This window comes from Roseococcus thiosulfatophilus, assembly GCF_017311575.1.
Lineage (GTDB): Bacteria > Pseudomonadota > Alphaproteobacteria > Acetobacterales > Acetobacteraceae > Roseococcus > Roseococcus thiosulfatophilus.
The window spans coordinates 1-111447 of the sequence record NZ_JAFFQY010000055.1 but is presented as its reverse complement, the minus strand read 5'-3'; the positions used below and the strand labels follow the sequence as shown (position 1 = coordinate 111447).

Annotated in this window: 113 protein-coding genes and 1 tRNA gene (1 of these 114 only partly in view); 80 read left to right on the top strand and 34 right to left on the bottom strand. The window is 71.4% G+C overall.

Translation table 11 applies throughout. The features are described from left to right. The 13 genes from JTN19_RS15100 to tcuB form a co-directional block, all read left to right on the top strand. A protein-coding gene (locus JTN19_RS15100; RefSeq protein ID WP_206934322.1) for a ribonuclease E/G crosses the window boundary here: on the top strand, positions 1 to 448 show its end. It extends 2495 nt beyond the left edge of the window; the window shows 448 of its 2943 coding nt (coding positions 2496-2943); its start codon lies beyond the left edge, outside the window; its stop codon occupies positions 446 to 448. After that, positions 445 to 1233 (top strand): enoyl-CoA hydratase/isomerase family protein, encoded by a 789-nt coding sequence (locus tag JTN19_RS15095; RefSeq protein ID WP_206934320.1) that lies wholly within the window; start codon positions 445 to 447, stop codon positions 1231 to 1233. The genes JTN19_RS15100 and JTN19_RS15095 overlap by 4 nt, the downstream gene beginning before the upstream one ends. Before the next feature lie 108 nt (positions 1234 to 1341). Then, entirely contained in the window at positions 1342 to 1911 is a 570-nt protein-coding gene (locus JTN19_RS15090; protein WP_206934318.1) for a sigma-70 family RNA polymerase sigma factor, read from the top strand. Beyond that, entirely contained in the window at positions 1908 to 2552 is a 645-nt protein-coding gene (locus JTN19_RS15085) for an NrsF family protein (protein ID WP_206934316.1), read from the top strand. Before JTN19_RS15090 ends, JTN19_RS15085 begins: the two co-directional genes overlap by 4 nt. Positions 2553 to 2601: 49 nt before the next feature. After that, the gene (locus tag JTN19_RS15080) at positions 2602 to 4062 is read left to right on the top strand and encodes a dihydrolipoyl dehydrogenase family protein (protein ID WP_206934314.1); all 1461 of its coding nucleotides are present in this window, start codon (positions 2602 to 2604) and stop codon (positions 4060 to 4062) included. After that, a complete protein-coding gene (locus JTN19_RS15075; protein ID WP_206934312.1) occupies positions 4059 to 4760 on the top strand; it encodes a VTT domain-containing protein in 702 nt (233 codons plus the stop codon). The genes JTN19_RS15080 and JTN19_RS15075 overlap by 4 nt, the downstream gene beginning before the upstream one ends. A gap of 1 nt (position 4761) precedes the next feature. Continuing rightward, a complete protein-coding gene (locus JTN19_RS15070) occupies positions 4762 to 5559 on the top strand; it encodes a DUF547 domain-containing protein (RefSeq protein WP_206934310.1) in 798 nt (265 codons plus the stop codon). 13 nt (positions 5560 to 5572) lie between these two features. Continuing rightward, complete coding sequence (locus JTN19_RS15065; protein WP_242531174.1) at positions 5573 to 6526, top strand: radical SAM protein; 954 nt, start codon at positions 5573 to 5575, stop codon at positions 6524 to 6526. Next, positions 6514 to 7356: a phosphate/phosphite/phosphonate ABC transporter substrate-binding protein gene (locus JTN19_RS15060; RefSeq protein ID WP_206934306.1), complete on the top strand. Its 843-nt coding sequence runs from the start codon at positions 6514 to 6516 to the stop codon at positions 7354 to 7356. The genes JTN19_RS15065 and JTN19_RS15060 overlap by 13 nt, the downstream gene beginning before the upstream one ends. Next, the gene (gene phnE, locus JTN19_RS15055) at positions 7353 to 8105 is read left to right on the top strand and encodes a phosphonate ABC transporter, permease protein PhnE (RefSeq protein ID WP_206934304.1); all 753 of its coding nucleotides are present in this window, start codon (positions 7353 to 7355) and stop codon (positions 8103 to 8105) included. The genes JTN19_RS15060 and phnE overlap by 4 nt, the downstream gene beginning before the upstream one ends. Then, positions 8102 to 8926 (top strand): metallophosphoesterase family protein, encoded by an 825-nt coding sequence (locus JTN19_RS15050; RefSeq protein ID WP_206934302.1) that lies wholly within the window; start codon positions 8102 to 8104, stop codon positions 8924 to 8926. The genes phnE and JTN19_RS15050 overlap by 4 nt, the downstream gene beginning before the upstream one ends. 29 nt (positions 8927 to 8955) lie before the next feature. After that, on the top strand, positions 8956 to 10350 hold the full coding sequence (tcuA, locus tag JTN19_RS15045) for an FAD-dependent tricarballylate dehydrogenase TcuA (protein WP_206934300.1): 1395 nt from the start codon (positions 8956 to 8958) through the stop codon (positions 10348 to 10350). Beyond that, positions 10337 to 11500, top strand: coding sequence for a tricarballylate utilization 4Fe-4S protein TcuB (gene tcuB / locus JTN19_RS15040; protein WP_206934299.1), 1164 nt, complete (start codon positions 10337 to 10339; stop codon positions 11498 to 11500). Before tcuA ends, tcuB begins: the two co-directional genes overlap by 14 nt. Positions 11501 to 11742: 242 nt before the next feature. Here tcuB and lpdA read toward each other — a convergent pair whose 3' ends face one another. Further along, entirely contained in the window at positions 11743 to 13134 is a 1392-nt protein-coding gene (gene lpdA, locus JTN19_RS15035; protein WP_206934297.1) for a dihydrolipoyl dehydrogenase, read from the bottom strand. A gap of 164 nt (positions 13135 to 13298) precedes the next feature. Here lpdA and JTN19_RS15030 point away from each other — a divergent pair, with 164 nt between their 5' ends. The 6 genes from JTN19_RS15030 to JTN19_RS15005 all read left to right on the top strand — a co-directional run bounded on the left by JTN19_RS15030 (position 13299) and on the right by JTN19_RS15005 (position 23043). Beyond that, on the top strand, positions 13299 to 14288 hold the full coding sequence (locus JTN19_RS15030; RefSeq protein ID WP_206934295.1) for a tripartite tricarboxylate transporter substrate binding protein: 990 nt from the start codon (positions 13299 to 13301) through the stop codon (positions 14286 to 14288). Positions 14289 to 14340: 52 nt separating this feature from the next. After that, a complete protein-coding gene (locus JTN19_RS15025; protein ID WP_206934293.1) occupies positions 14341 to 15180 on the top strand; it encodes an alpha/beta fold hydrolase in 840 nt (279 codons plus the stop codon). Positions 15181 to 15238: 58 nt separating this feature from the next. Further along, positions 15239 to 16387 carry a TAXI family TRAP transporter solute-binding subunit gene (locus JTN19_RS15020; protein WP_206934291.1) on the top strand — a complete coding sequence of 383 codons (1149 nt, stop codon included), beginning with the start codon at positions 15239 to 15241 and terminating at the stop codon, positions 16385 to 16387. A gap of 66 nt (positions 16388 to 16453) precedes the next feature. Next, positions 16454 to 18388 (top strand): TRAP transporter permease, encoded by a 1935-nt coding sequence (locus tag JTN19_RS15015; RefSeq protein ID WP_206934289.1) that lies wholly within the window; start codon positions 16454 to 16456, stop codon positions 18386 to 18388. Between the two features lie 384 nt (positions 18389 to 18772). Then, positions 18773 to 19924 carry an efflux RND transporter periplasmic adaptor subunit gene (locus JTN19_RS15010; RefSeq protein ID WP_206934287.1) on the top strand — a complete coding sequence of 384 codons (1152 nt, stop codon included), beginning with the start codon at positions 18773 to 18775 and terminating at the stop codon, positions 19922 to 19924. After that, positions 19921 to 23043, top strand: coding sequence for an efflux RND transporter permease subunit (locus JTN19_RS15005; RefSeq protein WP_206934285.1), 3123 nt, complete (start codon positions 19921 to 19923; stop codon positions 23041 to 23043). Before JTN19_RS15010 ends, JTN19_RS15005 begins: the two co-directional genes overlap by 4 nt. 129 nt (positions 23044 to 23172) lie before the next feature. On the opposite strand, the gene JTN19_RS15000 is transcribed toward JTN19_RS15005, so the two are convergent. From JTN19_RS15000 to rph, 10 genes are all read right to left on the bottom strand, one after another. Further along, positions 23173 to 23934, bottom strand: coding sequence for a hypothetical protein (locus tag JTN19_RS15000; RefSeq protein WP_206934283.1), 762 nt, complete (start codon positions 23932 to 23934; stop codon positions 23173 to 23175). A gap of 49 nt (positions 23935 to 23983) precedes the next feature. Next, entirely contained in the window at positions 23984 to 25921 is a 1938-nt protein-coding gene (gene acs, locus JTN19_RS14995; RefSeq protein ID WP_206934281.1) for an acetate--CoA ligase, read from the bottom strand. A 93-nt stretch (positions 25922 to 26014) separates the two neighbouring features. Next, on the bottom strand, positions 26015 to 26986 hold the full coding sequence (locus tag JTN19_RS14990; RefSeq protein ID WP_206934278.1) for a Bug family tripartite tricarboxylate transporter substrate binding protein: 972 nt from the start codon (positions 26984 to 26986) through the stop codon (positions 26015 to 26017). 55 nt (positions 26987 to 27041) lie between these two features. Beyond that, a complete protein-coding gene (locus JTN19_RS14985) occupies positions 27042 to 27731 on the bottom strand; it encodes an alpha/beta fold hydrolase (RefSeq protein WP_206934276.1) in 690 nt (229 codons plus the stop codon). A 12-nt stretch (positions 27732 to 27743) separates the two neighbouring features. After that, positions 27744 to 28271 (bottom strand): CHAP domain-containing protein, encoded by a 528-nt coding sequence (locus JTN19_RS14980; RefSeq protein ID WP_206934274.1) that lies wholly within the window; start codon positions 28269 to 28271, stop codon positions 27744 to 27746. 147 nt (positions 28272 to 28418) lie between these two features. Further along, positions 28419 to 29306 carry a lipid A biosynthesis lauroyl acyltransferase gene (locus JTN19_RS14975; RefSeq protein WP_206934272.1) on the bottom strand — a complete coding sequence of 296 codons (888 nt, stop codon included), beginning with the start codon at positions 29304 to 29306 and terminating at the stop codon, positions 28419 to 28421. A gap of 7 nt (positions 29307 to 29313) precedes the next feature. Beyond that, positions 29314 to 30336 (bottom strand): zinc-binding dehydrogenase, encoded by a 1023-nt coding sequence (locus JTN19_RS14970; protein ID WP_206934270.1) that lies wholly within the window; start codon positions 30334 to 30336, stop codon positions 29314 to 29316. Between the two features lie 56 nt (positions 30337 to 30392). After that, on the bottom strand, positions 30393 to 30569 hold the full coding sequence (locus JTN19_RS14965) for a hypothetical protein (protein WP_206934268.1): 177 nt from the start codon (positions 30567 to 30569) through the stop codon (positions 30393 to 30395). Positions 30570 to 30582: 13 nt separating this feature from the next. After that, a complete protein-coding gene (gene rdgB, locus JTN19_RS14960) occupies positions 30583 to 31185 on the bottom strand; it encodes an RdgB/HAM1 family non-canonical purine NTP pyrophosphatase (RefSeq protein ID WP_206934266.1) in 603 nt (200 codons plus the stop codon). After that, positions 31182 to 31898, bottom strand: a complete 717-nt coding sequence (gene rph, locus JTN19_RS14955; protein ID WP_206934551.1) for a ribonuclease PH — start codon at positions 31896 to 31898, stop codon at positions 31182 to 31184. Before rph ends, rdgB begins: the two co-directional genes overlap by 4 nt. A gap of 74 nt (positions 31899 to 31972) precedes the next feature. Between rph and JTN19_RS14950 the strand changes: the two genes are divergently transcribed. Further along, positions 31973 to 32434: an SRPBCC family protein gene (locus tag JTN19_RS14950; RefSeq protein ID WP_206934264.1), complete on the top strand. Its 462-nt coding sequence runs from the start codon at positions 31973 to 31975 to the stop codon at positions 32432 to 32434. Positions 32435 to 32878: 444 nt separating this feature from the next. Here JTN19_RS14950 and JTN19_RS14945 read toward each other — a convergent pair whose 3' ends face one another. Together JTN19_RS14945 and JTN19_RS14940 are read right to left on the bottom strand one after the other, a co-directional pair. Continuing rightward, a complete protein-coding gene (locus JTN19_RS14945; RefSeq protein ID WP_206934262.1) occupies positions 32879 to 34963 on the bottom strand; it encodes an N-6 DNA methylase in 2085 nt (694 codons plus the stop codon). Further along, a complete protein-coding gene (locus JTN19_RS14940; protein ID WP_206934260.1) occupies positions 34953 to 35792 on the bottom strand; it encodes a hypothetical protein in 840 nt (279 codons plus the stop codon). Before JTN19_RS14940 ends, JTN19_RS14945 begins: the two co-directional genes overlap by 11 nt. A gap of 147 nt (positions 35793 to 35939) precedes the next feature. Here JTN19_RS14940 and JTN19_RS14935 point away from each other — a divergent pair, with 147 nt between their 5' ends. The 3 genes from JTN19_RS14935 to JTN19_RS14925 are packed head-to-tail and all read left to right on the top strand — an operon-like array spanning position 35940 to position 37965. Next, positions 35940 to 36239, top strand: coding sequence for a hypothetical protein (locus JTN19_RS14935; RefSeq protein WP_206934259.1), 300 nt, complete (start codon positions 35940 to 35942; stop codon positions 36237 to 36239). A gap of 36 nt (positions 36240 to 36275) precedes the next feature. After that, positions 36276 to 37346, top strand: a complete 1071-nt coding sequence (gene hrcA / locus JTN19_RS14930; RefSeq protein ID WP_206934257.1) for a heat-inducible transcriptional repressor HrcA — start codon at positions 36276 to 36278, stop codon at positions 37344 to 37346. Positions 37347 to 37377: 31 nt separating this feature from the next. Beyond that, positions 37378 to 37965, top strand: coding sequence for a nucleotide exchange factor GrpE (locus JTN19_RS14925; RefSeq protein WP_206934256.1), 588 nt, complete (start codon positions 37378 to 37380; stop codon positions 37963 to 37965). Here JTN19_RS14925 and JTN19_RS14920 read toward each other — a convergent pair. Continuing rightward, entirely contained in the window at positions 37956 to 38873 is a 918-nt protein-coding gene (locus JTN19_RS14920) for an SMP-30/gluconolactonase/LRE family protein (protein WP_206934255.1), read from the bottom strand. The two genes, JTN19_RS14925 and JTN19_RS14920, sit on opposite strands and share 10 nt — an antisense overlap. Positions 38874 to 38944: 71 nt before the next feature. Here JTN19_RS14920 and JTN19_RS14915 point away from each other — a divergent pair, with 71 nt between their 5' ends. Next, on the top strand, positions 38945 to 40579 hold the full coding sequence (locus JTN19_RS14915; protein ID WP_206934253.1) for a hydantoinase B/oxoprolinase family protein: 1635 nt from the start codon (positions 38945 to 38947) through the stop codon (positions 40577 to 40579). Then, positions 40579 to 42660 carry a hydantoinase/oxoprolinase family protein gene (locus JTN19_RS14910; RefSeq protein WP_206934251.1) on the top strand — a complete coding sequence of 694 codons (2082 nt, stop codon included), beginning with the start codon at positions 40579 to 40581 and terminating at the stop codon, positions 42658 to 42660. Before JTN19_RS14915 ends, JTN19_RS14910 begins: the two co-directional genes overlap by 1 nt. Here the strand turns inward: JTN19_RS14910 and mobA are convergent. Both mobA and JTN19_RS14900 read right to left on the bottom strand, forming a co-directional pair. Then, positions 42647 to 43219, bottom strand: coding sequence for a molybdenum cofactor guanylyltransferase MobA (mobA, locus tag JTN19_RS14905; protein ID WP_206934249.1), 573 nt, complete (start codon positions 43217 to 43219; stop codon positions 42647 to 42649). The two genes, JTN19_RS14910 and mobA, sit on opposite strands and share 14 nt — an antisense overlap. A gap of 3 nt (positions 43220 to 43222) precedes the next feature. Then, positions 43223 to 43750: a hypothetical protein gene (locus tag JTN19_RS14900; protein WP_206934247.1), complete on the bottom strand. Its 528-nt coding sequence runs from the start codon at positions 43748 to 43750 to the stop codon at positions 43223 to 43225. Positions 43751 to 43827: 77 nt separating this feature from the next. Here JTN19_RS14900 and JTN19_RS14895 point away from each other — a divergent pair, with 77 nt between their 5' ends. Continuing rightward, entirely contained in the window at positions 43828 to 45369 is a 1542-nt protein-coding gene (locus tag JTN19_RS14895) for an acetolactate synthase large subunit (RefSeq protein ID WP_206934245.1), read from the top strand. A gap of 131 nt (positions 45370 to 45500) precedes the next feature. Beyond that, positions 45501 to 46145, top strand: a complete 645-nt coding sequence (gene folE / locus JTN19_RS14890) for a GTP cyclohydrolase I FolE (protein WP_206934243.1) — start codon at positions 45501 to 45503, stop codon at positions 46143 to 46145. Positions 46146 to 46286: 141 nt separating this feature from the next. On the opposite strand, the gene JTN19_RS14885 is transcribed toward folE, so the two are convergent. The 6 genes from JTN19_RS14885 to JTN19_RS14860 form a co-directional block, all read right to left on the bottom strand. Continuing rightward, a complete protein-coding gene (locus JTN19_RS14885) occupies positions 46287 to 46730 on the bottom strand; it encodes a GNAT family N-acetyltransferase (RefSeq protein ID WP_206934241.1) in 444 nt (147 codons plus the stop codon). After that, a complete protein-coding gene (gene dapB / locus JTN19_RS14880) occupies positions 46730 to 47461 on the bottom strand; it encodes a 4-hydroxy-tetrahydrodipicolinate reductase (protein ID WP_206934240.1) in 732 nt (243 codons plus the stop codon). Before dapB ends, JTN19_RS14885 begins: the two co-directional genes overlap by 1 nt. Then, positions 47458 to 48597: a molecular chaperone DnaJ gene (gene dnaJ, locus JTN19_RS14875; RefSeq protein ID WP_206934238.1), complete on the bottom strand. Its 1140-nt coding sequence runs from the start codon at positions 48595 to 48597 to the stop codon at positions 47458 to 47460. The genes dapB and dnaJ overlap by 4 nt, the downstream gene beginning before the upstream one ends. A gap of 98 nt (positions 48598 to 48695) precedes the next feature. After that, positions 48696 to 50612 carry a molecular chaperone DnaK gene (gene dnaK, locus JTN19_RS14870; protein WP_206934237.1) on the bottom strand — a complete coding sequence of 639 codons (1917 nt, stop codon included), beginning with the start codon at positions 50610 to 50612 and terminating at the stop codon, positions 48696 to 48698. A gap of 141 nt (positions 50613 to 50753) precedes the next feature. Continuing rightward, entirely contained in the window at positions 50754 to 51437 is a 684-nt protein-coding gene (locus tag JTN19_RS14865) for a J domain-containing protein (protein ID WP_206934235.1), read from the bottom strand. A gap of 6 nt (positions 51438 to 51443) precedes the next feature. After that, entirely contained in the window at positions 51444 to 52142 is a 699-nt protein-coding gene (locus JTN19_RS14860) for a VWA domain-containing protein (protein WP_206934233.1), read from the bottom strand. Between the two features lie 124 nt (positions 52143 to 52266). Between JTN19_RS14860 and JTN19_RS14855 the strand changes: the two genes are divergently transcribed. Beyond that, a complete protein-coding gene (locus JTN19_RS14855; RefSeq protein ID WP_206934231.1) occupies positions 52267 to 54075 on the top strand; it encodes a hypothetical protein in 1809 nt (602 codons plus the stop codon). Between the two features lie 10 nt (positions 54076 to 54085). Here JTN19_RS14855 and JTN19_RS14850 read toward each other — a convergent pair whose 3' ends face one another. Both JTN19_RS14850 and JTN19_RS14845 read right to left on the bottom strand, forming a co-directional pair. Beyond that, positions 54086 to 56359 carry an NADP-dependent malic enzyme gene (locus JTN19_RS14850; RefSeq protein WP_206934229.1) on the bottom strand — a complete coding sequence of 758 codons (2274 nt, stop codon included), beginning with the start codon at positions 56357 to 56359 and terminating at the stop codon, positions 54086 to 54088. Positions 56360 to 56405: 46 nt separating this feature from the next. Next, positions 56406 to 57137, bottom strand: coding sequence for a sulfite exporter TauE/SafE family protein (locus JTN19_RS14845; protein WP_206934227.1), 732 nt, complete (start codon positions 57135 to 57137; stop codon positions 56406 to 56408). A gap of 264 nt (positions 57138 to 57401) precedes the next feature. Here JTN19_RS14845 and pstS point away from each other — a divergent pair, with 264 nt between their 5' ends. From pstS to JTN19_RS14760, 17 genes are all read left to right on the top strand, one after another. After that, entirely contained in the window at positions 57402 to 58469 is a 1068-nt protein-coding gene (pstS, locus tag JTN19_RS14840; RefSeq protein WP_206934225.1) for a phosphate ABC transporter substrate-binding protein PstS, read from the top strand. Between the two features lie 64 nt (positions 58470 to 58533). After that, positions 58534 to 59505: a phosphate ABC transporter permease subunit PstC gene (gene pstC / locus JTN19_RS14835; RefSeq protein WP_340643336.1), complete on the top strand. Its 972-nt coding sequence runs from the start codon at positions 58534 to 58536 to the stop codon at positions 59503 to 59505. Positions 59506 to 59515: 10 nt separating this feature from the next. After that, on the top strand, positions 59516 to 60418 hold the full coding sequence (pstA, locus tag JTN19_RS14830; protein ID WP_206934223.1) for a phosphate ABC transporter permease PstA: 903 nt from the start codon (positions 59516 to 59518) through the stop codon (positions 60416 to 60418). Between the two features lie 58 nt (positions 60419 to 60476). Further along, positions 60477 to 61277, top strand: a complete 801-nt coding sequence (pstB, locus tag JTN19_RS14825; protein ID WP_206934547.1) for a phosphate ABC transporter ATP-binding protein PstB — start codon at positions 60477 to 60479, stop codon at positions 61275 to 61277. Between the two features lie 11 nt (positions 61278 to 61288). Continuing rightward, entirely contained in the window at positions 61289 to 62014 is a 726-nt protein-coding gene (phoU, locus tag JTN19_RS14820; protein WP_206934221.1) for a phosphate signaling complex protein PhoU, read from the top strand. 14 nt (positions 62015 to 62028) lie between these two features. Further along, a complete protein-coding gene (phoB, locus tag JTN19_RS14815; protein WP_206934219.1) occupies positions 62029 to 62745 on the top strand; it encodes a phosphate regulon transcriptional regulator PhoB in 717 nt (238 codons plus the stop codon). A gap of 90 nt (positions 62746 to 62835) precedes the next feature. After that, a complete protein-coding gene (locus JTN19_RS14810) occupies positions 62836 to 64920 on the top strand; it encodes a 3-hydroxyacyl-CoA dehydrogenase NAD-binding domain-containing protein (RefSeq protein ID WP_206934217.1) in 2085 nt (694 codons plus the stop codon). Positions 64921 to 64932: 12 nt separating this feature from the next. After that, positions 64933 to 66135: an acyl-CoA dehydrogenase family protein gene (locus JTN19_RS14805; protein ID WP_206934215.1), complete on the top strand. Its 1203-nt coding sequence runs from the start codon at positions 64933 to 64935 to the stop codon at positions 66133 to 66135. A 7-nt stretch (positions 66136 to 66142) separates the two neighbouring features. After that, positions 66143 to 67288, top strand: a complete 1146-nt coding sequence (locus JTN19_RS14800; RefSeq protein ID WP_206934213.1) for an acyl-CoA dehydrogenase family protein — start codon at positions 66143 to 66145, stop codon at positions 67286 to 67288. 82 nt (positions 67289 to 67370) lie between these two features. After that, positions 67371 to 68585, top strand: coding sequence for an ABC transporter substrate-binding protein (locus tag JTN19_RS14795; protein WP_206934212.1), 1215 nt, complete (start codon positions 67371 to 67373; stop codon positions 68583 to 68585). Between the two features lie 7 nt (positions 68586 to 68592). Further along, on the top strand, positions 68593 to 70431 hold the full coding sequence (locus tag JTN19_RS14790) for an ABC transporter permease (protein WP_242531173.1): 1839 nt from the start codon (positions 68593 to 68595) through the stop codon (positions 70429 to 70431). After that, positions 70428 to 71183 (top strand): ABC transporter ATP-binding protein, encoded by a 756-nt coding sequence (locus tag JTN19_RS14785; protein WP_340643335.1) that lies wholly within the window; start codon positions 70428 to 70430, stop codon positions 71181 to 71183. The genes JTN19_RS14790 and JTN19_RS14785 overlap by 4 nt, the downstream gene beginning before the upstream one ends. Continuing rightward, on the top strand, positions 71184 to 71885 hold the full coding sequence (locus JTN19_RS14780; protein WP_206934207.1) for an ABC transporter ATP-binding protein: 702 nt from the start codon (positions 71184 to 71186) through the stop codon (positions 71883 to 71885). Between the two features lie 120 nt (positions 71886 to 72005). Then, complete coding sequence (locus JTN19_RS14775; protein ID WP_206934205.1) at positions 72006 to 72971, top strand: N-carbamoyl-D-amino-acid hydrolase; 966 nt, start codon at positions 72006 to 72008, stop codon at positions 72969 to 72971. Then, on the top strand, positions 72971 to 73762 hold the full coding sequence (locus JTN19_RS14770) for an alpha/beta fold hydrolase (RefSeq protein ID WP_206934203.1): 792 nt from the start codon (positions 72971 to 72973) through the stop codon (positions 73760 to 73762). The genes JTN19_RS14775 and JTN19_RS14770 overlap by 1 nt, the downstream gene beginning before the upstream one ends. Before the next feature lie 4 nt (positions 73763 to 73766). Then, positions 73767 to 74744 carry a Bug family tripartite tricarboxylate transporter substrate binding protein gene (locus JTN19_RS14765; protein ID WP_206934201.1) on the top strand — a complete coding sequence of 326 codons (978 nt, stop codon included), beginning with the start codon at positions 73767 to 73769 and terminating at the stop codon, positions 74742 to 74744. A gap of 193 nt (positions 74745 to 74937) precedes the next feature. Beyond that, on the top strand, positions 74938 to 75894 hold the full coding sequence (locus JTN19_RS14760) for a sensor domain-containing diguanylate cyclase (protein WP_206934199.1): 957 nt from the start codon (positions 74938 to 74940) through the stop codon (positions 75892 to 75894). On the opposite strand, the gene epmA is transcribed toward JTN19_RS14760, so the two are convergent. Beyond that, positions 75891 to 76910 carry an EF-P lysine aminoacylase EpmA gene (gene epmA, locus JTN19_RS14755; protein ID WP_242531172.1) on the bottom strand — a complete coding sequence of 340 codons (1020 nt, stop codon included), beginning with the start codon at positions 76908 to 76910 and terminating at the stop codon, positions 75891 to 75893. The two genes, JTN19_RS14760 and epmA, sit on opposite strands and share 4 nt — an antisense overlap. A 38-nt stretch (positions 76911 to 76948) precedes the next feature. Here epmA and JTN19_RS14750 point away from each other — a divergent pair, with 38 nt between their 5' ends. Together JTN19_RS14750 and JTN19_RS14745 are read left to right on the top strand one after the other, a co-directional pair. Continuing rightward, positions 76949 to 77944: a lysine-2,3-aminomutase-like protein gene (locus JTN19_RS14750; protein WP_206934194.1), complete on the top strand. Its 996-nt coding sequence runs from the start codon at positions 76949 to 76951 to the stop codon at positions 77942 to 77944. Positions 77945 to 77960: 16 nt separating this feature from the next. Continuing rightward, a tRNA-Lys gene (locus JTN19_RS14745) sits at positions 77961 to 78036 on the top strand. Between the two features lie 97 nt (positions 78037 to 78133). On the opposite strand, the gene JTN19_RS14740 is transcribed toward JTN19_RS14745, so the two are convergent. Then, positions 78134 to 79381, bottom strand: coding sequence for a site-specific integrase (locus JTN19_RS14740; RefSeq protein WP_206934192.1), 1248 nt, complete (start codon positions 79379 to 79381; stop codon positions 78134 to 78136). Positions 79382 to 79429: 48 nt separating this feature from the next. On the opposite strand from JTN19_RS14740, the gene JTN19_RS14735 reads away from it, so the two are divergent. Beyond that, entirely contained in the window at positions 79430 to 79729 is a 300-nt protein-coding gene (locus JTN19_RS14735; protein ID WP_206934190.1) for a hypothetical protein, read from the top strand. Here the strand turns inward: JTN19_RS14735 and JTN19_RS14730 are convergent. From JTN19_RS14730 to JTN19_RS14705, 6 genes are read right to left on the bottom strand one after another with little or no spacing between them, the layout of a single operon-like run. Continuing rightward, positions 79726 to 79974 carry a hypothetical protein gene (locus JTN19_RS14730; protein ID WP_206934188.1) on the bottom strand — a complete coding sequence of 83 codons (249 nt, stop codon included), beginning with the start codon at positions 79972 to 79974 and terminating at the stop codon, positions 79726 to 79728. The two genes, JTN19_RS14735 and JTN19_RS14730, sit on opposite strands and share 4 nt — an antisense overlap. Beyond that, the gene (locus JTN19_RS14725; protein ID WP_206934185.1) at positions 79971 to 80423 is read right to left on the bottom strand and encodes a hypothetical protein; all 453 of its coding nucleotides are present in this window, start codon (positions 80421 to 80423) and stop codon (positions 79971 to 79973) included. Before JTN19_RS14725 ends, JTN19_RS14730 begins: the two co-directional genes overlap by 4 nt. After that, positions 80420 to 80692 carry a hypothetical protein gene (locus JTN19_RS14720; protein WP_206934184.1) on the bottom strand — a complete coding sequence of 91 codons (273 nt, stop codon included), beginning with the start codon at positions 80690 to 80692 and terminating at the stop codon, positions 80420 to 80422. The genes JTN19_RS14725 and JTN19_RS14720 overlap by 4 nt, the downstream gene beginning before the upstream one ends. After that, a complete protein-coding gene (locus tag JTN19_RS14715) occupies positions 80689 to 81012 on the bottom strand; it encodes a hypothetical protein (RefSeq protein WP_206934182.1) in 324 nt (107 codons plus the stop codon). The genes JTN19_RS14720 and JTN19_RS14715 overlap by 4 nt, the downstream gene beginning before the upstream one ends. Before the next feature lies 1 nt (position 81013). Beyond that, complete coding sequence (locus JTN19_RS14710; protein ID WP_206934180.1) at positions 81014 to 81553, bottom strand: hypothetical protein; 540 nt, start codon at positions 81551 to 81553, stop codon at positions 81014 to 81016. 50 nt (positions 81554 to 81603) lie between these two features. Then, a complete protein-coding gene (locus JTN19_RS14705; protein ID WP_206934177.1) occupies positions 81604 to 82035 on the bottom strand; it encodes a helix-turn-helix domain-containing protein in 432 nt (143 codons plus the stop codon). Positions 82036 to 82154: 119 nt separating this feature from the next. On the opposite strand from JTN19_RS14705, the gene JTN19_RS14700 reads away from it, so the two are divergent. Beyond that, complete coding sequence (locus tag JTN19_RS14700; protein ID WP_206934175.1) at positions 82155 to 82490, top strand: hypothetical protein; 336 nt, start codon at positions 82155 to 82157, stop codon at positions 82488 to 82490. 39 nt (positions 82491 to 82529) lie between these two features. Here the strand turns inward: JTN19_RS14700 and JTN19_RS14695 are convergent, their stop codons facing one another. Beyond that, positions 82530 to 82805 (bottom strand): hypothetical protein, encoded by a 276-nt coding sequence (locus JTN19_RS14695; protein ID WP_206934173.1) that lies wholly within the window; start codon positions 82803 to 82805, stop codon positions 82530 to 82532. A 309-nt stretch (positions 82806 to 83114) separates the two neighbouring features. Between JTN19_RS14695 and JTN19_RS14690 the strand changes: the two genes are divergently transcribed. From JTN19_RS14690 to JTN19_RS14580, 23 genes are all read left to right on the top strand, one after another. After that, positions 83115 to 83621 (top strand): hypothetical protein, encoded by a 507-nt coding sequence (locus JTN19_RS14690; protein ID WP_206934171.1) that lies wholly within the window; start codon positions 83115 to 83117, stop codon positions 83619 to 83621. A gap of 268 nt (positions 83622 to 83889) precedes the next feature. Next, on the top strand, positions 83890 to 84948 hold the full coding sequence (locus JTN19_RS20430; protein WP_206934169.1) for a DUF7146 domain-containing protein: 1059 nt from the start codon (positions 83890 to 83892) through the stop codon (positions 84946 to 84948). Next, on the top strand, positions 84948 to 85148 hold the full coding sequence (locus JTN19_RS14680; RefSeq protein WP_206934167.1) for a hypothetical protein: 201 nt from the start codon (positions 84948 to 84950) through the stop codon (positions 85146 to 85148). Before JTN19_RS20430 ends, JTN19_RS14680 begins: the two co-directional genes overlap by 1 nt. Further along, the gene (locus JTN19_RS14675) at positions 85145 to 85522 is read left to right on the top strand and encodes a hypothetical protein (RefSeq protein ID WP_206934165.1); all 378 of its coding nucleotides are present in this window, start codon (positions 85145 to 85147) and stop codon (positions 85520 to 85522) included. Before JTN19_RS14680 ends, JTN19_RS14675 begins: the two co-directional genes overlap by 4 nt. Then, positions 85519 to 87360, top strand: coding sequence for a hypothetical protein (locus tag JTN19_RS14670; protein ID WP_206934163.1), 1842 nt, complete (start codon positions 85519 to 85521; stop codon positions 87358 to 87360). Before JTN19_RS14675 ends, JTN19_RS14670 begins: the two co-directional genes overlap by 4 nt. Beyond that, entirely contained in the window at positions 87353 to 87730 is a 378-nt protein-coding gene (locus JTN19_RS14665) for a hypothetical protein (RefSeq protein WP_206934161.1), read from the top strand. The genes JTN19_RS14670 and JTN19_RS14665 overlap by 8 nt, the downstream gene beginning before the upstream one ends. Continuing rightward, a complete protein-coding gene (locus JTN19_RS14660; RefSeq protein ID WP_206934159.1) occupies positions 87727 to 87882 on the top strand; it encodes a hypothetical protein in 156 nt (51 codons plus the stop codon). The genes JTN19_RS14665 and JTN19_RS14660 overlap by 4 nt, the downstream gene beginning before the upstream one ends. Next, on the top strand, positions 87879 to 89318 hold the full coding sequence (locus JTN19_RS14655; RefSeq protein ID WP_206934157.1) for a hypothetical protein: 1440 nt from the start codon (positions 87879 to 87881) through the stop codon (positions 89316 to 89318). Before JTN19_RS14660 ends, JTN19_RS14655 begins: the two co-directional genes overlap by 4 nt. Then, a complete protein-coding gene (locus tag JTN19_RS14650; protein ID WP_206934155.1) occupies positions 89315 to 89593 on the top strand; it encodes a hypothetical protein in 279 nt (92 codons plus the stop codon). Before JTN19_RS14655 ends, JTN19_RS14650 begins: the two co-directional genes overlap by 4 nt. Then, positions 89590 to 89856 carry a hypothetical protein gene (locus JTN19_RS14645; RefSeq protein WP_206934153.1) on the top strand — a complete coding sequence of 89 codons (267 nt, stop codon included), beginning with the start codon at positions 89590 to 89592 and terminating at the stop codon, positions 89854 to 89856. The genes JTN19_RS14650 and JTN19_RS14645 overlap by 4 nt, the downstream gene beginning before the upstream one ends. Continuing rightward, the gene (locus tag JTN19_RS14640) at positions 89853 to 90281 is read left to right on the top strand and encodes a hypothetical protein (RefSeq protein ID WP_206934151.1); all 429 of its coding nucleotides are present in this window, start codon (positions 89853 to 89855) and stop codon (positions 90279 to 90281) included. Before JTN19_RS14645 ends, JTN19_RS14640 begins: the two co-directional genes overlap by 4 nt. After that, positions 90281 to 90571, top strand: a complete 291-nt coding sequence (locus JTN19_RS14635) for a hypothetical protein (RefSeq protein ID WP_206934148.1) — start codon at positions 90281 to 90283, stop codon at positions 90569 to 90571. The genes JTN19_RS14640 and JTN19_RS14635 overlap by 1 nt, the downstream gene beginning before the upstream one ends. A gap of 12 nt (positions 90572 to 90583) precedes the next feature. Continuing rightward, complete coding sequence (locus JTN19_RS14630; RefSeq protein ID WP_206934146.1) at positions 90584 to 90853, top strand: hypothetical protein; 270 nt, start codon at positions 90584 to 90586, stop codon at positions 90851 to 90853. Continuing rightward, complete coding sequence (locus tag JTN19_RS14625) at positions 90850 to 92487, top strand: portal protein (protein WP_206934145.1); 1638 nt, start codon at positions 90850 to 90852, stop codon at positions 92485 to 92487. The genes JTN19_RS14630 and JTN19_RS14625 overlap by 4 nt, the downstream gene beginning before the upstream one ends. Further along, positions 92484 to 92714: a hypothetical protein gene (locus tag JTN19_RS14620; RefSeq protein WP_206934143.1), complete on the top strand. Its 231-nt coding sequence runs from the start codon at positions 92484 to 92486 to the stop codon at positions 92712 to 92714. The genes JTN19_RS14625 and JTN19_RS14620 overlap by 4 nt, the downstream gene beginning before the upstream one ends. Continuing rightward, on the top strand, positions 92711 to 93538 hold the full coding sequence (locus JTN19_RS14615; protein WP_206934141.1) for a capsid assembly protein: 828 nt from the start codon (positions 92711 to 92713) through the stop codon (positions 93536 to 93538). Before JTN19_RS14620 ends, JTN19_RS14615 begins: the two co-directional genes overlap by 4 nt. A 222-nt stretch (positions 93539 to 93760) precedes the next feature. Beyond that, positions 93761 to 94588: a phage capsid protein gene (locus JTN19_RS14610; RefSeq protein ID WP_206934139.1), complete on the top strand. Its 828-nt coding sequence runs from the start codon at positions 93761 to 93763 to the stop codon at positions 94586 to 94588. A gap of 4 nt (positions 94589 to 94592) precedes the next feature. Further along, positions 94593 to 94901, top strand: a complete 309-nt coding sequence (locus JTN19_RS14605) for a hypothetical protein (RefSeq protein WP_206934137.1) — start codon at positions 94593 to 94595, stop codon at positions 94899 to 94901. 85 nt (positions 94902 to 94986) lie between these two features. Beyond that, the gene (locus JTN19_RS14600) at positions 94987 to 95319 is read left to right on the top strand and encodes a hypothetical protein (protein WP_206934135.1); all 333 of its coding nucleotides are present in this window, start codon (positions 94987 to 94989) and stop codon (positions 95317 to 95319) included. A gap of 1 nt (position 95320) precedes the next feature. Further along, positions 95321 to 96589, top strand: coding sequence for a hypothetical protein (locus JTN19_RS14595; RefSeq protein ID WP_206934133.1), 1269 nt, complete (start codon positions 95321 to 95323; stop codon positions 96587 to 96589). Between the two features lie 9 nt (positions 96590 to 96598). Further along, complete coding sequence (locus JTN19_RS14590) at positions 96599 to 96862, top strand: hypothetical protein (RefSeq protein WP_206934131.1); 264 nt, start codon at positions 96599 to 96601, stop codon at positions 96860 to 96862. Continuing rightward, the gene (locus JTN19_RS14585; RefSeq protein ID WP_206934129.1) at positions 96862 to 97146 is read left to right on the top strand and encodes a DUF6127 family protein; all 285 of its coding nucleotides are present in this window, start codon (positions 96862 to 96864) and stop codon (positions 97144 to 97146) included. Before JTN19_RS14590 ends, JTN19_RS14585 begins: the two co-directional genes overlap by 1 nt. Then, entirely contained in the window at positions 97143 to 97799 is a 657-nt protein-coding gene (locus JTN19_RS14580; protein ID WP_206934127.1) for a structural protein, read from the top strand. The genes JTN19_RS14585 and JTN19_RS14580 overlap by 4 nt, the downstream gene beginning before the upstream one ends. Here the strand turns inward: JTN19_RS14580 and JTN19_RS14575 are convergent. Further along, complete coding sequence (locus JTN19_RS14575; protein WP_206934125.1) at positions 97777 to 97941, bottom strand: hypothetical protein; 165 nt, start codon at positions 97939 to 97941, stop codon at positions 97777 to 97779. The genes JTN19_RS14580 and JTN19_RS14575 overlap by 23 nt on opposite strands. Here JTN19_RS14575 and JTN19_RS14570 point away from each other — a divergent pair. The 8 genes from JTN19_RS14570 to JTN19_RS14535 form a co-directional block, all read left to right on the top strand. Further along, positions 97940 to 98125, top strand: a complete 186-nt coding sequence (locus tag JTN19_RS14570; protein ID WP_206934123.1) for a hypothetical protein — start codon at positions 97940 to 97942, stop codon at positions 98123 to 98125. The genes JTN19_RS14575 and JTN19_RS14570 overlap by 2 nt on opposite strands. Before the next feature lie 16 nt (positions 98126 to 98141). Then, positions 98142 to 98774: a hypothetical protein gene (locus JTN19_RS14565; RefSeq protein ID WP_206934121.1), complete on the top strand. Its 633-nt coding sequence runs from the start codon at positions 98142 to 98144 to the stop codon at positions 98772 to 98774. Further along, entirely contained in the window at positions 98771 to 100516 is a 1746-nt protein-coding gene (locus JTN19_RS14560) for a hypothetical protein (protein ID WP_206934119.1), read from the top strand. The genes JTN19_RS14565 and JTN19_RS14560 overlap by 4 nt, the downstream gene beginning before the upstream one ends. Next, positions 100516 to 101076, top strand: a complete 561-nt coding sequence (locus JTN19_RS14555; protein WP_206934117.1) for a hypothetical protein — start codon at positions 100516 to 100518, stop codon at positions 101074 to 101076. Before JTN19_RS14560 ends, JTN19_RS14555 begins: the two co-directional genes overlap by 1 nt. After that, positions 101076 to 104135, top strand: a complete 3060-nt coding sequence (locus JTN19_RS14550) for a transglycosylase SLT domain-containing protein (RefSeq protein ID WP_206934115.1) — start codon at positions 101076 to 101078, stop codon at positions 104133 to 104135. Before JTN19_RS14555 ends, JTN19_RS14550 begins: the two co-directional genes overlap by 1 nt. Next, on the top strand, positions 104132 to 107482 hold the full coding sequence (locus tag JTN19_RS14545; protein ID WP_206934113.1) for a zeta toxin family protein: 3351 nt from the start codon (positions 104132 to 104134) through the stop codon (positions 107480 to 107482). The genes JTN19_RS14550 and JTN19_RS14545 overlap by 4 nt, the downstream gene beginning before the upstream one ends. Further along, positions 107482 to 109917 (top strand): hypothetical protein, encoded by a 2436-nt coding sequence (locus JTN19_RS14540; protein WP_206934111.1) that lies wholly within the window; start codon positions 107482 to 107484, stop codon positions 109915 to 109917. Before JTN19_RS14545 ends, JTN19_RS14540 begins: the two co-directional genes overlap by 1 nt. Next, the coding region (locus JTN19_RS14535) for a glycosyl hydrolase family 28-related protein (RefSeq protein ID WP_278008574.1) at positions 109914 to 111447 on the top strand (1534 nt) is incomplete at its 3' end. The genes JTN19_RS14540 and JTN19_RS14535, both read left to right, overlap by 4 nt.

Here is a 111447-nt window from a genome sequence, read left to right as displayed (position 1 = left end):
GGCCGACCCCTTCGCGGGCACCTCGGACGGGCTGATGGCCGCCATGGAAGCCGCCGAGGCCGCGGCCGAGGCGGCGCTGGCCGCCGCCCGCGCCACCCGCGCCCGCCCGGCGGCGGAGCCCGAGGCCCCGTCGCTGATGGTCGAGGCGGAAGCCATCGCGGTCGCCGAAATGGCGCCTGCGGAGCCGGCGCCCGAGGCGCCAGTGGTCGAGGCGCCGGTGGCCGAGGCGCCAGTGACTGAGGCGCCGGTGGCCGAGGCCGCCCCGGTGGAGAGTCCTGCCGTGGAAGCGCCGGCCGCGGAAGCGCCGGTCGCGGAGACGCCGGCGCCCGAACCCGCGCCCGTCGCGCCCGAACCCGCCGCGCCGGTCATCGGCCCCGCCATCCTGCCCAAGCCCGTCGAGGAGGTGGCCGCCGCCGCCCCGCGCCGTGGCGGCTGGTGGAAGAAATGAGCGCGCCGCCCGTCCTGGTCACGCGCGAGGGGCCGGTCGTTCATGTCACGCTCAACCGGCCCGAGCGGCGCAACGCCATCGGCGGCGGGATGGGCGAGGCGCTGGACGAGGTGATCGCCTCCCTCGCCGATGACCGTGACGCACGCGCCGTGGTGCTGCGCGGCGCGGGCGGGCATTTCTGCGCGGGGCTCGACCTCTCCGAGGTCGGGCAGGGCAGCCCGGAGGAAAGGCTCGCCGGCGGTCAGGCGCGCAACCGCGCCATCGGCGAGCGGTTCCGCAGGCTCTCCGCCCTGCCGCAGGTCGTGATCGCGGCGGTGGAGGGTGCCGCCCATGCCGGTGGCCTTGGCTTCGTCTGCGCCGCCGACCTGGCCTTCGCCACGGCGGATGCGCGCTTCGCCGCCCCCGAGGTGCGGCGCGGCCTCGTCCCCGCCCAGATCCTGCCCTGGCTGGTGCGCCGCATGGGCCGCAGCCAAGCCACGCGGCTGGTGCTGGAAGGCCGGGTGGTGGAGGCGCCTTCCGCCCTCCGCATGGGGCTGCTGCACGAAGTGGTGGCGGACCGCGCGGCCCTCGACGCCCTGCTGGCCGAGGTGCTGTCCGCGCTGCGCGAAGGGGCACCCGGCGCGCTGGCCGAGACCAAGGGGCTGCTGGCGGCGCTCGGCCCCATCTCGCCCGAGGGCTATGCCGAGGCGGGTGTGGCCGCCTTCGCCCGCACCGCCGCCGGCCCCGAGGCCGAGGAAGGCATCGCGGCCTTCCGCGAGAAGCGCCGTCCCGCCTGGGCGGGCTGATTTTTTCCCCGGCCGGGCGTAACCCCGGCCGCGCCCGCGCCGAAAACATGGCGTGAACGCCGTGAAACCGGGCTAGGCTCCATGTCCCATGCCCAACCCCTCTGTCTGATGCTGGCTCCCGGTCAGGTGGCGCGCGATGCGCGTGACCTCCGCTGGTCCACCCTCATGGCCGCGGCCCAGGAGGGGGATGGCGCCGCCTATGCCACCCTCCTCGCCGAATGCCTGCCCTTCCTGCGCGCCATCTGCCGCGCCCGGCTGCGCGATGCGGCCGAGGCCGAGGACGCCGTGCAGGACGCGCTGCTGACCCTGCACCGCGTGCGCCACACCTATGACCCCGCCCGCCCCTTCCGCCCCTGGGTGGCCGCCATCGCGGAGCGCCGGGCGCTGGACCGGCTGCGCCGGCGCGGCCGTCAGGTGGCGCGCGAAACCCTGCTGGATGACGCGGCCGAGCTGGGCGCGGAGGGCGAGGCCGAGGAACGCCTGGCCGCCTGCCAGCTGCGCGAGGCGGTGGGCGAATTGCCCCAGGCCCAGCGCACCGCCCTGCAACTGACGAAGATCGAGCAGCTTTCGCTCCAGGAGGCGAGCGCGCGTTCGGGCATGAGCATCGGCGCGCTGAAGGTCGCGACCCACCGGGCCCTGCACAGCCTGCGGCGCCGGCTCACTGGCGGTGCGCCATGAAGACCGAGGAGATGATCACCCGGCTGGCGGAGGGCCTGCGGCCGGTGCGGCGCATGCCCTCGCCGCCCGTGATGCTGGCGCTCTGGACGCTGCTGGCCGCCTCGGTCATCGGGCTCGCGGCCCTGGTCTTCGGCACGCGGGAAGGGCTGGACCGCCCGATGACCCGCTTCGACATGATGCACAGCCTGGCCGCGCTGCTCACGGCGCTGCTGGCGGGGCTGGCGGCCTTCGAGCTTGCCCTGCCCGACCGCGACCGCCGCTGGGCCTGGCTGCCCCTGCCGGCCATCGGGCTGTGGCTGGGCACCATGGGGGTGGGCTGCGTGGGGGAGCTGGTGCGGCTCGGTGCCGAGGGCATCCGCTTCCACGTCAGCTGGCCCTGCCTGCAATTCATCATCGGCCTCGGCCTGCCCATGGCGGGGCTGATGCTGTGGCTGACGCGGCACGCGGCCTGGATCAGGCCCGGCCCGGTGGCGGGGTTCGGGGCGCTTTCGGCGGCCGCCTTCGCCAGCATCGGGCTGACCCTGGTGCACCCCACCTTCGGGCCGCTGATGGTGCTGGCCTGGCATGGCGTGGCGGTGCTGGCCGTGACGGGGTTGGCGGCGCTGTTCGGCCCGCGCCTGGCCTGGCGCGTTCCGGCGTAACCTTCCGCCCCGGCCGCGCGTATCGGCCCTGACAGCGAGACCGAAACCCATGGCCCACCCGCGAACCCCACGGCTGAAGAATGGCGTGCTGCACGCGGATCTCTGCGTGATCGGCGCGGGCTCGGGCGGGTTGTCGGTGGCGGCGGGCGCCGTGCAGATGGGCGCCTCGGTCGTGCTCATCGAGAAGGGCGAGATGGGGGGCGACTGCCTGAACACGGGCTGCGTGCCATCCAAGTCGCTGATTGCCGCCGCCCATGCGGCCCATGCGGCGCGGCAGGCGGGGCGCTTCGGCATCCGGCTGCCCGCGCCGGAGGTGGAGTTCGCCGGCGTCCACCGCCACGTCCATGGCGTGATCGCCGCCATCGCCCCGCATGACAGCGTGGAGCGCTTCGAAGGCCTGGGCTGCACCGTGATCCGTGCCGAGGCGCGCTTCACCGGGCCGGACCGGCTGGAGGCGGGCGGCCAGGCGGTCCGCGCGCGGCGCTTCGTCATCGCCACGGGTTCGCGCGCCGCGGTGCCGCCCATTCCGGGGCTGGACCGCGTGCCGCACCTCACCAATGAGAGCGTCTTCGACCTGACCGAGCGCCCGGACCACCTGGTGGTGATGGGCGGCGGGCCGATCGGGGTGGAGATGGCCCAGGCCTTCCGCCGCCTGGGTTCGGCGGTGACGGTGCTGGAACGCGCCACCCTCCTGCCGCGCGACGCGCCCGAGGCCGTGTCCCTGCTGCGCCGGCACCTGCTGGAGGAGGGCATCACCCTCGAGGAGGGCGCGCAGGTGGCGGCGCTGCATCCCGGCGCGGAAGGGCATGGGCTGGAGGTGGAGTTCGACCAGGGCGGCCGCCGCCGCACCCTGCGTGCCTCGCACCTGCTGGTGGCCGCGGGGCGCCAGCCCAATACCGGGCAGCTGGGGCTGGAGGCGGCCGGCGTGGACCACACGCCGCGCGGCATCACGGTGGATTCCGGGCTTCGCACCAGCAACCGGCGCATCTTCGCGGTGGGCGACGTGGCGGGCGGGCCGCAATTCACGCATGTGGCGGGGTATCACGCCGGCATCGTCATCCGCCGCGCCCTGTTCGGCCTGCCGGCGAAGGTGGATTACCGCGCGCTGCCCTGGGTGACCTACACCGACCCCGAACTCGCCCATGTCGGCCTGGGCGAGGCGGAGGCGAAAGAGGCGGGCGAGGCGGTGACGGTGCTGACCGAACCCCTTTCCGGCAATGACCGCGCGCGGGCCGAGGCCGCGGGGGAGGGGCTGGTGAAGCTCGTCCTCGGCGCGCGCGGGCGCATCCTCGGCGCGACCATCCTGGCGCCGCGCGCGGGCGAGATGATCGGCCTGTGGGGGCTGGCCATCCAGAAGCGGCTGCGCGTGGGCGATGTGGCGCAGATGATGGCACCCTATCCCACCATGTCCGAAATCTCGAAGCGCGCGGCGGGGGCCTACTACACCCCCTCGCTGTTCTCCGCGCGCACACGGTTCCTCGTGGGGATGATCCAGCGGGTGCTGCCGTGAGGTTCCTGCGCGACAAGCGGCTGTGGCTGGCCCTGGCCGCGGTGGGCGTGGTGCTGCTGCTGCGCTTCACGGGGCTGGGCGACTTCCTCTCGCTGGAGACGCTGGCGCGGCACCGCGCCACGCTCACGGGCTTCGTGGCGCAGAACGCGCTGCTGGCCGGGCTGATCTATGTGCTGGCCTATGCGGCGGCCGTGGCACTGTCGGTGCCGGGCGCCGTGATCCTGACGCTGACGGGCGGATTCCTGTTCGGCGCGCTCTGGGGCACGGCGCTGACGGTGGTGGGGGCGACGCTGGGCGCCACGGGCGTCTTCCTCTTCGCCGGGCTGCTCTTCGGCGAGAAGGCGCTGGACCGCTTCGGCGCGCCGGCGCAGCGCCTGGCCGAGGCCATCCGGCGCAACGCCGCCTCCTACCTGCTGGTGCTGCGGCTGGTGCCGCTGTTCCCCTTCTTCCTGGTGAACCTGGTGCCGGCCTTCGTGGGCGTGCGGCTGCCGGTCTATGTCGTCACCACTTTCCTCGGCATCATTCCCGGCACGGCGGTGTTCAGCCTGACCGGGGCGGGGCTGGGCAACATCCTGGACGCGGGCGGCACGCTGGACCTGCGTTCGGTGCTATCGCCGGAAATCCTGGCGGGGCTGCTGGGGCTGGCGGCGCTGTCGCTGGCCGCCATTCCCCTCAAGAACCGTTTCGCGGGGCGCTGACATGACCATGACCCGACGCGCCATCCCCGGGCTTGCCACCGCCGCGCTGCTGGTCCGCCCCGGCCGCGCCGCCGCGCCCGAGGCGCTGGATGGGCTGCTCGCCCGCCATGTCGTGCTGCCCGAGGATGGCGTGAGCCGCGTGCGCTATGCCGCCTGGAAGGCGAGTTCCGCCGACATGGCCGCGCTGGACGAGTGGATCACGGCGGCGGCCGAAGCCCGGCCCTCGGCCATGGCGCGGGCCGAGGCCTATGCCTACTGGGCCAACCTCTACAACGCGCTGACGCTGAAGGTGGTGCTGGACCGTTACCCGGTGCGTTCCATCCGCGACATCCGCTCGACAGGCGTGCCCTTCGATCCGCGCCAGTTCATCGGCCCCTGGCGCACGCGGCTGGTGACGGTGGAGGGCCGGCGCATGTCGCTCGACGACATCGAGCACGAGACCATGCGCCCCACCTTCCGCGACCCGCGGGTGCATTACGCGGTGAACTGCGCCTCGATCGGCTGCCCCAACCTCTGGCCGCGCGCCTGGCGGGCGGAGACGCTGGAGGCGGCGCTGGACGAGGCCGCCCGCGCCTTCGTGAACCACCCGCGCGGGGCCGCCTTCCGGGCGGATGGGGGGCTGCGCGTCTCCTCCATCTACAAGTGGTTCCAGGAGGATTTCGGGGGTTCCGAAGCGGGCGTCATCGCCCATTTGAGGCAATATGCGACGGGTGAGGGCGCGCGGCGGCTCGCCGGCGCATCGCGCATCGCCGAGGACGCCTATGACTGGGCGCTCAATGACGCCGCGAACCTGTCCTGAAGGAGCAATGCCCTTGTCCATCCGCACCCAGGACGTCCCGCGCCTCGACCCCGCCAAGTTCCGGCACCCGGAGGTGACGCTGAAGGGCGAGCGCCGGGCGAGCGTGGCCCTGACCGCGCTGGAGACGCTGTGGGTCAACACCGGCACGCTGTGCAACATCACCTGCGCGAATTGCTACATCGAGAGCAGCCCGCGCAACGACGCGCTGGTCTACATCACGCCCGCCGAGGTCGCTTCCTACCTGGACGAGGCGGAAGGGATGGGCGTGCGCGAGGTGGGCTTCACCGGCGGCGAGCCCTTCATGAACCCGGGCCTCATCCCGATGCTGGACGACGTGCTGGCACGCGGGCTGCGCGCCCTGGTGCTGACCAACGCGATGCAGCCCATGCGGCGCTACGCGGGACCGCTGCGCGCGCTGCTGGCCAGGCATGGCGGCGGGCGCCTCACCATCCGCGTCAGCCTGGACCACCATGACGCCGCGGTGCACGACATCGAGCGCGGACCCGGCAGCTACGCCCGCACGATCGAGGGGCTGGAATGGCTGGCGCGCGAGGGCTTCACCCTCCATGTCGCCGGCCGCGTGGGTTTCGGCCATGATGGCGAGGCGGCGATGCGCGCGGGCTATGCGGCGCTGTTCGCGCGGCACGGCATTCCCGTGGACGCGGACGACCCCGTGGCGCTGATGCTGTTTCCGGAGATGGATTCCGGCCGTGACGTGCCCGAGATCACGGAGGCCTGCTGGGGCATCCTGAAGAAGTCGCCCGACAGCATGATGTGCGCCTCGGCGCGGATGGTGGTGAAGCGCAAGGGCGCCGAACGCCCCGCCGTGCTGGCCTGCACGCTGCTGGCCTATGACGCGCGCTTCGAACTGGGGGCGACGCTGGAAGAGGCCGCGCGGCCCGTTTCGCTGAACCACCCGCATTGCGCGACTTTCTGCGTGCTGGGAGGGGCCTCATGCTCCCGCTGACTCGCCGCGCCGCGCTGGGTGCCTTCCTCGCCACGCCGGCGCTGGCGCGGACCGCCACGCCGCTGCGCTTCGCCGTCGGGCCCTTCCAGCCCACCGCCGGCGACACGCGCCGGGCCTTCGAGCCCTTCTTCGCACATCTGGCGCAGCGCCTTGGCCGACCCTACGCGCTCACCGTCACCACGGACTGGGCGGGCATCGCGGTGGCCATGGGCTCGGGCCAGGTGGACGCGGCCTGGATGGGGCCTTGGGGCTATGTGCTGGCCCATGCGCGGGCCGGCGCCGAGGCGCTGGCGACGGTGCTCTATGAAGGCCGGCCGACCTACCACGCGATCATCATCGCGCGCGAAGGGGTGAACATCGCCCGCTTCCCGGAGGATGCGCGGGGGATGTCCATCTCCTTCGCCGATGCGGGCTCGACCTCGGGCTGGCTTATCCCGCACCATTGGTTCCAGACGCAGGGCGTGGATCCGCGCACCTATTTTCGCTACCGCGACGGGGCGAGCCATGCGGCGAACGTGATCTCGGTCGCCTCGGGCCAGGTGGATTTGGCGACGGATTTCGACCGGAACCTGAACGCCATGATCGCCTCCGGCCGGGTGAGGCCAGAGCAGGTGCGGGTGGTCTGGCGCAGCGAACCCCTGCCCAATGACGCGCTGGCCGCGCGGCGGGACCTGGACGGGGCCACGCGCGATGCGCTGCGCGAAGCGGCCATCGCCGCCACGGCCGAGGTCCTGCCGCCGCGCTACACCGGCTGGGTGGAGGCCACGACCGAGACCTATGCGCCCATCGAGGCCGCGGGCCGCGCGCTGGGGCGGCTGCGCACCTCGTGACGTGGCGACAGGCCGCCTTCTGGGCGGGGTTCGTCGCGCTGCTGGGCGTCTCCGTCTGGACGGTGGCGCCCGACCCGGCGCGGCTGGCGGCCGGGCTGCCGCGGCTGCTGGGCTGGCTGGCGGGGTCCTGGCCGCCCGATTTCTCCGGCGCGGGCGACATCGCGCGCCGGGCGGGCGAGACGGTGGGGATCGCCACACTTGGCACGCTCTGCGCCGCGCTGCTGGCCTTTCCGCTGGCGCTGTTGGCGACCAGGCCGCTTTCGCCTTTCCTGGCGCTGTATCAGCCCGCGCGGGGCGTCCTGGACGGGCTGCGGGGCACGGATGGCTTCGTCTTCGCGCTGCTCTTCGTGGCCGCCGTCGGGCTCGGGCCCTTCGCGGGCATGCTGGGGGTGGCGCTGCATTCGGCGGGGTCGCTGGCGAAGCTGTGGTCCGAGAGCATGGAAACCGCCGACCCGCGCCCTTCCGAGGCTATCACCGCCGTGGGCGCCACGCGGATGCAGGTGGCGCTGTACGCGCTGATCCCGCAGACCATGCCGCAGAACCTCTCGCACCTGCTCTATGTGTGGGAGTTCAACATCCGTGCCTCCACCGTGCTGGGCCTGGTGGGGGCGGGCGGGCTGGGGCAGGAGTTGAAGAACGCGGTGGACCTTCTCGACTTCAACCGGGTGCTGGCCATCCTGATCGTCATCATCGCGCTGACGCTGGCGGCGGACCGGATCAGCGCCACGCTGCGGCGGCATCTGGCATGATGGAACTTGACGCGCCCTGGCTCGTCTTCGGCGGGCCCTATTCCAACCTGCACGCCACGCGCGCCCTGCTGGTGGAGGCCGCGCGGCGCGGCATCCCGCCCGCGCGCATCCTCTGCACGGGTGATGTGGTGGCCTATGCGGCCGATGCGGCCGCCACCACCGCGCTGGTGATGGACAGCGGCATCCATGTGCTGATGGGCAATTGCGAGGAACAGCTCGCTGCCGGCGCGGAGGATTGCGGCTGCGGCTTCGAGGAGGGCACGGCCTGCGATCTTCTGGCGCGCGGCTGGTATGAACATGCGCGGCGCGAGGTGACGGCGGCCCAGCGCGAATGGATGGGCGCATTGCCGCGCCGCCTGGTGCTGCGCCTGCCCGATGGGCGGCGCCTTGCGGTGGTGCATGGCGGTGCGGTCGAGATCAACCGCTTCCTCTTCCCCTCCACGCCCGAGGATGTGCTGGCGGCGGAGATCGCCGCCACCGGCTGCGAAGGCGTCCTCGCCGGCCACAGCGGCATCCCCTTCGCGCGGCGGGTGGGCGCGAATGTCTGGATCAATGCCGGCGCCATCGGCATGCCCGCGCATGACGGCACGCCGCGCGTGTGGTTCAGCCTGCTGACGCCGCGCGAGGATGGGCTGGAGGTGAGCTTCCACGCGCTTGACTACGACCACGCGGGCGCGGCGGCGGCCATGCGCCGTGCGCGCCTCGCCGAGGGCTATGCGGCGGCATTGGAAACCGGCCTCTGGCCCTCCGAGGACGTCCTGCCGCCCGCCGACCGCGCGCGGCGGGGCCTGGCGCTGCAACCGGCGGGGCTGGTCTGGTAGGCCGCGCCCGCGCGCGGTAAATCGTCCGGATGGATTTCGACACGGTCTATGACGTGCTGGTGGTGGGGGGCGGCAATGCCGCGCTGTCCGCCGCCATCACCGCCCGCAAGCTGGGCGCCCGGGTGGTGGTGGCCGAACATGCCCCCAAGCCCATGCGCGGCGGCAATTCCCGCCACACCCGCAACCTCCGCGCGCTGCACCCGGCACCGACCGATGTGCTGACGGAAAGCTACCTGGAGGAGGAATACTGGGACGACCTGCTGCGCGTCACCGGCGGCCGCACGGATGAGCACCTGGCCCGCATGTGCATCCGCGCGAGCGAGCATGCGCCGGGCTTCCTGCGCGATTGCGGGGTGGTGTTCCAGCCCTCGCTCTCCGGCACGCTGTCCCTGTCCCGCACCAACGCCTTCTTCCTGGGCGGCGGCAAGGCGCTGGTGAACGCGCTGTACCGCACGGCGGAGAAGCTCGGCATCACCATCCTTTACGACACCGAGGTGCAGCACATCGCGGTGGAGGAAGGCCATGCGACGGAGGCCATCGTCTCCTGGCGCGGCTTTCCGCAGCGCATCCGCTTCAAGGCGCTGGTGGCCTCCGCGGGCGGGTTCCAGGCGAACCGCGAATGGCTGCGGCAATACTGGGGCGACGCGGCCGACCGCTTCCAGGTGCGCGGCACGCCCTATGCCCAGGGCACGGTGCTGAAGGATTTGCTGGCCTCCGGCGTGCAGGAGGTGGGCGACCCGACCCAGTTCCACGCGGTGGCCAATGACGCCCGCGCGCCGATGGAGGATGGCGGGCTGGCCATGCGGCTCGACTGCGTGCCCTTCTCCATCGTGGTGAACCGCGATGTCGAGCGCTTCTACGACGAGGGCGAGGATGTCTGGCCCAAGCGCTACGCCATCTGGGGGCGGATGATCGCGCAGCAGCCGATGTCGCGCGCCTATGCCATCACGGACAGCAAGGCGCTGCACAACTACCTGCCCAGCGTGTTTCCGCCGATGAAGGCGAACAGCATCCGCGAACTGGCGGGGATGCTGGACCTTGATCCGGACAAGCTGGAAGCCCTGGTGGCGGAATACAATGCCAGTGTGCGCGACGGGACCTTCACGCCCATGAAGCCCGATGACTGCCGCACCGAGGGCCTGGCGCCGCCCAAGAGCCACTGGGCCAGGCGCATTGATACGCCCCCCTTCATCGGGCACCCGCTGGCGCCGGGCATCACCTTCACCTTCCTGGGCGTGAAGGTGAACGACAAGGCGCGCGTCATCATGGCCGACGGCAAGCCGAGCGCGAACATGTTCGCGAGCGGCGAGATCATGGCTGGCAATATCCTGGGCCAGGGCTACCTGGCAGGTTTCGGAATGACGATCGGCACCGTCTTCGGGCGGCTGGCCGGCGAGGGGGCGGCCCAGAATGCAAGAAACTGAGACCACGGCCGAAGCCCGGCGGCAGATGGAAATCTGCAATGCCTGCCGCTATTGCGAGGGGTATTGCGCGGTCTTCCCGGCCATGGCGATGCGGCGGGAATTCTCGACCGGGGACCTCACGCACCTGGCCAACCTCTGCCATGGCTGCAAGGGCTGTTACCACGCCTGCCAATACGCGCCGCCGCACGCCTTCGGGGTGAACATCCCGCAGACCTTCGCCACGCTCCGCGCCGAGAGCTATGCCGAATATGCCTGGCCGCCCGCCATGGGCCGGCTGTTCGAGCGCAACGGCACGGTGGTGGTGCTGGTGACGTTCCTGGCACTGACGGCCGTGCTGCTGCTGACCATGGGGCTGCAGGACCCGGCCATCCTCTACACCGCGCAGACGGGCACGGGCGCCTTCTTCCGCGTGATTCCGTATTGGCTGATGACGGGGCTGGCGACGGTCACCTTCGGCTATGCGCTGTTTGCCATGGCGATGGGCGCGCTGCGCTATTGGCGCGGCACGGCGCCGGGGGCGGGGCACAGGCCCATCACGCCGGCGCCCGTGGCCACCGCGGCGTTCGACATCCTGACGCTGCGGAACCTGGGCGGCGGCGGGCATGGCTGCAACGACATTGACGACAGCTTCGCGCAGAAGCGGCGCTGGCTGCACCACGCCATGTTCTACGGCTTCATGCTGTGCTTCGCGGCGACGACGACGGGCGCCTTCTACCACCACTTCCTGGGCTGGAAGTCGCCGCACCATTTCCTGAGCCTGCCCGTGCAGTTCGGCACCTGGGGCGGGGTGCTGCTGTGCATCGGCACGGCGGGGCTGATCTGGGTGAAGACGGTGACGGACCCGGGGCCGGTGGCGGCGAAGCTGCGGGGTGGCGAATACGCCATGCTGTCGCTGCTGTTCCTTGTCTCCATCACCGGGCTGCTGCTGCTGGCGGTCCGGCACACGGGGGCGATGGGCGTGATGCTGGCGGTGCATCTCGGCCTCGTGCTCGCCTTCTTCCTGGTGCTGCCCTACAGCAAGATGGTGCATGGGGTGTATCGGGGCCTCGCCCTGCTGCGGAACGCGCAGGAGCGTGGGGCGGAGGTGGGCGCCGCCCCGGCCAAGGCGCCTTCCGGCAAGGCCACGCTGAAGGCGGCCAGCGCGAGCTGAGGGGGGGGCGGGAACAGCGCCCCTCCAGATTCCAGCGCCCGGCTCGCGGCATCGTGCCTCGCCGCAGCGCAGCTAGATCAACGTTACAAAAGCCGCCTTGCGCCCCAAGTATCCGGCCGCAAGGCGGCCGGCGCGCCCAGACTGCCTACGCGGCGGGCGCACCCGCCGCGGCGCGCAAGCCAAGCGCGCGGAGCGCGCGCCCGGCGCTTGAGGGCAAGGAATAAAGCGCTCGCCCTCGCAACTTAAATGTGAAGCGCGCGCCCTGCGACAGCGAGCGCCGCTTCCTTCACCGCCTCGTTCAGCGAGGGATGCGCGTGGCAGGTGCGCGCCACATCCTCGCTCGACGCGCCGAACTCCATCGCCAGCGCGATCTCCGCGATCAGCGTGCCGGCATCGGGCCCGATGATATGGGCGCCCAGCAGGCGGTCCGTCTTGTCGTCGGCCAGCAGCTTCACAAAGCCGTCCAGCTCGCCCATCGCGCGGGCGCGGCCATTGGCCGTGAAGGGGAATTTTCCGACTTTGTAGCCCTGGCCGCGGGCCTTCAGCATCTCCTCGGTCTCGCCGACCGAGGCGACTTCCGGCCAGGTGTAGACCACGCCCGGAATGGTCAGCGGGTTGAGGTGAGGCTTCTGGCCGACCAGCTGCTCGGCCAGGGCCACGCCCTCCTCTTCGGCCTTGTGGGCCAGCATGGGGCCGGCGATGGCGTCGCCGATGGCCCAGATGCCGGGGACGTTGGTCGCGAAATGGCCATCGGTGGCGACGCGGCCGCGTTCGTCCAGCGCCACGCCGGCCTCTTCCAGGCCCAGGCCCGCCAGGTAGGGCCGCCGGCCGATGGCCAGCAGCACCACATCGGCGCGCAGCGTCTCGGCCGCGCCGCCGGCGGCGGGCTCCAGCGTCAGGTCCACGCCGTCCGCGTCCACCTTGGCGCCCGTCACCTTGGTCTTGAGGCGGAACTTGAAGCCCTGCTTGCCCAGCACGCGCTCGAAGGCCTTGCCGACCTCGGTGTCCATGGCGGGCACCAGGCGGTCGAGGAATTCCACCACCGTCACTTCCGCGCCCAGGCGGCGCCAGACGCTGCCCAGCTCCAGCCCGATATAGCCGCCGCCGATGACGACCAGGTGCTTGGGCACCTCGGACAGCTCCAGGCCGCCTGTGCTGGTGACGACGCGCTTCTCATCCACCTCGACGCCGGGCAGGGGAATGCTCTCGCTGCCGGTCGCGATGACGATGTGCTTCGTCTCGTATTCGGTGCCGTCCACGGCCACACGGCCGGGGGAGACGATGCGCCCCGCCCCCTTCAGCCAGGTCACCTTGTTCTTCTTGAACAGGAACTCGATGCCCTTGACGTTGGAGGCGACCACCTCGCCCTTGCGCGCCTGCATCCGCGCGAGGTCCAGCGTGACGCCGCCCACCTGCACGCCATGGTCGGCCAGCTTGTGCAGGGCCTCCTCGTAGTGCTCGGAGCTTTGCAGCAGCGCCTTGGAGGGGATGCAGCCCACATTCAGGCAGGTGCCGCCCAGCGTGGCGCGTTTCTCCACGCAGGCGACCTTGAGACCCAGCTGCGCGGCGCGGATGGCGCACACATAGCCACCGGGGCCAGCCCCGATCACGATGACGTCGAACGCTTCGGACATGTTCTGCCCCTCAACCCGGAAATGCGGGCGGACCTTGGCGCGGGGCGGCCCAGGATGCAAGGCGCGACGGCACACTCCTGCTTGGCAAAGGCCGCGGGCGCGGTCCACCATGGCCACGTCAAGGGCGCCGGCAGATGCGCCCTGCCCGAAGGAGGAGCTTCCGAATGAGTTTCAAGCCCGGCCCGTTCCCGCGCCGCACCGCCCTCGCCGCCGCCGTGGCGGCCCCGCTCGCCACGCCGCGCCTGGCCGGCGCGCAATCCGGCTTTCCGACGCGCGCCGTGCGGCTGATCGTGCCCTGGCCGCCGGGCGGCAGCTCCGACGTGCAGCTGCGCAACCTGGCGGAAATGGCGCAGCGGCATCTGGGCCAGCCGGTGGTGATCGAGAACCGGGCCGGCGCCGGCGGCACGCTGCACGCCATCCATATGGCGCGCGAGGCGCGGCCCGATGGCTACACGGTGGGGCAGATGCACCTCTCCGTCGTCCGCCGGCCCTTCCTGGTGCGCCAGCCGCAATGGGACACCACGACGGACTTCACCCACATCATCGGGCTGACGGGTTGGCTCTTCGGCATCGCGGTGCGGGCCGACAGCCCCATCCGCACCTTCCAGGACCTGCTGGCCGAGGCGCGCCGCCGGCCGGGTGAGCTGAGCTATTCCACCTCCGGCATCGCCACCACCAACCATCTGGCGATGGAGGACATCTCGGCGCGGGAGCGGGTGGAGTTCACCCATGTGCCCTTCCGCGGCGCCACCGAGGGCATCACCGCCGTGCTGGGCGGGCAGGTGACCATGATCGCCGACAGCTCCACCTGGGCGCCGCATGTCGAGGCGGGGCGGATGCGCGCGCTGTGCGTCTGGAGCGCCGAGCGCGCGTCGCGCTTCCCCGACGTGCCCACCCTGCGCGAGCTGGGCTATGACATCGTGGTCACCTCCAACTACGGCATCAGCGGCCCGCCGCGCATGGACACCGGCATCGTCCGCATCCTGCACGACGCCTTCAAGCAGGCGCTGATGAGCGAGGAGAACACCCGCGTCCGCAACCAGTTCGACATGCCGACCGTCTATCTGGACAGCGAGCAGTACCGCGACTTCATCGTCCAGCGCGCGGCCTATGAGCGTGACATCGTGACGCGCCTCGGCATCCGCATGGAATGATGCCTCCGGGGGCGCGGCGGTCGCGCCCCCCTTTTTCCGGAACCCGCCCCGCATGAGCTTCCCCCACCGCGCCGGCACCCTGGCGCGCCCCGACTGCACCCTGGCCTATGAGGTGACGGGGCAGGGGCCGCCCCTGGTCTTTGCCCATGGGCTGGGGGGCTGCCTGATGTCCTGGTGGCAGCAGGTGGCGCATTTCGCGGCGAACTACACCTGCATCGCCTTCTCCCACCGGGGCTTTTATCCCTCCACCGCGCCCGAGATGGGGGTGGACCCGGCGGAATACGCGCCCGACCTGGCGGCGCTGCTGGACCATCTGGGCCATCACGAGGTGGCGCTGGTCTGCCAGTCCATGGGCGGCTGGACGGGGGTGGAGTTTGCCATCGCCCATCCGGGGCGTGTGAAGGCGCTGGTGCTGGCGGCGACCACGGGCTCGCTCGACCCGCGACAGGCCGCTTCGCCGGTGCCGGAGCAACTCGCCCCCTGGCAGGCGGCGAGCGCCGCCGCGCGGGCGGAGATGCTGGCGCGTCACATCCTGCCCGCCTCCGGCCCGCGCATGGCGGCCGAAAGCCCGGCGCTGGCGCATCTCTACCGGCAGATCAACGGGCTGACGCAGGGCTGGGACCGGGAGGCGCTGCGCGCCCGCCTGGGCGCCGCCCGCACCCGTCCGCCGGCCGACCTGGCCGCCGCGCGCTGCCCCGTGCTGTTCCTCGCGAATGGCGAGGACCAGGTGCTACCGCCCTTCGCGCCCGCCGGCATGGTGGGGGCCATTCCGGGGGCGCGGGTGGCGATGATCCCGGCCGCCGGGCACTCCGCCTATTTCGAGAAGCCGGCCGCCTTCAACGCGCTGGTGGAGGCTTTCATGCTGGAGAATGGCTGGGGCGCGGCGCGTTGACAGGCCGCGCCTTCCTGGCCGACAAACCTCGCAACGAATAATCGAGGAGGCCGTCCAGATGATCACCCGTCGCAACACCTTCGCCCTTGGTGGGGCCTTGAGCGCAGCGGGCCTCGCCACGCCCGCGCTGGCGCAGACCCGCAGCCTGGCCAACCTGCCGGCCACGATGATCTGGTCGGTCTATGACGTGGGCTCGACGGGCTATGTCGAGGCCTCGGCCATCTCGGACGCGCTGGGCCGCGCCCATGGCACCCGCGTGCGGCTGCAGCCCTCGGGCACCTCCATCGGCCGCATCCTGCCGCTGAAGCAGCGCCGGGCGAGCCATGCCTGGCTGGCCAATGAACTCTATTTCGCCGCCGAGGGCCTCTACGAATACGCGACGCCCGACTGGGGCCCGCAGGATTTCCGCGTGCTGGCCGGGCGCAAGAACGCCTTCTCGGTGGTCGCGACGCGCGAGAGCGGCATCACCCGCCCCGAGCACATGCGCGGCAAGCGCATGGCCTGGGTGCCGGCGAATTCGTCGGTGAACATCAAGGTCGAGCCCATCCTGGCCTTCGCCGGGCTGTCGCTGAACGACGTGCAGATCGTGCAGTTCCCCTCCTATGCCGCGAGCCTGCGCGCGCTGATCGAGGGGCGGGCCGATTGCGCCGGCGCCGCCCCCGCCGCCGCCGTGCTGCGGGAGCTGGAGGCGAGCCCGCGCGGCATCTCCTGGGTGCAGCTCGACCCCGCCAACGCCGAGGGGTGGGAGCGCGCGCGCCGGGCCGTGCCCTTCGTGGAGCCCTTCGCGGAGACCATCGGCGCCGGCATGTCCGAGCAGAACCCGGTGAACGTCATGGGCTACCGCTACCCCATGATCACGGTGAACGCCGACGCGGCCGAGGCCGAGGTCTATGCGCTGATGCAGGCCATCACCGACAGCTTCGACATGTTCAAGGACGCGAACCCCATCATGCCGCGCTGGGCCATGAACCTGGCCGGCACGCCGCCGATGGACGCGCCCTTCCACGAAGGCGCCATCCGCTTCCTGCGGGAGCGCAACATCTGGAACGCCGACATCCAGCGCTGGCAGGACCAGACGCTGACCCGCCTGAACACGCTGCGTGCCGCCTGGGCCGAATTCCTGCCCGGCGCCCGCAGCCAGCCGGCCGAGGCCTTCGCCGAGGCCTGGACCGAACGGCGCCGCGCCGCACTCGCGACCCTCGGCTGATCCACCTCCCGCCGCCGGAGCCCTCCGGCGGCGGTCTTCTTTTCACCCCGCCCGGGTTCCTGTCGCATGTCCAGCACCGTCGCCGCCGCCCCTGCCATCGAGGACCCGGAGGCGCGATCGGGACGCCTGACGGGGGCCGCTTTCTGGGCGGCCTTCGTGCTGTCGGCCGCGGGGCTGCTGCTGACCATCAACCAGGTCTTCAACCTGGGGCTGGGCGGGTTCCGGCCGATCAGCACGGCCTATTACTACCTCATCATCGGCTGCTTCGGCGCCTTCGCCTTCCTGGCCTTCCCGGCCATCAAGCGGCAGAAGACGCATGTGCCATGGTTCGACTGGCTCCTCGCCGCGGCCACGCTTGGCATCAGCATCTGGCTGGCCACCGTCTCGCTCACCATCCAGCTCGCGGGGTGGAACGCCACGGCGCCGGACTGGGCGGCCTGGCTCGGTGTCGCGCTGATCGTGATGATCCTGGATGGGGTGCGGCGCACGGGCGAGAACGTGCTCTTCATCGCCTGCCTGCTCTTCGGCGCCTTTCCCATCTTCGCGGGCGACATGCCGGGCTTTCTCTGGGGGGTGGAGTTCAGCCCGCTGGACACGGTGCGCGAACATGTCTTCGGCACCGAGAGCATCATCGGCATCCCCATGCAGGTGGTGGCGGACACGCTGATCGGCTTCCTCATCTTCGGCGTGGTGCTCTCCGCCACGGGCGGGGCGGCCTTCTTCATGGATTTCGCGCTGGCCTTGATGGGCACCTCGCGCGGGGGGCCGGCCAAGGTGGCGGTGGTGTCGTCCGCCACCTTCGGCATGCTTTCGGGCAGCCCCACCTCCAACGTGCTGACGACGGGCACGCTCACCATCCCCACCATGAAGCGCTGCGGCTATTCGTCGCATTACGCGGGGGCGGTGGAGGCCTGTTCCTCCACGGGTGGGGCGCTGATGCCGCCCGTGATGGGTGCTGCCGCCTTCATCATGGCGACCTTCCTGAACGTGCCCTATGCCGAGGTGATGCTGGCGGCCCTGCTGCCCTCGGTGCTGTTCTATGCCGCGCTGTTCCTGCAGACGGACCTCTACGCCGTGCGGAAGGGGCTGCGCGGCGTGCCGAAGTCGGAGGTGCCGCCGCTCGGGCCCACGCTGGCTTCGGGCTGGTATTTCATCGGCGCCATCGTGGGGCTGACGGTGCTGCTGCTGGCCTTCCGGATGGAGGCGCAGGCGCCCTTCTGGGTCTGCCTCTTCCTGCTGGTCGTGGCGGTGCTGCGGCGCAAGGTGACCGGGTTCAACCTGATGTCCTTCTGCCGGCTGGTGGTGGATGGCGGGCAGGCGGTGGCGCAGATCGTGGCCCTCATCGCGGGCATCGGGCTCATCATCGGGGCGCTGTCCGTCACGGGGGTGGCCAACTCCTTCTCGCGCGAGCTGGTGCAGTATGCGGCGGGCAATATCGGGCTGCTGCTGTTCTTCGGCGCCATCACCAGCTTCATCCTGGGCATGGGGATGACGGCATCCGCCTGCTACATCTTCCTGGCCATCGTGCTGGCGCCGGCGCTGGTGCAGGCGGGGTTGGACCCGATGGCCTCGCATCTCTACGTCCTCTACTGGGGCATCGTCTCCTTCATCACGCCGCCGGTGGCGCTGGCGGCCATCGCCGCGGCCTCCATCGCGAAATCCTCGCCGATGAAGACGGGGCTGATGTCGCTGCGCATCGGCTGCCTGCTGATGCTGCTGCCGGTGCTCTTCGTGCTGCAGCCGGCGCTGATCCTGCGGGGCGACCTGCCGTTGATCCTGCAATCGGTGGCGACGGCGGGGGTGGCGATCTTCATGCTGGCCTCGGCCTTCGAAGGATATGTCTATGGCGTCGGCCCCACGCCCATCTGGGCGCGCATTCCCATCCTGGTGGGCGGGCTGCTGCTGCTGATCCCGGAGGGGATGACGGACATGGTGGGGCTGGGCATCGCGCTGGCGGGCATCCTGGCCATGTGGCTGGCCAGGCCGAGGGTGGCGGCGTAGGCGCAGCCGGCCAGAATCCGGCCGCAAGGCGGCCGGCGCCGCCCACCCCACCGCGCCACAGGCGCACCCGTCGCGCGGCGAAAGCCCAGTGCGCGGCGCGCGCGCCCGGCGCCTGAGGGCGTGAATCATGATACGGTGGGCGCTCAGTCGCACGAATCCGGCCGCAAGGCGGCCGGCGCCGCCCCACCGACCGCGCCACAGGCGCACCCGTCGCGCGGCGAAAGCCCAGCGCGCGGAGCGCGCGCCCGGCGCCTGAGGGCTTAGATCACGGGTGTTACAGATCATCTCATGGCGCGGAATTGACCTGCGCCGGGGGGGCATTTCGTGGGATAAGCGCCCAACCATGCAACTTCGCCCCGCCGGCCGGCCTCTCTTCCGATGAACATGCTCGATGCCCGTCCGCAGGAGGCGGAGGAAGCGCATTCCTCCCGCCCCACGCGCCGACGGGGGCGCGTCGTCATGCTCGTGCTGGCGCTGCTGGCGCTGGCCGTCGCCGGCTGGTTCCTCTGGCCGCGCCCCGCCGCCACGCCGCGGGCGCCCGCCGCGATCGGCCCGACCCCCGTGCTCACCGTCCCGCTCATCCCCGCCAGCACCCGCCCCTTGGCCGTGCCGGTGGTGGGCGATGGCAGTGTCGCCCCCTGGCAGGAGCTGGTGCTGGGCGCCGAGGTGGGTGGGCTGCGCGTTCTCGAGGTGCGGGTGGAGGAAGGCGACCAGGTGCGCGCCGGCGATGTGCTGGTGCGCCTGGACGATGCCCTGCTGCGCGCCCAGAGCGCCCAGGTGGAGGCCAGCATCAACGAGGCCAGGCTGGCGCTGGACTTCGCCCAGAGCGAGGTCGCCCGCGCCCGCACCCTCGCCAGTGGCGGCATCGGCCCGCGGCAGGTGCTGGAGCAGCGCGAATCCGTCGCCGCCCAGGCCGAGGCGCGGCTCGCCGCCGCCATCGCGCGGCGCGAGGAGGTGGCGGCGCGCCTGGCCCAGGCGACCATGCTGGCGCCGACCGATGGCCTCGTCTCCCGTGTGGTGCTGCGCATCGGCGCCGTCACCGGCGCGGGGCAGGAGGCGCTGCGCCTGGTGCGTGACGGCCGGCTGGAGCTGAACGCCCGCGTGCCGGAGCTGGAACTGGCCGGCATCGCCCCCGGCCAGCCGGTCCGCGTCCGCCATGGCGGGCGCGAGATCATGGCCGAGGTGCGCGCCATCGCCCCCACCATCACCACCGAGAACAGGCTGGGCACCGTGCATGTGGCGCTGCCGCCCGGTTCGGGCCTGCTGCCCGGCATGTTCGCCCGGGCCGAGATCATGGGCCCGCCGCGCCCGGCCGTGCTGGTGCCCGCCGCCGCCGTGGTGTTCCGCGACGGCGCGCCCGCCGTCTTCACCCTGGCGCCCGGTGAGGAGCGCGTGCGCCTGCGCCGCCTCACCCTCGGCCAGCGGCTGGACGGCATGGTGGAGGTGCGCGAGGGCCTGGCGGAAGGGGAGCGCGTGGTGCTCTCCGGCGCGGGCTTCCTGGCCGATGGGGATCTGGTGCGGGTCGCGGCGCCATGAGCCGCATTCTGCCCCAGCACCGCAACATCTCGGGCTGGGCCATCCACAACCCGGTGGCGACGACCGTCCTCTTCCTGCTGCTGACGGTGGCGGGGATTTTCGCCTACCCTATGCTGCGCATCAACAACACGCCGGACCTCGACCTGCCGGCGGTGGTGATCTCGGTCGTGCAGTCGGGGGCGGCGCCCACCGAGATGGAGACCCAGGTGACCCGCCGCGTCGAGGATGCGGTGGCGGGGCTGGGGCAGGTGAAGACCATCCGCTCCATCATCGTGGATGGCAGTTCCACCACCATCGTGGAATTCACGCTGGGCACCAACATAGACCGCGCGGCCAATGACGTGCGCGACGCGGTGGGGCGCATCCGCAGCGATTTGCCGGCCGGGGTGCGCGAACCCGTGGTGACGCGCGTCGAGGCCACGGGCGGGGCCATCGTGACCTTCACCGTCTCCTCGCCCCGGCTGACGGTGCCGGAGCTGAGCTGGCTGGTGGACGACACCATCTCGCGCGCCATGCTGGCCGTGAACGGAGTGGCGCAGGTGAACCGCGTTGGGGGTGTCGCGCGCGAAATCCGCGTGGCGCTGCGGCCCGACCGGCTGCTCGCGCTGGGCATCACCGCGGGCCAGGTGAACGCGCAGCTGCGCGAGCAGAACATCAACCTGCCCGGCGGGCGGGGCACCATCGGTACGGGCGAGCAGGCCATTCGCACCCTGGGCTCCGCCATCACGGTGGCGGAGCTGCGGGAGCGCAGCATCATCCTGCCCAGCGGCCGCAGCGCAAGGCTGGCCGAACTGGCCGATGTGGAGGACGGCACCGCCGAAATCCGCACCGCGGCGCGGCTGGATGGCAGGCCGGTGGTGGGCTTCGAGATCGTCCGCACCCGCGGCTCCTCGGAGGTGCGCGTGGCGGAGGAGGTGATGGCCCGCGCCCGCGCCCTGTCGGCCGAGCTGGATGTGGAGGTCACGCCCGTCACCACCACCGCCACCTTCGTCATGGCCGGCTACCACGCCGCGATCGAGGCGCTGGTGGTGGGCTCCGTGCTGGCGATGCTGGTAGTGTATCTCTTCCTGCGCGACTGGCGGGCGACCATCATGGCCTCGCTCGCCATGCCGCTGTCCTTGATCCCGACCTTCTTCGTGATGCAGTGGCTGGGCTTCTCGCTCAACAACGTCACGCTGCTGGGGCTGACGCTGGTGGTGGGCGTGCTGGTGGACGATGCCATCGTCGAAATCGAGAACACCGTCCGGCACATCAGGCAGACGCCGGGCATCAGCGTTTTCCGCGCCTCGCTCGACGCCTCGGCCGAGATCGGCCTCGCCGTGGTGGCGACGACGGCCACCATCCTGGCCGTCTTCGTGCCGGTGGCCTTCATGCCGGGCATTCCCGGCCAGTTCTTCCGGCAGTTCGGGCTGACGGTGGCGGCGGCGGTGGTGTTCTCGCTGGTGGTGGCGCGGCTGCTGACCCCGCTGCTGGGCGCCTATTTCCTGAAGCCGCCGCGCGATGACCATGAACGCGAAGGCCGGGTGGGCCGCTGGTATGGCGGCGTGCTGCGCTGGTGCCTGCGGCACAAGCGCCTGACCATCCTGGGCGGCGTGGGCTTCTTCGCGGTGTCGCTGGCGCTGATTCCCTTCATCTCGCGCGATTTCGTGCCGGGGGCCGATCGCGGGCGGATTTCCATGGCGTTGGAACTCGCCCCCGGCGCCACCATCGAGGAGACGGATGCGGCGGTGCGCGAGGCCACGCGCATCCTGCGCGCGCGGCCCGAGGTGGTGACGGTCTTCGCGAGCCTGGGCACGCAGGTGGGCGGCGGCGGGGGCCCGGGCCTCGGCAGCGTGACCCGCAATGGCGACCCGCGCGTGGCGAATATCCTGGCCACGCTCGTGCCCTTCCAGGAGCGTGCGCTGCGCCAGGTGCAGATCGAAAACGCCCTGCGGCCGGAGCTGGAGATGATCCCCGGCGCGCGCATCCGCTTTGGCGCGGACGGGCAGAGCGGCTCGCGCCTGCAGGTCACGCTGGTGGGGCAGGACCCCCCGACCTTGTCCGCGGCCGGCGATGCGCTGGCGGCGCAGATGCGGACCATCCCGGGGCTTTCGGGCGCGCGGTCCACGGCGGCGCTGGCGCGGCCCGAATTGCAGATCACGCCGCGCGAGGCGCGGGCGGCGGATCTGGGCGTCTCGGTCTCGGCCATCGCCAACACCATCCGGCTGGCGACGGTGGGCGATGTGGACCAGGCCCTGCCGCGCTTCACCCTGGCCGAGCGGCAGATTCCCATCCGCGTCATGCTGGACGAACGCGCGCGGGCCGACATGTCGGAACTGCGCGCGCTGCGCGTGGAAGGGCGCGGCGGGCTGCCCGTGCCGCTGGAGGCCGTGGCCGACATCGCCCACGCCGCCGGCCCCGCGCAGATCGACCGGCTGGGCCGGCAGCGGCAGTTGACGGTGGAGGCGGAACTCGGCGGCATGCCGCTGGGCGACGCCATGCAGCGGGTGGCCGCCCTGCCCATCATGCAGAACCTTCCGCCGGGTGTCGCGAACCGCCCCACCGGTGACACGGAGGTGATGGCGGAGCTCTTCAGCGGCTTCCTGGTGGCGCTGGGAACGGGCGTGCTGCTCGTCTACCTGGTGCTGGTGCTGCTGTTCGGCGGCTTCCTGCAGCCGCTCACCATCATGTCGGCGCTGCCGCTCTCGCTGGGGGGCGCGTTGCTGGCGCTGCTGGTGACGCAGCAGGCCATGGGCGTCTCGGCCGTCATCGGCGTGCTGATGCTGATGGGGATCGTGGCGAAGAACTCCATCCTGCTGGTGGAATACGCCATCATGATCCGCGCGGGCGGACAGGTGGACCGTGACACGGCCATCATCGAGGCCTGCCGCAAGCGCGCGCGGCCCATCGTGATGACGACCATCGCGATGGTGGCGGGCATGGCGCATATCGCGCTCGGCATCGGCGCGGAGAGCGAGTTCCGCGCGCCGATGGCGCTGGTGGTGATCGGCGGGCTGGCCACGTCCACGCTGCTCAGCCTGCTGTTTGTCCCCGTGGCCTATGTCTACATGGACCGCTTCGAGGGCTGGGTGGCGCGGCGGCTGCGGCCGAAATCCTGGGCGCAGGCGCCGGCGGAATAGCGCCTGATCACCTTTGGCGGAATCGCCAAAGGTGTGAATCAGCCGCTCGGCCGAACAGCCTCTGATCGCCTTTGGCGGAATCGCCAAAGGCGTGGATCAGCCGCTCCGCAACGCTGCAGGCAAGCCCCTTCAGTTGTAGGCGGCGGTGACGCGCGGATCATCCGTCTCGCGCAGGAAGTCGAGGAACCAGGCGTAGCGGTTGGACAGTTTCCAGATGGTCCGGGGCTGCAATTCCTGGCGGTGGCGGCCTGGCGCGGTGTCGGACCCGGCCCAGGACTGGCCGATCCATCGCGGGTTGCCGGGCAGGTTGCCCACGCGCTCCTGCTCCAGCGCGGCGCGCTGGGCGGGGGTCATGGCGTCCAGCGAGGTGCCCATGAACTCGGCGATGCGCTCCGTCACCTCGTCGAAGTACAGGCAGTACCGGACATAGCCGATGAAGATCCGGTCGGCCGGGTCCACGCTGCGCGCCACCTCCATGAACCTTCGGCACATGGGCGAGACGTCCTGGGCCAGCACCCATTCGTCAATGCCCATGTCCTTGATCCGCTGGCGCCGCGCCGCCTCCTTCTCCGGCGTCTCGCCCAGGAAGGGATGGACGAATTGCCAGTGAAACTGGTTGCACAGCACGTCCCGCGGGTCGCGCGCGTTCAGGATGAAGCGGTAATCGGCCAGCGGGGTGTTGCGGTTGAAGTAATGGGGCGCGTTGTGGTTGACGAGGTGATCCGTGGCGGGCGGCAGCTCCGTCGCCACCCGGTCCATCCGCTGCGCCATGTAGCGTTCATGCACGAAGCCGAGCGGCCTGTAGCGGCCGCCATTGATGGCCAGCAGCGCACGCCACAGCGAGCCCGACGCGCTGGTGGGCGTGGTCAGAAAGATGATGCTACGGCTCATGCCGCCCAGTTTGCGCGACCCGCAAACCGCTGGGAAGCCGGGCGGATCGTCACCTCACCCGGTTGTCCACCAGTTCCTGCACCACGGCGGGGTCGGCGAGCGTCGAGGTGTCGCCCAGGCTGTCGGTCTCGTTCGCCGCGATCTTGCGCAGGATGCGCCGCATGATCTTGCCCGAGCGTGTCTTGGGCAGGCCGGGCGCCCACTGGATGGCATCGGGCGTGGCGATGGGGCCGATCTCCTTCCGCACCCAGGCCACGAGTTCTTTCCGCAGCGCGTCGGAAGGCTCCTCGCCCGCATTGAGCGTGACGTAGCAGTAGATGCCCTGGCCCTTCAGGTCATGCGGCATGCCGACCACGGCGGCCTCGGCCACCTTGGGGTGGGCCACCAGCGCGGATTCCACCTCGGCCGTGCCCATGCGGTGGCCGGCCACGTTGATCACGTCGTCCACGCGGCCGGTGATCCACCAATAGCCATCGGCGTCGCGGCGCGCGCCGTCGCCGGTGAAGTAGAGGCCGGGGAAGGTCGAGAAATAGGTCTGCACGAAGCGCGCATGGTCGCCATAGACGGTGCGCATCTGGCCGGGCCAGCTGTCGGTGATGACGAGGTTGCCCTCGGTCGCGCCCTCGAGGAACTTCCCCTCGCCATCCACCAGCGCGGGCTTCACGCCGGGGAGCGGCAGGGTGGCCGAACCCGGCTTCTGCGCGACGGCGCCGGGCAGGGGCGAGATCAGGATGCCGCCCGTCTCCGTCTGCCACCAGGTGTCCACCACCGGGCAGCGCTCATCGCCCACCACGCGGTAGTACCAGAGCCAGGCCTCGGGGTTGATGGGCTCGCCCACGCTGCCCAGGATGCGCAAGGAGGCCCGGCTGTGCTTCTTCACCGGCCCCTCGCCATCGCGCATCAGGGCGCGGATGGCGGTCGGCGCGGTGTAGAAGATGTTGACCTGGTGCTTGTCCACCACCTGCCAGAAGCGGCCATTGTCGGGCCAGGAGGGCACGCCCTCGAACATCAGCGTGGTGGCCCCGTTCGCGAGCGGCCCATAGACGATGTAGGTGTGGCCCGTGACCCAGCCCACATCGGCCGTGCACCAGTAGATCTCACCCGGGCGGTAGTCGAAGACCAGCTCATGGGTGAAGGACGCCCAGACCATGTAGCCGCCCGTGGTGTGCAGCACGCCCTTGGGCTTCCCGGTGGAGCCCGAGGTGTAGAGGATGAAGAGCGGGTCCTCCGCGTTCATCCGCTCCGGCTCGCATTGCGTGGGCTCGCCATCGCACAGCGCCGCCCAGCCGTGGTCGCGGCCTTCCTGCATGGCGACTTCGGTGCCGGTGTTCTTCGCCACGATGACGTGACGCACGCTGGGGCAGGTCTTCAGCGCCTCATCCGCATTGGCCTTGAGCGGGACCTTGCGGCCGCCGCGCCGCCCCTCGTCGGAGGTGATGAGCAGGCTGCACTCGCTGTCTTGGATGCGGCTGGCCAGGCTGTCCGGAGAAAACCCGCCGAAGACGATGGAATGCACGGCCCCGATGCGCGCGCAGGCCAGCATCGCCACCGCGGCTTCCACGATCATGGGCAGGTAGATGCAGACGCGGTCGCCCTTCTTCACGCCCAGCTTGCGCATGGCGTTGGCCAGCTGGCAGACGCGGGCATGGAGCTGGGCGTAGGTGGTCTTGCTGTCGGAATTGGGGTCGTCGCCCTCCCAGATGATGGCGACCTGATCGCCCCGCCCCGCCGCGATGTGGCGGTCCAGGCAGGAGACGGAGGCGTTCAGCTCCCCATCCTCGAACCACTTGATGGACACGTCGCCGGTGAAGTCGGTGTTCTTGATCTTGGTGGGCTCGCGCATCCAGGCGATGCGCTTCATCTCGCCGCGCCAGAAGCCGTCGGGGTCGGTGGCGGCCTGTTCCGCCATGGTGGCGCGGCGCTCGGCGGTCACGCGGGCCTTCGCCGCGATCTCGGGCTTGATGGCGATGAGGCCGTCATCGGGCATGGCGTGGCGTCTCCCTCACTTCAGGCATTTTCTTCCGGAATTGGCGCATGGCGGGTCGCCGCGCGTCAATGACTTGTCAGGTGTTGGGCCTTGTCAACTTTCAGGGCGGATGCCCAGGCGCTGGATCACCTCGCCCCAATGGGAAAGTTCGGCGCGCACCAGCGCGGCCAGCGGGGCGGGGGGCGTGCCCAGCGGCTCGAAGCCCGCGGTGGTCAGGGCGCGGTGGGTCTCGGGGGCGGCCAGCGCGGCGCCGGCCTCCCCGGCCAGGCGGGTGATGCGCGCCTCGGGCGTGCCGCGCGGGGCAAACAGGCCGATCCAGGCATAGGCGCCGATATCGGGCTCATTCTGCTCGCGCAGGGTGGGGATGGCGGGAAGCTGGTTCATGCGCGCCTCGCCGGTCACGGCCAGGGGGCGCACCTGTTCGGACAGTGCCTGGGGCAGCACGGCGCCGGCCGCGGCCGCCATGACCTGCACGCGGCCGGCGACGACCTCGCCGATGGCCTGGGGCCAGGAGCGGAAGGGCACATGCGTCATCTCCAGCCCATGCCGGGCCGCGAATTCCGCCGTGACCAGGTGCCCCAGCGTGCCCGCCCCCACCGAGCCATAGTTCAGCCGCCCGGGGTTGGCCCGCACATGGGCGATGAGGCCCGCCACGTCGCGCACCGGCACGCCCGGATGGACCGACAGCACAAAGGGCATGCGCGCGAGCAGGCTGATGGGCATCAGGTCGGTGGCCGGGTCATAGGGCAATTGCGGGTTGACCAGCCGCGCGATGGAGCCGGGCCCGCCGATGGTGACGATCAGGCTGTGCTCGTCCTGGGCGCGAAGGGCCGTATCCACCCCGATGGTCCCGCCGCCGCCCGCCCGGTTGTCCACCACCACGGGCTGGCCCAGCACCGGCTGGAGGTGCTGCGCCAGGGCGCGCGCCGCGATGTCCGGGGTGGAGCCGGCCGGGAAGCCCACGACCAGCCGCACGGGGCGCGAGGGCCAGGCGCCTTGGGCGTGCGCGGCGGGCGCGAGCGCCAAGGCCGGCAGGGCCAGGGCGGCGCGGCGGGGAATGGACATGGGCGGCCTCCGGTTCATTTGCCGGCCGTATAGGGCGGGACGCGGCCCGGCGAAATCACCCTTGCGCCAGTTCCAGGATCAGCGCGGCCAGGGCCTCGGGTGCCGTGATGTTGGGGCTGTGGCTGGCCGCCATTTCGAGAAAACCCCAGCCGGGGGCGTGGCGCAGCCGGTCCGCGATGGGGCGGAAGGGGTCGTGGCCGTCCTTCACGGTGCAATGGATATAGGTCCGCGCAAAGGGCGGGGTGGCGTGGGTCAGGCGCAGCTTCTGGGTGAAGCAGCGCGCGGGCTGGTGGCGCCGGCGCGGGAGGGTCCAGGCGAGGTCCTCGGGCGCGGTGTCGGGCGCGCCGGGCAGGGGAGGGACCAGCCAGCCTTCGAAAGGTGCCTCGGGCCCGCCGCCGCCCACCATGTCCTGCAGGGACTGGCCATCCTCCGGCACGAAGGCATCCAGATAGATCAGGCGGCGGATGCGGTCCGGCACGCGGTCGCCCACGCCCGTGCCCACCATCCCGCCATAGGAATGCGCGACGAGGGTGATGTCGCGCAGATCCTCAGCCTCGATCACGCCCAATATGTCCTGGATGTGCGTTTCGAGGTCCAGCATCGGGTGGGCCAGGTGGGCGCGTTCGCCAAGGCCGGTGTAGGTGGGCGTGAAGACCTCATGCCCCGCCGCGCGCAGCGGTTCGCGCAGCTTCTTCCAGGACCAGCCGCCCGACCAGGCGCCATGGCAGACGAGGATGCAGGCCATCGGGACCCCCCTTCAGCGCCCTGCCATCACCGTGCGGGGCAGGATGAAACCATGCGCCGCGAAGACCGTGTTGCCCAGGGCGTTGATGCGCGGATACCAGACGCGCACCTGCGTCCAGTCGTTGCGGGGCGAGACATCCACCACCGGCTGGTCCTCCGCCACGCGGCCGCGCAGGCTGCCCGAGGCCCAGTTGGCATGGTCCACCCGGATTTCCCGCGACGACACCACCCGCCGCACCACGGACAGGTGCCCCGAATTCAGCCGCGAGGTGCGGGCCAGGACCAGCACGCCGCCCGGCTCCGGCCGGCGGGCGCGGCTGTAGCGCCCCGCCGCCGCGTCCCACCACTGCCAGGCATCGCCCGCGAGCTGGATGCCCGAGCGCTGCCGCGCATAGGGCACGCAGGAGATGCCGGTGTAGGGCCCATGGCCCGGGACGTCGGCGATGACGGGCGGCGCCGGGGCGCGGCTGGTGCCGCAGCCGGCCAGCATGGCCAGCGGGGCGCCCAGGGCGCAGGCGCCGAGAAGCGCGCGTCGGTTCATGTGGTCCACTCCCCCCAGTGGATGGGCGCCGCCTTCCCCAAGGTGGCGCATGGGGTGCTGTAGCCTGGAATTCCGGCGGAAATCCAGCCTTTCAGCGCATCAACGCCGCCAGCGGCGATCCGCCTAACGCCGCCAGCGGTGATTCCTTCAACGCCGCCAGCGGCGATGCATCCACAGCCACTGCCCCGGGTCCTCGCGGATCCAGCCTTCGATGATGCGGTTCAGCAGGGCGGTGCTGGCCTCCACATCCACCCGGCCCGTGGCGTCGCGCGGCAGTTCCACCGGCCCGATCAGCTCGATCCGGAAGCGCGGGCCGGGCTCACGGATGGCGCGCATGCCATAGACCGGCGCCTCGAAGCGCCGCGCCAGCCGCGCCAGGAAGGGGTTGGAGGCCGCCGGCTGGCCGAAGAAGGGCACCACCGGGCCGCGGCCGAAGCGCTGGTCCACCAGCATGCCGAGCGACTTGCCCTCATCCAGCGCGGAGGCCATGCGGATGGGCGCGGCCACGCTGGCCGGGATCAGCTCGCCCATGATGGGCGCGCGGCGGGCGATGATGTCGGCCGCGATGAAGCGGTTGTTGGGCGTGCGGTAGAGGATGGCCCCCTGGTGCCCCATCCGCGCCGCCACCACTGCCGGCAATTCCCAATTCGCCAGATGCGCCGAGAAGGTCAGCACCGGCCGGCCCTCGGCCAGCAGGGCGTGCAGCCGCGCCTTGGTGTCCGGGTGGGAATAGACGCGCCCGCCGTCGAAATCCCAGATGCGGTCCAGATGCGCGTATTCGCAGGCGGTGCGGCCCAGATTCTCCCAGGCGCGGCGCGCGATGGCGCGGTGCTGCGCCGCGTCCAACTCCGGCAGGGCAAGGCGGAGATTGTCCATCATCTGCCGGTGGTTGCGCGTCAGCGGCCCCAGCAGCGGCAGCACGAATCCGCCCAGCGCCGAGGCCGCCCGCAGCCCCAGCAGCCGCAGGAAGCCGAAGGCCGCCCGCGCCACCAGCGCGACCGCCCATTCCCCCGCCAGGGCCAGCCTCGCGCGCACGCCGGGCCTACAGCGTGACGACGATCTTGCCGAAGACCCTCCGGGATTCGAGCCGCGCCAGCCCCTCCTCGAAGCGGTCGAGCGGCAGGACGCTGTCCAGCACGGGGCGAATGCCCTGGGCCATCTTGTCCAGCCCCTCGGCCACGTTGCGCACCGTGGCGCCGAAGCTGCCGATCAGGCGCAACTGCCGCTGGAACAGCATCATCAAATTCGTCTCGGCCGAGACGCCGGAGGTGCTGCCGCAGGTCACCAGCCGCCCGCCCATCTTCATGGAGAGCAATGAGCCCTGCCAGGTGGCCGCGCCCACATGCTCGAACACCACATCCACGCCGCGCTTGCCGGTGACGCGGCGGGCGATGCTCTCGAAGCGGTCCACATTGTAGTTCACCACGTGGTCGGCGCCGAGGGCGCGGGCCTTCTCGGCCTTCTCCTCATCGCCCACCGTGCCGATGACGGTGCAGCCGATGGCCTTGGCCATCCGCACCGCGGCACTGCCGATGCCCGAGCCCGCGGCATGGACCAGCACGGTCTCGCCGGCTTCGAGCTTCGCGTTGTCGAACAGCATGTGCTGGACGGTGGCGAAGGTGATGCTGGCGCAGGCGGCGTCCTCGATGGAGACGCCCTCCGGCACGGCCACGCACAGCCGCGCGGGCATGTTCACCAGGCCCTGCGCGAAGCCGTCCACATGGAAGCCGCGCACGCCGGCCACGTTCTCGCAGAGGTTGTCGCGGCCGGCCAGGCAATGCTTGCAGGTGCCGCAGGTCATGCCGCCATAGGGCACCACGCGCTGGCCGGGGCGGAATGCCGTGACCCCTTCGCCCACGGAGGTGACCTCGCCCACCGCCTCGGCGCCCACGGTCAGCGGCAGGGTCCGCTTGGCGAAGGCCATGCCGCGCCAGCCCCAGACATCAATGTGGTTCAGCGCCACGGCCTTCATGGCGATCTGCACCTCGCCCGGGCCGGGGGGCGGGGGCGGGGGGGCTTCGGTGAGGCGGAGGTCGCGGTCGGCGAGAAGTCGGAGGGCGTGCATGGCGCGCCCATAGCAGGGAACGCCGCGCCCTCCTACCGGACCTCGTGCCTGGCGCGCTACCGCACGACCCTCCGGGCATTGTCCACCGTCAGCGCATCCGGCCAGCCGAAGCCCCATTCCAGCAGGGCGATGGCCAGCGCGAGGGCCACCGTGATGCCGATGATCCAGAGCCGCTGGCGCGAGGGCGGGCGGCGGAACCACATGAACAGGCGCAGCAGGAGGCGGGTGTCCATGGCGCTGGCCCCCTCAGCCCAGGCAGGCGGCGGCCAGCGCCCTGAAGGCCCGGGCGCGGTGGGAGAGGCGGGCTTTCTCCTCCACGCTCATCTCCGCATAGGTCAGGCTTTCGCCTTCGGGGACGAAGATGGGGTCGAAGCCGAAGCCCTGGGCGCCGCGGGGCGGCCAGGTCCAATGCCCCTCGGTGCGGCCCTCGAAGCCCTCCGTGTGGCCATCGGGCCAGGCCAGCACCAATGTGGCCACGAAGGCGCAGCGCCGGTCAGGGTTGGCGGCCGCCTCGCGCCAGACGCGCTCCATGGCCGGGCCGTAGTCGCGGCTTCCGTCGGGTTGGGTGGCCCAGTCGGCGGTGTAGACGCCGGGGGCGCCGCCCAGGGCCGCCACCTCGCAGCCGCTGTCATCGGCGAGCGCCGGCAGGCCGGTGGCCGTGGTCGCGGCCAGCGCCTTGATGCGCGCGTTGTCGAGGAAGGTGGTGCCGGTCTCGGCGGGCTCGGGCAGGCCGAGTTCCTTGGCCGAGACCACCTCCAGCCCATAGGGCGCCAGCAGGCCGGCGAATTCGCGCAGCTTGCCGGCATTGTGGCTGGCCAGGACCAGCCTCCCCGGAGTCAGTTTCCTCACAGGCCCACGGCGGCCTTCTGCCGCGCCACCAGCGCGGCCACGCCGTCGCGCGCCAAATCCAGCATGGCCAGGAACTGCGCCTCGCTGAAGGGCGCGCCCTCGGCCGTGGCCTGGACTTCCACCAGCGCGCCGCCGCCCGTCAGGACGAAATTGGCGTCCGCCTCGGCCGCGCTGTCCTCCTGGTAGTCGAGGTCCAGCACCGCCTCGCCATTCACCACGCCGCAGGAGATGGCGGCCACATGATCCGTCAGCGGCACCTGGCTCATGATGTTGTTGCGGACGCAATGCTGGAAGGCCAGGTGCAGCGCAACCCAGGCACCGGTGATGCCGGCGCAGCGGGTGCCGCCATCGGCGTTCAGCACGTCGCAGTCGAGCGTGATGCTCATCTCGCCCATCGCCTTGCGGTCCACCACGGCGCGGAGGCTGCGGCCGATCAGCCGCTGGATCTCCTGGGTGCGGCCGGATTGCTTGCCGCGCGCGGCCTCGCGGTCGCCGCGGGTGTGGGTGGCGCGGGGCAGCATGCCGTATTCGGCGGTGACCCAGCCCAGGCCGGTGTTGCGCAGGAAGGGCGGCACCCGCGTCTCGACGCTGGCGGCGCAGAGCACCTCCGTCTGGCCCACGCGGATGAGGCAGGACCCCTCGGCATGCTTGGCGATTCCCGTCTCGATGATGACGGGGCGGAGGGCATCAGGGGTGCGGCCGGATGGGCGCATGGTCATTATTCCTTGGCAAAGGCGAAGCGGGCGCACCATACGCGGGCGCGCGCCGAAGGCCAGGGGTTCCGTAGATGAGCGAAGACAGCACCACGCATGAGGCCTGGATCGGCCTGCCACCCATGGCGGCCTTCCGCCTCTTCACCGACGGCTTCGACCGCTGGTGGCCGCGGGAATACACCTGGGGCGGGGCCGCCTGCGTCGAGATCGGCATGGAGCCTGTGCTGGGCGGCGCCTGCCGCGAGATCGGGCCGCACGGCTTCCGCTGTGACTGGGGGCGGATCATCCTCTGGGAGCCGCCGCGCCGCGTGTGCTTCACTTGGCAGATCGCGCCCGACCGCGCCCCCCAGCCCGACCCCGATCGCGCCTCGGAGGTGGAGGTGGTCTTCGAGGCCCAGGGTGCCCGCACCCGCGTGGTGCTGACCCATTCCGGCATGGCCCGCCATGGCGCGGGGTGGGAGGCGGTGCGGGAGGGCATGGCCTCCCCCCAGGGCTGGCCGCTGCTGCTGGGGCGCTACGTGGGGCTGGCGGGGTAGGGGCGCGGGGGAGCGCCACGCCCCTTTCCTGGATCCCGCTGCTGGTCCCGTTGCCGGGGGCGGGCCACCAGGCCGGGCAACGCCTTCCCGGTCACGCCTGGGTCACATGGCGCCGCGGAATTCCGGTGTCCAGGGTGGGACGCGGCCGGCGGTGGCGCGCCGGCGGGGCCTCCCGGGAACCCCGCAATCTGGTCCCGACGGGGCCATCGGCCCCGGCGGTCCTCCGGTCGGGAGAATATCGCCGGTTCGCGGCGCGCCGCGCGCAGCCTGCCGCGCGGCGGGCGTAAGGGGCAAGCATGGCCGAGGGGGGGCGCAAATCCCCTTCCAGCAATGACCGGAGGCGTGCCCCGGCCCACCAGCCGCGCGAGCGTCTACGCGGTCCCGGCCACGGCGGGAGGATGCCGTGCGGCCGGGGCGTCTGTCCATCGGCGCGATGGCGCGCGGCTACAGCCCTGGCAGGGCGGCCACGGCGGCGTCCAGCCTGGCGGTCAGGCCGGCCTGTTCGAGGGCGGCGCGGATGGCGCGGCGGTGCTCGGTGAAATAGGCGCCCTCCCGCAGGGGGACGGACTTTGCCAGCGCCTCGGCCTCGGCGGCCAGGCCGGCCAAGGCCTGGTGGGCGGGGCCGCGGGCGTCGAATTCGGGGATGGGGAGTTCCCACATCAGGTTGTCGAAGTGGCGGGCGCCGCCCTGGCCCTTGGGCTGGAGTGGTGCGATCTGCCGGCGCAGTCGGTCGCTGTTGAGCAGCGCCATCAGGTAGTGCGCCTCAGCCAGCGTGCGCGCCATGGCCGAATAGCAGGCGTGCTCCACGATCGAACTTCCGTCCGACAGGATAGCCGCGGCGAAGAGTGTGCCTGAAGCGGCGTAGGCGACCCGCAAGGGCTGGGCCGGGAACTGCCGCGACAGGTTCTTCTGGAAGTCCAGCCGATCCACCAGGGCCATCTTCGCCTTGCCATCCTCCCCCCGGCTGGCATGCGCCGCCCAATCCCGCTCCACCTGCCGCAGCCAGTCCGACAGCAGCCCGAACCCCTCCCGCGCCGCCCGCGCCGCGTCCATCACCGTGCCATCGGGCAGCACGGGCAGCACGGCCAGCGTCTCCTCCGCGCTGGGCAGCAGGCGGAAGGGAGCCAGGGTCTCGCCCAGCACCACGGGGTGCAGGAAGGCCGCCTCCACCCGGCCGCGCGGCGGGGCCAGATCCTTCCAGGGCCTCTTGTCCTGCTTCCCCTCCCGCCCCTGCACCATGGGGGCGGCGCGGTTGCTGCCCAGCCGCCCGGCCGCCACCCGCTCCACGAAGAAGAAGCGGCGGGGGAAGATGGTGGCGCCATTCTTGAAGCGCGCCCGATAGGGGCTGGCGCCGGCCAGGCTGGGCATGGGCGGCCAGGATTCCGGCCCCACGCGCAGCGCCGCATCGGCCGCCGCCTCGTCCGCGTCGCGGCGCGGCAGGTGGCCCGAAAAGCGCGTGACCTGCGCCGGCAGCGGCCCCGCCGTGGCGCGCCGTCCGAGGAACACCGAGGCCGGCACCGGGAACAGCGGCTGCACCGTCTCGTCGAGGCTCCAGGCCTCCTCCCAGCGCAGCTGCACGTCCCGGCAGTCGCCCGCGCGCAGGCCGCGATAGGTGGCGCGATTCAGCGCGGCATAGGGCAGCACGAAGGCGATGCGCCCGCCGGGCCGGAGGTAGCGCTGCGCCGCGCGGGCGGTGAACAGGGCGCAGAGATCCTGCTGGGTGGCCAGCACCCCGCCCACCCAGAGGTTCATGCGCTGGCTGGCCTCTTTCATGCGCCGCTGCAACGGGGCCGAGAGGTGGCGGAAGGCCACCCAGGGCGGGTTGCCCAGCAGCACATCCGCTTGCTGGTCGGGCCGGGACAGCCAGAGCGGCCGCACCAAGTTTCGCAGCACGAAGGGCCAGATACCATCGCGCCCCGCCGCGTGCAGCGCCAGGATGCGCGCATAGGTGGCGGCCATGGCCTCCACATCCGCGGGTTCGGCGCCCGGCAGGTTGCGCAGTTGGCGGCGCAGGTTGTCGGGGGTGGTGTTGCGCTCCAGCCCCTCCTTGATGGCCTGGACGCCGCCTTCCAGCCGTGCCTGGTCCTCGGCGAAGCCGGCGGGCACGCGCAGGGGCGGTTCGTCGGGCACCTCCACCACCACCTCGCGCATGGTGGCCGTGGTGGCGATGTTCCATTGCAGCGCATCGCCCAGGAAGACGGGCACGGTCAGGTCGGTCGCGCGGTCACGGATGTCCTCGCCCAGGGCCAGCAGCCAAGTGACGCGGGCGATGATGACGGCCACGGGGTGCACATCCAGCCCACGCACCTGGGCCATGCAGGCGGCGAGGCGCCGTTCCCTGGGCCAGCCCGCCGCCTCGCCCGCCGCGCGCAGCCGGCGGATGGCATGGAACAGGAAGGTGCCCGAGCCGCAGGCGGGGTCCAGCACGCGCTGGGTGAGAGGCGCGTCCATGGCCCGCGCCGTGACCTTCGCCGCCAGCCAGTCGGGCGTGTAATATTCGCCCAGATCCTTGCGCTGCTCAGGGTCCATCAGGCTTTCGTAGAGGGCCCTTCAGCACATCCTGCTTCACGTCGCGCAGCAGGAAGCGAGAGGCCTGGCGGGCAAGGCGGCGCACCAGATCCGGGCCATCCGGGTGGTGCAGCACCCAGTCGAAGAAATCGCCCTCGACGGCGCCCCTCACGCCCTGTTCTTCCAGCGCCGCCCCGGACAGGATTCGCGCGGGGTCCTCGTCGGCCGCGTCCAGCACCCTGGCCGCGATGGTCTTGGCCACGATGGTGAGATAGCTGTGCTGGAGGAACAGCCGGTCCTCGCCCACATCGGCGCCATACACCTCGCGCAGCAGGCTGTCCCAGAGGTCGCGCTTGAGCTTGGCCTCGGGGTCCTCCCGCATGTCGCGCCACAGGGCTTGCAGCGTGTTGAAGGCGCGGCGGAAGGTGAGGCTGTCGCGGCCAAGCTCGGCCGCGATGACCTGGGGCTCGGGTGCCAGGTCCTCACGTTCGGAGACGGCGGGTTCGAGCCAGCGCAGCAGGGTTTCCGCGCGCTCGGGGTTCAGCGCGTGGCGACCCACCTCGACCATCTCGCCGTCGCGCAGTTCATGGGCCAGCCACAGCGCGCCATCTGTCGTGATGCCGAGGGCAGGGCGGCGGCCCGTCAGGCGTTCATGCTCGGCCAGATAGCCGGGTAGCTTGGCCTTCACATCCGGCATTTCGCGCCGCAGGTCGGACTTGAACTCGAAGACGGTGGCGCCGAAAAGGGCATCGGCCCGGCCGCCGATGAGCGGCATGCGGAATTCATGGGTCATGGCGCCGAATTCCCGCCCGAGCCCCTCCGTCACCAGGGCGACGGTGGCGACGCGCACGGCCTCATGCCCCGGCCGTCGGGCCAGTTGCGCTGAGATTTCGGGGAGTCTCTGTTCACGCCAATGCCTGATCATGCTTGCAGTTGAGAACGGCGGCGGCCGCGCCGCAAGCTTGGTGGACTCGGAGGGGCAGGCTAGGTTCCGCCCATGCGTCACGATGCCCAGCCAGACCTTTTCGCCTCCCTGCCGCGGGAAGAGGCCGTTGCGGCCACGGCACGGCCAGAGGCCGAACTGGCGCTGATCCGGCGCGACCTCTACCCGTTGCTGGAACAGGCCGAGCGCGCCGAACGCCTGCCCTGGAGCTATACCCGCGCGACCGTGATTGAAATCCAGATGGAGGGCTGGGCCGCCTGGTTGCCGCGGCACGAGGCGGACGACATCCGCGCCCGCTTCGCCCAGGCCATGGACCGCCTCTACGCGCTGGAGCCCACTGCCGATCCAGCTTGACCCGCCCCCCGGCAGGACCCACCTTACCTCATTGTGATGCACACGCCCTTCAAGCCGGGCCTCCTGCCCCTTGCCGCCGCCTCCGGCCTCGATCACCGGGCCACGGCGGTGCTGCGCGAGCTGGTCGAGGTGTATGTCGCGACGGGTGAGCCGGTCGGCAGCCGCACCCTCTCGCGCCGCCTGCCGCTGAACCTCTCGCCCGCCTCCATCCGCAACGTGATGGCGGACCTGGAGGAGGCGGGGCTGCTTTACGCCCCCCATACCTCCGCCGGCCGCCTGCCCACCGAGCGGGGCCTGCGCCTCTTCGTGGACGGGCTGCTGGAATTCGGCGATCTGAGCGAGGAGGAGCGCGAGGCCATCGCCGCCCGCTGCGCCGCCCATGGCCGTTCCCTGCAGGAGACGCTGGCCGAGGCGGGGCAGATGCTGTCCGGCCTCGCGGGTGCGGCGGGCCTCGTGGTCGCGCCCAAGGGCGAGGCGCCGCTGCGCCATATTGAATTCGTCCCCCTCGGGCCCGGCCGCGCGCTGGTGGTGCTGGTGCAGGGCGATGGGCGCGTGGAGAACCGCGTCATCGAGGTGCCGCCCGGCCTGCCGCCCTCCGCCCTGATCGAGGCCGGCAACTACCTCAACGCGCAGCTCGCCGGCCGCACGCTGGAGGAGACGCGGGAGAAGGTGGAGGGCGAGATCGCCGCCAACCGCACCGCGCTGGACGCGCTGACCCAGCAGGTGATCGCGGCCGGCCTCGCCACCTGGGCGGGCGGGGGCAATGCCGCGCTGATCTTGCGCGGGCAGGCGAAGCTGCTGGAGAACCTCGAGACGCTGGCCCGCGTGCAGGAAATCCAGGCGCTGTTCGAGCGGCTGGAGGCGCAGGAGACCACGCTGCGCCTGCTGGAACTGGCCCAGCGGGGCGAGGGCGTGCAGATCTTCATCGGCGCGGAGAGCGGGCTGTTCAACAGCGCGGGGCTTTCCGTGGTGGTGGCGCCCTTCCGCAACGGGCAGGAGAAGATCGTGGGCGCCATCGGCGTGATCGGCCCCTCGCGCATCAACTATGGCCGCGTGATCCCGGTGGTGGACTACACCGCGCGGGTGATTGGCCGGCTCTTGGGTTGATCGGCCGGGCCCTGCCCATTACGTCACGCGCATGACCACCGAACCCAACGCCAAGCCCGACACCGCCCCCGAAGACGAGACCGTGGCCGCCACCGAGGCGCCGCCCGCCCCCGAGCCCACGCCGGAGGAGCGGATCGCGGCCCTGGAAGCGGCGCTGGCCGAGATGAAGGACCGCTGGCTGCGCGCCGAGGCCGAGATCCAGAACGTCCGCAACCGCGCCCGCGACGATGTGGAGAAGGCGCGCAACTTCGCCGTGCAGAAATTCGCGGCCGATGTGGTGGAGGCCGCCGAGAATCTCCGCCGCGGCCTCGATGCCCTGCCGGCCGCGTCCGAGGACGAGCCTGACATCATCACCAAGCTGCGCGGCGGCTTCGAGGGCGTGGAGCGCTTCCTGCTGCAGCGCATGGAAGCCAATGGCGTGGCCCGCAAGCCCGCCCAGGGCGAGAAGTTCAACCCCGACTTGCACCAGGCGATGAGCGAGGCGCCGGCGCCGGAAGGGGTCGAGCCCGGCACCATCCTGCAGGCCTGGTCCTCGGCCTGGACGCTGAACGGCCGCCTGCTGAAGCCCGCCATGGTGGTGGTGGCGGGCCAGCCGGCCGCGGCGGAGCCTCAGCAGTAGGGCAGGCGCAGCCCCTTCTCCCGCCAGGGCATGCTGACCAGCTTGCCCGTGGTGGAGAGCGTGATGTAGGCGACGTCCAGCCCCGGCCCGCCGAAGCAGATATTGGTGGGCATGGGCTCGGGCATCTTCACCACGTCCAGGATCTCGCCGGCCGGCGAGACGGTGGTGATCTCACCGGAGACGAGCGTCGCCACCACGATATTGCCCTCGGCGGTGATGGCTAGGCTGTCCAGGCGCCGAAAGCCCGGGAACTGGCACAGCATGTTGCCGCCATGCGGGCTGGGCCAGGGTGACTTGCGCAGGCGCCCCGGCCCCAGGATGTCGAAGGCCCAGAGGCGGCCCGTCTCGGTCTCGGCCACATAGAGCTTTTCGCCATCCGGGCTGATGCCGATGCCGTTGGCCCCGCCCGGCACCGGGTGCGCGGCCTCCACGATGCGCGAGCCATCCAGTGCGGCCCAGTAGACGCCGCCATGGTCACGGTCGCGCGCGCGGGACTTGCCGAGGTCGCTGAACCAGAACCCGCCCTTGCCGTCCAGTTGCAGGTCGTTCGGCCCCTTCAGCGGAATGTCACCGCAGCGGTCATAGAGGATGCGGACCGCGCCGGTCGCCATCTCCACCACCTCGATGCGGCCCGTGGTGTAGTCGGCCGCCTGGCCGGTGGGGCGAAGCTGGCCCGGCGCGTCATGCCAGGTGAAGCCGCCATTGTTGCACAGGATCAGCGTGCCATCCGGCCCCGCGGCCAGCCCGTTCGGCCCACCGCCCGGGGTGGCGATGACGCTGGTGGTGCCATCGGCCGCCACGCGGGTGACGGTGCCGCGCGCGATCTCGACCAGCGCGATGGAGCCGTCGGGCAGGGCCACCGGGCCTTCCGGAAAGCGCAGGCCTTCGGCCAGCGTGGTCAATTCCATGGCGCATCTCCCTCTTTTTGTGGGCGTGAGGATGCGCCACGCTGGCGCTTGCGCCAAGTGAAGGAAGCCGCATGGACCCCGTGACGCTCGCCGTGTTGAACGCCCGCTTCACCGCGATCGTGGAGGAGATGGGCGAGGCGCTGCTCCGCACGGCCTACAGCCAGATCCTGAACTCCTCGCGCGACTTCTCCATCGCGGTGACGGACGGACAATGCCGGCTGGTGGCCCAGGCGGACCATATCCCGGTGCATGTGGGCGCCATGCCTTTCGCGGCGCGGGCGGTGCTGGACCGCTTCGGCGAGGCGATGAAGCCGGGCGATGTCTATCTGCTGAACGACCCCTGGCATGGGGGCAGCCATCTGCCGGACCTCACGATTGTCCTTCCCATATTTGGAGAGGGGTCATTGCGCTTCCTCGCCGTGGTCCGCGCCCATCACAGTGACATCGGCGGCGCCACCCATGGCGGCTACAACCCGGGTGCGACCGAAATCTGGCAGGAAGGCCTCCGCATCCCGCCCATGTTGCTGGGTGAGGGCGGCGAGATGCGGCCGGACCTCGTGGACATGCTGGCGCTGAACACCCGCATCAACCGCGACTTCCGCGGCGACCTCGCGGCCATGCTGGGCGCGGCCAAGTTGGGCGCGCTGCGGCTTTCGGCGCTGCTGGAACAGCATGGGGCGACGGCGCTGATGGGCGCGGTGGACGCCATCCTGGACCTGGCGCACGCCCATGCCGCGCGCATCGTGGAAGCCTGGCCGGACGGGACATGGACGGGCGAGGCCTTCCTCGACGATGACGGCCATGGCGCCGAGAACATCGCCATCCGCGCCACCTGCACCAAGCGGGGCGGCACGCTGACCGTGGACCTCAGCGCCAGCGACGACCAAGTGCGGGGCTTCGTGAACTCGTCCTATCCCAACATGGTCAGCGCCTGCTGCATGGCCTTCGCCTATCTGCTCGACCCTGAGGTGGCGAAGAATGAAGGCGCCTTCCGCGCGCTGCGCGTGGTGGCGCGCGAGGGCAGCGTGGTCTGGGCGCGGGAGGGGGCGGCGGTGACGCTCTGCACCAGCCACTGCTCCAACGAGATCGTGGAAGCCATCATGCGCGCCATGCAGCATGGATGCCCGGAGCGCGTGATGGGCGGCTGGGGGCGGCGCTTCCGCATCGCCATCACGGGCGAGGATGCGCGCCGCCCCGGACGGCGCTTCGTCTGGCATCTGTTCCACGCGCGGCCGGGCGGCGGTGGGCATGCGAAGGGCGATGGCTGGTCCACCGCCGGCGAATGGCACAGCGCGGGCGGGCTGAAATTCGGCAGCGTGGAAATGGCCGAGGCGCGCTTTCCCCTTCATTTCCGGCGCCATGAATTCCTGCCCGGCTCGGCCGGCCAGGGGCAGCATCGCGGCGGGCTGGGTGCCATCCTGGAACTGGCGGTGGAAAGCGCCGGCGCCGCGCGCGCCAACACCGCGGGCGATGGCGCGCGCCACGGCAGCGCCGGCCTCCATGGCGGGCAGGACAGCGCGCCGCACCGCTATGCCTTGCGCCATGCGGACGGCACGGAGCGCGTGCTCCGCACCAAGGAGGTCGGCGTCGTGATCCAGCCCGGCGAGGTGATCGAGGTGCGCTCGGCCGGTGGTGGCGGCTGGGGTGATCCAGCGCGGCGCGACCCCGCCGCCGTGGAAGCCGACCGCGCGGAAGGGCTCCTCTGATGCGCTACGTCATCGGCGTGGATGTGGGCGGTACCTTCACCGATGTGGTGGGGGTGGATGAGGAGGGGCGGGAATACCTCGCCAAGGCCGCCTCCACCCCCCATGACCAGAGCGAGGGCGTGATCCAGGGGCTGCGGAACCTGGCCTCCATGCTGGGACTGACGCTGGGCGAATTGCTGGAGACGACGACGCGCATCGTCCATGGCACCACCGTCGCCACCAACGCCCTGCTGGAGCGGCGCAGGGCGCGGACCGCCATGCTCACCACCGAGGGCCATCGCGACGTGGTGGCGATGCGCGAGGGGCTGAAGCCCGCGCGCTATGATCTGCGCCTGCCCGCGCCGGAGCCGCTGGTCCCGCGCCGCCTGCGCCTGCCCGTGCGCGAAAGGCTGCGGCCCGATGGCGCGGTGGAGACCCCGCTGGACGCCGCCAGCCTGGACGCCGCCATCGCGACCTTGCGCGCCGAGGGCGTGGAGGCGGTGGCGATCTGCTTCCTCCATTCCTGGGCCGCGCCCGCGCATGAGCACGCGGCGGCCGAGGCGGTGCGGGCGGCGCTGCCGGGCGTCTTCGTCACCTGCTCGGCCGATGTGCTGCCGCAGATCAAGGAGTATGAGCGGTTCTCGACGGCGGCGGTGAATGCCTATGTGGGGCCGGTGGTGTCCCGCTACCTCACGCGGCTGGAGGCGCGGCTGGCCGAGGCGGGGTGCGCGGCGCCGGTCTTCGTCATCCTCTCGCATGGCGGGGTGGCGCCGATCGCGGAGGCGGCGCGGCTCGCGGCCGGCACGGCGCTGTCCGGCCCGGCGGGCGGCGTGGCGGCGGCGGTGGCGCTGGCGCGGCGGGGGATGGGCACCCCGCCCGATGACCGGAGGGCGGAGCCCGGAGGTCTGAATCGGCCGGGCAACATTATGGTGACCTTCGACATGGGCGGCACCTCCACCGACATTGCGCTGGTGACGGAGGGCGCCGCCGCCATCGGCCGCGGGCGCGAGGTGGGGGGTGAGCGCATCGCGCTGGACAGCCTCGACATCATCACCCTGGGCGCGGGCGGCGGGTCCATCGCGCATCTGGGCGCGGGGGGCACCTTGCAGGTGGGTCCGCAATCGGCCGGCGCGCGGCCTGGCCCGGCCTGCTATGGCCGCGGCGGCGCCCTGCCCACCGTGACGGATGCGAACCTGCTGCTGGGCTATCTCGACCCCGGCAGCTTCCTGGGCGGCGCGCAACGCCTGGACGTGGCGGCGGCGGAGCGCGCCATGGCGGCGCTGGCCGGCGCGCTGGGGCTGGAGGTGGCCCAGGCCGCGCTGGGCGTGCACCGCCTGGTCAATGCGCGCATGGCCGATGGCGTGCGGGTGGCGACGGTGCGGCGCGGCGTGGACCCGCGCGGCGCCACGCTGCTGGCCTTCGGCGGCGCCGCGGGGCTGCATGCCAGCGCGGTGGCGCGGGACCTCGGCATGGCGCGGGTCGCGGTGCCGCTGTTCGCGGCCGGGCTTTCCGCCTGGGGCATGTTGCAGACCGAGTTGCGGCACGAGATCGCGCGCAGCGTGGTGGGCGCGGGGGCCATGCCGGGCGATGACGCGCTGCCCGCCCTCTTCGACGGGTTGGCGGAGGAGGCCCGCGCCCAGCTCGCGCAATGGTATGGGGGCGAGATCGCCCTCAGCCTGGCCGCCGACATGCGCTATGGCGAGCAGGTCTTCGAGATCACGGTGCCGCTGGACGGCGTGGCGCCCACCCGCGCAGCGCTGCGCGAGGCCTTCCACGCCCGCCACCGCGCCCTGTTCACTTATGACCTGCCGGAGGAGGAGGTGGTGCTGGTCACCGCCCGCGCCGCCGCACGCGGCGTGCTGCCCGCCCTGTCGCGCCTTCCCGCTGGCGCCCCCCGCCCCGCCGCGCCCGAGGCCGAGCGGCGCTGCCTGCTGGAGGGTGGCTGGGCCATGCTGCCCGTCTGGCGCTTCGAGGCGCTGGCGGCGGGGCAACGTGTGCCGGTGCCGGCCATCGTGGAAAGCCCCACCACCACCGTGCTGTTGCAGCCGGGCGATACGGCGGTGATGGAGCCAGGCGGCTGGCTCGCCGTCAGCCTGGGGTGAGCCGCGCCCGCGCCAGTTCCTCGGGCGTGTTGATGTTCAGGAATGGCTCGCCCGGCCATTCCACCCGGGCCACGCCTTGGGCGGCGGCGAAGCGGCCCACCGCGCGTTCGCCCGCCGCCAAGGCCTGGCGCAGCGCGGGTGCCAGGCTGCGCGGCCAGAGCGCGATCACCGGATGGCCCCGCCCGCCGGAGGCGGCCTGCGCCACCGCCGCCGCCCCGCGCCCCGCATGCAGCCGCGCCACGAGGTCGGGCGGCAGGAAGGGCGCGTCGCCGGGCACGGTCAGCACGAAGGGTAAAGGCGAGGCCTCCAGCGCGGCCAGCACCCCGCCCAGCGGCCCCATTCCAGGCACCGCGTCGGGCCAGACCGGCAGGCCATAGGGCGCAAAACGCGCCGCATCGCCATTGGCGCTGATGGCCAGCGTGCCGCATTGCGGGGCGAGGCGCGCCAGGATGTGCGCCAGCAGGGGGCGCCCGTGCAGCATCCGCAGCGTTTTGTCGCCGCCGCCCATCCGCCGCGCTTCGCCGCCCGCCAGCACGCAGCCCAGCGTGTCGGCGCGCATGGCTCAGGCCTGGCGGCGCAGCGGCGGTGGGCGGGCGGCGCGGCGCGCGGGCGGCGGCGCCTTCATGCGGCGCAGCGCCAGGGGCCGCAGCAGGAAGCCCGTGCCGAAGCCGAAGGCGGCGTTGATCAGACCCGCGCGCAGCAGCGTCTGGGTGTTGCCGCCGGCATACATCGGCACCCCGCGCGCCTGCGCCACCAGCGTCACGGCCACCAGCGTGCAGCCCACGGCGCCGATCAGCGTGGCGGTGAAGAGGTCGGGCAGGGGGGTCCAGCGCAGCACGGCCGCGATCAGGATGCCCCAGATGCCGCCCCAGAACATGGCGCTGAAGAATTGCGGAATATGCAGCCCCGCCACGGGCGGATTCGCCATGGCCCGCCCGATATCCCAGCCCGGCCCCTGCACGCGGCCGATGATGGCGGTGAGCGCCTCGACGTCATTCCCGTAGTTGTACAGCAGGTGGATGGTGCCCTGGTGAAACGCCAGGACGGAGAGGGCCCCCATGAGGAAACCCCCGATCAATACCTTCAGCACGTGGCGTCCCCCAGGCTTGCCCGACCGGCATCTTCGGCCCAGGCTGCGCGCCAGTCCAGTTCAGAGGGGAATACGCGGTGAACGGTGCGGAAAGTCTGGTCCACAGCCTGTTGAAGAGCGGTGTCGAGGTGTGTTTCTCCAACCCCGGCACGAGCGAGATGCATTTCGTCGCCGCGCTCGACCGTATTCCCGGCATGCGCTGCGTGCTGGGGCTGCAGGAGAACATCGTCACCGGTGCGGCCGATGGCTATTGGCGCATGGCCGGCAAGCCCGCCGTGACGCTGCTGCATTGCGGCCCGGGCCTGGCCAATGGCCTGGCCAATTTGCACAACGCGCGCCGCGCCCGGTCGGGGATCGTGAACTGCGTGGGCGACCAGGCGACCTATCACCGCCCCTATGACGCGCCGCTGACGGCCGACACCGAGGGCTTCGCGCGCGGCGTCTCGCAATGGGTGCGGACCACGACCAAGGCCGCCGATGTGGGCGCCGATGCGGCCGCCGCCGTGCAGGCCGCCCGCACCTCGCCCGGGCAGATCGCCACCCTGATCCTGCCCTCGGACACCTGCTGGGATGAGGGCGGCACCGTCGCCGCCGCCCTGCCCGTGCCCGCCGTGCCCCAGGCCGACCCGCACGCCATCCGCGCCGCGGCCCGCGTGCTGCGCGAGAAGAAGAACGTGCTGCTGCTGCTGGGCGGCTCCATGGCGCTGACCCAGGCGGCGCAGGAGGCCGTGCAGCGCATCGTGGCGCACACCGGCTGCGACATCCTGGCCGAAACCTCCAACGCCCGCTTCCAGCGCGGCCAGGGCCGCATGCCGCTGGAGCGCGTGCCCTATCCGGTGGACCTGGCCATCCAGCGCCTGTCGAAGGTGGAGCACCTGGTGCTGGTGGGCTCCAAGGCGCCGGTGGGCTTCTTCGCCTATCCGGGCAAGCCCTCGAAGCACTACCCGGAGAATGCCAGCATCACCGTGGCCTGCCGGCAGGAGCAGGACGCCCTGGCCGCGCTGACCGCGCTGGCGGAGGAACTTGGCGCGCCCAAGGTCGCCATCGGCTCCAATGGCGAGAAGCCCGAGGTGGCGCGCGGCGCGCCCTCGCCCGAGGGCCTGGCCCGCACCGTCGCGGCGCTGATGCCCGAGGACGCGATCATCGCCGATGAATCCGTCAGCTATGGCCGCGGCTTCTTCCCCGCGACCCATGCGGCCGCCCCGCATGACTGGCTGCAGATCACGGGTGGCGCCATCGGCTGCGGCATGCCGCTGGCCACGGGGGCGGCCATCGGCGGCGGCGGGCGTCGCGTCATCAACCTGCAGGCGGATGGGAGCGCGATGTACACGGTGCAGGCGCTGTGGACCCAGGCGCGGGAAAAGCTGCCCGTGACCACCATCCTGCTCTCCAACCGGAAGTATCAGATCCTGCTGGGCGAGTACCAGAACGTGGGCGCCAACCCCGGCCGCGTGGCGATGGACATGATGGATCTGGGCAACCCGGACATCGCCTGGGCCAAGCTCGCGCAGTCCATGGGCGTGGAGGCCGCGACCGCCACCACGCTGGACCAGGTGGCGGACCTGATGAGCCAGAGCTTCGCCCGCCCTGGTCCGTTCCTGATCGAACTGGTGATCTGAACGGCGTCTGGCGCGGGGCGGAAAGACGATTCCTGCGGTTGCGCTTCCCGCCCCGCGCCCCAAATGCGGCTTCGACATTGATGGCGGGCGCGGATGATCCGGCCCACCGGAACCGAGGAATTTCCGCGTCCATGAACATCCAGGTGCCCAAGTCCGCCCGCCCCGCCGACGAGAAGGCCTCCGCCATCGCCCGGCCGAGCCGCGCGGAGGCCGAGGCGGCCGTCCGCACCCTGCTGCTCTGGGCCGGTGACGACCCGGACCGCGAGGGGCTGGTGGACACGCCCGCCCGCGTCGCCCGCGCCTATGAGGAATTCTTCGCGGGGTATGAGAGCGACCCGGTCGAGATGCTCGCCCGCTCCTTCGAGGAGACGGATGGCTATGACGAGATGGTGGTGCTGCGCGACATCCGCCTGGAGAGCCATTGCGAGCACCACATGGTGCCCATCATCGGCAAGGCGCACATCGCCTACCTGCCGAGCGGCCGCGTGGTCGGCATCAGTAAGCTCGCGCGGGTGATCGAGACCTATGCCAAGCGCCTGCAGATCCAGGAGAAGCTGACGGCGCAGATCGCGAACACCATCGAGAGCGTGCTGAAGCCCAAGGGTGTCGCCGTCGTCATCGAGGCCGCGCACCAGTGCATGACGACGCGCGGCATCCATAAGCCCGGCGTGACCATGGTGACCTCGCGCATGCTGGGCGAGTTCCGCAGCAATGACGCGACGCGGCGCGAGTTCCTGGCGATGATCGGCGGGTCGCGCGGGCCGCTGGAGGGGTAAGTGGCCCCGCGTCCGATCGTCCCGGCGCAGCCGGGGCGTGAATCGGCCGCGAAAGCTGCGTCCGATCGTCCCGGCGCAGCCGGGGCGTGAATCGGCCGCGCAAAAAAAGAAGTGAGGGCGTGGCCTGTTAAGGCCGCGCCTTCACGGCTGCATGTCGTAGGTGATCCACCAGGTGCGCTTGGCCAGCCGGTCATAGACGCCACGGCCGCGATAATTGTCGTCGGCCGTGATCCAGCGGACGGTGGACCAGCCCTTTTCCCGCGCCAGGGCGCGCAGGTGTTCCAGCAACGCATCGGCCACGCGCTTGCCGCGCTGGGAGGGGTCCACGAAGAGATCATCCAGGAAGCAGCCGGTGCTGGCCGAAAGCGGCCGGGCGAAGGCGCGATAATGCGCGAGGCCGACGGCGCGGCCCGCCTCGTCCTCGGCCACCACGGCGTTCACCTCATGCGCCGGGTCATGGATCCAGGACCAGACTTTTTGGCGCATCTCCGGCGTCTGCGTCACCTTGTAGAATTCGGCGTAGCCGGCGTAGAGGCGCTCCCAATCCGCGCGGTGGCGGGTGTCCAGCGGGACGATCTTCACCATCACAGCCCCAGCACGTCGTTCATGGAATAGAGGCCCGGGCTTCGGCCCTTGAGCCATTGCGCGGCGCGCACGGCGCCCGTGGCATAGGCGCGGCGGTCGAAGCTGCGGTGGGTTAGCGCGATGTGCTCGGACCCCGCGGCGAAGAGCAGCGTGTGCTCGCCGACCACCTGGCCGCCGCGAAGTGCGGCGAAGCCGATGGTGCCGGTGCCGCGCGGGCCGGTGTGGCCGTCGCGGCCGGATTCACGGCCCGCTTCCTCCAGCGTGGTGCCACGGCCCTTCGCCACGGCGCGGCCGATGGCGACGGCGGTGCCGGAGGGCGCGTCCACCTTCTGGCGGTGGTGCATCTCCACGATCTCGGCGTCGTATTGCGCGCCGGGCAGGGCGGCGGCGAGTTTTTCCGCGAGTGCGATGACGAGGTTCACGCCCGTCGCGAAATTGGCGGCGTAGACGATGGGGGCGCGCTTCGCGGCCTCGGCCACGGCCGCTTCTTTCTCGGCGGAGAGGCCGGAACTGCCCAGCACAAGGCCCTTGCCCGTCTCGGCTGCCAGCGCGGCATGGATGGGCGCCGCATGGGCGTGGGTGAAGTCGATCACCACTTCACAGGCGTCGAACAGGGCGCGGGCATCATCCCCGCGCTTCGTGCCGCCCGCCAGCGTGGCGCCGGCGGCGGCGACCTCCTCCACCAGCAGCTTGCCCATGCGGCCGGCGATGCCGGCGATCCCGATCTTCATCGTCCCAGCCCGTCCCAGAATTCCTTCACCTTGGCGAAGAAGCCCTCGCTTTCGGGGCTGCCGCCCTTGGCGGCCTCGGCCTCGAAGGCTTCCAGCAGCTCGCGCTGCTTGGGCGTCAGGTTCTGCGGCGTCTCGACCACCACCTGCACATACATGTCGCCGCGCGCGGCGGAACGCAGGACGGAGAAGCCCTTGCCGCGCAGGCGGAAATTGTCGCCCGTCTGGGTGCCGGCCGGGATCTTCACCGAGGCGCGGGACCCATCAATGGAGGGCACCTCCACCGCGCCGCCCAAGGCCGCCTGCGTCATCCGCAGCGGCACGCGGACCATGATGTTGGGCCCCTCGCGCTGGAAGATCGGGTGCGCGTGCACGCCGATATCCACATAGAGGTCGCCCGCCGGCGCGCCGCGCAGCCCGGCCTCGCCCTCGCCCGAGAGGCGGATGCGCGTGCCGTCCTCCACACCCGCCGGGATGGTCACGTTCAGCGTGCGGTCGCGCTGCACGCGGCCGGCGCCCTGGCACACCTTGCAGGGGTTCTTGATGATCTGGCCCGAGCCGTTGCAGGTGGGGCAGGTGCGCTCGATCAGGAAGAAGCCCTGCTGGGCGCGCACCTTGCCCGCGCCGCGGCAGGTGCCGCAGGTCTGGACATTGGGCTTGCCGTTCTCGGCCCCGGTGCCGGTGCAGGCCTCGCACTGCACGCTGCTCGGGACGCGGATGGTCTTCTTGGTGCCGGCGAAGGCCTCCTCCATGGAGATATGCACCTCCTGCCGGAGGTCCGCGCCGCGGCCGCTGGCGGCGCGCCCGCCGCCGCTGCGTCCGCCGAAGCGGCCGAACATCTCCTCGAAGATGTCCTCGAAGCCGCCGCCGCCGAAGGGGTGGCCGCCGCCATTGCCGCCGCCGCCCATGCCGCCCTCGAAGGCCGCATGGCCGAAGCGGTCATAGGCCGCGCGCTTGTCGGCATCCTTCAGCGTGTCATAGGCCTCATTCACCTCCTTGAACCGGCCCTCGGCGTCGGCATCGCCCTGGTTCCGGTCGGGGTGGTACTTCATTGCCAGCTTGCGGTAGGCCTTCTTGAGGTCGTCCTCGGACGCCTCCCGGCCCACGCCGAGCACTTCGTAATAGTCGCGCTTGGCCATGGTTCAGCCCGCTCCCGCGAGAAAAGGTCGAAGAAGAGACGCCCGGACCATCGCTGGCCCGGGCGCGGTGTCACTCAGGGCAGGAATGCCCGCTCACCTCAACCCTGGGGCTTCTTCTTGTTCGGGTCCACTTCCTCGAACTCGGCGTCCACCACCTTGTCCTTCGGCGCACCGCCGGGGGCGGCGGGCTCCTCGGCGGCGGGGGCGGCCTGCTCGGCCTTGTAGAGGGCCTCGCCCATCTTCATCGCGGCCTGGGAGAGCTTCTCCGCGGCCGCGTTGATCGCGTCCACATCGCCGCCATCCATCACGCCGCGGGCTTCGGCCAGCGCCGCCTCGGCCTCGGCCTTCTCGGTGGCCGGCACCTTGTCGCCGCTGTCGCGCAGGGTCTTCTCGGTGGAGTGGACCAGCGCGTCCAGGCTGTTGCGGGCCTCGACGGTGGCGCGGCGCTTCTTGTCGGCGTCCGCGTTCGCCTCGGCGTCGCGCACCATCTTCTCGATGTCGGCGTCGGACAGGCCGGACTTCGCCTGGATGCGGATGTTCTGCTCCTTGCCGGTGGCCTTGTCCTTCGCCGAGACGCTCACGATGCCGTTCGCGTCGATGTCGAAGGTCACTTCCACCTGCGGCACGCCGCGCGGCGCGGGGGGCAGGCCGGTCAGATCGAAATTGCCCAGCAGCTTGTTGTCCGCCGCCATCTCGCGCTCACCCTGGAACACCTTGATGGTGACCGCAGTCTGGTTGTCGTCGGCGGTGCTGAACACCTGCGACTTCTTGGTCGGGATGGTCGTGTTGCGGTCGATGAGGCGCGTGAACACGCCGCCCAGCGTCTCGATGCCGAGCGAGAGCGGGGTCACGTCCAGCAGCAGCACGTCCTTCACGTCGCCCTTGAGCACGCCGCCCTGGATGGCGGCGCCGATGGCGACCACCTCGTCCGGGTTCACGTTGCGCGCGGGCTCCTTGCCGAAGAAGCGCTTCACCTCCTCGATGACCTTGGGCATGCGCGTCATGCCGCCCACCAGGATCACCTCGTCGATCTCGCCCGCCGTCAGCCCGGCATCCTTCAGCGCCTGCTTGCAGGGCTCCAGCGTGCGGGAGACGAGGTCATCCACCAGCGCCTCCAGCTTGGCGCGGGTCAGCGTCATGACCAGGTGCTTGGGGCCCGAGGCATCGGCCGTGATGAAGGGCAGGTTGATCTCGGTCTGCTTGGACGAGGACAGCTCGATCTTCGCCTTCTCGCCGGCTTCCTTCAGCCGCTGCAGGGCGAGCTTGTCGCCGCGCAGGTCGATGCCGTTCTCCTTGCGGAATTCCTCCGCCAGGTAGTCGATGATGCGCTGGTCGAAATCCTCGCCGCCCAGAAAGGTGTCGCCGTTCGTGGACTTCACCTCGAAGACGCCGTCGCCGATTTCCAGGATGGACACGTCGAAGGTGCCGCCGCCGAGGTCATAGACCGCGATGGTGCCGGAGGACTTCTTGTCCATGCCATAGGCGAGCGCGGCCGCCGTCGGCTCGTTGATGATGCGCTTGACGTCGAGGCCCGCGATGGCGCCGGCCTCCTTTGTCGCCTGGCGCTGGGCGTCGTTGAAGTAGGCGGGGACGGTGATGACGGCTTCCGTCACCTTCTCGCCGAGATAGGCCTCGGCCGTCTCCTTCATCTTGGTCAGCACCATGGCGCTGATCTGCTGGGGGGCGTATTTCTTGCCCTCGATCTCCACCCACGCATCACCGTTGTCGGCCTTCACGATGCTGAAGGGGGCGAGGCCCTTCTCCTTCTGCACCATGGCGTCTTCGAACTTGCGCCCGATCAGGCGCTTGACGGCATAGAGGGTGTTGGTCGGGTTGGTGACGGCCTGGCGCTTGGCGCTCTGGCCCACCAGACGCTCGCCGTTCTTCGCGAAGGCGATCATGGAGGGGGTGGTGCGCGCGCCCTCCGCGTTCTCCAGCACCTTCGCTTCGCCGCCTTCCATGATGGCGATGCAGGAATTGGTGGTGCCGAGGTCGATACCGATGACTTTGCTCATGCGAGCCTGCTCCCGTGCGGCGGCTCAACCCCGGCCCTGGCAGGCACCGGGCAGAGCCCCTTGGTGGTCCGCGCCCCATGCGCGGTCTCTGACTGGTGCCTATGTATTGAGCAGCGATGGGCGCGACAAGGGTGGACCCGCTCAACCCAGCAACAAATCCCGCGCCTCGTTGACGCGCGCGGCCATCCAGTCGCTGCCGCCGCGGTCGGGGTGGGCGGTCTGCATCAGGCGGCGATGGGCCGCGCGGATTTCGGCGGGGGAGGCGCCCTCCGCGAGGCCCAGTATGGCGAAGGCCTCGTCGCGCGACATGGGGCCGGCGGTGGGGCGGGGCGGGGGTTCGTGGCGCCATTCGGGGTCGGTGCGGTCCAGCCAGGCTTCCAGCAGCGGCACGCTGTCGGGGTCCTGGCTGGCGCATTCGGCCATGAGGTCCAGCAGCGCCGCGCGGTCCAGCGCCGCCAGGTCCTGTCCCGCCCAGGGGCCGCGGCGCACCTGGCCCGACATGGCGCCGCTCGCGATCTCGAGGCGCATGGTGAGCGTGGCCGTCTCGACCACCGTGGCGCCCTCGTCGCCGGGCGGGCCCGTGAAGGCGCGGCGCGCGCGCCAGCGGCGGAAGGCCTGGGCGATGGCCGGGCCGAACATGAAGGCGGCCCAGAGCGCGCTGACCCCGCGCCCCGTCGCCAGCAGCACCACGAAGAGCACCAGCCCCGCCGCGCCCAGCCCCCAGATGAGCGATTTCTTCACCGTCCCCGGGCTCGCGGAGATGAACAGGTAGAGGAAGGTGATCGCCACCAGGAGGACGATGGCGCCGGCCGCCAGCCAGACCATGGGCCTCTACCTCGGCGCGGGAAGCTGCCCGGCGATGGCGCGGGCGCCACGTCCGGGCAGGCGGGTCAGGGCCGCGCGGCCGCCGGCGGCGAAGACGGCCACCGCGCGCAGCAGGTCGCGCAGGGCCTCGGCGCTGCCGGCGTCGAAGGGCGCCCAGGCGCCGCCCGAGACCTTCGCGATCTGCCGGAAGCCCATCTCGGCCGCGCGGTCGCCGCCTTCCTGGAAGCAGAAGACGGGGGTGCCGTGCAGCCCAAGCTGGCCGGCGGCGTGGCAGGCGGGATCCACCGCCTCCTCCAGCGCGTCGCCCACGAGAACCAGGGCGTTCACCTTTTCCCGCTTCGTCTCGTTCAGCGCGTGTTCCAGGCAGCGCAGCACCTGGGTCTGTCCGCCCAGCACCGTCACGCCCGACATGCGGCGGGCGAGTTCCATGGTGTCGGTCAGGAAGGGGGTGGCGGCGAATTCCTGGTAGCCGCGCCAATAGGCGAGCTGGACGGACAGCCCCCCCAGGTCGCGCGTGGCCTGGAACATCTCGGCCTGGAGGTGGCAGGCGCGGTCCCAGGCGGGCTGGCGCGAGGCGGTGGCGTCCACGGCGAAGATCAGCCTTCCCCGGCGCGCGCTGGTGGGGCGCACGGCGGGCATGGCCTCGACCTTCCGCAGGAAGGCGGCAACGGCCGGGTTCGCGGGCTTGGTGGGAAGCTGGCTCATCCTCCCACCAAGGTGGGGGCGCGGGCGCCGGGCGCAAAGCCCCGGAATGTGCGGCACACGCATTGCGGGTGGCGCCTTCGGGCGTTCTGGTCTTTGATCGGAACAACTGACGAAGGAGGTCAAGATGCGGAACGCCACGCGCTGGATGCCCGCCCTGGTCGTCGCGACGGGCCTGGCCCTCGCGGGCGGAGCAGCCGCGCAGAAGCAGCCGGACCCGCCGCCAGCCGCGGGCGGAAAGGGCGGTCCCGCGGCCGGGGCGCAGAGCCAGAAGCTGCACCTCACGCCGCCGCCGCCCATCGGCCAGGCGCCACGACCGCAGCCACGGCAGGCGCAGCCCGCGCCGACCCAGCCACATCAGGCCCAGCCCCGCCAGGGCCAGCCCGGAACGGGCCCCCAGGCCAGCCAGAAGCTTCACCTGACGCCGCCGCCGCCCATCGGCCAGGCGCAGCCCCGCGCACCGCAGCCCCAGCCCCAGCCCCGCCAGGCGCAGCCGCAGCAACGGCCGGCCCAGCCCGGGACGGGGCCGCAGGCCAGCCAGAAGCTGCACCTGACGCCGCCCTCCATCCCGCCGGACAACCGCGGCCCGCGCCCAGGCTCGCGCACGCCCAATGAGCGGGAGGCGCAGCGCCGGGAGCCCAACCCGTCCTGGCCCGCCCTGCCGCCGCGCATGGACAATGAGCCGGCCGCGCTGGCGACCTTGCGACAACTGCTCTCCGACGACGTCCAGCTCGGCTACGCCGAGGCTCGGCAGGAGGGCGAGGTGCTGACCCTGCGCGACGCCGACCTGCGCCGGGGCGCGGAGCGCCTCCTGGTGCAGGAGTTGATCCTGGAGGCGCCCGGCACGGAGGGGCTGCGCCGCGGCGAGGCGCGCAACCTCCGCCTCGAGGCGCCCGAGGCGGCCGTCACCATGGAGCGGCTGGAGATCGGCGGGCTGGCCATGCTGCCGCTGCGCCCCGGCCAGGAGCCCGGCGAGCGGGAACCGGACCAGATCGCGCTGGAGAGCCTGCGCTTTTCGGGCCTCGAGGTGCGCGAGCGAAGCGGCACGCGCGTGACCCTCGCGCGCTTCGACCTGTCGGGCTGGCGGGCCGGGCAGGCCGGCCGAGCGGGCCTCGAGGGGCTGGAGGTCGGCCTCAGCGGCGCGCCCGTGGACCAGGTGCGCGTGGCCTCCGCGTCCATGGAGGGCCATGACATCGCGGCGCTGATGACCTCGGCCGTGCGGAACGAGGCCCCTTCGCGGCCGCCCGCCGGGCGCCAGGCCTATCGCGTGGAAGGCGTGCAGGTGCTGCGCGGCGGGCAGGGCGTGGCCGGCATGGGGCGCCTGCTGATCGAGGGCGAGGCGCGGGAGGATGGCTTCAGCGGCGGCCGCATCGCGGTGAACGAGGTGGTGGTGGAGCGCACGCCGGAGACGGCCGTGGTGCTGGACGTGGTGGGCCTCGACCGCCTGTCCATGGACCTCACCATTGATGCCTCCTGGACGCCCGCGAATGAGCGGCTGGATGTCTCCGCCTTTGCCTTCGGCGTGCGCGACCTGGGCGCGCTGGCCCTGGGCTGGAGCATGGAGGGGGTGAACATCGAGAACCCCGGCGCCAGCCCCGAGGCGGTGCGCCTGCTGCAGGCCCAGCTGCGCTATGCCGACCAGTCCCTCTACGAACGCACGCTGGCCGACCAGGCCCGGCGCCAGAACATGACCCCCGCGCAGGTCCGCGACCAGCACCGCGAGATGGTGACGGCGGCGCTGACCGGCCCGCGCCCGGACCCCGCGCTGGACGGGCTGCGCGAGGCCCTGCTCCGCTTCGTGGCCGGCCAGGCCCGCGAGGTGGAGATCATCGCCCGCCCGCCCGCGCCGGTGACGCTGGACGCCGCCCAGGCCGCGATGGCGCAGGGCCCCGCCGCGGCCATTGCCCTGCTGGGGGTGCGCGCGACGGCGCGGTAACGCGCTGCCCCTAGCCCTGCGCCCGCGCCGCCTGGCTGCCGGCCACGGCGGCGAGGTTCGCGATGCCGCGCGCCGTGACACTCGGCACCAGCACGTGCACGGGCTTGTTCATGCCCAGCAGCATGGGCCCCACCTGCAACCCGTCGCTGACCGCCTTCACCAGGTTGAAGGCGATGTTGGCGGCATCGAGGTTCGGGAAGACCAGCAGGTTCGCCATGCCCTCCAGCTTGGGGTCCGGCACGGCGCGGGCGCGGATGGCGGGCACGATGGCCGCGTCGCCATGCATCTCGCCATCCACCTCCAGGTCAGGGGCGGCGGCGCGGATCAGGGCCAGCGCCTTTCGCATGCGCCGGGCGCTTTCGGCCCCCGAGGCGCCGAAGGAGGAATGGCTCAGCAGCGCCACCTTGGGCGTGATGCCGAATTCTCGCACCTGCTCGGCCGCCAGCAATGTCATTTCGCAGAGCTGTTCCGCCGTGGGTTCCAGCATCAGGTGCGTGTCCACGAAGAAGAGCGTGGCGCCCTGGCTGATCACGGCCGACATGGCATAGGCGCGGCTGACATCGGCGCGCTTGCCGGTGACGGCCAGCACATGTTCCCACTCGCGCATCCAGTCGCCGCGGCCGCCGGCGATGACGGCATCGGCCTCGCCGGCCTCCAGCAGCAGGCAGGCGGCAACGGCGGGGCGGGAGGCCACGCGGCGCTCGGCCGCGGGCGGGGTGATGCCGCGCCGGCCCACCTTGGACTGGTAGAGGGTGACGAGGGGGGCGAAGAAGGCCGGGTCCTCCTCCGGGTGCAGCACGCGCACGCTCTCGCCGAGCGCCATGCGCAGGCCGAGTGCGGCGACGCGCGCGGCCACCACCTCTCGCCGGCCGATGAGGATGGGCTCGGCCGTGCCCTCGTCCAGCACGGTCTGCACGGCGCGGAGCGTGCGCTCATCCTCGCCCTCGGCGAAGACGACGCGGGCGGGGCGGCGGCGGGCGAGTTCCTGCACCGGCCGCATGAGGTTGCCCGAGCGGAAGACGAAACGCGTGAGTTCCTGCCGGTAGGCGGCGAGGTCCGCGATGGGGCGGCGGGCCACGCCGCTGTCCATGGCGGCCTTCGCCACGGCCGGCGCCACCTCCAGGATCAGGCGCGGGTCGAAGGGCTTGGGGATGATGTAATCCGGGCCGAAGACGGGCGCGATGCCGCCATAGGCCGCGGCGACGACCTCGCTCGCTTCCACGCGGGCGAGGGCGGCGATGGCCTCGACGGCGGCGACCTTCATCTCCTCGTTGATGGTGGTGGCCCCGGCGTCCAGCGCGCCCCGGAAGATGAAGGGGAAGCAGAGGACGTTGTTGACTTGGTTGGGGTAGTCCGTGCGGCCAGTCGCCACGATGGCGTCGGGGCGGACGGCGCGCACCGCCTCGGGCAGGATCTCGGGCTCGGGGTTCGCGAGCGCCAGCACGAGCGGCTTGGGCGCCAGGCGCGACAGCCATTCCGCCTTCAGGATGCGCGGGGCGGAGAGGCCCAGGAACACATCGGCGCCGTCCAGCACCTCCTCCAGGCGTCGCGCGTCGGTGGGCTGGGCGTAGCGCGCCTTGTAGGGGTCGGTGTTGGGGCGGCCGGCATAGACCACCCCGTCAATGTCGCAGACGGTCACGTTCTCGCGCCGCAGCCCCATGGCCACGAGCAGGTCGAGGCAGGCCATCGCGGCCGCCCCGCCGCCCGTGTTCACCAGCTTCACCTGGTCCAGCGTCTTGCCCTGGATCAGCAGCCCGTTGTGGATGGCGGCGGCGACGATGATGGCGGTGCCGTGCTGGTCGTCATGGAAGACCGGGATGTTCATGCGGGCACGGAGCTGCGCCTCGATCTCGAAGCATTCGGGGGCCTTGATGTCTTCCAGGTTGATGGCGCCGAAGCTGGGCTCCAGCGCGGCCACCGTCTCCACGAAGCGGTCCACCTCGCGCGCCTCGACCTCGATATCAATGGAGTCGATGCCGGCGAAGCGCTTGAACAGCACCGCCTTGCCTTCCATCACGGGCTTGGAGGCCAGCGCGCCGATGGCGCCCAGCCCCAGCACCGCGGTGCCATTGGTGATGACGGCCACCATGTTGCCGCGGGCGGTGTATTCCCAGGCGGCGTCGGGGTTGGCCGCGATCTCCTCGCAGGCGGCGGCGACGCCGGGGGAATAGGCCAAAGCGAGGTCCCGCTGGCTGGCCATGCGCTTGGTCGGCTCGACGGTGAGTTTCCCCGGCCGCGGGAAGCGGTGGTAGTCGAGCGCGGCGCGGCGGAAATCATCGTCCATGGCGTGCATCCTTCGTGACACGCCTGTTATTCGGCAAGCCGCCTTTTCAGGCAACCAGCCGGATGGCCAGCACCGACAGCACCACCGCGTTCAGGCCGAAGAGTGCGACGCTGGCCACCCGCAGCCCCGGCCCGAAGGCGTGGCGCGCGAGGCGCCCCAGGAAGGCGACGGCCATCAGCGCGGGTGCCGTGCCGGCCACGAAGGCCAGCATGGCGAGCCCCCCGGCCAGCGCGCTGCCCGAGGCCGCCGCGCCGGCCAGCGCCGCATAGAGCAGCCCGCAGGGCAGGGCGGAGAGCAGCAAGCCGAGCCGCACGCCGCGCCAGCCGGTCGGCGCGGCCAGCAGCGCCCCCATGCGCCGTTCAAGTGCCCCGGGCAGGCGGGGCGCGGGCAGGCGGGGCAGCAGGGCCGCGAGCCGGGAGGAGGCCTGGGCCAGCATCAGCAGCGCGGCGAGCGCCAGCAGCCCCGCCGCCAGCCAGCGCAGCCCGCTGGCCTGGGCCAGCAGCCCGCCCAGCCCCCCGGCCAGCAGGCCGAGCGTGGTGTAACCGATGGCCCGCCCCAGGTGATACGGCAGCAGGGCCGCGCCGGAGAGCCGCCGCAGCACCCCGCCCGCCAGCGTCGAATCGGCCGTGGCGGCGGATTGGGCCAGCACGAAGGGCCCGCACATGGTGGTGCAATGGGTCAGCCCCCCCGCCAGCCCGGCCAGGAACAGCGCGCCCATCAGCGCCGGGATGCCGGCGGGGCCGAGGGCGGTCAGGTCATGCAGGCAGTCGGCGAGCATCTTGTCCCAGTGGGAAGCTTCGCCGCCCCTTGTGCCCGGCCCGGCGCATGGCTGCCTTGCGCGGGATCAAACCCGGCTTGGCGTGGCGCGAAAATTTCAACTTGTGCCGGGGTTTGCACCGGATACACGGATAGGTTGCGAAAAGGTCTATGTCATCGAAGCTTCACAAAAGTGAAATGCCGAGGTCGCACACCCCCCCTAAGGCAGGGCGCGAGACGGGCGGCCCTCACGCAGCCTGACCGCAAGTTCCTGATGGAGACGCTTATGAACCGCCGTTCCCTTCTCGCGCTCAGCGCCAGCGCCATCGCGGCCCCCGCGATCCTCCGCCCCGCTTTCGCGCAGCAGGCCACCATCACCGGTGCGGGCGCGAGCTTTCCTCGCCCGGTCTATGACCGCTGGGCCGCTGCGGCCCGTGAAGGCGCAAACATTGCGCTGAACTACCAGTCCATCGGCTCGGGCGGCGGCATCAACCAGATCACCGCCCGCACCGTGGATTTCGGCGCGACCGACGCCCCCCTGACCACGGCCCAGTTGACCGAGCGCAACCTGTTCCAGTTCCCGACGGTCATGGGCTCGGTGGTGCTGACGGTGAACCTGCCCGGCGTGCAGAACCACCAGCTGCGCCTGACGCCGGAGATCATCACCGAGATCTTCTTCGGCCGCCTGAACCGCTGGAACGACCCGCGCATCGTCGAGTTGAACCGCGACATCCGCATCCCCAACATCCCCGTCTCGGTCGGCTATCGCGCCGACGCCTCGGGCACCACCTGGGCCTGGACGAACTACCTGGCCCGGATCAGCGAGGAGTGGCGCACGGGCCCCGGCTCGGGCACCTCCGTCCGCTGGCCGGCCGGCAATGGCGCGCGCGGCAATGAGGGCGTGTCCAACCTGGTCCGCAACACCCCGGGCGCCATCGGCTATGTCGAGAACGCCTATGCGGTGGTGAACCGCCTGATCACGACGCAGATCCGCAACAAGGCCGGCAACTTCGTCCGCCCGGTGAACGAGAGCTTCGTCGCCGCCGCCGGCACCGCCGACTGGACCGTGGAGAACATGGCGCCCGACACGATCGACCTGGCCGGCGCCAATGTGTGGCCGATCACGGTCGGCACCTACATCCTGCTGCCGACCAACCCGGTGGCGGACCGCGTCGAGGGCAGCCGCAACTCCATGCGCTTCTTCGACTGGGCCTTCCGCAACGGCAGCCAGGCGGCCTCGGCGCTGGAATACATCCCGCTCTCCAGCCAGACGCATGACCTGATCCGCACCCGCTGGGGCCAGGCCATCAAGGACCCCCAGGGCCGCGCCATCTGGACCGGTTCCAACGCCTGACGTACCGGAGGGCCGGTCCTGACAGGGGCCGGCCCTTCCTCCTTCGACACCCGCGCGAGGTTCCGTGTCCGTCACCACCATCCAGGCGCCGCCCGTGGGCGCCCGCCGCAAGCCGGGCGAGCTCGGCGACAAGATCTTCCAGGCGATGTGCATGGGTGCGGGGGGCTTTGTGCTCATCCTGCTCGGCGCCATCATCGTCACGCTCTTCCTGGGCGGGCTGCCGGCGTTCGAGCGCTTCGGCGCCGAGTTCATCTGGGGCACGGTCTGGGACCCGGTGGAGGGGCAGGAGGAGTTCGGCGCGGGCGTCTCCATCCTCGGCACGCTCACTTCCTCGGTGCTGGCCATCATTTTCGCGGTGCCGGTCGCCTTCGGCATCGCCTTCTTCCTGACGGAACTCTCGCCGCAATGGCTGAAGCGGCCGCTGGGCACGGCCATCGAGCTGCTGGCCGCGGTGCCCTCCATCATCTACGGCATGTGGGGCCTCTTCATCGTGGTGCCCTTCGTGCAGATGAACATCCAGTTCGCCTTCGGGGACCAGCTGGCCGCGATCCCGCTGATCGGCTTCCTGTTCGAGAGCACGAACTTCGCCGGCACCTCGCTGTTTTCGGCCTCGATCGTGCTGGCCATCATGATCCTGCCCTTCATCGCCGCCACCATGCGCGACGTGTTCGACCAGGTGCCGCCGGTCTACAAGGAAAGCGCCTATGGCCTGGGCGCCACGCGCTGGGAGGTGATGACGGGCGTCGTCATCCCCTACACGCGCATCTCGGTGGTGGGCGGCATCATGCTGGGGCTGGGGCGCGCGCTGGGCGAGACCATGGCCGTCACCTTCGTCATCGGCAACGCCAACCGCATCGCGACCTCGCTCTTCGACAGCACCACCACCATCGCCTCGGTCATCGCGATGGAGTTCCCGGAGAGCCTGAGCGGCAGCCTGCAGCAATCGGCGCTCTTCGCCATCGGCTTCCTGCTCTTCGTCATCTCCTTCTTCGTGCTCGCGCTGTCCCGCTACCTCCTGCGTCCCCGGCTGAAGTGAGGGCCCAACGATGAGCACCACCACCCTCCCTGTCATGCCGCCGCGCGATGTCGCGCAGCAGCGCCGCCTCGGCCAGCGGCGCAAGCTGGTGGACCGGCTGGTCATGTATTTCTGCGTGGCGGCCACCATCGTCGGGCTGTTCTTCCTGGCCTCCATCATGGCCACGCTGCTGTGGCGCGGCCTGGTGGCGCTGGACTGGATCGTGCTGACGCGCGAGTTCGAGCCGACGCGCTATGGCGATGACAGCCTGCCCAAGGGCGGCCTTTCCCACGCCATCGTGGGCAGCCTGATCCAGACGGCCATCGCCACCGCCATCGGCACGCCGATCGGCCTGCTGGTGGGCACCTACCTCTCGGAATACGCGGGCAAGTCGAACTTCGGCTACGCGGTGCGCTTCATCTCCGACATTCTTCTCTCGGCGCCTTCGGTGCTGATCGGCCTGTTCATCTACCAGCTGGTGGTGCTGCCGCAGGGCGGGTTCTCGGGCTTCGCCGGCGCGCTGGCGCTGGCCATCATCGTGATCCCGGTGGTGGTGCGCACGACCGAGGACATGCTGCAGCTCATCCCCAACACGCTGCGCGAGGCGGTGGTGGCGCTGGGTGCGCCCAAGTGGAAGATGATCACGCTGGTGGCCTGGCGTGCCGCGCTCTCGGGCATCATGACGGGCATCCTGCTGGCCTTCGCGCGCATCATGGGCGAGACGGCGCCGCTGCTGCTGACCAGCTTCGGCAACAACGTGCTGAGCACCGACCTGAGCCGCGCCATGGCCAGCCTGCCCGTCGCGATCTACCAGCATGCGAATTCGGGCTTCCCCGACCTGATCGAGATCGCCTGGTCCGGCGCGCTGCTGGTGACGCTGGGCGTGCTCCTCATCAACATCATCGCGCGCGTCGCGCTGCGCAAGCGCGCCTGAGCGGAAGGCCAGAGCCATGAACGACCACATCCAGCCCGTCGCGGAAGCCGGCCCGAGCATGAGCGGCCTGCAGGCGCGCTCCAGCGCCAAGCTCAACAGCGTGGCGCGGATTTCCGTCCGCAACCTCGACTTCGTCTACGCGGACGGCCTGCCCAAGGCGCTCAAGGGCATCAACCTCGACATCCCGGACCGCCAGGTGACGGGCATGATCGGGCCCTCCGGCTGCGGCAAGTCCACGCTGCTGCGCGTGCTGAACCGGATGTACAGCCTCTATCCCGGCCAGAAGGCGACGGGCGAGGTGATGATGGACGGCCGCAACCTGATTGATGCCGGCGTGGACATCAACGAGCTCCGCTCCAAGATCGGCATGGTCTTCCAGAAGCCCACGCCCTTCCCCATGACCATCTACGAGAACATCGCCTTCGGCGTGCGCCTGCACGAGAAGCTGTCGAAGTCGCAGATGGACCAGCGGGTGGAATGGGCGCTGTCGCGCGCCGCCATCTGGGGCGAGGTGAAGGACCGCCTGAACACGAACGCCATGGGCCTCTCGGGCGGGCAGCAGCAGCGCCTGTGCATCGCGCGCACCATCGCGGTGCGGCCGGAGGTGATCCTGTTCGACGAGCCGACCTCGGCGCTCGACCCCATCAGCACGCTCAAGATCGAGGAGCTGATCGACGAGCTGAAGCAGGACTTCACCATCGTCATCGTGACGCACAACATGCAGCAGGCGGCGCGCTGCGCCGACCAGGTGGCCTTCTTCTACCTGGGCGAACTGATCGAGGTCTCGCCGGCCGCGGAGATGTTCACCGCGCCGAAGGAACAGAAGACCCAGGAATACATCACCGGCCGGTTCGGCTGAGGACGCAGGACATGCCCAACACCTCCCCCCAGCACATCGTCCGTTCCTATGACGAGGACCTGAAGCGCCTGCTCGAGATGATCTCGCGCATGGGCGGCCTCGCGGAGCGCCAGGTGGCCGACAGCGCCCAGGCGCTGATGCGCCGCGACACCGAGCTCGCCGCCGATGTGGTGCAGCGCGACGCGGCCCTCGACGAGATGGAGCGCGAGGTCGAGGCCTTCTGCGTCCGCCTGCTGGCGCTCCGCCAGCCCATGGCGCAGGACCTTCGCCTCATCATCGCCTGCATGAAGATCAGCCAGGACCTGGAGCGCATCGGCGACTACGCGCGCAATGGCGCCAAGCGCGCCATCGTGGTGTCGCAGCAGCCGAGCCTCGGTTCCTTCAACGGCTTCGCCCGCATGGCGGAGATGGTGCAGGAGAACCTCAAGGACGCCATTGACGCGCTGGTCGAGGGCGACGCCGCCAAGGCCGACGCGGTCTGGGCCGCGGATGCGCCGATTGACGGCATCTACAACGGGATCTTCCGCGAGATGCTGACCTTCATGATGGAGGACCCGCGCAACATCACCTCCGCCACGCACCTGCTCTTCATCGCGAAGAACATGGAGCGCATCGGGGACCACGCGACCAACATCGCCGAGCGCGTGCACTTCGCCGTGCTGGGCAAGATGCTGACGGAGGAGCGGCCGAAGGCGGATGTCTCGGCCTCCGCCGTCGTCCGCCCGCCGGGCGAGTAACGAAGGACATGTCCATGGCCGAAGCTCTCGGCGCGAATGGCGGCAAGCCCTCCATCTTGGTGGTGGAGGACGAGGCGCCCCTGCTGGCCCTGCTGCGCTACAACCTCGAGCGCCAGGGCTTCCATGTGGATGAGGCGACGGACGGGCAGGAGGCCCTGCTCCGCATCGCCGAGGCCAAGCCCGACCTGGTGCTGCTGGACTGGATGCTGCCCGCCATGTCCGGCATCGAGGTCTGCCGGCAAATCCGCCGCCGCCCCGCCACGCGCGACCTGCCGGTCATCATGGTGACGGCCCGCACCGAGGACCAGGACGCGGTGCGCGCCCTGGACACCGGCGCCGATGACTACATCGCCAAGCCCTTCGCGGTGGAGGCGCTGATGGCGCGCATCCGCGCGCTGCTGCGGCGCTCCTCCACCGTCGCGGCCAAGGGCAGCCTGTCCTACCAGGACCTGGTCATGGACCAGGACGCCCACCGCGTGACGCGGGGCGGGCGGGCGCTGCACCTCGGCCCCACGGAATACCGGCTGCTGGAATTCTTCATGTCCCACCCACGCCGCGTGTTCACGCGGGAACAGCTGCTGGACGCGGTCTGGGGGCGGGATATCCATGTGGAGTTGCGGACGGTGGACGTCCATATCCGTCGCCTCCGCAAGGCCATCAACGGCGACAGCGACACGGACCTGATCCGCACCGTCCGCTCGGCCGGCTACGCGCTCGACGCGGAGGGCTGAACCCCCCGGAACACCCTCCGGCCCCGTTGACACCCCGCGGCCCCGGTTCGACACTTGGGCATGAAAACGAAGCAAGACGGGGAAGACGCCATGGCCGAAGAGCGGTTTGTGGAGCATGCGCGTGACGGCGACATCCATATCCTGAGGATCGCCAACCCCCCGGTGAACACGCTGCGGACCGGGGTCCGCGCCGGGCTGCATCAGGGGATCGCGGCCGCGCTGCGCGAAGGTGCCCGCGCCATCGTCCTGATGGGCGAGGGGCGGATGTTCTCGGCCGGCGCCGAGATGACGGAGTTCAACAAGCCCCGCCAGCCGCCCAGCCTGCCCGAGGTCTTCGACGCCATCGAGACCAGCAAGGTGCCGGTGATCGCCGCCATCCATGGCAGCGCGCTGGGCGGCGGGCTGGAACTGGCGCTGGTCTGCCATGCGCGCGTGGCCTCGCCCTCGGCCATGCTGGGCCTGCCCGAGGTGAAGCGCGGCTTCGTGCCCGGCGCGGGCGGCACCCAACGCCTGCCGCGGCTGATCGGCGGCGAGGCGGCGCTCAAGATCATCGTGGGTGGCGACCCCGTCACGGCGCCGGAGGCGCAGAAGCTCGGTTTCATTGATGCCGTACTGGAAGGCCCGCTGGAGGCGGCCGCGGTGGAATGGGCCCGGCAGAATCTGGGCCGCAGCTTCACGCTCGCCCGCAAGCGTGACGACAAGATCAAGGGCGCGGACCTCGCTTCCTTCGACGCGCTGGCAGCGAGCTTGCTGAAGCGCACGCGCGGGCAGGAAAGCCCCAAAGGCTGCGCCCAGGCCGTGCGCGCGGCGCTGACCGGCAGCTTCGAGGACGGGCTGAACACGGAGCGCGAGATCTTCCAGAAGCTGGTGGCCGGCGAGCAGAGCTTCGCGCTGCGTCACATCTTCTTCGGGGAGCGCGAGGCGGCGCGCGTGCCGGACATGCCGGCCGACACCCACCCGCTGCCCGTCAAGCGCGCCGTGGTCATCGGCGGCGGCACCATGGGCGGCGGCATCGCGATGAGCTTCGCGAATTTCGGCATCCCCGTGACCATGGTGGAGCAGACCCAGGAGGCCCTGGATCGCGGCCTCAAGAAGTGCGAGGCGAACTGGGAACGCACGGTGAAATCCGGCCGCCTGTCCGAGGCCGACTACGCCAAGCGCCGCGCCCTGCTGAGCGGCAGCACCGACATGGGCGTGGTGAAGGACGCCGACCTCGTCATCGAGGCGGTGTTCGAGGACATCAACGTGAAGAAGGAGATTTTCGCGAAACTGGACGCCATCGCGCGCCCGGGGGTGGTGCTGGCCTCCAACACCTCCACGCTCGACATTGACGCGATCGCCTCGGCCACCAAGCGGCCGGAGCTGGTGGTGGGGATGCACTTCTTCTCGCCCGCCAATGTCATGCGGCTGCTGGAGATCGTGCGCGGCAAGGCCTCCTCCTTCGAGGCCATCGCCACCGCGATGGATGTGGGCAAGCGCATCGGCAAGGTGAACGTCGTCGTCGGCAATTGCGACGGCTTCGTGGGCAACCGCATGACCGGCAAGCGCGGCTTCCAGCTGGAACGCCTGTTGCTGGAAGGCGCGCTGCCGGCCGACATCGACCGTGCCATGGAGACCTACGGCATGGCCATGGGGCCCTGTGCGACGGGTGATCTCGCCGGCCTCGACATTGGCGCCGCCGTCCGCAAGGCGCGCGGCACCAAGGCGCCCATCGCCGATGCGCTGGTCGCCGCCGGCCGCTACGGCCAGAAGACCGGCAAGGGCTGGTACATGTATGACGAAAAGCGCACCCGCCTGCCCGACCCGGAGGTGGAGCGCATCATCGTGGAGATGAGCGAGCAGCATCAGGTCAAGCGCCGCAAGATCGAGGATGCCGAAATTCTGGAACGCATGCTGCTGCCCATGGTGAATGAGGGCGCGCGCATCCTGGAGGAAGGCATCGCCTCCCGCGCCGTGGATATCGACGTGATCTTCTGCAACGGCTTCGGCTGGCCGGCCTGGCGTGGCGGCCCCATGTTCTGGGCGGACCGCATGGGCCTGAAGGCCGTGCGCGACCGGCTGGCCCAATATGCCGAGGCGACGAACGACCCCAACCTCAAGCCCGCCGCCCTCATCGAGAAGCTCGCCGCCGAGGGCGGCAGCTTCTCCGCGATGGGCGCGAAGCGGGCGGCTTAGGAGAGAGACCCCATGGAACTCCGCTTCACCGATGAGGAGCGCGCCTTCCGGCAGGAGGTGCGCGACTTCCTCGCCGCCGAGTGCCCCGAGGCGACGCGCCAGCACATGATCGCCGGCAAGTCCCCCACCAAGGAGATGGTGGTGGAGTGGCAGCGCAAGCTGAACAAGCGCGGCTGGGCCGCCCCCGAATGGCCGAAGGAGCATGGTGGGCCGGGCTGGACGCCTGCCCAAAAGTACATCTTCCGCGAGGAGCTGCAGATGTGGCCGGCGCCCTCGCCGCTCGGCTTCAACATCAACATGTGCGGCCCGGTGATCATCGAATTCGGCACGCCGGAGCAGAAGGCCCGCTTCCTGCCGCGCATGCGGAACCTGGACGACTGGTGGTGCCAGGGCTTCTCCGAACCGGGCGCCGGTTCGGACCTGGCGGGCCTCAAGACGCGCGCGGTGCGCGATGGCGACCATTGGGTCATCAACGGCCAGAAGACCTGGACCACGCTGGCGCAGCACGCCGACTGGATCTTCGTCCTCGCCCGCACCGATCCGGCCGCGAAGAAGCAGGAGGGGATTTCCTTCTTCCTCGTGGACATGAAGACCCCCGGCATTACCGTGCGCCCGATCATCACGATCGAGGGCGGGCATGAGGTGAACGAGGTCTTCTTCGACGATGTGAAGGTGCCGCTGGATCACCTTGTCGGCCAGGAGAACAAGGGCTGGGATTGCGCCAAGTTCCTGCTGGGCAATGAGCGCTTCGGCCAGGCCCGCGTGGGCGCCAGCCGCGAGCGCATCCGCCGCCTCAAGGTCATCGCGCGGGAGACGATGGATGGGGACCGCCCCCTCATCGAGGACCCTGAATTCCGCCGCCAGATGACCGAGATGGAAATCGAGCTGAAGGCGCTGGAAATGACGGTGATGCGCGTCATCGCCAATGAGACCAAGCGCGCCGGCACCGGCAAGCCCGACCCCGCGACCTCCGTGCTCAAGATCAAGGGCACCGAGATCCAGCAGGGCGTCTCGGAGCTGCTGATGAAGGCCGCCGGCCCCTATGCCTGGGTGGATGGCGACCCCGATGCCGAGGGCACGAATGAGTGGGACGTGGCGCCCGACTGGGCCTTCGGCCTGGCCGGCGTCTACTTCAACTGGCGCAAGCAGAGCATCTACGGTGGGTCCAACGAGATCCAGCGCAACATCATGGCGAAGGCCTTCCTGGGCCTCTGAGGATCACATGGACTTCGACCTGAACGAATCCCAGGGGATGCTGCAGGACAGCGTCCGCAAGCTGCTCTCGGACAAGTATGGCTTCGAGCAGCGCAAGGCCTACATGGCCAGCGAGACGGGCTGGAGCCGTGACCTCTGGGCGCAATACGCCGATCTCGGCCTGCTCGGCTTGCCCTTCGACGAGGAGGATGGCGGCTTCGGCGGCGGCGGCGAGGAGGTGATGATCGTGGCGGAGCAGATGGGCCGCCACATCACCCTCGAGCCCTGGCTCAGCACCGTGGTGCTGGGCGGCGGCTTCCTGCGCCATGGCGCGGCGGCGGATTTGCGCGCCGACATGGTGGCGGGTGTGGCCGGCGGCGGCGTGCTGCTGGCCTTCGCGCAGCAGGAGCGCCAGTCGCGCTATGACCTGCACGATGTCGCCACCACTGCGAAGAAGGATGGCGCCGCCTGGGTCATCACCGGCCGCAAGGGCATGGTGCTGCATGGCGACACGGCGGATCACTTCATCGTGACGGCGCGCATCTCCGGCAATCGGCGCGACAAGGGCGGCATCGGTGTCTTCCTGGTGCCGGCCAAGGCCGAGGGCGTGTCGGTGCGCGGGTTCCGCCAGGTGGATGGCAGCCGCGCGGCCGAGGTGGAGTTCAGCGGTGCCCGCGCCGAACACGTGCTGGGCACGCCGGAGGATGGCCTCGCTTTGGTGGACAAGGTGGTGGACGAGGCCATCGCGGCCCTGGCCGCCGAGGCCATCGGCGCCATGGACGTGGTCCATGCCATGACGCTGGACTACATGAAGACGCGCCAGCAGTTCGGGAAGCCCATCGGCAGCTTCCAGGCCTTGCAGCACAAGGCGGCCGACATGCTGGTGGCCATCGAGCAGTCGCGCTCCATGGCCTATTTCGCCACCATGGCCGCCCGCGATCCGGATGCCGCGGAGCGTCGGCGCAACATGCACGCGGTGAAGGCGCAGATCGGCCGTTCGCAGCGCCTGGTGGGGCAGGAGGCCATCCAGCTCCATGGCGGCATCGCCATGACGATGGAATACGCCGCCGGCCACTACTTCAAGCGGCTGACGGTGAACGAGGCCACCTTCGGCGACACCGATTTCCACCTGCGCTCGCTCTCCGACCTGGGCGGGCTGGTGCAGGCCGCCTAACACCTTACCGCCGCACCGCATTTCCTGTTGCGGTGCGGCGGGCCTCTTGCTTTGCTGCGCGCCTCAGCCCCGGAGGCCCGCCATGACCATCGCCCTGCCACGCCGCGCCGCTCTGCTGGGCGCCGCCGCCACCCTGGCCACGCCCGCGGTGCATGCCCAGGAAGGGCCGATCCGCATCGGCGAGATCAATTCCTACTCCGCGCAGCCGGCCTTCCTCACCCCCTACCGCAACGCCTGGATGATGGCGCAGGACGAGGTGAACGCGGCCGGCGGCATCAATGGGCGCCGAATCGAGACCGTGTTCCGCGACGATGGCGGCCGGCCCGAGGACGCGGTGCGCCATGCGGGCGAGTTGGTGAACAATGAGCGCGTGGCGCTGCTCTCGGGCGGGTTCCTGTCCAATGTGGGGCTGGCGGTGGCGGATTTCGCCAACCAGAACCGCCGCCTCTACGTGGCGTCCGAGCCGCTGACCGATGCGCTGGTCTGGGCGCGCGGCAACCGCTTCACCTTCCGCCTGCGCCCCTCCACCTACATGCAATGCGCCATGCTGGTGGAGGAAGCCGCGAAGCTGCCCGCGCGGCGCTGGGCCACGGTCGCGCCCAACTATGAATACGGGCAATCCGCCGTGCGCTGGTTCAAGGAATTGCTCACGCGCGCCAAGCCCGATGTGCAGTTCGTGGCGGAACAATTCCCCGCGCTGGGCCGCATCGATGCCGGGGCCACGGTGCAGGCGCTGGCGGGGGCGAACCCCGAGGGCATCTTCAACGTCACCTTCGGCGCGGACCTGACGAACTTCGTGCGCCAGGGCAGCACGCGCGGGCTGTTCGAGCGCCGCAGCGTCGTCTCGCTGCTGACGGGCGAGCCTGAATACCTCGACCCCCTGGGCGACGAGGCGCCGGAGGGCTGGATCGTGACTGGCTACCCGTGGGAGGAGCTGAATACCGAGGGCCACACCCGCTTCCGTGAGAATTATCGCCGGCGCTTCAACACCCATCCGCGCCTGGGTTCGGTCGTGGCCTATGACACCGTCTCGGCCATTGTCGGCATGCTGCGGAAGTCTGGCGGCACCGAGACGGATGCCATGATCGAGGCGATGCGCGGCCTGACCTTCCCCACGGCCTTCGGCGAGGCGGAGGTGGAGTTCCGCGCCATCGACCATCAATCCACGCTGGGCGCCTATATCGGCCGCACGGCGCTGCGCCGCGGCCGCGGGGTGATGGTGGACTGGCGCTATGCCGATGGGCGCAACTACCTGCCCACGGACGAGGTGGTGCGCACGCTGCGCCCGCAGGGCTAGGCGCCCCTTGTTCGAGAACCTGTTGGTGCAGGGCCTCTCCGGCCTTGCATCGGCCTCCTCGCTGTTCCTGGTCGCGTCGGGCCTGACGGTCATCTTCGGCGTCACGCGCATCGTGAACTTCGCGCATGGCAGCCTCTACATGATGGGCGCCTACCTGTCCTGGACGCTGGTGACGGCGCTGCCGCGCGGGCACCTGGGCTTCTGGGGCGGGGTGCTGGTGGCCGCGCTGATTGTGGGCGTCATCGGCGTGCTGATCGAGGTGCTGCTGCTGCGCCGCATCTACAAGGCGCCGGAGCTGTTCCAGTTGCTCGGCACATTCGGCGTGGTGCTGATCGTGCAGGATGTGGCGCTGATGATCTGGGGCCCGCAGGATTTGCTGGGCCCGCGCGCGCCCGGGCTGCGCGGCGCGGTCGAGATCCTGGGCGTGCGCTTTCCCCTGTATGAGCTGTTCCTCATCGCGGTGGGGCCGGTGGTGCTGGGGCTGCTCTGGCTGCTCTTCCACCGCACGCGCTGGGGCACCACGGTGCGCGCCGCGACCGCCGACCGTGAGATGGTCGGCGCGCTCGGCGTCAACCAGCGCATGCTGTTCACGACCGTGTTCTTCCTGGGCTCGGTGCTGGCGGGGCTGGGCGGCGCGCTGCAATTGCCGCGCGAGAGCGTGAATTTGCAGATGGACCTCGCCATCATCGCCGAGGCCTTCGTTGTGGTCGTCATCGGCGGGCTGGGCTCGCTGCCGGGTGCCTTCCTGGCCGCTCTGCTGCTGGGGCAGTTGCAGGCCTTCGGCATCCTGATCTTTCCCAAGATCACGCTGGTGCTGGCCTTCCTGGTCATGGCCGTGGTGCTGGTGGTGCGGCCGCACGGGCTGCTGGGCCGCCCGCCGGCCAGCGCGCATGCCGCGCATGTCGTGGAGCCACCCTACCCGCCGGCCACGCCGCTGGTGCGCTATCTGGGCTTCGCGGCGCTGGCGCTGGCCGTGCTGGTGCCGCCCTTCATGGGCGAGTTCGCGCTGATCGTCTTCACTGAGATCGCCATCATGGTGCTCTTCGCCGCCAGCCTGCACTTCATCATGGGGCCCGGCGGCATGGCGAGCTTCGGTCACGCCGCCTATTTCGGCCTGGGCGCCTATGGCGCCGCGCTGCTGGCCAAGCATTTCGCGGCGCCCATGGAACTGGGCCTCTTCGCGGCGCCGCTGATGGCGGGCTTCGCGGGGGTGGTGTTCGGCTGGTTCTGCGTGCGGCTCTCGGGCGTCTATGCCGCCATGCTGACGCTCGCCTTCGCACAGATCGCCTGGTCCACGGCCTTCCAATGGGTCGAGGTGACGGGGGGCGACAATGGCATATTGGGCGTCTGGCCCAGCGCCTGGGCGCAGCCGAAGCTCGTTTACTACTACCTGGCGCTGGTGCTCTGCGTGGGGGTCACGCTGCTGCTGCGCCGGGCCATCTTCGCGCCATTCGGCTACGCGCTGCGCGCCGGGCGCGACAGCCCGCTGCGGGCCGAGGCCATCGGCATGGACGGGTTCCGCATCCGCTGGGTGGCCTTCATCTTCGCCGCCATCGCGGCGGGGGTGGCCGGCGGGCTCTTCGCCTATGCCAAGGGCAGCGTCTTCCCCACCTACATGGCCATTCCGCGCAGCGTGGACGCGCTGCTGATGGTGCTGCTGGGTGGCGTGCAGACGGTCAGCGGGCCCATCGTCGGCGCGCTGGCCTATACCTGGATCCATGAGCAACTGATGCGCAGCTTCGACCTGTGGCGGCTGTTCCTGGGCAGCGTGATCGTGGCGCTGGTGCTGTTCTTCCCGCAGGGGCTGGTGGGGGCGGCGCAAAGGCTGACGGAGCGACGCAAGTGACGCTTCTGGTCGAGGACATCCACAAATCCTTCGGCGGCGTGCAGGCGGTGGCGGGCGTCTCGCTTTCCGTGCAAGCCGGGGAACTGCTGGCGCTGATCGGCCCCAATGGCGCGGGCAAGTCCACCTGCTTCAACATGCTGAACGGGCAGCTTCGCCCGGACCGTGGGCGCATTGTGCTGAAGGGCCAGGACATCGCGGGCCTGCCGCCGCGGCGGATCTGGCGCATGGGGGTCGGGCGCACCTTCCAGATCACCGCCACCTTCGCCTCCATGTCGGTGCTGGAGAATGTGCAGATGGCGCTGCTGTCGCACGCGCATCGCCTCTTCGACATCTGGAACCCGGTGCGGCGCGAAGACCCCGCCCGCGCCATGGCGCTGCTGGAGCGCGTGGGCATGGCGGCGCAGGCCGGGCGCCCCTGTGGCGTGCTGGCCTATGGCGACCTCAAGCGCGTGGAACTTGCCATCGCGCTCGCCAACGACCCCGCGCTGCTGCTGATGGACGAACCCACCGCCGGCATGGCGCCCTCCGAGCGCGTGGCGCTGATGGAACTGACGGCCGGCATCGCCCGCAACTCCGGCATCGCGGTGCTGTTCACGGAGCACGACATGGAAGTCGTCTTCGCCCATGCGGACCGCATCCTGGTGCTGGACCGCGGCCGGCCCATCGCCGAGGGCGAACCCGCCCAGGTCCGCGCCGACCCCCGCGTGCGCGAGGTCTATCTCGGCACCGGCGCCACGCACGGGATCGCGTAGATGCTGGAGGTCGAGGGCCTGCACGCGCATTACGGCCGCGCGCATATCCTGCAAGGTGTCACGCTCGCCGCGCGGCAGGGCGAGGTGGTGGCGCTGCTCGGCCGCAATGGCGCGGGCAAGAGCACCACCATGAAATCCATCATGGGAATGGTGCGGCCCAGCCAGGGCCAGGTGCGCTTCGAGGGGCGGGACCTGGCGGGGCGCGAGCCCTTCGAGATCGCCCGCGCGGGCATCGGCTATGTGCCCGAGGAACGCCGCATCTTCACCGAACTGACGGTGATGGAAAACCTCGATGTCGGCCGTCGCCCGCCCCGCCCGGGTCAGCAGGCCTGGACGGAGGAGCGCGTCTTCGCCCTTTTCCCCAGCCTGGGTGCGATGCGCGCGCGGCCGGGCGGGCGGATGAGCGGGGGCGAGCAGCAGATGCTCACCATCGGCCGCACGCTGATGGGCAACCCGCGGCTGATCCTGCTGGACGAACCCTCCGAAGGCCTGGCCCCCGTCATCATCGAGCGCATGGCGGACGCCATCCTGGCGCTGAAGCGGGACGGCCTGACGGTGCTGCTGTCCGAGCAGAACCTGCACTTCGCGCGCCTGGTCAGCGACCGCGCCTGCGTGCTGGAGAAAGGGCAGATCCGCTGGGAGGGCACGCTGGAGGCTCTGATGGCGGATGAGGCGGTGAAGCAGCAATACCTGGTGGCCTGACGGGCAATCCCTGCCGCCGGACTGGGCAAGCGCGGCGCGGCGGGGCAGGTTTCGCCCTCCGGCCCCGCTTGGCGTGCCCGCAGCGCGGCGCCACAACCACGCCCAAAGGAAGGGAAATCCATGCCCCGTCTCGTCACCCTCGCCGCCGCGCAATTGGGACCCATCCAGAAGGCCGAGGGGCGCGATGTCGCGGTCGGCCGCATGGTCCGCCTCATGGAGCGCGCGCACAAGCGCGGCGTGGAGGTGGTGGTCTTTCCCGAACTGGCGCTGACCACCTTCTTCCCCCGCTGGTATGAGGAGGACATCAGCCGCGCCGACCACTGGTATGAGCACGCGATGCCGTCGAACGAGACGGCGCCGCTGTTCGAGGCGGCGCGGAAATACGGCATCGGCTTCCATCTGGGCTATGCCGAGAAGACGCCGGACGGGCGCCGCTTCAACACCGCGATCTATGTGCACCCCTCGGGCGAGGTGGTGCTGAAGTACCGCAAGGTGCATCTGCCCGGCCACCGCGATTTCGACCCCATCCGCAAGGTGCAGCATCTGGAGAAGCGGTATTTCGAGGTGGGCGACCTGGGCTTCCCTGTGATCCGCGCGCCGGTGGGCGGGCAGGAGGCCAATATCGGCATGATGATCTGCAATGACCGCCGCTGGCCCGAGGCCTGGCGCGAAATGGGGCTGCAGCAGGTCGAGATCGTCATGCTCGGCTACAACACGCCCAGCCTGAACATGGACAATCGCGGCTTCGAGGCGCACCACCTGCGGGTGGAGCATTCCCACCTCTCGGTCCGCTCGGGCTGCTACCAGAATGCCTGCTTCGGCGTGGCCACGGCCAAGGGTGGCACCGAGGATGGGCATGAGCTGTTCGGCCATTCCATCATCGTGAACCCGCAGGGCGAGATCATGGCCCAGGCGACCTCCTGGGGCGATGAACTCATCACCGCCGATTGCGACCTGGACGACTGCAATCTCGGCCGCACCACCATCTTCAACTTCGCCGCCCACCGCCGCACCGAGGCCTATCAGCGCATCACCACCCAGACGGGCAGCGAGGCGCCGCCGGTGTGGAAGCCGGGGCAGGGCTGATGCCCAGCCTGGAACGCGACGGCGCCACGCTGTGGTGGGACCGGCGGGGTGACCCGTCGAAGCCCGACCTGGTGCTGGCCTCGGGCCTGGGCGGCACCCATGGCTGGTGGACGCCGCAATTCGAGGAATGGGGCAAGCATTTCCACCTGCTGATCTTCGACCAGCGCGGCACGGGACATTCCTCGCGGGTGCCGGTGGCCTCGGTCTGGCAGATGGCGGAGGATCTCTCCGCCGTGCTGGATGCGGCGGGGGTGGAGCGCCCGCTCTATCTCGGCCACTCCACCGGGGGCGCCATCGGCGTGGCGCTGGCGCTGCGGCGGCCGGGCGTCTTCCGCCGCATGGTGGTCTATGCCAGCACCACCCATGGCGACGCCTATCGCCGCAAGCTGCTGGGGCTGCGCCGCATGCTGATGGACCGCGCGGGCATGGACGCCTATGCGCGCTACACCACGCTGCTGCTGCACCCGCCCTATTTCATCAATGCGAACGCGGAGCGCCTGGACGCCGACGAACAGGCCGCCGCGGCGGCGCTGGGCGAGCCGGAGGTGCAGGGCAGCCGCCTGCAAGCGATCCTGGACTTCGACCCGCGCGCGGAGCTGCCCGGGCTGGATGTGCCCATGCTGGTCGTCTGCACCGATGACGACATCCTGACGCCCCGCTACTTCTCGGAGGAGCTGGCCGCGCTGGTGCCCGGCGCGCGCGTGCATTTCGAGCCGCGCGGCGGCCATGCCCTCTCCCGCACCGAGCCCGCCCGCTTTGGCGAGATCGTCCTGCCCTTCCTCAAGGAGTGACCCCATGCCCACGCGCCGCCGCCTGATCCTGGCCTCGCCCTTTCTCGCCGCGCCGGCCTTGGCGCAGGGCCAATGGTCGCCGGAACGGCCCGTGCGCTTCATCGTGCCCTTCCCGGCGGGCGGCAGCAGCGACACCCAGGCGCGGCTGATCGCGGAGCCGCTGGCGCGCGCGCTGGGCCAGCCCGTCGTGATCGAGAACCGGCCCGGCGCCGGCGGCGTGATCGGCGCGACCGAGGCGGCGCGCGCGGCGCCGGATGGCCACACCCTCTTCATCGCCACCACCGGCACCCATGCGGCCAATGTCTCGCTCTATTCGCGCCTGGCCTATGACCCGGTGCGGGACTTCGCGCCGGTGACCATGGTGGCGGACTACGCGCAGTTCATCGGCGTGGGGCCCGAATGGCCGGCGCCGCCGCAGCGCAGCCTGGAGGGCCTGGTGGCGGCACTGCGGGCGGATGCCACCAAGCGCTCCTTCGCCTCCTCCGGCAATGGTTCGCCCACGCATCTGGCGGGCGAGATGTTCGGGCATCTTTTCGGCATCCCGATGGAGCACGTGCCCTATCGCGGCCAGGCGCTGGCGGTGGCGGATGTGATCGCGGGACGCGTGCCATTGATGTTCCCCTCCATCGCCGATGTGCTGGGGCAGATCCGGGCGGGGCGCGTCACGCCGCTCGCCACCATGGCGCCCACGCGCAGCAGCGCCATCCCGGACGTGCCCACCACGGCGGAGCTGGGGCACCCTTCGCTGGTCAGCTCCATCTGGACGGCCATCTTCCTGCGCGCCGGCTCACCCCCCGCCGCCGTGGCGCGGATGAATGCTGAGATCGTGCGCATCCTGGCCGCGCCCGAGCTGGCGCAGCGCCTGGGCGAGGCGGGCTTCGGCGTGCAATCCTCGACCCCGGAGGAGTTGGCGCGCTTCCAGCAGGCCGAGATCACGCGCTGGGCGGAGGTGGTGAGGATCTCAGGAGCGCGGCTCGACTGAAGAATGCAGAATTGGGCGGGTGCGAAGTAAATACACTTTCTGTTTTCCCCGCAGTTGCAAAACTACACACACAAGACAGGAATGAGACCGCATCGGCCTTTATCTCGCCGCTTGCCGATGGTATGCGAATGCCCTGAGCTTACAGGGAATATCCATGCCCGCCGCTGCCATTCCGCCACATGAAGCCGAGCGCTTGGAAGCACTGCGTTCCTATGGGCTGCTGGATGGCGCTTGCGACGCGGTGCTGGATGATGTGGTGCAATTGGCAGCGCGGCTGACCTCCATGCCGATGGCGCTGGTCACGCTGGTGGATTCGAACCGGCAGGTGCTGCTGGCCAAGAAGGGCGTGGACATCGCCGAAACGCCGCGTGACGCCTCGGTCTGCGCGCATGCCATCCTGACGCCGGACCAGCCCATGTCGGTCACGGACATGTCGCAGGACCCCCGCGTCTCCGACAATCCCTATGTGACCGGGCCGCCGCATCTGCGCGCCTATCTCGGCGTTCCGCTGGTGAACAGCGAGGGCTTCGCCCTGGGCGCCCTCTGCGTGCTGGACGAGGTGGTGCGCGAGCATGACGCGAACATGGTCGCGACCATGCAGAGCCTGGCCCGCACGGTGGTGACGACGCTCGAGCTGCGGCGGGTGATGCGCCAGGTGCACAACCTGGCCCTGACCGATGCGCTGACGGGCCTGGCCAACCGCCCCGCGCTGATGGATGCGCTGGCGCGGGCCATCCTCCAGGGGCCGGGCTTTTCGCTGCTCTGCCTCGACCTCGACGGGTTCAAGGGGCTGAACGACAGCCAGGGCCATGCGGTGGGTGACATGGCGCTGACCGAGGTGGCGCAGGAACTGCGGCTGGCCTGCGGCCCGACAGACCTCGCGGCGCGGCTGGGCGGCGACGAATTCGCGCTGCTGCTGGCCTCCGGCGAGGCGGATGCCCTGGCCGAGCGCATCCGCAGCGGCATCGGCCGACGCATGGCGGCACAGGGCTGGGCGGTGACGGCCTCGATCGGCGGCGTGACGTTCAACATGCCGCCCGAGGACGCGGCGGCCGCCCTGGCCCAGGCCGATGCGCTGCTCTACGAGGCGAAGCGTGGCGGGCGGAACCGGGCGGTGCTGCGCGTGTCCGAGCGGGTGTCGCTGCCTTAGCCCGGCGCCGCCGGGAAGGCGCCCAGCCACAGCACATCCTCGATGCGCCGCGCGCCGCTGGCCAGCATGGCCAGCCGGTCGAAGCCGAGCGCGATGCCGCTGCCGGCGGGCATGCCGTGATCCAGCGCCGCCAGGAAATCCTCGTCCACCGGCCAGGCGTTGTCGGCGCCGTGCAGCCGCACGCGCTCGGCGACGTCATGGGTGAAGCGGGCGCGCTGCTCGGCCGGGTCGGTGAGTTCGTCGAAGGCGTTGGCGAGTTCCACGCCGCCCACGAACATCTCGAAGCGCAAGGCCACGCGCGGGTCATGCGGGTCGCGGCGGGCCAGCGCGGCCTGGGGGGAGGGCCAATGCGTCAGGAAACTGCCACGCGCGCGGCCCAGATGCGGCTCCACATGGTCCAGCAGCAGGCGGAAGAAGGCGTCCTCCCAGCTTTCGCCGGGCCTGGCGCCCAGCGCGGCCGCATCGCCGCTGCCGTCCGGGCGGATGCTGGCCAGTAGGTCCATCCCCACCCAGCGGGCGAAGGCCTCGGCGCAGGTGATGCGCTCGAAGGGCAAAGCGAGGTCCGTCTCCACCCCATGATGCGCCACGCGGGGTGGGCAGAGGGCGCGGACCAGCGCCTCCGCCTCGTCCATCAGCCCGTCGAGGGTCAGGCCCGGGCGATACCATTCCAGCATGGTGAATTCGGGGGCGTGGGTGCGCCCCACCTCGCCATTGCGCCAGACGCGGGCGAGTTCGAACACCGGGCCCGCGCCGGCGACCAGGAGGCGTTTCAGCGCCAGTTCGGGCGAGGTCCGCAGCCAGAGGGGTTGCGCCGCCCCCGCGCCCAGATGCGGCTCGAATGCCGTGCGGAAGCCCCGCAGATGCACCTCCATGCCGGGGGCGGGGACGAGGCAGGGCGTTTCCACCTCGCGGTAGCCGCGGGCGGTCAGCCAGGTGCGCGTGGCAGCCGTCAGCCGCGCGCGGGCGTCGAGGAAGGGCAGGCGGGCGGCCAGGCGCTCGGGGGACCAGTGGGGCATTGCGCCGGGGGGCATAGCAGGGCAAAGCCCCCCGCACCATGAAACGGACCCTTCGCAGCGCGCAGGAGCTGGCGGCGGCTGGCCTCGTCACGCCAGCCCGCGCGGCCGAGATCACGCCCGTCGAGGCGCGCTATTCGGTGGCCGTGACGCCGGCCATGGCCGCGCTGATCGCGGGCGGGGCGGCGGATGTCGCCGCGCAATACCTGCCCGACCCCGCGGAACTGGTCACGGCCCCGCATGAGCTGGACGACCCGACGGCCGATGCCCCCTTCACCCCCATCAAGGGCGTGGTGCACCGCTACCCGGACCGGGCGTTGCTGAAGCCCCTGCTGGCCTGCCCCGTCTATTGCCGCTTCTGCTTCCGGCGCGAGGCGGTGGGCCCCGATGGCGGCCTGCTGACCGAGGCGGAGCTGGAGGCGGCGCTGGACTGGTTCGCGCGGACCCCCGCCGTGCGCGAGGTGATCCTGACCGGGGGGGACCCGCTGATCCTCTCCCCCCGGCGGCTGGGGCATCTCCTGGGGCGGCTTTCGGCCATTCCGCATGTCGAGCTGCTGCGGATCCATTCCCGCGTGCCGGTGGCCGAACCCACGCGCATCACGCCGGAATTGCTGGCGGCGCTGACGCTGGAGACGCCGCTCTACCTTTGCGTCCATGCCAACGCGGCCGCCGAATTCACGCCCGAGGCCGGGGCCGCGCTGCGCGCCCTGCACGGCGCGGGCCTGGTTCTGCTGGGCCAGAGCGTGCTGCTGCGCGGCGTGAACGACAGCGAGGCCGCGTTGGAGGCGCTGTTCCGCGCGATGCTGCGCCACCGGGTGAAGCCCTATTACCTGCACCAGCTTGACCCCGCGCCCGGCACCGCGCGCTTCCATGTGCCGGAGGCGGAGGGGCTGGCGCTGCTGGCCCGCCTTCGTGGGCGCGTGACGGGGCTTTCCTGGCCCGCCTATGTGCGGGAATGGCCGGAGGGGGGTGGGAAATACCCTCTCGGTATGCCCGCCATGCAGCCTGGGGCTGGACATCCGCGCCGATCCGGTTAGAAGGCCCCCCACGGTCGGGCGATTAGCTCAGTTGGTAGAGCAGCTGACTCTTAATCAGCGGGTCGTAGGTTCGAGCCCTACATCGCCCACCAACCCTTTCAAGGGCTTCCAACCGAAAGTCAGCTGCCCGTTCCAACTCGTTCCAACTGGCCGGATTGGCCGGAAAGTTGGACGGTTTCCGGCAGCTGACTAGCCCTCACCCTCCGCCGCCAGCCGCCGCTTGAAGGCCCCCTCTGCCGCCTTGGCCGTGCGCACCAGGTAGTGCCGATCCAGGATGGCCTTCACGCTGCCCGGCGTGTGGCCCGTGATGCCGCTGATCCCCAGCTCATCCACCCCGGCCTCATGCAGGCGCGTCACGGCCGTGTGCCGCAGCTCCGCGAATCGGAGATCCTCGCAGGCCGCCAGGCCGGGCAGCGCCGGCAGGCCTTGCGCCTGGTCCTCCGGCAGGCCGGCCACCGCGGCCGCGCGGATTTCCGCAAAGACGTGGCGGAAGGTGTGCTCGTTCCATGCTTCGCCCGTCCGGTCGTGGCGCAGCATGGTGGCGCGGCGCACCTGGCCGGCCTGCCGGGTGGGCAGCTTCACCACCACCTGGCGCGCCGTCTCCGCCTGGAGGCGCGCCACCAGGGCGGGCACCAGGTGCACGGGCAGCGCCACGCGCCGGCCCGTCTTGCCCTGCGTCAGGACGATGGCGCCCTGCTCCACCTGCCACGGCGCCAGCGCCAGCACATCGGCCTCGCGCTGGCCCATCCAATGGTTCAGCAGGATGGCCGTGCCCACGCTGCGCCAGCCCAGCCGATCGGCGGCCTCGACCATCTGCGCCACGGCCGCCGGCGACCACAGCCGGGGGTCACGCTGGCGCGGGGCCGAGATCCCGGGCTTGGTGGCGGGGTTGCTGGCCAGGTAGCCCAGGCGCACGCCCACCTCCAGCAGCAGGCGCAGCACGCGCACGGCGGCCGCCGCCTTGGCCGGGGTCTCGATCACCCGGCGGGCCTTGCCGGTGCCCTCCACGCGGCGCAGCTGCGCCAGGTAGAAGGCCTGGACGGCGGGCGGCGTGATGCCCCGGGCAGGCTGGTCCCCGGCCCAGGCCTCGATCGCGTCCAGGGCCCAGCCATAGTGGTGCCGGGTGCGCGGGGCCAGCGCGGCCCACCAGCGGGAATGGCGGTAATCTTCGATCAGCGCGGCCACGCTGCCCGCCGGGGCCTTCTTCGCGCGGGCCTTGGCCGCCGGCGGCGCGCCGGCCGGGACTTCGCCCCGGCGCCAGGCGTCCACATCCTGGTTCAGCTCCTCCGCCTTCGCCATGGCGGCCGCCTGGTCCGTGCCCAGCGAGAGCGGGCGCCAACCGGCGGCGCGCAGGGGCGCGGCGGGCTGCCAGTAGTAGCGCGTCAGCCCCTTGGCGTTGGCGCGGGCCACCAGGTGGCGGATTTGGAGCTTGGCCATAATACCCTCCGTTGCAACCGTAGGCTGCGCCATGTCACGATCCGGCGCATGGAACGCTATCTTGACCCGGCCATCCTAGCCGGCGCCACCGCCGCCGCCCTCCTTGACCCGCTGCGGCTGGCGCTTGTGGGCCTGGCCGGCGCCGTCATGCCCACCTGGTGGGCGGCCATCTTTGCCGGCGTAGTGGTGAGCCACCTAGTTTGGATCGCCATTGTCCTGCGGGCGCCTGTCGAGTTCGGCCTCTCCATCAGTGCCGGCTTTCCGGTCTCCGTGACCAGCGGCGCCATCATCAGCCTGCTGGCCTGGTCCGCGGCGCGCGGGCTGCTGCGCCTGGTGCGCAGGCCCTAGGCCGCCATCGCCCGCGCGCGGGCGACCAGCACATCCTCCACGCTGGGCGCCGCCTGGGCGGCCGTCTCGCCGCGCTGGGCGGCCAGCCAGGCTTCGATGGCCAGCGGGTCCCACCGGTCCGGCAGGCCGGCCACCGGGCCCGGAAACCCGGCCGCCTCCAGCCCCGCCCGGCGGGCGCCGAACTGCCGGGGCCGCAGCCCCAGCAGCTCCGCCACCTGGTGGGATGTCAGCAGCCGGGGGGTCATCGGCTCAACCCCGGCGGCGGCGCAACGCTTTCGCCGCGCAGTGCGGCCAGCTCCGCCTTGCTGCCGGGCGGCGGCCAAGGGAGGCGGATCAGAAGTATGCCGTCCAGGGCCTCCAGTTCCTTCACCGCCACGCGCTCTTGCTTTTCCCAGCCGGGAGGCAAGACGAGCCCAACCGTGCGGGTGGTGGTGGCGCGACCCAGCACCCGCAGCTGAGGGCCTGTGTCCATCGGACGAAGCCGCGCCCAGCCGCGGCGCCGGCCGGTGCCGAGAGCAAGCCCGACGGGGGTGCTCTCGGCCCAGCCGAGCTGAGCCAACAGGTCGCGCTGGATGGTGACGTTCAGCTTGCAGCGGCCACGGGGGCCCCGCGCGCTGATCCCGGCCGAAACCTGGGCCGCAGCGCCACGCGCTCCCAGCCCTTGGGGCACATCATGCCATTCGTCCGCGGTCATGGCGCCGCCTGCCTCGCCTTGGCCGCGGCCAGGCGCTCCGGCGTGGCCAGCTCGACCACCACGGACACGATCAGGGCGGGCTTGCAGTCCAGGTCTGTGACAATGGCCAGCCCATGCAGCCCGCCCGGCACCGCGCCGTCCGCCAGGGGCTTGCCCAGCTGGCCGACTTCAGGCGCCAGCTGGCACATGATCCTGCCCACGGCCTGCGCCGCGATCTCGCCAGGGCTTTCGCTGCGTATGATGCTGCGCGACTGGTGGATGTGTGTCATGCCGCATCCTCCGCGTGGCGCAGCAGGCCGCGCGCCTCATCCACCCGGTCCCGCGCCTGGTCGAGGCCGACGAGCGCATCCACAAAGCCGGCCTCGATCTCCGCGCGCAGCCGGGCGCGGATTTCTTCCACCGTCACGGGCAGCAGGGCAAAGACCTGCTGCCCGCCCGGCGCCGGCAGCTGCACCGTGCACGTCAGCCGGCGGTCGCTGGGCAACTCCCGCAGCAGCACCAGCCCCCGCGCCAGGTGCGCGGCCTTGCCCGCCTGGGCCGCCGCCGCGCCCAGCACATATTCCAGTCCGCGCAGGTCCACGCTGGACATTTCACCGGGGCGCGGCATCGGCGCCCCCTTCCACCGGCTGGACGATCACGCCCATGGCCGAGAGCTGGCCGATCAGCTCACTTATGCGCAGGTTCAGCACCAGCTCCAGGTCGTCGCGGTCCATGCGCATGATGGCGTGGCCTGTGGCCTCCGCCTCCGCCGCCGGGCAGCCATGGCACACCGTGATGCGGATGCCGTCCGGGACGGCGCGCAGCCGGGCCAGATCAGCCTGCAGCCGCTCCACCTGCTGGCCCATGGCGGCGGCCTGGATGCACTCCTCCAGCGACGTCATCGGCCGGGGCGGCGTGGGCTTGCGGCCGCGCTTGCGGCCTTCGCCGGGGGCGCTCATGCCGCACCCCGCACAACGCGCTGCGGGTGGTGGGCCAGGCGGCGCGGGCAGCGCCTCGATCACGGCCACGCGCTCGCCCAGGTCCAGCAGGATTTCCGCCAGCAGGCGGCAGGCGTCGGGGGAAAGCGGCTGTCCCTTGTCCGCCAGCTCGCGCAGATCACGCGAGCGGTTGAGCAGTTTGTTCGCAAGCATTTGTCCCACCTCCATCTAGGGGTGAGGCAAGGTATTACAGCGAAAGTGAATTATGCAACCCTGTTTTTCCGTTTCGCTGTAAATTCCAGAGACGTGACATTCTCAAGCTCTCGCTTGGGCCTGCCGCGCTTTCGTTGCCCTTCAGGCGGCTGGTCGCCGAGCTTTTCACGCGCCTCCGCAATCCGCTCGCGCGCCTCGTAAGTCATCCCTGTCTCGTCACCTAGGAACACGTAGTCCAGGGTGATGGACAGCAAAGGCAGGACTTGGGCCACCTGGTCCACGCGCGGCCGGTTCGTCCCGCCTTCCCAATTGCTGTAGGTGTTTGCTTCAATCCCGCCGCGTGCGGCGAGCTCGCCAGAGGCCAGCCCGGCAGCAGTCCGGGCAAGCACCAAGCGCCAGCCTATGGCTTTCAGATCAGAGGCGCGCCGCGCCATTGCGCGCCCAGTTCGAGATGGGTCCATGGCCAGAATGATAGCCGTCATGCCGTCCTCCCGCCCTTCAGCAACGCGGCGCTTGCCATTTACAGAGAGACGGAGATTAATGCACCCCGCGTTTATTGGTGCTCACGCACTAGTTGACCGCGAGCATGACAGGAGTGGACGTGTCGGAACAGGCGAAGCCCCTGCTGAAACCGGAGCAACTGGTGGGTGGCCTGGGTGGTCCCGTGGCCCTGGGCAACCGCTTCGGCATCAGCGCGCAGGCCGTCTGCGGCTGGTATGAAAAGGGCATCCCGGCCCGCTACCACCTGACCCTCTGGCGCATGGCCACGGCCCGCGGGTTGCATTGGCATCCGCCCGGCGCCGAGGGCCTGGTGCTGGTCCAGGCCAGCCGGGGCTGTTCCCGCTGGCGCATGTGGGGCCGGTCGCAACAGTGGAGGCCTTCGCGCGCTCAGCCATGCGCGTGCGCATGCAGGTCGCCGCGCGGCGCCACCTGCTGATCGTGTTCGAGGAAAATCCGGCCAGGTCGCGCGTGGTGGCTATGCCGGGCTGTCCGGCGGTGTGGCGTCGCGGTCCGGCGCCAGCAGGATGCGATCAATCTCCATCCCCGCCAGCTCCACCATCTGGAGCCGCGCCGCCTCCGGCAGGTGCGCGAAGAACTGCGCCATCGAGTTGCGGAGCATCGTGGCTGTCGCGTCTAGTGCGGCGGCTTCGGCCGGGTTCCTGGCCATGAGCTCGCGGTACAGGAACGCGAGAAGGGCGCGGTGGGCCATCAGCCAGGCGGTGGTCTGCGCGGAGTTGAAGGCCGGCAGCATCACCCCTTCGCCCAAGCCCCAGGTGGAGAGGCCAACAAGCGCGGCTGGGGGCTGGCTTGTGACGGATTTCGGGGGGTGCGGCGGCTGGGTTTCTTGGAATATCAGCGGCTTGCGGCATGTCACGCATGTCACAGTTTATGTGACGCGTAAGCGCCTGTTTTCGCTGCGCAATTCGGCTTTGTCACGGTGTCACGCCCCGCGCGCGTATATGCGCGCGCGCACGTGCGACGTCCTACCCTGTAACAGTGTGACAGGTAGAGAAATCCTAGGAGGGACAAGGGCTTCCTTGTCACAAGGCCTGTGACGCCCGTGACGGGTTCCCGGGCTCTCTCGGCGGCCGAGCGCCAGCGGGCGAAGCGGGCCCGGGACCGGGCGGCGCGCGAGGCCGAGCGGATCGAGGCCGAGGCCGCGCCGCTGCGCCTGGTGCTGGCCGCGCAGGCCGAGCAGGACCTGGCCACCATCGAGGCCCACCTGGAGGACGGCCAGCGCGGCCTGGCCCTGGCCGAGCGGACGCTGGAAGGCGCCAAGGCCGTGGTGCTGCGCCTGGCGGGCCATCCGCTGCTGCGCCTGGCCGAGACCGCCAACCTGCCCGTGCACCTGCTGGCCCAGCGCCTGGCGTGCAGCCGGTTGGAGGCGGCGCGCCTCCAGCAGGACGCCCAGCGCGAGCTGCTGGACCGGCTGCACGGGAAGGCGCCGGCCGCGAAGGGCGACCCGGGGGCGGCGCCGATCGCGGTGCAGCTCAACGTCACGCCCGAGCTGGCGCGCAGCCTGCAAATCCAGGCGGATCAAGGGCTTGGCGGGGAGGACGCGGCATGAGTTGGAGCGCGCAGCGTTGGACAAGGCGCGGAAAGGCGAGCGCAGCCAAGGGGTTGCGGCGAGCCGGGCAGCTGATTGCGGATCAGCGTGGCCTCGGCCTGGCGGGCGGTGGCGGGCCGCGCGACCGGCGGGCACCCCCCCCGGGGTCGCGCCCCCCCGGGGGCCCAAACGCGGCCCCGCCCGTTCCCGCCTCCCTTGGTGGCTCGATCGAACAGGCCAGGGACGGGGCGAGTGTGGGCCTGGGCGCGACTGCCAGGGGGGCGGGGGGATGAGGCGGCTGCATTCCGTCTCCGAGATTTCGGCCATGCTGTCCGAACGGGCGGAGGCGCTGGCGCGGGACCTGTTCCCGGCGGGGCGGCGCAGCGGGCCGGAGTGGCGCGTTGGGTCCCTGGCGGGCGAGCCGGGGCAGTCGCTGGCCATTCGCATCCAGGGCGACAAGCGCGGCGTGTGGGCGGACTTCGCGGGCGGCGGGAAGGGCGATGCCCTCGACCTGGTGGCCCAGGCGCGGTTCGGCGGGAACCTGGTGGAGGGGCTGCGCTGGGCGCGCGGGTGGCTGGGGCTGGAGGCCGGGCCGCTGCCCGAGGGGCGGGCGCCGGCGCCGCCGCCCAAGCGCGAGCGCCAGGAGGACCCCGAGCGGGCGCAGAAGGCCGCCCGCGCCCTGTGGATGGGCGCCAGGCCCATCGAGGGCAGCCCGGTGGCGGCCTACCTGGACGGGCGCGGGGTGGGCCTGGGCGCGCTGGGGCGCGTGCCGCGCGTGCTGCGCTACCGGCCGGACGCCTGGTGCAGCGAGCGGAACATCCGCGCGCCCGCCATGGTGGCGGGCATCGTGCGGCGGGCGCGCATCGTGGGGGCGCATCGGACCTTCCTGGCGCCGGGGCCGGCGGGGCGGTGGACCAAGGCGCCGATCGCCAGCGCGAAGAAGGTGCTGGGGTCCATGCGGGGCGGGTTCATCCCGCTGCATCGGGGCGTGTCTGGCAAGCCCTTCGCGGAGGCGCCCGAGGATGACGTGCTGGCCATCGCGGAGGGCATCGAGGACGCGCTGACCATCGCGCTGACCATGCCGGAATGGCGGGTGGTGGCGGCGGTGTCGGTGGGGAACATGGCCGAGCTGGTGCTGCCCGAGCAGTTCCAGGACCTGGTGTTCCTCTGGGACCGCGACGGGGACAACCCCTCCGCCCGCCAGGCGCGGGAGCGTGCGGTGGCGCGCTTCATGAACGAGGGCCGCAGCGTGCGCGAGCAGCGCCCGCCCGAGGGCTTCAAGGATTTCAACCAGTGGCACATGGCGGAGCTGGCCGACGCGGCCGCGCCGCGGAGGGGGATGGCGTGATGGGGCGGCCACTCGGCAGCAAGAGCGGCGCCGCGCGGCGCATCCAGGTGGAGCGGTTCGACGTGAACGGCCGCCCGATCCGCCTCATGGCCGCGGCCGATGGCTATGTCATGGCCCAGCGGCCCGGCTGCGAGCCCTTCGTGCTGCCGATGCGCCGGTGGGAAGTGCTGGCAACCAAGCCGCCCAAGGTGGCGTCGTGAGTGCAGCCATGGACGAGGCGCGGCAGGAGGCCGAGCCGTTCAAGAGCCCGGCGCATGCCTGGTTCTGGTGCTGGCGCCTCTTGCAGGCGCGGGCGGATGGGCGGGCGCCGCGCGCCGACATGCGCGAGGGCGGCGCCAGGCCGTGCACGCCGGATGACATCCTCCGCGTGCTGGACGCCCTGCATCGGCGCGGGCGCATCACGCTGGAGCATGTCCGGGTGCTGCGCGAGTACGGCGAGAAGGGGCGGCCGCCCAACCCCGTGATCCCGGGCGAGCATACCGCCTTCGTGCATTGGCAGCAGGCGATGAGCGCCATGGGCGTGGTGCTGGAGGCCAAGGGCATCGTGATGCCGCGGAAGGAGCGGGGGCGTTGAGTACCACGCGCGAAAACCCCCTGCGCCGCCAGCTGGAGGCCGCGAAGCGGCGCGGCAAGGGCGCTTCCTTCGTGCACCTGCCGGAGGACTGCCCGGTGACGCCGCTGGGCGGTGACGGGCATGTGTTCCACTACCTCAACGCCAACCAGCAGCTGGTGAGCGTGGAGGCGCAGAAGCACAGCAAGAACGTCATCGCGGCGCTGTTCGCCCCGCATGTCGAAAGCTGGTTGTTCGAGCACTACCCCAAGACCCGCAACGACATGAACGCGGTGACCGACTTCAAGGTGGACAGCGTGGCGCGGCACCTGATGTGCGAGGCGCAGGAGCGGCGCAGCACCTGGCGGCCCCAGGGGAATGTGCGCGGGGCGGGCGTGTGGCCCGGCAAGGATGGCGACCTGCGGGTGCATCTGGGCGACCGGCTGCTGGTCGGCGGCAAGGAGCACGACCTGGGCCGCGTGGATGAGCATGTCTATCCGCTGCTGCCCGCGTGGGAGGGGCCGGTGCCGGCGGCGCAGCCCGGCGGCGAGGGCGGCCCGGCCACCGAGCTGCTGGCGCTGTTCGGCGCCTGGCGCTGGCAAGAGCAGCTTCTGGCGCCGCGCCTGCTGCTGGGATGGTGCATGGCGGCCTTCCTCTGCGGTGCGCTGGACTGGCGGCCGCATGTGTGGCTGCTGGCCCCGCGCGGGTCCGGCAAGTCCACGCTGCTGAAGGCCCTGGGCCACCTGTTGCAGCGCGACCGGTACCTGCTGCAGGCGGGCGCGGCGAGTAGCGCGGCGGTGCGCGGGCTGCTGCGCAATGACGCGCGGCCCGTGAGCCTGGACGAGCAGGAGCCGAGCGAGGACAACCGGGCCATCACCTCCATGCTGGAGCTGGTGCGGCTGGCCTCGACGGGCGACAGCATCCTGCGGTCCAGCGTGGACCAGACCGTGAGCGAGCAGCAGGCGCGGTTCTGCGGCATCTTCGCCTCCATCGTGAAGCCGCCCTTCACGAGCCAGGACGCGAGCCGCATCACGGTGCTGCGGATGCTGAAGCCGGCCGCGCGGACGGCGCCGCCGCTGCTGCGCGCCGAGGCGCTGGGCCTGCTGGGACGGCGGCTGTTCCGCCGGCTGCTGGACCGCTGGAAGGCCTGGCCGGAGACGAGCCACGCCTGGAAGGCGGCGCTGGCGGAGCGCGGCATGGACAACCGCTTCCTCGACCAGGTGGGCACGCTGCTGGCGCTGGCCTGGCTGGTGGAGCAGGACCTGGAGCCGGACAGCGACAGCCTGGACGAATGGTGCGCGCTGGCCGTGCAGACCACGCAGAGCGACCGGGCCGAGGAACGGCCGCAGTGGTTCCGCCTGGTGGAAATGCTCTCCGCCACCATGCTGCGCGACGAGGCCGGGCGCAGCGAGACGAGCGTGGCGGAGCTGCTGGATATCGCCTGTTTCCAGAAGCAGGTGAAAGACGAGCAGAGCGACCAGATGGTGCCCGTGTCCGACGCGGCGGCCGAGAAGGCGAATGCGGCCCTGGCGCGCCATGGGCTGCGCTTCGTGCCGGTGCGGGATGCGCACAAGCGAGTACTCCGGCGGTGGCGCGACGATCCGACGCGCGAGCCGGGGCCGCTGGGCGATGGCGCCGCGCCCGGATGGGTGGCGGTGGCGAACGCGCACCCGGCGCTGGCCAAGATCTTCGACCGGACGCAATGGGCCGCGCGGCCGGGCACGCCGGGCGGGTGGAAGTCGGTGCTGGAGGATGCGCCGGGCGCGGTGGCGGGCGACGCCATCCGCTTCGGGCCGCGCACGTCGCGCTGCGTGCAGGTGCCGGTGGAGCTGTTCTTTGATGGGGTGAGCGAGCATGAGTGACGTGATTTCGCGGGCGCGCAAGGTGCAGTTTGACCGGCACGCCGGGATGGGTCCGCCCGGCATCGCCTGCGGCCCGGTGCCCAACCTGGCGGAGTGGTGCGCGGCGCGCACCCGGCGCGAGCGGCAAATCCTGGGCCTGCTGCTGGCCGCCCAGGAGCATCACGGGATGGTGGTGCTGCTGTCCCGCGCGGACCTGCGCGCGTCCGACCAGACCATGCATGACATGTACTACGCCGGCATGGTGAACGGCTGCGGCGGGCCTGACCGGCGCGGCACGGGCAACACGGCGGAGAGCAGCTTCTGGTGGTTGACGGAGCGCGGCGAGCAGGTGGCGCGGGCGTGTGGGTTGCCGCCGAAGGTGGAAGCGTGATCTTCCGCTGGCGCCGCGTGCTGGGGGGGCAGGACCGCATGGGCGCGAGCTGCGCGGTCCTGGCGCGCGGCAAGCTCAACTCGGTGCTGGTGCGCTTCGACGCCGATGGCTGGCGCGTCGTGACCAGCCGCTACGCGGTGCGCAAGGCATGATCCCCACCTGGTCCTCCCCCGGCCCGGTCTCGACGGCCTTCGTGGACAGCACGGCGCCCGTGTCGGTGCTGATGGGGCCGGCCGGTTCAGGCAAAACCGTCACCGGCTTGCAGAAGGGCGTCCTGGAGGCCTTTCGCTGGCCGGAGACGGAGCCGGGCGTGCGGCGCGTGCGCTTCCTGGTGATGCGTCAGAAGATGACCGACATGGAGGGCAGTACCCTGCCGTCCTGGCACGCCTGGTATCCGCGCGGCATGGGCAGCTTCACGGGCAAGGAGGGCAGCCCCAAGCGCCACATGATGACGCTGGCGCATCCCTACGGCGGCCGGGTGGAGCTGGAGGTCCACTTCCGCGGCCTTGGTGACCAGAAGGTGGACGATGCGCTGCGCGGCTTCGAGTTCAGCTTCGCAGATGTGGACGAGTGCGACCTGATGGACGCGGACATCATGGCCACGCTCATCAAGCGCGCTGGTCGCTATCCGCGCGAAACGCTCTCGATCAACCCCAAGCGCGTCTGGGGCACCTGCAACGCACCGCTGCCCGATAGTTGGGTGGTGCAGGACCTTATCGAGGAGCCGCGCGAGGGGTGGAAGCTATTCCGCCAGCCTTCCGGTCTCTCGCCCCAGGCCGAGAACCTGGCCGTGCTGGGGCCCAACTGGTACCGCGAGCAGGCGCTGATCCTGCCGGACTATGAGCGCAAGCGCTTCGTGGAGAACATCCCGGGCCTGATCCGCGACGCGGCGGCGGTGTACCCCGAGTTTCGCCCCAGCTTGCACGTCTCGGAAACGCCGCTGCGCGTGGTGAAGGGGCGGCGCTGCTACCTGGGCCTCGACGCCGGGGGCACGCCGGCCGCCTTCCTCTGGCAGGAGGCGCCGGACGGCCAGTGGCGCGGCCTCGCGGAGCTGTCCACCCATGGCGCGAGCGGCGCCGGCGTGACCGGCCCCCGGCGCTTCGGCCAGGTGCTGGCGCAGCTGCTGGCGGAGCGCGCACCGGGTGCCGAAATCATCGCGCGGGCCGACCCGTCCAGCGCCTATGGCGCCGATCGCGCCGCCGGGGAGGCCAGCTGGATGGAGATCGTTGGCCAGGAGACGGGACTGAACATCCTGCCCGCGCTGACGCAGGACCCGACGCTGCGCGAGGAGGCGCTGCGCCGGCCGCTGACGCGGCTGCTGGACGGCGGGAAGGCGGGGCTGCTGCTGGACCCGTCCTGCACGCTTATGGCGCGGGCCCTGGCCAGTGACTACCGCTTCACCATCACGGCCGGGCGGCGCAGCGACCGCCCCGCGAAGAACTGGGCCAGCCACCTGGTGGAGGCCGCGCAATACGGGCTGCTGGAAGGCAGCGGCGTGGCGCAGGTGATGGGCCGCGCCCGTCCCCAGCCGTCGCGGACGCATGTGGGCGTGCCGCGCTTCAACCCCTTTTCGAGGAGACACGGATGACCATCAACCTGAAGGTGGAGGGCGAGGGCGCGCCCGAGACAGAGGGCCAGGCGCCGGCCGATCATGTTGCGGATGCCCGCGATATGGTGGCCACCCATGTCGCGGTCCCGCTGGACCGGCTCTTCATGGGATGGCTGGAGGCGCGCGCCGAGGCGCATGGGGAGACGGTGGCGGACCATGCCGGCCGCCTGATCCGCGAGAAGTGGCAGACCGACCCCTGGCGCATCGCGCAGCAGGGCGGCGGGATGGCCGGGTCGCGGGGGGCGCGGACGTGACGCTGGAAGAGCTGACCCCGGGCCAGCGCAAGGCCCTGCTCTATCTGCCTGCCGACGGTACGCTGCGCATCGAGCCAGACGATCATGAGGCTGCGCACGCCCTCCGTAGTAGCCGAGGGTGCCGCGTGCTGGCTGCCAGATGGGAAACACCTGGCGCGAGCGCCTATGCGCTGCTGCCTGAAGGCAGGCGATTGCGTGCCCTGCTGGAGCAACAGGAAGGCCAGCCGGATGGCGAGGCCGTGCCAGGCGCGGACGTGACGTGACCGAGCCCTTCTTCCTGCTGTTCACCCGGCGCCCCACCGGCCAGGGCTTGCGCTGGTGGCACCACCTGCTGGACGCGCGCTGCGCGCATGTCGTGGTGGTGCAGCCGATGGTGGTGGGCAGCCTGGTGGTGCAGCCCTTCGGCAAGGTGCTGAAGGTGGAATGGAGCTACCACCCGGCCGAGGACCAGGCGCGCGGCCTGATGTGGGCGTGGAACGCCCGCGCGCTGCGCGTGCCCGCGCCCCCGGAACAGGAGGCGCCGCCCGAGCTGCGCCCCTTCATGACCTGCGTGGAGGTGGCCAAGGCGATGCTGGGCCTCTCCGCCTGGTGGATCGTCACGCCGCGCCAGTTGTGGTGGGCGCTGGTGGCGCGTGGTGCCCGCGTGGTGCCGCGCTTCGTGTGGCCCGAGCGGGAAAGGATTGCCTGATGGCAGCGCAAACTGGCGGCGGTAGCACCATTGGGGCGCCGCAACTCTTCGGGATGATCGGCCGGGAGCGGCCGGCGCCGGCGCCCAGCGCGGCCGAGCAGTCCCTGGCGCGGGAGCAGGCCGAGCTGGCCGAGCGGCGCGCCCGGCTGGACCTGGAGGAGCAGGCCCGGCTGCGCGCGCGTGGCGGCGCGCTGGCCGGGCGCATGTCCCTGCTGGGGGGCGGTGTGGACGGCGTGGACGCGGCCGAGGCGCGCGGCCAAGCGCCGCTCAAGGCGAAACTGGGGCAGTAGGGAGGACAGGACATGGGTGGATTGTTCACCACGCCGAAGGCGGACAACAGCGCCATCGAGGCGCAGCGGGCCGAGCTGGCCCGCCAGAACGAGCTGGTGGAGCGCCAGCGCGCCGAGACCGCGGCCGAGCGCGCCCGCCTGGACGCGCAGGAGGAGGCCCGCAACCGCGCCCTGGCCGGCACGCTGCGCGGCCGCATAGCCCTGCTGGGCGGCGACGAGGAAGGCGTGGACAGCGCCGAGGCGCGCGGCACCGAAACCCTGAAGCGGAGGCTGGGCGCATGAACGAGGCCAAGCTGGAGGCGCTGCTGAAGCGCGCCGCCAATGCCCGCACCAAGCGCGACGCCTTCCGCGCGCTGATGACGGACATCAACAAGTTCGCCATGCCGGAGCGCGACAGCTGGAGCAGCTACGGCCTGGGCGAGGACCGCCAGGCCGAGGTGTTCGACAGCACGGCGGTGGTGGCCACGGGCCGCTTCGCCAATCGCCTTCAGCAGGCGCTGTTCCCGCCCCAGCAGCGATGGGCCCAGCTGGACCTGCCGCCCGAACAGCCGGACGACAATCCCGCCCGCGTGGCGCGCGGCGCCCTGCAACAGGCCACCGAGATCCTGTTCCGCCACATCCATGCGTCCAACTTCGACCAGGTGGTGAACGAGTGGGGCATGGACCTGGCGGGCGGCGCCGGCGCCATGATGGTGGAGAATGGCCGCCTCGCCACGCGGCGCAGCGGCGCGCCCCTGCTGCGCTTCCAGGCGGTTACGTCTGGCCAGATTGCCTTCGACGAGGGGCCCTTCGGCGCCGTGGAGGGCATCTTCAACGACCAGGCCCTGGCGGCCCGGCTGATCCGCCGCACCTATCCCGACATCACAGACCTGCCCCAGGCCCTGGCCGATGCCGAGAAGGGCGACCCCGAGCGCGAGATAAAGCTGCTGCAAGCCACGGTCTATGAGCATGAGACCGCGGACTGGCGCCTGTACCTGGTGCATGAAGGCAGCAAGGCGGTGCTGGTGGAGCGCAGCTATCGCACCAACCCCTGGGCCATCACGCGCTGGGCCAAGGCGCCGGGCGAGGTCTATGGGCGCGGGCCTTTGGCCACGGCGCTGCCCGACATCCGCACGCTGAACAAGCTGGTGGAGCTGGCGCTGGTGCAGGCCAGCTTCGAGGTGACGCCGGCTTTCACGGGGGTGGATGACGGCGTGCTGAACCCGGACACGGTGCGCATCGCGCCCGGCGTCATCATCCCGGTGCGGAGCAATGGCGGCAGCCTGGGACCGTCGCTGGCGGCCCTGCCCATGGCCGGGAACTATCGCCTGTCCGAAAGCCTGGCCGACCGGCTGCGCAGCAATGTGCGGCTGGTGATGTTCGATGACCCCTTGCCGCCCGAGGTCAAGAGCAACGTCAGCGCCACGGAAATCCAGGAGCGCATCCGCCGCTTCCAAGCGGACACGGGCGCCTTCGGCCGGCTCTACACGGATGCGGTGGTGCCCATCATCCTGCGGTGCGTGGACATCCTGGACGAGGCCGGCGCCTTCGCGGGCATTCCGGCCCTGGCCGACCTGCTGGACGTGCTGAAGGATGACCTGGTGCGCGTGCAGCCCACCAGCCCATTGGCCCAGGCGCAGAACCAGGCCGACGCGGACGCGGTGCTGGGCGTGGTGGGCAGCCTGGCCAGCCTGGGGCGGCCGGGCGAGGCCATGCTGCGCCATGCCGTCAGCCTCAAACGCGCGGGCCCCTTCGTGGCGCGCCGCGCAGGCGTGCGGGAGGAGCTGATCCCGACCGATGAAGAGCTGAAGGCGGAGGACGAAGCGGCGGCCAAGGCGCAGCAGGAGGAGGCGCTGCTGAAAAGCCCGGTGGTGGGCCAGGCCGTGGGGAATGTGCTGCCCGCGATCGTGGGCGGCCAGCAGGGGCAGGCGGCATGAACATCACCAAGCCCCCTGGCTACGCCAACGAGCCCTCGCGCGGGCAGATGCTGCGCGATGCGATGCAGGATGACCGGGTGCATGGCGCCCTGCTGCTGGCCCTGGAGGCCGAGCGCGCCCAGCCGAGCTTCGTGCCGGGCATGAGTTTCGAGGAAACCGCCTGGCGCGAGGGGCGCAAATCCATCCTCTCCGAACTGATCCGCATGAGCGAGGACAACAGCCGATGAGCGAAACCCAGACCGCCCCCGCCGACACCGGCGCCCCCGCCGAGGGCGCGCCCCCGCCGGAGGCCGCCGCCCCGCCGGCCACGCCCGGCAGCATCTTCGACGCGGCCGGCGAACCGCCGCCGCCCACCGAGGACGGCAAGCCGGGCCGGCCGGACTACATCCCGGAGAACTTCTGGGACGCCGAGAAGGGCGAGCCGCGCATCGAGCAGATGGCGCGCACCGTGGCCGAGCTGCGCCTGAAGATCAGCCGCGGCGCGCAGAACGTGCCGAAGGCGGCCGATGACTACAAGCTGCCCGCCATCGAGGGCCTGCCGGCCGAGGCTGTGAAGCCGGATGACCCCCTCTGGTCCGACGTGCGGAAGGCCGCGCATGAGAACGGCCTGTCCCAGGCGCAGCTGGAGGCGCTGGCCAAGCCCTATCTGGCACGGCTGGCCGAGGCCATGCAGCAGCAGCAGGCCACCGCCAGCCCGGAAGTGATCCAGCAGCGCTACGCCGAGGAGATCAAGCGGCTGGGCCCCGAGGGCCCGGCCGTGCTGCGCGACGTGAAGAGCTGGATGGGCGGGCTGGAGCAGCGCGGCATCCTGTCCCGCGAGGAGGCCCAGGCCCTCTATGGCGTCACCAATGCGGACGGCGTGCGGGCCCTGGCCAAGCTGCGCCAGCTGACGGGCGAAAAGCCCATCCCGGTGACGGCGCTGGAGGACGGCAAGGGCAGCCTGGAAGACGCCAAGCGCATGATGACCGAGGGCTACAAGACCAACGACATGGCCATGGTGAAGCGCGGCGAAGCGCGCATCGCGGAGCTGGAGAAGCAGGGCGTCCTCTGACTTCACCAAATCTGACATTGCAACGGGCGATTCCGCCCTGGTAATTCTCACCCCGCGCGCCACGGACCGCGCGGGGCCTTACACCCCCGCCAGACCACGGCGAGCAGGCAGGACCCCGAAGGCCCGCCACGCGCCCCGGCCATGATGCCGGCGCCCGCAGGCGGCACCCACCCGGGCCAATCGGCCGACGTTCCCCAACATCGAACGCCCCGAGGGTCCATCATGGCCATCTACGTCTCCAAGGTTTTCCAGCAGTCCTTCGACGCCCAGGTGAAGGCCGCCTATGAGATGGGCGGCAAGCTGCGCGCGCGCATCCGCGTGGCCACCAACGTCGTCGGCACCACCCATGATTTCCGCCGCGTCGGCAAGGGCGTGGCCGTGCCGCACCGCCCCGTGCAGCCGCGCACGCCCATCGGCATCGACTTCAACAAGGCGACGGCCACGCTGTCCGCCTGGGAAGCGACCGAGTACGTGGACGTGCGCGACATGGAGCGCGTGAACTTCGAGGAGCGCGGGCTGCTGGCCCAGGCCATCGGCCACTCCATCACGCGGCGCGAGGACCAGCTGATCATCGACGCGATGGCGGCCGCCTTCTCCGGCGCCACCATCGCGGTGGGTGCGGCCGGCCTGACCGACGCGAAGCTGCGCCAGGCCGCGCGCATCTTCGAGGATCGCGCCATCCCGCGCGAGAACCGCACCATCCTGATGGGCGCGGAGCAGTACGACAACGTGATGGGCGAGGGCCGCCACAGCTCCCGCGACTTCGGCGATGGCAGCGTGACCCAGACGGGCGAGCTGCGGCCGCTCTACGGCTTCACGCCGATCATCATGGAAAGCCGCGACGAGGGCGGGCTGCCCAAGGTCAGCAATGACCGGCAGGTGTTCTGCTTCGACCGCCAGGCGGTGGGCCTGGCGATCGGCGGCGAGGACCCCACGGCGATCGACTGGCTTCCCCAACTGAAGGCCTGGCAGATCAACAAGGGCATCCATGAGGGCGCCGTGGTGATCGACCCGCTGGGCGTCATCCGCATCGACTGCCTGGAGGGCTGATCCCATGCCGTTCATCGCTGACAATTTCGCCATGGTCTCCGGCCATGGCCGCAAGGGCGCCGGCGGCGAAGCCAGCCCCGGCGCGCCGCAGATCTTCAGCTACCGCACGCAGGACGCACACGCGACGGTGGACACCGCGGGCTATTTCAACCCGGTGCGCGGGCTGCTGGAGCGGGGCGACATGATCGACGTCGTGGTCGTGGACGCCAACGGCGCCGTGCAGACCTATGGCCGGCACATCGTGATGACCAAGAGCGCCACCTCGGTGGACGTGTCCAACGTGACCGTCGGCACGGTGACCAACTCCGACTGACCCGGCGGCGGGGCGGCTGGTGCCGTCCCGCGCCCCACCTTGGGCCAGGCGTGGGCCGGCCCTGCATCCCGGACCGGAGCACGCCATGGCGCAGGCCAGCACCACCGCCCCCGACCGCGTCACCAGCCGCGTGACGGGCACCTTCACGGCGGCCGACCAGGTCAGCCCGTGGGTGGAGATGGGCGGCCCCTTCCTCATGGCGGCCGGGCCCACGGGCGCCGGCAGCGTGCGGCTCGAGGTCAGCTTCGACGGCGGCGCCACCGCGCACGTCGCGGGGCTGCCCAGCGGCGCGCCGAACCTGTGGACCGTGCCGGCGCTTCAGCATGTGCCCAACGTCATCAGCGAGGCGGGGCTGCTGTTCCGCCTGTACTGCGTGACCTATGGCGGCACGCCCATTCCTTACCGCATGAGCCGGTGACGTGATGCGCATCGGAGCCGAAAGCTGGTCCTTATTCAGCGCCCTTTCCGGCGCTGGCGGTGCCAGCAACTTCGGCGTGCGGCTGATCCAGCCTGGCGCCCTGGCGGGCGGCGGGCTGCTCACCTTTTCGCGGGCGCAGGCGGGCGGCGCGCGGTCCACGGCGCTCGGCGCTGACGGCACGACATGGGTTGAGTTTGACGCGGATCAGCCGCGTTTCCGCGGCGCGGCGCGGCGTCTGCTGCTCGAAGGGCAGCGCACGAACCTTTGGACCAACCCGCGCATGGAGCCGGTGTCTGGTGCGGGGCTGCCCACCAACTACGCCACGGCGGGCACCGACCCGGCCATCACGACATATCTCGCGCAGGAGACGCGCGACGGCACGCAAGGCCGCAGGGTGCAGGTTGTGGGCACTGCGGGCTCAAACATCAGCCGCTTTCTCGGCACTGTGGCGCTGGCTGTCGCGGCGGGGAACTACACCTTTTCGCGGTTTTTCTCGGCGTTGGGCGGGTGGGGCAGCACCCCGAACGTGGCGCCTCGCTTGCAGACGTTCAGCGTATCGGTCACTGGCGCCAATATCACGCCGATTTCGACGCTTGCCCGCTACGCGCTGGGCCTGACGGTGCCGGGCGGCGGGGGCAGCCCCGCGCTGGCTCTGGCGCCCAACCCGGTCATCACGTCCGGGACGGCGGTCAACCTGGACAGCTACTTCGGCTGGGACATGCTGGAGTTGGGGGCGTTCGCCAGCACGCCCATCTTGCCGCCTGTCGGCACTCCGGGCCCCAGCACGCGCGGGCAGGACAACCTCACGGCGGCATATGCGGCGCTGTTTCCGAACGGCGTCGGCACAGTGCTGTTTTCCTGCATGATCCCGCAAAGCGCGCTGAGCGCGCCCGGCCAGACCGTGCTGGATATCAACGACGGCACGAACGGCAACCGCATCACGTATCGCAACAATATTGCCGATGCCATCGTGGCGGGCGTCATCATCGGCGGAACACAGACGTTGATGCCGACGCTGGGCAACATGACGCCCGGCACGCTGTTCCGTGGCGGCATCACATGGGACGGCTCGACGCTTGTCGCCAATCTGGACGGCGGCACAAATCAGAGCCTCACGACAGGCACCCCGCCCGGCCTGACAACGCTTCGCGTCGGCAACAACGCAGCAGGCACCGCGCCCATGTTCGGCGAGTTCGCCTATCTGGACGCGCTGCCTTTCGTGATCCCCGCAGCCAACCTGCCGGCCGCCGTCGCGGCCGTGCCCGGATAGGAGCAGCACATGGACGAGCAACCGACACCGGAACCGTGGGCGTGGCAGGGGTTTTTCGGGCCCGCCGCCGCAGCCCAGGCGGCCTATGCGGCCGTGCAGATCGGCGGCGATATCGGCGCCCTGGTGCCGCTGGAAGGCGGCCCGCGCGCGGTGGACGTGGATGGCGAGGTGATGATGTTCGCCGTGCAGGTGCGGCCGGATGCTCCCATGGCGTGCCCCGAGGACATGACGGAGGCAGACCCTGCCATCGTCGGCCGGCTGGTGGGCGCCTGATGGACCTGCCTGGGCGCCAGATGGCCGATGATCCGCTGCTGACGGCCATGGTGGACCGTGCGGCGGACCGCGCCGCCAAGCAGGCGGTGCGCCAGACGCTGGAGCGGCTGGGCCTGCATGACGAGGACGCCGGCGCCGACGTGCGCGACCTGCGCGGCCTGCTGCGCGACTTCCGCGAGGCGCGCCGCACCTTCTGGCAGACCGTGACGCGCCTGACGGCCACTGCCTTCCTCGCGGCGCTGGTGGCCGGTGCGGCAATGCTGTTCTGGAGACACGACCGATGAGCGACCCCACGCAGTCCCGCGGCTACCGGAACAAGAACCCGGGAAACATCGACCACGTGCCCGCCAACCGCTGGGTAGGCCTGGCCGACCCGCCGCTGGAGCCGACGCCGCGCGATGGCGGGCGCCGTCGCTTCGCCGTCTTCACCAGCCACGAATACGGCATCCGCGCGCTGGCGCTGCTGCTCCAGACCTACCAGGACCGGCACGGGTTGCGGACCATCCGCGGGATCGTCAACCGCTGGGCGCCGCCGAACGAGAACAGCACGGGCAGCTACGTGCGCTTCGTGGATGAGTTCCTGCCCGGCCATGGCCCGGATGATCGGCTGGACCTTCACACCTATGCGGACGCGCGCCTGATGGTGGAGGCGATCATCCGCAAGGAGCTGGGCGGCAATCCCTACGATGACGCCACCATTGACGAGGGCTTGCGTCGCGCTGGCGTGGTGCGGCCGGTGGCGACGATCAAGGATGCCGCGCAGACGGGAACAGGCCGTGCCGCCCTGGAAACCGGCGGCTGGGCCATGGCGGCCACGGTGGCCGCGCCCATGGTCCAGAGCTTGGCCGGGCTGCCCGAGTGGACGGGCGTGGCCGTGGTGGCCGGCTTCGTGCTGCTGGCCATCCTGATCATCATCATGAGGCGGCGCGATGCATGACCTCTATGCCGCCCTGGCTGCGCTGGTTGCCGTCCTGGTCGCCATCGTGGGCGCGTGGGCCAAGGGCCGCCGCGAAGCCCGCACCGAAGCCCGCGCCGCCCAGGCCGAGGCGCGCGCCCATGCCGGAACGGAAAGAGCCCATGCGGACCGTGCTGCTGCTGCTGCTGACGATCCTCTTGCCGAGCTGCGCCGCGACTGGTCCCGCCGTGGACTGCCAGGCGTGGAGGCCGATCGCGATCGACGAGGAGGCGGACGTGGTGACCCGTGAGACCGCGCGCCAGATCCTCGCGCACAACCTGACCGGCCGCCGTCTCTGCGGCTGGTGACACCAAGGGGGCCGGCATGGCGCTGACCGAAGCCGACAACCTGGCCCTGGCCAACGAGGCCCTGGCGCTGCTGGGCGAAACCAGCATCACGGCCTTCACCGAGGGCACCGAGCTGGCGAACAGCTGCGCGCGCCTGGTGCCCGCCGGCGCCGAGCATTGCCTGGCCATCCACCCCTGGCGCTGCACCCTGGCCAAGGCCCGCCTAGTGCGCCTGGTCTCCGCACCCCTGACCGTGTGGCGCTACGCCTACCAGCTGCCCGGCGACGTGATGGTGCTGCGCGGCGCCTTGCAGACCGAGGGCCCCGGTGCGGCCCGCCTGGAGCAGTACGAGATCCAGGGCGAAACCCTGCTGGCCGATGCGGAGGCCGTCTGGATCGACTATCAGCGCGCGGCGCCGCCCGTCCTCTGGTCCCCGCCGCTGCGCCGCTTCGTGGTGCACCACCTGGCGTCCGAGCTGGCCATCCCCGTCACCAACTCCGGCAGTCTGCGCCAGCAGATGCACACGGCCGCCTATGGCAACCCCGGCGAGCTGGCCCAGGGCGGACTGCTGGCCAAGGCGCGCCAGGCCGATGGCCAGCAGCAGCCGCCCGGCCGCATCCCTGACGCGGTGCTGGTGGCCGCGCGCTTCCAGGGCAGCCGCATCCGATGAGCCGGAGCGCCATCACCCTCCAGAGCAGCTTCACGGGCGGCGAGCTGGACCCGCTGCTGACCGCCCGCACGGACCAGGCGCGCTACTTCGCGGGCGCGCAGCGCATGCGCAACGTGCTGGTCATCCCCCAGGGCGGGTTCAAGCGCCGCCCCGGCCTGGCGCATTGCGTGACCCTGCCCACCGCCGCGCTGGACGGGGTGCGGCTGATCCCCTTCGCCTTCAGCGTGACGCAGACCTACACCCTGGCCTTCTACGCCGGCGGCTTCACGGTGCTGGACAACAATGGGGCCTTCCTGGTCGCCTATACGGGCCAGCCCTGGACGGCCGCGATCGCCGCCAACCTGAATTGGGTGCAGAGCGCGGACACGCTGATCCTGCTGCACCAGGACCTGCCGCCGCACCGCATCTTCCGGGCGGGTTCGGACACCAGCTGGACCAGTGGCGCGCTGCCCCTGACCAGCGTCCCCGAGGTGGATTTCGGCAGCGGCAATGAGCCCGTCATCAGCAGCACGCGCGGCTGGCCGGAATGCGGCACCTTCCACCAGGGGCGCCTGTGGCTGGCCGGGCTGCGGTCCCGCCCGTCGTCGCTGCTGGCCAGCCGCGTGACCGCCTTCTTCGATTTTGCGCTGGGCACGGGGCTGGACGATGAAGGGCTGCTGCTGACCATCGACAGCGACCAGCTGAACGCCATCCACCAGCTGTTTTCCGGCCGCGCGCTTCAGATCTTCACGAGCGGCGCCGAGCACGCCATCACCAGCGCGCCGCCCATCACGCCGCGCAACATCGCCATCACCGAGCAGACGCGCCGCGGCATCCGCCGCTTCGCGCGGGTGGGCGAGGTGGACGGCGCGCTGCTGTTCCCGCAGCGCGGCGGCGCGGCCCTTCGCCAGTTCATCTTCGTGGAGCTGGAGCAGGCCTATCGCGCGGACCTGCTTTCCCTGCTGTCTCCGCACCTGATCCGCGACCCGCGCGACGTGCTGGTGCGCAAGGGCAGCAGCATGGACGACGCGGACCATGTGCTGCTGCCCGACAGCGACGGCCAGGGCGTGACCGTCCTGACCACGCTGCGCGAGCAGGAGGTGGCCGCCTTCACGCGCTGGACCTGCAACGGGACCGTGCGCAGCGCCGCCGCCCTGGCCTCCGGCCAGGTGTTCCTGGCGGTGCAGCGCGACGGCGCCGTGCATGTGGTGCGCTGGGACGAGGACCGGCTTCTGGACCATTCCGTGCGCGTGGCGAACGCAACGCCCTTCGGCACCGTCTCCGGCCTCTCGCACCTCAATGGCCGCACGGTGCAGCTGGTGCTGGATGGATACCCTTCCGGCCAGGCCGTCGTGTCGGGCGGCGCCGTCACCCTGCCGCGCCTGACGCGCGATGCCGAGGTGGGCCTGGGCTTCGCGGTGGAGGTGCAGACCATGCCCATTGAGCCGCGCCTGCCGGGCGAGCCGCTGGTGGGCCGCAAGGCGCGCATCGTCTCCGCCTTCGTGCGGGTGCGCGACAGCCGGCCCTTCCTGGTGCGGAACACGCCCGTGAACCTTCGCACCCTGGGCCTGCCGCCCGCCCCGCCGCTGACCGAGGAAATCCCGACCACCCTTGCGCCCACCACCACGGGCGACGTGCAGCTGCGCGGGCTGACCGGCTTCCAGGAGCTGCCCAGCCTGACCATTTCCCAGCCCGCCGACCTGCCGCAGCCGCTGACCGTGCAGGCCGTGGGCGTGACCATCGCACCCGGGGGTTATGCCTGATGGCCGAGGCACTCCTCATCGGCACGATCATCTCCTCCGTCGCCAGCGCCGGCCTGGGGATCATGCAGTCCAACCAGCAGGCCGGCGCCATGCGCATCCAGGCCGACCAGCAGCGCCTCCAGGGCGAGTTGCAGATGCTTCAGGCGCGGCAGGAGGAGAACCGCGGCGCGGCCGAGGCGCTGGACGTGCGCCGCAACCTGCTGCGCACCCTGGGCGCGCAGAACGCCCGCTATGCCGCCGCCGGCCTGGTGCAGGACGAGGGCACGCCCGCCGTGGTGGCCGAGGACACGCAGCAGGACGCGCTGCGTGAGGGCCGCACGGTCGAGACCAATGCCGCGCTGCGCGCCAGCAGCGCCCGCCTGGGCGCGGCCGATAGCCGCATCCGCGCCACGCTGTTGCAGGGCCAGGCCAGCGCCACGCAGACGGCGGGCTACATCGGCGCGGGTGTGACGCTGCTTCAGGGTGGCATCGGGGCCTACAACCGGTTTCCGGGCAGCACAGGCGGCGCGGGTGGCGCTGGCCTGGCCATTCCCAGCATGAACAGCAGCAGCAGCCGCTGATGGCCCGCCCCCCTCTCCGCGGCGCGGACCTGACCGCGCCCCGCCTGCCCGGCCAGAACGCCACGCCCCAGGCCATCGCGCCCCGCGTGGACACGGGGGCCATGCCCAACGCTGCCCAGGCCATCGGCGGGCTGCGCGCCACCATCGAGAGCATCGGCCGCGACCTGAACCGCCAGGCGGACTTCACGGCCGAGGAGGCCGCATGGGAGGCTGGCACGCGGGCGGGCGCCGAGAACCCCGGAACGCTGATGGAGGGCGGCGGCATCATCTACCGCAGCGCCTTCAACCGCGCGGCGGTGGACAGCGCGAGCCGCACGCTGGAGGTGCAGGCCCGCACCGAGCTGTCCCGCCTGGCGCTGGAGCATCGGCAGGACCCCGAGGCCTTCATGCGCGCGGCCGAGGCCTGGCGCGACACCACCCGCGCGGCGCTGCCCACCCGCATCGGCGTGCGCTTCGCCACGGGCTTCGACACCCTGGCCCTGTCCCAGCTGGGCGACATCCGCGAGCGGCAGGAGCGCGCGGTGCGCGACCAGGCCGTGGCCACCTGGATGGAGGCGCTGCCCGGCCGCCTGGCCGGCATTCAGCAGAGCGGCCAGCGCGCCCTGGTGGACCCCAACGCCGCCCGCGCCCTGGCCGACCAGGAGGCCCAGGCCCTGGCGGAGCTGGCCGCGCTGGGCCCGCGCGAGGGCTTCACGCTGAACGGCCGAGCCTATGGCCCGGACCCGACGCGGGCCGGCGCCCTGTCCGTGGCGCAGCTGGCCGAGCGGTCCGAGCGGCTGCGCCAGGCGGGGCGCGAGGCGCTGGTGGTGGGCGCCTGGCGCGCCGCCGGCGGCGGCACCGAATGGATTGACCGCTTCGAGCAGGGAGCCACCATGCCCGGCGGCACCTGGACGCAGCGCAATGCCGCCGCCGGCCGCGTGCTGGCCACGCCCCAGCAGCTGGCCGCGCGCCTGCCCTCTGCCTGGGCGCCCATCATCCAGCAGGCCGCCCAAGCCAATGGACTGGAGCCCGGTTTGCTGGCCGCGCTGATCGGCCTGGAAAGTGGTGGCCGCGCCGGCGCCACCAGCCCCGCCGGCGCCCGTGGTCCGGCGCAGATCATGCCCGCTACCGCGCGGGACCCGGGCTTCGGCATGCCGCCGCTGCCCGAGGCCGCGTTGAATGACCCGGCCCAGGCCATCCCCTGGGGCGCGGCCTATCTGGCCCGGCTGCGCGACCACTTCGGCGGCGACATGGCCAAGGCATTGGCCGCCTACAATGCCGGCCCCGGCCGCGTGGAGCAGGCCGAGCGCGCGGGCGGGCTGCTGCCCGCCGAGACGCGGAACTACCTGGCCACCCTGCTGCCCGCCGCCATCGAGGGCGGCCAGGTGCTGACCAGCGAGGAGGCGCGCGGCATCGCCGGCCGGCTGCGCGCGCTGCACGCCAGCGAGTTGCAGGCCACCAACGAGGTGCGCGGCGCCGCCCGCACCGAGCTGGGCCGCCTGGTGACCGAGAACATGAACGCCATCGCAGCCCAGGGCCGGCCGCTGCACATCCTGCCGCCGGACCTGATCGAGCGCGCGGGGCAAGACCCGGCCGAGCTGGCCGCGCGGGAGCAGGCGGCGGTGGAACGCTATGCCGCGACCCGCACCGCACGCGACACGACGGACCCGGCCGAGCTGGCCCGCCTGGCCGCGCAGTTCGCCCCCGGCACGCCCGCCTTCGCCGCGGACCCGGCCGCCGCCGTGCAGCTGCTGAACAGCCTGGCCGCGCGCGGCGTGCAGGTGGAGGGCGCGGCCGCCGTCGAGCGCGTGCGCGACCTGGAAGCCGAAGCCGCCGCCACCGGCCGCGCCGGCGCGCTGACCGAGGCCGAGGCCCGCGCGGCCGGGCTGACGCCTGAGCGGCGCGATGAGATCAACCGCAACCTAGCGCTGACCGCCGAGCTGGCGCGGCTGCGCCAGGAGGCCGAGCGCCTGCCGCCCGAGGAGCGGGAGGCGGCGCGGGCCAACCTGCCGGTGCGGGGCGCCGAGGCCTCCGAGAACGCCCGCCGGCTGCGCGTGCTGTCCGAGGCCTTCGAGGCACGGGACCGCGCGGTGCGCGAGGATGCGGCCGCCTATGCCCTGGCGGGCAGCCAGGACGCCCAGGCCCTGGCGCGCGAGGCCCTGACCAACCCCGCCGCCCTGACCGCCCTGGCCAACCGCCTGCTGGACGAGCAGGCGCAGATCGGCGTGCCCGAGGCGCAGCGCCGCGCCCTGCCCAAGCCGATGGTGCAGGCCCTGTTCGATCGCATCCTGGACGCGGCCGACCCCGACGCGGCCGAGGGCGCGCTGCGCCTGCTGGTGCAGGGCGTGGGCGCGCAGGAGGCCGCGCGGCTGGTGGGCGGGCTGCGCATGGAGGGGGGCCTTCAGGGCGAGCGGCGGGAGGCGGTGGCGGTGGCCATCGGCCTCGCCGGGCGCGGCGACGACACCAGCCGGCGCATCCTGCGTGGGGTGCATGTGCTGCGCGACAACCCCATGCCCGGCCAGACGGCAGCGCAGATGGAGGCGCGGCTGGACGCGCATCTGGGCGCGGCCCTGGCGCGCGCGCCTGACGTGCGCAGCCAGGCCCTTTCCGCCGCCCGCGCCATCTATGCCGCCGGGATCTCCGATGCCGGCGCGCTGGGGTCCGGCCGCTTCGACCCCGGCCGCTTCAACGAGGCGCTGGAGCGCCTGGTGCCCGTGGCGCGCTACTCCGGTCAGACCGTGCTGCTGCCCCCTGGCATGGCGCCCGAGCGGTTCCGCGACGTGATGGCCAGCCTGCCGGCGGAGCGGCTGGCCGGCGCCATGGCGGCCGATGGCACGCCCATCACGCCCGGCATGATCGCGCGCGGCGGCTTCACGTTGGAGGCCGTGGGCCCTGGCCGCTACGTCCTGGGCTGGCACGGCCGCGAGGTGCTGGACCGCGAGGCCCCCGCGGGCAGCCGGCGGCCCTTCGTGCTGGACCTGAACGGCGCGGCGCCGGCCGAGACGGCAGGCCCGGCCGCGCCCGCGACCCGCCGCCCCTCCGGCCGCATGATGCCGTCGGCGCCAATGGCCGAGCCATGAGCGACCTTTTCACCCTTCGGCCCCGGACGCCCCAGGCCGCGCTGAACCCGCTGCCCACCAACCCGCGCACGATCAGCGACCGCTTCGGCCCGGCCTTCGACGCCACGCAGTCCATCGACGGCTCGCTTTCCGAGGAAGGCAACCTCCGCGCGCAGTTCGAGCAGGCGGCCGAGGCCTTCCGCAGCGCCGGGGTGGCCGTCGAGAACCCCTATGACGTGGGCCCCGGCAGCAACTTCGTGGCCGATGTGGGCCGCGTCTTCACCCAGACGCTGCCCAGCCCGGCCGGCGTCATCATGGGCCGCCAGGACCAGGCGGAGCGCGACCGGCGCCTGGCGGCCTGGGATGCCGCCGCCCGCCGCCTCCAGGAGGAAAACGGCGACGCGGCGGAACTCTACCCCAATGCCGCCATGCTGGATGTGCGGGCCCGCCAGGCGGCGCTGGAGGCCCGCCGCCTCAACCGGGCAGGCGACGACATGGGCGGTGGCCTGGGCGCCTTCCTGGGCCAAGCGGCGGCCATCTTCACGGACCCCATGCAGGTGTCCACCCTGCCCGTGGGCGCGCCCTGGCGCATCGGCGCCAGCCTGCTGGGCGCGGTGGTGCGGACCGCCGCCATCGAGGGCGCCATCGCCGGCGGCACGCAAGCGGTGGTGGAGCTGCGCGCGGACCCCTACCGCCGCAGCCTGGGCCTGGAAAGCGAGGCCGCGCAGCAGATCGGCATGGCCGCCGCCGGCGGCGCCCTCATCGGCGGCGGGCTGCGCGGCGTGCTGGGCCTGCTGGCCGGGCGCAGCCTGCCCGACACCCCGGCCGGCGTAGCCGCCGCCGACGCCGCCGCCGCCGCCCGCACGCAGCTGCTGGAGCAGGGCTATAACCCCGGCGGCCCGGCCGGTGCGGCCGAGCATCTGCGCGCGCTGGACCGCGCCGTGCAGGACGTGGCCCAGGGCCAGCCGGCGCGCGTGGCGATGGACCCGCCCGCCCCGTCCCGCCTGGCCACCGAGCGCGAGGCGCGGCTGGCCGAGGCCACGGCCGACATGGGCCCCGGCCAGCGCTTCTTCGCCTTCACCCCCACCGGACGCGGCGTGCTGGTGGAGGCGCGCGTGGTGGAGCTGGACAGCCTGGTGCCCAGCCACGGACCTGACGGCGCCCGCAACCCCGCCTATCCCCATGACGAGGGCATCCAGCCCCGCCCGCGCGGCGAGGCGCCCTTGCAAGACCAGGTGCGCGAGATCGCGGCCCGGCTGATCCCGGAACGCCTGCTGCCCAACACCGAGGCCGGCAGCGGCGCGCCCATCATCGGCCCCGACTTGGTGGTGGAAAGCGGCAATGGCCGGGTGGCCGCGCTGATGCGCGTCTATGGTGACCCGGCCCTGGCCGAGCAGGCCGCCGCCTACCGCGCCACCCTGGCCGCGCGCGGCTACGACGTGGAGGGCATGCGCGCCCCGGTGGTGGTGGCCGAGCGCGTCACGGCCATGACCCCGGCCGAGCGCGCCGCCTTCGTGCGCGAGGCCAATGCCCGCGCCACGGCCGAGGCCGGCCAGGCCCAGCGCGCCCGCGACGACGCGCGCCTGGTGGAGGATGCGCTGCCCCTCTGGCGCGGGGGCGATGTGGACAGCGTGGCCAATGCGCCCTTCGTGCGGCGCTTCCTGGAGGCGCTGGGCCCGGCCGAGCGCACCGGGCTGCTGGACGCCCAGGGCCGGCTGAACCCCGCCGGCGTGCAGCGCGTGGGGGATGCGCTGCTGGGCCGCGCCTATGGGGAGGAGCTGGGGCCGCTGCTGGACGTGCTGCTGGGGGGGCAGAATGACGGCATGCGCGCCCTGGCCGGGGCGCTGCGCGACGTGGCCGGCGCCTGGGCGCGGATGCGCGCGGCCGCCGCGCGCGGCGAGATTGACCCCGCCATGGACGTGACGGCCGACCTGGTGGCCGCCGCCCGCCTGCTGAACGATGCGCGCCGCACCCGCCAGAGCGTGCGGGACCTGTTGAGCCAGGCCGACATCGAGCGCGTGGAGCCGACCGACACCACCCGCGCGCTGCTGGCCAGCTTCCACCGCGACCCGGACATGCAGGGCCCCATCCTGCCCCGCAACCGCCTGACGCAGCGCCTGGAGGGCTACATTGACGCGGCCATGGACACGCAGCCTGGTGGCGGGCTGTTCGACCTTCCTCCGGTGCGGCCCGGTGACCGCTTGGCGGCCGTGGCCCGCCGCGACGCCGACGGGATGGCGTGGCGGATCGGCGACCCCCTCCCGCCTGATGTCGCGGCGGCCGATGCCTTGGCGACGAACCCGCTGCGGCACCCTCCCACGGATCCGGCGGACCCCGCGCGCCGCCCGGACCAGCTGCGCTGGTTGCAGGAAGTTGAAGCCGATCGGCGGGCGCGGGTCTCGGTCAGGCAAGAGCGCCAGGCCTGGTTCGTGATCGGCCCGCCGGCGGCCGGCAAGTCCACCGTGCTGGAGCCGCTGGCGCGCCGTGTGGGCGCGCTGGTGGTGGACAGCGACGACATCAAGGCAAGGATGCCCGAGTTCCAGGGCGGCCTGGGCGCGCAAGCGGTGCATGCCGAAAGCGCCGAGCTGGCCGCCGAGATGATGATGGCGGCCAAGCTTCGTGGCGACAACCTGGCACTGCCGCTCGTGGGCCGCGACCCGGATGGGCTGCGCGCAGATATTGCGGAGATGAGGCGGGCTGGCTATAACGTTCATCTGGTGCTGGTTGAGCTGCCGATTGAGGCAGCAGCGAACAGGGCGATTGCCCGCTTCCGCGAGACCGGGCGCTATGTTCCCCTGGATTACATCGTCAACAAGGTCGGCGACCGGCCGATCCGAACCTATGAAGCCCTCAAGGGAGAGGTGGACACGCATGTCCGATACCGAACCGATGTCCCGGACGGAGAGCCCCCCCGCCTCGTCGAAGGCATCGACGCGCTTGCCGAATTGGGACGAGTTCGAGGAGATCGAACGCCAGGCGAGGGCGCGCGCCCATCAGAAGTACCTGGCCGAGGTGGCGCGGAGGGAAGCCAAGCCGACCGCGTAGCAGGCGAAGGGCCCGCCGCCCGAGCTGGAGAGGAGGCCGAGGCCGGCCCCGTCCACCGCTTCGAGCCCACGCCGGATGACGCGGCCGTGGTGGCCGCCCGCCGCCTGAACCTGGTGGAGGCCGAGCTGGCCGCGCGGCGCGGCGACAAGACCGACGCCGCCGCCCTGGCCGAGGCCCGCCGCGTGGCGGCCGAGCGCGATGTGCCCGTGCCCGATGGTCCCGACGGCGCCACGCGCGGCGCGCGCGAGCTGCTGGACGAGGCCGAAGACTTCCAGCGCGAAACCAGCGAAGCCCTGGCCTGCATGTTCGGGGGCGCCGCCTGATGGCCAGCAACATCAACCAGTGCTTCCAGGCCGCCGTCTCCGCCGGGCGCATGTCCGCCACCCGCGCGCGCGAGGCCTCCGCCCGCATTGACGAGCTGACCGGCAAGGGCCTGTCCGAAACGGACGCCATCGCCAAGGTGGCGGAGGAAATGCAGGACGCGGCGGCGCGCCACACCCGCCAGACCGCCGCCCGTGTCAAGCGCACGGCCGAGGCCCTGGCCCGGCAGCAGGCCCACCCTGCTGGCCCCGCCGCAGGTACGCAAGCCCTACTGGCGCGCGACCTGCGGGGCCGCGACTTCGGCCCCAATGTCGAGGGCCGCGCCCGCGCCATCCGTGGCCTGGCGCATGCCGGCATGGTGGAGGTGCTCGACCGCTACCGGGCGAAATTCCTGGGCCTTTGGCGCGACAAGGCCGGGCTTCAGGAATTCGTGCGTGGCCTCTATGGCGAGAGCCGCGCCCCCGAAATGCAGGCCCTGACCCGCGCCTGGTCCGACACGGTGGAGCGGCTGCGCACCCGCTTCGAGGCGGCGGGCGGATACCTGCCCCAGCTCCAGACCTGGCGCCTGCCGCAGGTGTGGGATGGTGACGCGGTGCGCTCCGCCGGCCGCGCCGAATTCGTGACCTACCTGGAGGATGCGCTGGCCGCCGGCCGCGTGGTGATCCGGGACCTGGACACGGGCGAGGCCGTCGCCGGCGACCGCGCCAAGGAAATCATCAGCCAGGCCTGGAACCGCATCAGCACCAACGGCCTGTCCGACCTGGTGCCGGGCCAGCAGACCGGCCAGGCCAGCCTGGCCAACAGCCGCAGCGCCGCCCGCGCCTTCGACTGGCAGAGCAGCGAGGCGTGGCTGGACGCCAACCGCCGCTTCGGTGCGGGGGATGCCGGGATCTTCGACCTGCTGACCGGGCATGTGGATGGCATGGCGCGTGACATCGCCATGCTGGAGATCCTGGGCCCGAACCCGGACTGGGCCATGCGGTACCTGACCGACGTGGCCAAGCGCGCGGACCCGCCCAACGCCAGCGGCGCCGAGGCGGCCATCACGCGCACCTGGGATCACGTCTCCGGCCGCGCCAGCAGCCCCGTGAGCGAAACCCTGGCCAACTTCATGGACCAGGTGCGCGCCGTGCTGACCAGCGCGCAGCTGGGCAGCGCCTTCCTGTCCAGCACCAGCGACCTGAACAGCATGCGCCAGGCGGCCAGCTGGAACGGCTTGAGCGGTGCGCGCGTGCTGCGAAACTACCTGGCCCAGATGAACCCGGCCAATGCCGCCGACCGCGCCCTGGCCGTGCGGGGCGCCATCGTGGCCGAGGCATGGGTGACGCGCGCCAGCGGCGGGGTGCGCTTCCTGGCGGACAGTCAGGGCGTGGGCATCGGCACGCGCGTGGCTGACCTGGTCATGCGCGTCTCCCTGCTGTCGCCCCACACGCAGGCAGGCAAGAACGCCTTCAGCCTGGAATTCCTGGGCACCCTGGCGGACCAGGCCACGCGGCCGCTGGCCCAGCTCGACGCGCCGTTGCAGGCCGCGCTGCGCCGCTATGGCGTAACGGACGCGCAGTGGGACACGGTGCGCGCCCATGGCCTGCTGACCGAGCGCGGCGTCAGCATCATCAGCCCCGACCAGGTGGCGCGCAGCGGTGCGCCCGACGCGGTGGAGGCGGCCACCAGGATCCTGGAGGCGGTGAATGCCGAGGCCCGCTTTGCCATTCCCGAGCCCGGCGCGGCCGAGCGTTCGCTGACGCTGCGCGGCACCCGCCGCGGCACCATCGAGGGCGAGCTGATCCGCTCCGCCATGCAATACAAGAGCTTTCCCATCGCCATCATGACGACGCACCTGGCGCGCGGCATGGACGCGGCGCGACAGGGCGGCGATTTCGGCCGCTACCTGGCCAGCTTCATGGTGGGCATGACGCTGATGGGTGCGGCCGCCATGCAGCTGAAGGCCATCAGCCAGGGGCGCGACCCGCGCGACATGACGGACTGGAAGTTCTGGGCGGCAGCCTTCGCCCAGGGCGGCGGCGGCGGCCTGCTGGGCGACTTCCTGTTCACCAGCGTCAGCCGCGCGGACAGCAGCTTCTACATGAACGCGGTGGGCGGGCCGATCGGCGGGCTGGTGGATGACCTGGCGCGCATCGGCGGCATGAACATCCAGGCCCTGGGCGATGACCAGAAGGAGCGCAGCTTCGGCGGCGACCTGGCGCGCTTCGTGCGGCGGAACGCGCCCGGCACCTCCCTCTGGTACACCCGCGCCGCCATGGACCGCATGGTCTGGGATCAGCTGCAAGAAATGCTCGACCCCGACGCCGCCCGCCGCTTCCGGCAGATGGAGCGCCGGGCCTACCGCGACTTCAACCAGGAATTCTGGTGGCGCCCGGGCGAGAGCAGCCCCGGCCGCGCCCCCAGCGCCGCGCCCATCCTTGGAGGCACCCCATGAGCATCACCACCATTCCCGCCAGCACGCGGCGCCGCGACTATGTGATGACGGGCGGGGAAACCGTGCTGCCCGTTCCGTTCCCGTTCTACGAGGCCTCGGACATTCAGGTGCAGCGTGAGCGTGCCAGCCTGCTGGTCACCCTCAACAATCCGGCGGACTACACCCTGTCCGGCGTGGGGACGCAGGAAGGCGGCGCCGCCACCTTGACCGCCCCCGCCCAGGCCGGAGACCTGCTGGTGGTGCGCAGCATCCAGCCCCTGGCGCGCAGCACGCAGTTTGACGACGGCGGCGCCCTGCCGGCCCGCAGCCTGAATGACGAGCTCAACCGCATCGTCATCAGCCAGCAGCAGCTCGAAGCCGGCCAGGCCAGCGCGTTGCGCCTGCCGTTCAACGAAGGCACCGCGTCCCCCCTGCCGCCGCCGGCCCAGCGCGCCAACCGCCTGCTGGCCTTCGATGCCCAAGGGCGGCCGACCGTGCAGCCCATCCCTGGCGCCGGGTCGTCGCTGACCGGCGATGCCAGCCTAGCCCAGGTGGTGGCCACCGGCACGCCCACGCCGCAATTGCTGGCGGACCGCTTCGGCGCCATGCCGAGCATCCGTGACTTCCCGAGCGCCAAGGCCGCACTGGAACATGGCGGGGTGCTGTATGTGCCGCCGGGCGTGCATGTCATCACGGGGCCGGTGGTGCTCATCAACAAGGCCCTCACCCTGATCGGCGCCGGCGTCGGCGTCTCGATCCTGTTGTGGCAGGGCCTCGGCACGGACCAGACGGCGCTGCACATCAACAATAATAACTTCACGCAGCCCGTGCATATCGAGGGGCTGTCGCTGATGACGTCCCAGACGGACCAGGGCAATGCCCTGCATATCCAGTTCAGCGAAAATGATGCGACCTTTGCCCGCGTGCAGCATCGCTGCGCGCTGCGCGACGTGGAGGTGCGCGGGAACCTGGCCGACGCGCTGGGCATCGCCTGGCAGCAGAATGGCTGGAGGCGCGGCATCCTGCTGACCAATGTCCACCGCCCGCTCCTGGAGAACATCTTCATCGCCGGTCGCCAGACGTCCTGGAGCGAGAGCGGCAACAACACCATGCTCTATGGCATCCGCCTGGTGGAAAGCGGCGCCACCAGCGCCCCGACCGATAGCATCTTGTCGAATGTACAGATCTACAGCTGCGCAGATGCCGTGCTGGCATCCGGGCACCATGAGGGTATCCGCCTGGAGGGTTGCACCTTCGTGCAGTGCACGCGGGGCGTGGTGGCCATCACCGAGGGCGGCATACAGTATCCCTACTTCGTGGTGGCCGGGTGCCACATGAATTGCTTCCGCGACATCATCACGCTGACCGACTTCTTTGACGTGATGATACTGAATAACCTTTTCTATAAGTGGGACTTCGTGAGCGTCACGGGCAAGGTGTCCAGCATCGCCATCGTGCTGTCTGGCGCGCCCCGCACGCGGATCGTCGGGAATACTGTCAACAACCTGACCAAGGATTTCTCGCCGCTTTCGCCCACCGCCTTCCAGTTGG

Bases quoted from the DNA above. Each gene is read 5' to 3' on its own strand.
- JTN19_RS14570 (WP_206934123.1), top strand. From the start codon at position 97,940: ATGCGGACCGTGCTGCTGCTGCTGCTGACGATCCTCTTGCCGAGCTGC.
- JTN19_RS14580 (WP_206934127.1), top strand. From the start codon at position 97,143: ATGAGCGACCCCACGCAGTCCCGCGGCTACCGGAACAAGAACCCGGGA.
- JTN19_RS14740 (WP_206934192.1), bottom strand. From the start codon at position 79,381: ATGGCCAAGCTCCAAATCCGCCACCTGGTGGCCCGCGCCAACGCCAAG.
- phoU (WP_206934221.1), top strand. From the start codon at position 61,289: ATGCCCAACACCTCCCCCCAGCACATCGTCCGTTCCTATGACGAGGAC.
- JTN19_RS14725 (WP_206934185.1), bottom strand. From the start codon at position 80,423: ATGACCGCGGACGAATGGCATGATGTGCCCCAAGGGCTGGGAGCGCGT.
- dnaK (WP_206934237.1), bottom strand. From the start codon at position 50,612: ATGAGCAAAGTCATCGGTATCGACCTCGGCACCACCAATTCCTGCATC.
- JTN19_RS14965 (WP_206934268.1), bottom strand. From the start codon at position 30,569: ATGGACACCCGCCTCCTGCTGCGCCTGTTCATGTGGTTCCGCCGCCCG.
- JTN19_RS14885 (WP_206934241.1), bottom strand. From the start codon at position 46,730: ATGGTGAAGATCGTCCCGCTGGACACCCGCCACCGCGCGGATTGGGAG.
- JTN19_RS15090 (WP_206934318.1), top strand. From the start codon at position 1,342: ATGCTGGCTCCCGGTCAGGTGGCGCGCGATGCGCGTGACCTCCGCTGG.
- JTN19_RS14865 (WP_206934235.1), bottom strand. From the start codon at position 51,437: ATGGTCTGGCTGGCGGCCGGCGCCATCGTCCTCCTGGTGGCGATCACC.
- dnaJ (WP_206934238.1), bottom strand. From the start codon at position 48,597: ATGGCCAAGCGCGACTATTACGAAGTGCTCGGCGTGGGCCGGGAGGCG.
- JTN19_RS14585 (WP_206934129.1), top strand. From the start codon at position 96,862: ATGGACCTGCCTGGGCGCCAGATGGCCGATGATCCGCTGCTGACGGCC.
- JTN19_RS14650 (WP_206934155.1), top strand. From the start codon at position 89,315: ATGACCATCAACCTGAAGGTGGAGGGCGAGGGCGCGCCCGAGACAGAG.
- mobA (WP_206934249.1), bottom strand. From the start codon at position 43,219: ATGCGCGCCGACACGCTGGGCTGCGTGCTGGCGGGCGGCGAAGCGCGG.
- rph (WP_206934551.1), bottom strand. From the start codon at position 31,898: ATGCGCCCATCCGGCCGCACCCCTGATGCCCTCCGCCCCGTCATCATC.
- JTN19_RS14605 (WP_206934137.1), top strand. From the start codon at position 94,593: ATGCCGTTCATCGCTGACAATTTCGCCATGGTCTCCGGCCATGGCCGC.
- JTN19_RS14735 (WP_206934190.1), top strand. From the start codon at position 79,430: ATGGAACGCTATCTTGACCCGGCCATCCTAGCCGGCGCCACCGCCGCC.
- JTN19_RS14695 (WP_206934173.1), bottom strand. From the start codon at position 82,805: ATGCTGCCGGCCTTCAACTCCGCGCAGACCACCGCCTGGCTGATGGCC.
- JTN19_RS14565 (WP_206934121.1), top strand. From the start codon at position 98,142: ATGGCGCTGACCGAAGCCGACAACCTGGCCCTGGCCAACGAGGCCCTG.
- JTN19_RS14615 (WP_206934141.1), top strand. From the start codon at position 92,711: ATGAGCGAAACCCAGACCGCCCCCGCCGACACCGGCGCCCCCGCCGAG.
- JTN19_RS14765 (WP_206934201.1), top strand. From the start codon at position 73,767: ATGCCCACGCGCCGCCGCCTGATCCTGGCCTCGCCCTTTCTCGCCGCG.
- pstS (WP_206934225.1), top strand. From the start codon at position 57,402: ATGAACCGCCGTTCCCTTCTCGCGCTCAGCGCCAGCGCCATCGCGGCC.
- JTN19_RS14750 (WP_206934194.1), top strand. From the start codon at position 76,949: ATGAAACGGACCCTTCGCAGCGCGCAGGAGCTGGCGGCGGCTGGCCTC.
- dapB (WP_206934240.1), bottom strand. From the start codon at position 47,461: ATGAAGATCGGGATCGCCGGCATCGCCGGCCGCATGGGCAAGCTGCTG.
- JTN19_RS15000 (WP_206934283.1), bottom strand. From the start codon at position 23,934: ATGAGCCGTAGCATCATCTTTCTGACCACGCCCACCAGCGCGTCGGGC.
- JTN19_RS14655 (WP_206934157.1), top strand. From the start codon at position 87,879: ATGATCCCCACCTGGTCCTCCCCCGGCCCGGTCTCGACGGCCTTCGTG.
- JTN19_RS14665 (WP_206934161.1), top strand. From the start codon at position 87,353: ATGAGTGACGTGATTTCGCGGGCGCGCAAGGTGCAGTTTGACCGGCAC.
- JTN19_RS14980 (WP_206934274.1), bottom strand. From the start codon at position 28,271: ATGAACCGACGCGCGCTTCTCGGCGCCTGCGCCCTGGGCGCCCCGCTG.
- JTN19_RS14620 (WP_206934143.1), top strand. From the start codon at position 92,484: ATGAACATCACCAAGCCCCCTGGCTACGCCAACGAGCCCTCGCGCGGG.
- JTN19_RS14945 (WP_206934262.1), bottom strand. From the start codon at position 34,963: ATGGACCCTGAGCAGCGCAAGGATCTGGGCGAATATTACACGCCCGAC.
- epmA (WP_242531172.1), bottom strand. From the start codon at position 76,910: ATGCCCCACTGGTCCCCCGAGCGCCTGGCCGCCCGCCTGCCCTTCCTC.
- JTN19_RS14635 (WP_206934148.1), top strand. From the start codon at position 90,281: ATGGCAGCGCAAACTGGCGGCGGTAGCACCATTGGGGCGCCGCAACTC.
- lpdA (WP_206934297.1), bottom strand. From the start codon at position 13,134: ATGTCCGAAGCGTTCGACGTCATCGTGATCGGGGCTGGCCCCGGTGGC.
- tcuB (WP_206934299.1), top strand. From the start codon at position 10,337: ATGCAAGAAACTGAGACCACGGCCGAAGCCCGGCGGCAGATGGAAATC.
- JTN19_RS14910 (WP_206934251.1), top strand. From the start codon at position 40,579: ATGCGCTACGTCATCGGCGTGGATGTGGGCGGTACCTTCACCGATGTG.
- pstA (WP_206934223.1), top strand. From the start codon at position 59,516: ATGAGCACCACCACCCTCCCTGTCATGCCGCCGCGCGATGTCGCGCAG.
- JTN19_RS15050 (WP_206934302.1), top strand. From the start codon at position 8,102: ATGATGGAACTTGACGCGCCCTGGCTCGTCTTCGGCGGGCCCTATTCC.
- phoB (WP_206934219.1), top strand. From the start codon at position 62,029: ATGGCCGAAGCTCTCGGCGCGAATGGCGGCAAGCCCTCCATCTTGGTG.
- JTN19_RS14775 (WP_206934205.1), top strand. From the start codon at position 72,006: ATGCCCCGTCTCGTCACCCTCGCCGCCGCGCAATTGGGACCCATCCAG.
- JTN19_RS15085 (WP_206934316.1), top strand. From the start codon at position 1,908: ATGAAGACCGAGGAGATGATCACCCGGCTGGCGGAGGGCCTGCGGCCG.
- JTN19_RS15060 (WP_206934306.1), top strand. From the start codon at position 6,514: ATGCTCCCGCTGACTCGCCGCGCCGCGCTGGGTGCCTTCCTCGCCACG.
- JTN19_RS14545 (WP_206934113.1), top strand. From the start codon at position 104,132: ATGAGCGACCTTTTCACCCTTCGGCCCCGGACGCCCCAGGCCGCGCTG.
- JTN19_RS15015 (WP_206934289.1), top strand. From the start codon at position 16,454: ATGTCCAGCACCGTCGCCGCCGCCCCTGCCATCGAGGACCCGGAGGCG.
- JTN19_RS14705 (WP_206934177.1), bottom strand. From the start codon at position 82,035: ATGACGGCTATCATTCTGGCCATGGACCCATCTCGAACTGGGCGCGCA.
- JTN19_RS14680 (WP_206934167.1), top strand. From the start codon at position 84,948: ATGGGGCGGCCACTCGGCAGCAAGAGCGGCGCCGCGCGGCGCATCCAG.
- JTN19_RS15070 (WP_206934310.1), top strand. From the start codon at position 4,762: ATGACCATGACCCGACGCGCCATCCCCGGGCTTGCCACCGCCGCGCTG.
- JTN19_RS14795 (WP_206934212.1), top strand. From the start codon at position 67,371: ATGACCATCGCCCTGCCACGCCGCGCCGCTCTGCTGGGCGCCGCCGCC.
- JTN19_RS15025 (WP_206934293.1), top strand. From the start codon at position 14,341: ATGAGCTTCCCCCACCGCGCCGGCACCCTGGCGCGCCCCGACTGCACC.
- JTN19_RS15095 (WP_206934320.1), top strand. From the start codon at position 445: ATGAGCGCGCCGCCCGTCCTGGTCACGCGCGAGGGGCCGGTCGTTCAT.
- JTN19_RS14550 (WP_206934115.1), top strand. From the start codon at position 101,076: ATGGCCCGCCCCCCTCTCCGCGGCGCGGACCTGACCGCGCCCCGCCTG.
- JTN19_RS14990 (WP_206934278.1), bottom strand. From the start codon at position 26,986: ATGTCCATTCCCCGCCGCGCCGCCCTGGCCCTGCCGGCCTTGGCGCTC.
- JTN19_RS14600 (WP_206934135.1), top strand. From the start codon at position 94,987: ATGGCGCAGGCCAGCACCACCGCCCCCGACCGCGTCACCAGCCGCGTG.
- JTN19_RS14805 (WP_206934215.1), top strand. From the start codon at position 64,933: ATGGAACTCCGCTTCACCGATGAGGAGCGCGCCTTCCGGCAGGAGGTG.
- JTN19_RS14850 (WP_206934229.1), bottom strand. From the start codon at position 56,359: ATGGACGATGATTTCCGCCGCGCCGCGCTCGACTACCACCGCTTCCCG.
- JTN19_RS14810 (WP_206934217.1), top strand. From the start codon at position 62,836: ATGGCCGAAGAGCGGTTTGTGGAGCATGCGCGTGACGGCGACATCCAT.
- JTN19_RS14770 (WP_206934203.1), top strand. From the start codon at position 72,971: ATGCCCAGCCTGGAACGCGACGGCGCCACGCTGTGGTGGGACCGGCGG.
- JTN19_RS14780 (WP_206934207.1), top strand. From the start codon at position 71,184: ATGCTGGAGGTCGAGGGCCTGCACGCGCATTACGGCCGCGCGCATATC.
- JTN19_RS14730 (WP_206934188.1), bottom strand. From the start codon at position 79,974: ATGACCCCCCGGCTGCTGACATCCCACCAGGTGGCGGAGCTGCTGGGG.
- JTN19_RS15020 (WP_206934291.1), top strand. From the start codon at position 15,239: ATGATCACCCGTCGCAACACCTTCGCCCTTGGTGGGGCCTTGAGCGCA.
- JTN19_RS14630 (WP_206934146.1), top strand. From the start codon at position 90,584: ATGGGTGGATTGTTCACCACGCCGAAGGCGGACAACAGCGCCATCGAG.
- JTN19_RS14920 (WP_206934255.1), bottom strand. From the start codon at position 38,873: ATGGAATTGACCACGCTGGCCGAAGGCCTGCGCTTTCCGGAAGGCCCG.
- pstB (WP_206934547.1), top strand. From the start codon at position 60,477: ATGAGCGGCCTGCAGGCGCGCTCCAGCGCCAAGCTCAACAGCGTGGCG.
- JTN19_RS14590 (WP_206934131.1), top strand. From the start codon at position 96,599: ATGGACGAGCAACCGACACCGGAACCGTGGGCGTGGCAGGGGTTTTTC.
- JTN19_RS14575 (WP_206934125.1), bottom strand. From the start codon at position 97,941: ATGGGCTCTTTCCGTTCCGGCATGGGCGCGCGCCTCGGCCTGGGCGGC.
- JTN19_RS14555 (WP_206934117.1), top strand. From the start codon at position 100,516: ATGGCCGAGGCACTCCTCATCGGCACGATCATCTCCTCCGTCGCCAGC.
- folE (WP_206934243.1), top strand. From the start codon at position 45,501: ATGAACATCCAGGTGCCCAAGTCCGCCCGCCCCGCCGACGAGAAGGCC.
- JTN19_RS14710 (WP_206934180.1), bottom strand. From the start codon at position 81,553: ATGCTTGCGAACAAACTGCTCAACCGCTCGCGTGATCTGCGCGAGCTG.
- JTN19_RS15010 (WP_206934287.1), top strand. From the start codon at position 18,773: ATGCTCGATGCCCGTCCGCAGGAGGCGGAGGAAGCGCATTCCTCCCGC.
- JTN19_RS14540 (WP_206934111.1), top strand. From the start codon at position 107,482: ATGGCCAGCAACATCAACCAGTGCTTCCAGGCCGCCGTCTCCGCCGGG.
- JTN19_RS14845 (WP_206934227.1), bottom strand. From the start codon at position 57,137: ATGCTCGCCGACTGCCTGCATGACCTGACCGCCCTCGGCCCCGCCGGC.
- JTN19_RS14935 (WP_206934259.1), top strand. From the start codon at position 35,940: ATGCGTCACGATGCCCAGCCAGACCTTTTCGCCTCCCTGCCGCGGGAA.
- hrcA (WP_206934257.1), top strand. From the start codon at position 36,276: ATGCACACGCCCTTCAAGCCGGGCCTCCTGCCCCTTGCCGCCGCCTCC.
- JTN19_RS15080 (WP_206934314.1), top strand. From the start codon at position 2,602: ATGGCCCACCCGCGAACCCCACGGCTGAAGAATGGCGTGCTGCACGCG.
- JTN19_RS14855 (WP_206934231.1), top strand. From the start codon at position 52,267: ATGCGGAACGCCACGCGCTGGATGCCCGCCCTGGTCGTCGCGACGGGC.
- JTN19_RS14720 (WP_206934184.1), bottom strand. From the start codon at position 80,692: ATGACACACATCCACCAGTCGCGCAGCATCATACGCAGCGAAAGCCCT.
- JTN19_RS14800 (WP_206934213.1), top strand. From the start codon at position 66,143: ATGGACTTCGACCTGAACGAATCCCAGGGGATGCTGCAGGACAGCGTC.
- JTN19_RS20430 (WP_206934169.1), top strand. From the start codon at position 83,890: ATGAGGCGGCTGCATTCCGTCTCCGAGATTTCGGCCATGCTGTCCGAA.
- JTN19_RS14985 (WP_206934276.1), bottom strand. From the start codon at position 27,731: ATGGCCTGCATCCTCGTCTGCCATGGCGCCTGGTCGGGCGGCTGGTCC.
- JTN19_RS14950 (WP_206934264.1), top strand. From the start codon at position 31,973: ATGAGCGAAGACAGCACCACGCATGAGGCCTGGATCGGCCTGCCACCC.
- JTN19_RS14860 (WP_206934233.1), bottom strand. From the start codon at position 52,142: ATGAGCCAGCTTCCCACCAAGCCCGCGAACCCGGCCGTTGCCGCCTTC.
- JTN19_RS14915 (WP_206934253.1), top strand. From the start codon at position 38,945: ATGGACCCCGTGACGCTCGCCGTGTTGAACGCCCGCTTCACCGCGATC.
- JTN19_RS14715 (WP_206934182.1), bottom strand. From the start codon at position 81,012: ATGTCCAGCGTGGACCTGCGCGGACTGGAATATGTGCTGGGCGCGGCG.
- tcuA (WP_206934300.1), top strand. From the start codon at position 8,956: ATGGATTTCGACACGGTCTATGACGTGCTGGTGGTGGGGGGCGGCAAT.
- JTN19_RS15030 (WP_206934295.1), top strand. From the start codon at position 13,299: ATGAGTTTCAAGCCCGGCCCGTTCCCGCGCCGCACCGCCCTCGCCGCC.
- JTN19_RS14970 (WP_206934270.1), bottom strand. From the start codon at position 30,336: ATGCACGCCCTCCGACTTCTCGCCGACCGCGACCTCCGCCTCACCGAA.
- acs (WP_206934281.1), bottom strand. From the start codon at position 25,921: ATGCCCGATGACGGCCTCATCGCCATCAAGCCCGAGATCGCGGCGAAG.
- JTN19_RS15005 (WP_206934285.1), top strand. From the start codon at position 19,921: ATGAGCCGCATTCTGCCCCAGCACCGCAACATCTCGGGCTGGGCCATC.
- JTN19_RS14925 (WP_206934256.1), top strand. From the start codon at position 37,378: ATGACCACCGAACCCAACGCCAAGCCCGACACCGCCCCCGAAGACGAG.
- JTN19_RS14610 (WP_206934139.1), top strand. From the start codon at position 93,761: ATGGCCATCTACGTCTCCAAGGTTTTCCAGCAGTCCTTCGACGCCCAG.
- JTN19_RS14625 (WP_206934145.1), top strand. From the start codon at position 90,850: ATGAACGAGGCCAAGCTGGAGGCGCTGCTGAAGCGCGCCGCCAATGCC.
- JTN19_RS14560 (WP_206934119.1), top strand. From the start codon at position 98,771: ATGAGCCGGAGCGCCATCACCCTCCAGAGCAGCTTCACGGGCGGCGAG.